The organism is Desulfofundulus thermocisternus DSM 10259 (genome assembly GCF_000686645.1).
Classification (GTDB): Bacteria; Bacillota; Desulfotomaculia; order Desulfotomaculales; family Desulfovirgulaceae; genus Desulfofundulus; species Desulfofundulus australicus.
Genome location: NZ_JMLG01000002.1, coordinates 115,343 through 230,685 on the forward strand (window position 1 = coordinate 115,343; position 115,343 = coordinate 230,685).

Genomic DNA, 115,343 nt, shown 5'->3' on the forward strand with positions numbered 1-115,343 from the left:
ATTTTTTTCACTATTTGCAGTCTTTCTTCATCGTCAGGAAGCCCCGCCACCAAGGTTTTACCGGATCCCAACCCCTTACAGATCACCGCTATCCCCAAACCTATGGGCCCTGGGCCAAAAATTACGATGTTCTTGTTTTTAACGTCGCCGATCTTGTTTACGGCATGCACACCAACTGCCACCGATTCCAAAATTGCTGCCACCTCATCTGAGATTTTATTACCCAGCGGCAGGGCGTTGTCCCGGGGGACAACCATGTACTCCGCCATACCGCCGTTTCTTCTGAAACCAAACTGCAGAGACAGGGGCGGGGCTGTCAGGGTGCGCGGTCCGGCCTGGCAGATGTTTTCTTCCCCCTTAAGGCAGTTGTCGCAGGCATTGCATGGTATGTAGGGGTTGATAACCACCCTTTTCCCCACTATATCCGGTTCCACACCAGATCCCGCCGCCTCCACCACACCGACAACCTCATGGCCCAGTACCACGGGGTAATTAATCCATCTATATCCCTCATGACCCAGGTACATGTGCAAGTCGCTACCACATATGCTGCTGGCGGTGACTTTGATGAGTACCTCGTCATCCTTCAGAGAAGGAATCTGTAAATCAGTCAGCTCGATATCATACTGCTTCGTTGACTTTTTAACAAGGGCTTTCACTGTCTAGCTCAACCTCACTTAAAATATAGTTGGCCTTATCTCCGGCCTAACTGTAAAATCTCCCTTGCCTCGTCCGGCCGAGCAACTTCTCTGCCCAGCTCTTTTATTATCCTTACCGCCCTTTCAACAAACATCATGTTGGTTCCAAATATTTTGTCCTCGTATGAATAAAACAGATTGTCTTCCAGCCCTACCCTGATGTTACCCCCAAGAATTACCGCCATGGTTATCAGGTCGGTCTGCACCCTGCCAATGGCCGTCACTGAAAAAGTACTCTTCTCAGGTAAAATCTCCACCATGTGAAGCAGGTTTTTGGGAGTCCCGGACATGGAACCGGGAACGTTAAAAACGAGGTTAAAATTTAAGGGAGGTCTTAAAACCCCCTTTTTCAGCAAAAACCTGGCATTATCCACCATGGAAATGTCAAAAACCTCAATTTCAGGTACCACACCATTTTCGTACATCTTCTGGGCCAGGTATTCGATCAGGTCGGGAGGGTTGAGGTTGACGCCGTTGGAAAAGTTGGACGACCCGGTGGTAAGGCTGGCCATTTCCGGCCTCAGATCGATGCATGCGCCCCGCTCAAAATGGTTTCCCGTCCTGGCTCCCGTGGATAGCTGGATGATAATGTCGCATTCCTTTTCAATCAGCTCTTTAATTTCCCTGTAACGGTTAACGTCCGCAGTGGGCTTTCCGCTGTCGTCCCGGGCGTGTATGTGAGCCACCGAAGCTCCCAGGTGATAACACGCCACAACATCCCTCGCAATTTCCGAAGGCGTGATGGGAGTGTGGGGATTATCCTTCTTAGTGGGAACGCTGCCCACCGGTGCAACCGTAATAATTACCTTTCGCTTCATACTACCCTACCCCCTCAACTATTTGGTTTATCACGTTGTTACTGAGTTCGCTTAAAAAAAAGCCAGGAGTACAAAATGAAAATATACCAGGGCGACCAGGAACAGCAAAAGGGTAAACCTTAACTGCCACCTGACGCCTACAGTAAATGGGTCGTTGCCCGTCATGTTGGAAAGGCTCAAGCTGCATGCGGAAAAGGGCGAACAGGTTACAGCCAGCCCCCAGCCTGTAACCACCACCACCGATAAAAGGGCGGCGGGCAGCCCCAGTGACTGGGGAGTAAAAGACGCGACAATGCTGGTGGTAGTCAGTACGGGGTGAAACCCCACCAGAGAAAGTCCCACCACTATGAGGATTATTACGGCGGTTAAAAGAACGGGGCTGTCTGAGACACCGGAAAAAACCCGGGTCAGGTATTGAACTGCGCCGGATTTGCCCGCGGCAACCGCAAAAAAGCCTGCACCCAGAAAGATTACCACTTCGTTGGACATCCTGGGCAAGCCGCCGCTGAGAAAATTTTTGAAGTGAATCCACTGGGTCCTGGTTTCCCCGGCTAACACCGCCCAGATAAAGGGATAGATCAGTGACATCAGGGGAACTATGGTAAGGATGCCCAGAGGTGTAGCCCAGTCCAAAAAAACTACAAGGCATAGGAGCAGGATCACCGCAATAACAAGCCAGCAAAAATCCCTGTATACCTCGGGGCTCCCGGCATGCTTTGCTGCGCCGGAATTGCCCGGAGAAACAGCCTTACCATGCTCCTCCTCCCTCATACCCCACAACCTGTTTTCAACCCAGCCCAGCGCCAGGGCCACAGCTGCCAGCGGCAGCCCCACAGGGATAACGTCCACCAGGTTTCCGCCCCAATAACCCAGAACCAGACCCAGCGCCCCCGAATTGGGTGACCAGAAGCAGGTAGTGGTATATCCACGGGCCGTTGCTCTGGCCAGCATATCAAGATTTCTGCCGGCAATGCCCGTTTTCAATATGTAATAAGTTATAGAAACACAGGCAATATTGACAATCACACCGATGAGGTGAGACGTGAGGTGGGTTAGCAAATACAGTCCTCCGTCGCTCCGCACCACCCCTTGCAGCACATGTTCCAGGGACCGCCGGTAGCGCGGAAAAGTGAATGGAATGCTAAGCATAGGCACAAACATCATGAGAGTCAGTATTTTACCGTTTTGCGTGACGGCGCTGCACCAGGTAGCGACATCGGCGCCGCTTGCGAACAATAATATCGACCCAAGCCCGAACAAGCCGGCGCAGGCAAAACGAGTAATGCCACTTATGGCGGGCAGGCACTGAAGCAAGGTAAGAACAGTGATAACCGTGACCAGCCCTTCTAATCGGACTGGTCCCTTGAAGGCCATAGCCAAATAGGAGAGGCCGCATAAAAAAACTGAGTAACCCCGAAGGCCATCCGCCATTCTGCCTATGGGCAGACCGGAAAAGATAAACCGGGACTTTTCCTGCCTATTTGTTTCCATTACTTGCCTGCAGGGGCCTCACCTTATAAGTGGCAGTACCAATAGCCACCAGTTGACCCTGGTTGTCAAACACTTCAGCGGTGCCAACCATTAAATTTCCTTCTTTAACTAATCTGGCAAATGCAAATATATCGGAATCAACAACAGGGTACAAAAAATTTACCTTTAATTCCACCGTTGCCGCCCCGTAGTCTTTACCAATGGCGCTGTTGACAGCCACTGCTACCGCCGCATCAACCGCCGTGGCAATGATCCCGCCGTGAACACTGCCATAAATCTGCTTGAGACTTTCCGAATTCCTGACGTGAACTCCGGGTTGCCCCTCCGCATTCCTAATAATTTCCATACCTATATATTTCCAAACGTTGCCCGCCTGGAGCAAATCCAAGTCTACCATTTATTTGTTACCCCTCCCCGCTGCTTGCTTTTAAATAGTAACTTGATTGGTTTTCATAACCCTTTCAAACAAATCCCTCAAACCAAATTTGTCCGCCAGTAACGACAGCTCACCTATGAATACCCGGGGCAGGGTCAAACCCTCCAGCAAGTTTCTCTGCCTTTTCTTCTCTTCAATTTCGCCGGGAAGAAAAATCTCTTTCACCTCCGGAGCCCGGGGAGAGTTCTTGACCGATTCAATGAGCCGGCCTAAACGACTGTAAAACAGATCCTTATTTATAAAATGACCGATGTTAATAGCCATCAGGAAATGACCCGTCCTCTGCTTGTTGACAAAGTCAAAGTACAGCGGGGTGACCTCTTCCCCAAACCCGGACCCGGTTAATACCCCGGCCAGAATGTCAATCACCAGGGCCAGCCCGTAGCCCTTGTATCCCGCCATGGGTTCTAAAAGCCCACCGTCCAACACCGCCTTCGGGTCGGTGGTGGGCACTCCCTCCCTGTCCAACCCCCACCCAAGGGGTATCTGCCTACCTTCCTTTGCGGCTAGTTGTATCCTGCCTATGGCAACATTGCTACAAGCCATGTCCAGTACTATAGGCACATGGTTCCACGCCGGCACGGCGATGCACAGGGGGTTGTTGCCCACCAGGCGCCTGGACCCTCCGGTGGGGGCCATCAGGGGGGTGGTATTGGAAAGAACGATGCCTATCTGTTCTTTTTTTACGGCTAGAAGGGCGTAATAAGCAGCCACCCCAAAATGAGTACTGTTCCGCACCCCCACGACCCCTATCCCCGTATGTGCGGCTTTGGCAATAGCCATCTCCATGGCCCTGGTGGCAACATACTGTCCCATACCGTGGTCCCCGTCAATAACGGCCGTAGCTACTGTTTCCTTGACCACAGAGGGTTCTGCCCGGTTATTTATCAGCCCGAGTTCCATTCTTTTCACGTAAATCGGCAGACGTAACAGCCCGTGGCTGGATACCCCCCTCAAATCAGCTTCCAAAATAACATCAACAATGATATTGGCCGCCTCTTCTGCAACTCCCAATTTTAAAAAGAGGGCAAGGCAAAATTCTCTAAGTCTTTCGACGTTTACTTTTACCTTCATAATTTAGAAGACACCACCAGGTAAATTTGATTTAACCTCATTTTTGACCTCACTTTTGCGGAATTTTTGCAGGATAAATGCCAGCACGATTAATGCAATGCCAGCCGTATCCGTAGATATACCGGGCTTAATTAAACAAAGGGCAGCAGCAAAGAGTAAAATCCTTTCCAGTAGATTGGCCCTCTTAACCAGCCAGCCCTCAATGGACGCAGCCAGGGCAAAAATGCCCACAAAGGCAGTGCAGGCGGCAATGACTATCTCAATTGGTTCGCCGATCAGTATCAGGGCAGGCCCGTAAGCAAACATAAAAGGTACTATGAAGGCAGCCAGGGCTAGCTTAAAGGCCGTTAACGCGGTCTTGTTTACATCGGCCCCGGCAACGCCGGCGCCAGCATAAGCTGCCAGGGCCACCGGCGGAGTAACCGCTGAAATAATTGCATAATAAAAGGCAAACAGGTGGGCCGCCAGAAGGGGAATGCCAAGCTGGACTAGGGCCGGAACCAACAGGGCGGCCTGGATAATGTAGGCAGCCACAGTGGGAAGACCCATCCCCAAAATCAGGGCGGTTACCATTGTAAACAGAAGTGCCAGGAATGAATTGCCGCCAGCCAGGGACATGATCAGGGTGCTCAAACGCAGGCCCAGTCCGGTTAACGAAATTATGCCAATGATCACACCGGCAGCGGCGCAGGCAATGGCCACTTCCAGGATGGTGCGGGCGCTAGCTTCGAATATATTTAAAAAGTCCACCGGTTTAATGAACCTGGGGTTGCGTGCAAAAGTTACAATTATCAGCGTGACAGTGGCGTACAGGCCGGCCTTAAGAGGGGTGTAACCCGCGATTAAAAAATAAACTAAAGCCACTAAAGGCAATACGTAGTGGAAACCTTTGGCAAATTCCTTGGTAAAGCTGGGCAACTGGTCCCTAGGTAGCCCCTCGATTCCTTCTTTTATTGCCCTAAAGTGAACCTGAAGACCAATGCTGAAAAAATACATCAGGGCAGGAATGGCGGCGGCGGCGGCAACCTTTATGTAAGGTATGCCGGTAAATTCAGCTATGATGAAGGCGGCTGCGCCCATGACGGGAGGGGTAAACTGCCCTCCGGACGACGCGCAGGCTTCCACCGCTCCCGCAAAATGAGGCTTGTAACCTAGTTTTTTCATCAGGGGAATAGTAAAGGCCCCGGTGGTAACCACATTGGCCACGGCACTGCCGGACAGCATGCCCATGAAACCACTGGCCACTACGGCGGTTTTTGCCGGGCCGCCCCTGAACCTCCCCATGAGGGCTAGGGAAACCTGGTTGAAGAAATCACCCGCACCGGTTTTCTCAAGGAAGGTTCCGAAAAGGATAAAGATAAAAATGTAGGTAGCGGACACGCCCAGGGGAATGCCCAGGATCCCTTCCGTAGTATAAAATACGTGGTCAATAACCCAGCCCAGGTCGTATCCCCGGTGCCGCAACATGCCCGGCAGGTGCTGCCCGAACAGGGCATAAAGAAGAAACGCGGCCATTATAATGGCGAAGGCCCGCCCTAGCATTCTTCTAGACGCTTCCCACAAAACCAGAATGCCCACAACTCCCACAACCATCTCCACACCTGTCAGGGGTGTCACATAGGCCAACCGGCTGGCGATATCTCCCGAATTGACCACCACGTACCCGAAGCTGGCCAGGGCCAAGATTATAAAAATCAGATCGTACCATGGAACCCTCGGGTCTTTGGCTTTTGAAACCCTGCAAATCATAAAGGAAAGGACAATAGCAAAAAGCAGGTGCAAAGAGCGCTGGAGAGTAGACTCGAAAATTCCGAAAATTGTTGTATATATCTGGAAAAGTGTCATTATAACGGCAACAGCAGTGATTATCCTTTCCCAGGGAAACTGCCGTTTTTTTTCAGTCCTGTCATTCAAGATCGAGGGCAAAACAAATACCTCCTTACGATTATTCTCAGGAAAGTTGGCCCCAGCAACTAATCGCGTAGCACCGGGACCAACTCACAAAAAGTTACTTGATTATACCTACTTCCCTATAGTACTTTTCCACACCCGGGTGTAGCGGAACGCCGAGGTCCTTGGCTATGGTGTCCTTGGTCATGTATTCCAGGCTCTTGTGAACGCTTTTCAACTCGTCAAGGTTTTCATAAAGTGCTTTAGCTATCTTGTAGGCCAGATCCTCGGGCATGTCTTTCCTGATAATCAGTATGGCGTTGCTGCCCAGGCAGGGCGTATCCTCTTCCATACCTTTATAGGTACCGGCTTTTATGGTGATATAAGTGTAGCCCGGGTTGAGCTTCTTTAACTCCTCAAACTTTTCCGGCCTCAGGGGTAAAAGCCTGACTCCGTCCGCCTGGGCGACCTCCTGAATAGAGGGGGCCGGCCAGGTTGTGATCGGGGAATACATATCAATCTGCCTGTCCCGCATCAGGCTGGCCGAGTCGCTGTAGGAAACCCGCTCCACCTTGGCCATATCCTCGAACTTCAGCCCGTGAACCTGCAGCACCAACCTAGTCATTGTTTCACCTGATAGCCCTTTGGGACCAGGCGAAATACGCTTGCCCTTTAAATCTTCAATTTGTTTGATATCGGAATCGGCCCGCACCACCATCTGCAGTGCCGAGGGGTAAAGCCCCGCCAGCCCGGCTATGTTTTTGAGCGGTTCCTTAAAATTCTCCTTGCCGGCAAGGGCCTCTGCCGCCGTGTGCGAATAAGTAATCCCTATATCATACATGCCTTTGTCCACGCCCAGGGCGTTTGCTTCACCACCGCCCTGCTGCACCGATACAACCGCCCCGGGAATATTGTTTTGAATTATCTTAGCTACGGCCCCGCCTAGCGGGTACCAGGTCCCTCCCGCCGGCCCGCTGGCAATGGTCAGGTTAATAGTTTCTGCCGCACCCCCACTTTTCTTGTCTTTGTTCTCAGCAGGTTTTTCTTTCTGACCCCCGCAGCCAGCAGCTGTCAGTATGAGGCTTAAAACCAGTAAAACACTTAAGAGCCTGCAAATCCTTTTCATTTTCTTACCTCCTCCAAAAATTTAAATGTATAAATCCACTTTAAGCTCGGTAGTTACCCACCTCCTTTTCCATAATTTTTTACTTTAAAAATTTTTGGTAAATTGTTGGTGCAAAAAATTATTTAAGGACAGACATTTCCCGAACAGTTATGGCAAAGTCCGGGCAGACCGTGAGGCATCTCAGGCAGCCCATGCATTTTTCGGTGTGAGCCGCCACCATGGGCTTGTAACCGGAGGAATTGAAAAAACCTGATATAGTGAAGACGCCCAGGGTGCAAACTTCCTTGCAGTAACCGCACCCCTTGCAGATGTTGACATTTACTTCCACATTAAAGTGGCGCAAGTCGCACGACAGGCAGCGTTGCGCTTCCCGGACGGCGGTGAGGTCGTCGTAACCCTGTTCCACCAGCTTGAAGCCGCCCTTGCGTTCTTCGGCGGTTATTGCAGGAGCAATGTGGCGGGCGGTTCCTCTGGGGGCATCTCCCCGCAGGCTGACTTTGGTATCTTCGGCTAGTTTTTCGTCTATTACGCCGTTACCGCCTAGGTATTTGTCAATGGAGGAAGCCGCACGACGGCCCTGAGCAATGGCCTGGATGATGGAGGACGGTCCGGTAACCGCGTCACCGGCGGCAAATACGCCTTTAAGGGAGGTAGCCAGAGTGTCCGGGTCCACCTTAATGGTGCCGTCGGCATTGCCCTCCAGGCCCAGAGAAAATGCGTCGGCGGACTGCCCCACGGCGGCGATCATGGTGTTGCAGCTGATGGTGAACTCGCTTCCCTCCACCGGAACCGGGCGGGGCCTGCCGCTTTCATCCGGCTCCCCCAGGGCCATTCTAACGCAAATAACATTGTTCTTCTCTATCGCTTTAGGAGTTGCCAGAAATTCAAACTTGATCCCTTCTTCGACAGCTTCCGCCACCTCTTCCGGGCTGGCCGGCATTTCAGCCCTGGTGCGCCGGTACAGCACCACCACTTCCCTAGCGCCCAGGCGTACCGAGGACCTAGCGGCATCTATGGCGGTATTGCCGCCTCCCACCACCAGCACTTTTTCGCCCACCGCCGGAGGATTTCCGGTGTTAACGGCCCGCAGGAAGGATATGCCGTCCATCACCCCTACCGACCCGCCCTCAAGTTCGATTCCCAATCCCAGCCAGGACCCAGCGGCCACAAGGACGGCGTCGTATCCTTCATGCAATAGTTTTTCGGCCGATTCCACTCTGGCACCGGTTTTAATTTCCACGCCGCGATCCTTTATAACATTGATTTCCCTGTCCACCACCTCCTTGGGCAAGCGGTATTCGGGAATTCCGTAGCGCAGCATGCCGCCAGAGGAAGGCATGGCTTCGAAAACGGTGACCCGGTGTCCCTTTCCAGCCAAGTAGTAGGCCGCCGTCAATCCGCAGGGGCCGGCTCCCACCACGGCCACCTTTTTGCCAGTGGGCGGGATCGGGCCTAATTTACCCTTCCATGCTTCCCCGCCCTTTTCTACCGCCGCCCGCTTCAACATGCGAATGGCTACGGGCTCGTCGTACTGCTGGCGGGCGCATTTTGATTCGCAGGGATGGACGCAGGCGTACGCGCACACTGCGGGAAAGGGTATTCTTTCGCGGATTACGGACAATGCCTGGTCGAATTTACCCTCCTTGATGCACCTGACATAACGCGGTACGTCAACTCCCGCCGGGCAGGCCTCCCTGCAGGGGGCTTTTGTTTTCACTTCCAGTTCTCCCATGGTTTTACGGGGTCAACTCCTTCCCGCATTGATAGCGCTTCGAAAAAACATTGGACACTTCAAGCTCGGGGTCCAGTTTTCAGTGGAAACCCTATTTTCTGAACAAACCCGCACCAGTGTACAGGGCCTTCACGTTCATCTCGGCGGTTTTCCCTGAAAATCTTCTGTTTACCACTTTAACCAAGCTCTCCAGGTCAACTAGGCGGGTAACAGCGCTCATAACGCCCAGGGCAATCATGTTGGCCGTACCCATATACCCCAGTTCTTCAGCTATTTCAGTAAAGGGGTAGCCGTAAAAGTTATCCCCGTTGCGCTCCTTCAGCATCGTGGTATCGTAAAAAATTAGCACCCCGGACCGGGCCAGGTTTTCATACTTTTCCATGGCCCCTTCGGTGAGGACAAGGACCACATCGGGATTTTGCACCTGCTGGAAAATGATTTCGTCCTTGTCGATGATCACCTCCGAAGCAGAGAAGCCGCCCCGGCTGGCTATGCCGTAAGACTGAGTCTGAACCACGTTTCTGCCTTCCAGTATGGCAGCTTCCGCCAGCATAATGCCGGCAACGATCAGCCCCTGGCCGCCTGACCCAGCCAAGATCACTTCATACCTGTCTTTTTTGTCCATCATCTCCCTTGCCGCCTCCCTAAGACCGCATGGCCCTGGCCCGGATTTCTTCGTACCTGCTGTTGAAGTCTGGGGCGTCCCGGTCCACCAGCCTGCCGATGGGGAAATAGCCTTCCTCTCTGGGGTAGGTAACCGGGTTGTACTTTTCCACAGGAATGGCCTTTTCTTTAAGCCACCTGAACATGGCCAGGGCCGGCTTTAGCTTGTTGTTGCGGCCAAAGTGGGTGGGGCAGGGGCTGATTACTTCCACGACGGAGAAGCCCTTTTTGGTCAGTGCTTCCGTGATCACTTTCTGTAGCTCCCACCCGTGGTAGGGGGTTCCCCTGGCCACGTAATTGGCGCCAGCCACCTCGGCCAGGGTACAAATGTCGATTTCCCTTTCAGGGTTCCCGTAAACGGTGGTACTGGTAAGCTTGTCGGAAGGGGTAGTACCGGAAACCTGCCCGCCCGTCATGCCGTAGTTCATATTGTTCACCACTATGGCGGTAAGGTCTATATTCCGCCTGGCGGCGTGGATAAAGTGATTGCCGCCGATGGTTACGCTGTCCCCATCACCCATCAGGACCACCACATTAAGCTTGGAGTTGAAAGCCTTGATGCCCGTGGCAAAGGCCAGGGCCCGACCGTGAGTGGTGTGCAGGGCGTTGGTGACCACGTAGTCGTCGGCCTTTCCCCAGCAGCCTATGCCGGTTACTACCACTGTCTCCTCTTTTTTAAACTTCAGCTCCTCAAAGGCCCGCAGCAAGGCCCCCAGAACCGTGCCGTTGCCGCAGCCGGGACACCACATGTGCGGCAGCACACCATCCTTTAAATACTTCAAGCCTGTCGCGTAAGACACTGTAACACCTCTCTTCTTGCAGTTGTAAGGGCTTACGGGGCCTTATTTCATTACTTTCAGAATATCATGGGGAGTGATGATCTGCCCGTTGTACTTGTTAACCCTTCTTATGTCCTTATTGGAGCCTAGAGCTTTCTGCACCTCGCCGGCCACCTGCCCGGCGTAGTTCATTTCGGGCACTATAATCATTTTGGAGTTTTGTCCAAGGGCGGCCACTTCCTTATCCGGAAAAGGCCAAAGTGTGATCAGTTGCAGCACCCCCGCCTTGATGCCGTTTTTCCTAGCTTCCAGGGCCGCCGCCCGGGCCGCCCTGGTGGTAGCACCGAAAGCTACCAGCAACACCTCAATATCGTCGTCGGTGTAAAAGCTCCTGGTCAACACAATTTCATCCCGGTGAAGTTCCAGCTTCCGGTGCAGTTGGGTGACCCGCCACGTGGCGTTGGCCGGGCTGTTGTTGCTGTAACCGTCCGGCCCGTGCATTGAGCTGGACACGTGGAAGACGTATTTATCTCCGTAGGCAGCCAGGGGGGCTACCCCGTCTTCATCGGCTACAAAGGGCTTGTACTGATCCGGTGGGCCGGTGGGCCTTTTCCTGTCTATCACTTCCAATTCGCCCGGGGCCGGAGCTATAAAGTTCTCCCGCATGTGGCCCACTATCTCGTCGGCGGCCAGGATCACCGGAACACGGAACTTTTCGGCAAAGTTAAAGGCCTGAACCGTCAGGGTGAAGCATTCTTTCACCGATGAGGGCGAAAGAGAAATGATCGCCTGATCCCCGTGCCGACCCCACCGGATCTGCATTACGTCCGACTGGGCGGGCCTGGTGGCAAGGCCGGTGCTGGGGCCGGCCCGCTGTACGTTTATAATCACGCAGGGCACTTCACCCATTACTGCCAGGCCCAGGTTTTCCTGCATCAGCGAAAATCCCGGTCCGCTGGTGGCCGTGAAGGCTTTGGCGCCTGCCAGAGAAGCCCCCACCACGGCGGCTATGCTGGCGATTTCATCTTCCATCTGAATGTACACGCCACCGACCTTGGGCATGACCCGTGAGCATTCCTCGGCAATCTCCGAAGAAGGGGTAATCGGGTAACCGGCATAAAACCTGGCCCCGGCGTAGATAGCCCCCTCGACGATGGCCTGGTTACCCTGAATTAGTCTTGCTTCCTGCTGCAAATTGGCCCACCATCCTTTTAACTAATTGATAAATTACAAGAGGTGACTTTCCCATACTTCCGGGTTAGCCAGGTACTGCGGCCGGCGGCCCTCCAGAACGTCCAAAATGCCCTGTGACACATCAGTAGCCATGTTGATCAGTGCCAGGTCGGACATGGCGGCCATGTGTGGCGTTAACAGGACGTTATCCAGTTCGAACAGGGGCATGTCCTTTCCAGGGGGCTCTCTTTCAAAAACATCTAGTGCCGCTCCAGCCAGCCTGCCTTCCTTTAAAGCCCTGTAAAGCGCTTCCTCGTCTACAATACCGCCCCTAGAGGTGTTGATTAAATATGCCGTGGGCTTTACCAGGAATAACTCCCTTTCCCCGACCAGGTGATGGGTATCCTTTGTATAGGGCACGTGAAGGGATATAAAATCGGAATCGCGCAAAACATCGTCCAAGCTCTGGCAGCGCTCGACCCCGGCGGATTTAAAGACCGATTCAGAAACCAGAGGATCATAGGCTTTGACCCTCATATAAAGACATTTTCCGGCAATCTCGGCCACCCGGCAGGCTATCCTGCCCAGGCCCACCAGACCCAGCACCTTACCCTTCAATTCCAGGGTTGTGTAGCCCAGTTTCTGAACTAGGCCGGGCAGCGACCCGGCGGCACAAAATTCACCCTGCCTGAAGGCTTTTTCTGCCTTGTTAAAATTACGGGCGCAGTGCAGCATGGCCCAGAGGGTATGTTCCGCCACGGCGTTGGTGTTAGCCCCGGGGGTGTGCACCACCGCTATGCCCAGGCGCGTGGCCGACTGTAGATCGATATTGTCCAGACCGATGCCGTGGCGGCCAATAACCTTGAGCCTTTTGCCGGCCTCCATCAAACGGGCCGTAATTCTGGAACTCCTGATCAGCAGGGCATCGGCGTCCCCGATAAGCGGCAACAAGTCGTCTTCCGACGGGCTTGGAGCTATGACGACCCGAGCCTTTTTTTGCAGCAGATCAATCCCTACCGGAGATATGGATTCTGTAAGTAAAACCTTAAAATTCAAATATTTCACCCTCTCAGGTTCCAAACAAATATTAGACTAAGCAAATTCAACTAGATTCTAATAATGGAAAAACTTCAAAAAGAATAATGAAAAGGACTTGCTGCAGGAATTAATAGAGAGATTACTGAAGAAGGTGCAAAATGTTGGGCGTGGAATTGAAAAAGTAACTGAGGAAACCATAAAGAATATGCAAAAAGAAATGGAGGATATTAATTTGATATGGAAACCTGTAAAAGAACTGATAAGGAAACCATTTGTGTAAATATATTCCTGCTATCTGGCTATCCAATAAAGGCTCTTACCTGCCAGGAGTATAGGGCACTGCTGGAAGGCAACCCGAGCGCCTAGTGGGATTCTGCCGGGGATAGACCCCTTGGTTCCAGATACGGAACTTGGTTCCGTGCCTAAGATAAGTTTACCAGCCCATTAAGGTGAATGTCAATAGTTTCTTTGTAATCTTTTTGCACTTTTGTCCATTCACAAAGTTATGCAAATAATATATTTCCAGAATATACTGAAAAATTGGTGGCTTATATTTTACTACCTTGGGGTGCACCATAACGCTGCAAGAGAGGACTCTCGAGTGAGAACCCGCCGTTAAACGCCAGTGCTGTTCAGAAATTGTTGCCCTCGAGCATTCAGGCGGCCACCCCGGGGAAATGAACTATTTTTCTCAAAAGGGTCGTTAGACCCCATCATTACCTGGCTTATAGCCCCTGCCGGGGGCGCGAATTCGTATCTGGGAACTCCGGGCTTTTCTACCGGCACCTGGAACATGAACTCAAGATAAGGCTTCCCTAATCAGGGCATCCTGGCCTGCCGGTGCATATGGTTCTTTTCCGCTAAAGGCGTCAGTTATTCTCCTGGCGGCCTCTTTTACTTTTTCCGCATAAAAAGGCATTACTTCCGGGTTCATCTGCGCAGCCAGTCCGATACATGCAATGACCATACTAACATTGCCATACAGGTCGAAGATCGGGGCACTTACACCGCAAATCCCCGGTGTATGCTCCTCATAACTCTCGGCATAACCCTTAACGCGGATTTGCTTTAAGTGTTCCATGAATTGATCTATATTTGTTATGGTCTTGTTTGTAAACTGCTTGATCCCCACTTTTCTAATAATTTCCTCTGCCTCTTTTTCATCTAAAAAAGCTAAAAAGCACTTGCCAAAGGAAGCGCTGGTAATGGGGAAATACTGCCCAATACTCACTGTAACGCGAACCGGCCGGTTGGGTTCTTCCTTAGCCACGTACATTAACCGGTTGCCCGATATAGGTTCGACAAGAACGCTCGTTTGCCCGGTTTGTTCGGCCAACCATTTCAGATGTGGCCTGGCCGTTTTAAGGTAGTCAATAAATTCCGCCGCCCTGGCTCCCAGGACAATCAGATACGAACCAAGGCTATAATGTTTGGAATCTTCATCATAGGAAACAAAACGGTACTCATTGAGCACTTTTAAAATGCGGTAGCAGGTGCTCTTGTTAATTGATAGATCCCTTGAAATTTCGGATAATGTACTTAAACGGTGTTTGTAACGGCTCAGGTATTCCAGGATTTTAATGGCCGTTTCTACGGCCGGAACCTCTGACCTGTTCTTTTTACTTTCGTTTAGCATTTCCAAACCCCTTGTCTTTTTTAATTTAATTTTCCCAAAGTTTCATACCTGGAACCACATTTCCCTAAAATTATACGGTTTTTGGTTCCATCCTGTCAACAGTATCCGGGCAAAGAAACGAAACTCAACAACCTTTCAACTATACTTATGAAAAGACTTATGAAAAGCCCGGCCGGGCCGGAATCATGGCTTCGAGCGGCAAAACGTACTGTCCCATCTCTTCTCATCTACTCCCTGGTTTCAGCAGCCCACGGGAAGCGCCGGATGAGGAACAAAGCCAGCAGGAGTCCTGCTACCGCCAGGAGGTTGAGAGCCTGAAATACCGCCGGTACGCCCAGGTGGTCGGCCAGTACCCCCAGCAGGGTTACTCCCACGCCGCCCATACCCACACCAAAGCCAATGGTAAAGCCGCTGGCCAGACCTTTACGGTCGGGCATGAGCTGCTGGCCCAGGACGATGGTGGTGGAAAAGGTACTGATCAGCGCCGCCCCAATCAGGGCCAGCAGCACCAGGGCAGCCAAACCGCCGCCGGCATGGAGGAACAAATAGATCAAGGGGATGAGCAGCGCCATGGAACCGGCCATCACCCGGGGGGCTCCCAGGACGTCGGTTAAAGGACCGCCCAACAGGGTACCGAAAGCCCCGGCCAGCAGGAAGACGGAAACAAAGTACCCGGCCAGGTGGGCATCGCCGTGCAAATAGTCGGTGTAATAAAGGGGCACGTAGGTAGAAAGCCCCGCGTGCAGCCAGGAACGGAAAATGATATAAACGAGGAGCATGGTAAAGGCAACCAGGGTTCCCTTTTTCCATTCCACACCGGCAGTTTGCGTGGAAGCCCGGTTTTCCCTTGAAAGGGCCGTCCCGCTTCTTTCTTTTCCATCTGCAGGGCCTCTTAAAGCCTGCCTTACCCCTTCTTCCTGCAGGGAATTAAGGCGCGGCCAGCAAAACACCAGCAGGCCGGCGGTAACCAGGCCAGGCAAAACGAAATAAACCGTGGCCTCCGGTCCACCCAGGGTCAAGAGCCAGGCCATAAACAGGGAGCCCAGGCCAAAACCCAGGTTTCCGCCCACGGAAAATACGGCCATGCCGCTTCCCTTGCGCACACCGCTGGCCAGGTTGGCCGCGCGGGAACCTTCCGGGTGGTAGGCCGCCACGCCCAGGCTGGAGACGGCCACCGCCAGCAGGAGAAGGGAAAACCAGGGTAAACGGCCGGTAGCGGCCAGGCCCACGCCGGCCACCAGGCAACCCAGCGGCAAAAGCCAGCGGGCCGGACGCCGGTCGGCAAAATAACCGAAAACAGGCTGGATAACCGATGAAGCCACGTTGGACACAAGCACTAAAAGACTGGTCTGGGCATAGGACAGGGCAAAAGCCTGTTTTAATACCGGCAGCAAAGCGGGTAAGGCACCCTGGGCCATGTCGGTGACCAGGTGGCCCCAGGATAAGAGCAAGAGCACACCCGCAATCGGTCTTTTCTGTTTTGCCGCCTTTCCCGCCGGCATTGCGCTACTTGTTGCTTCCATTTTTGATACGGTCAAATTTTCCACCCCCATTTAGCACAACCGCCCTTCGCAGGGCTTTAATCTGACGGCAACATCATTAAATTTAATCTTACTCCTCCCCCTCCTGTTGTGGCAATGTCAAAAAGGCAGCAAATACAAAGTTAACATGTTAATCATCAATTCTTTTTACTGTTTTTCGAGAGCTTTTTGGAGCACAAAAAAACTGCCGTCCTTAAAAAGACGGGCAGCGACCATGCCAGGAAAGAAACCAAATTATGTATATTTCAACAGATAAATCCTCTCAAGAACGAGTATGCTGCCTGCAAGCATGACCAGGGGAACATCCCTAACTTTTTCCCGCCAGGGAGTCCAGTACCTGCAGGGCTTCCGTGGCGTAGGCAGCCGCCGGTCCGCCGCCCATCAATACGGCCACGCCAACGGCTTCCATAATTTCTTCCCGGGCGGCGCCCAGCTCCAGGGCCTTTGCCACATGGACGGCTATGCAGTAGTGGCACCTTATGGCCACAGCAATGCCTATAGCAATTAACTCCTTTTGTTTGGCGCTGAGGGCTCCGTCGCTGATGACGGCTTCGTGCAAATCCCGGAATCCCTTCATAACCCTGGGCAGCTCTTTGGCCAGCTTGCCCACACCCTGGTTAAAGTTCTCCAGTGTTTTTTGTACGTCCATAATTTTCACCTCTTTATAATTTATACCTTAACTTTTTAACCTATTCGATTCCTTAGCTAAAGTTTCCTTCCAACCGGGCAATTTTACACCTTTCGCTCCCCCGGTTCATAAAGGGACGGCAACGGCTCCACACACTCCTGTTCCAGGCGCAGGCCCTCCTGGAGCATTTTTTGAATCACGGGGTGGAAGAGGCGGTAATCCGGATCTTCCAGCAGAGAACGGAGGCGCCGGCCGTATGCCGGGGTAAAGGGCGAAGCAAACCGGCGGTATTGTTCCAGGGTGGGCACATCCATGTAAAGGGGCTTCAGCCCGGGCAGGCAGCGCTTCTGCAGGTGGACAAAGATGGAAAAACCCCCGTAGTCAATGTCGCCCCAGTGGTAAAACGGCACCGCCCGGCCGGTACCGGCCAGATATTCCCGCAGTTTACTTAGAAACCGCCGGCGAACCGCGTTATGATAACCCCCCAGGTATATGGCCAGAAATTGGTCGCGACAGGTCTTCACAAACCGGTAGAAGGGGGTCAGGTTTTCAATGGTGATAATATAATCGGCGGCAACATTTTTGACCGTCAACCGGTCCACCATCTCCGCCGGCAACCCCAGGTCCGGGGAAAAATCTCCCACCCGCAGGGTACGGCCTTCAACTGCAAATTCCAGGCCGCCGCTGATGAAAATGTGCTGGGGGTTGTCCACAACCCCCACTTCGGCCAGAACCTGATTGACCTCTGCGGCAGTAAGGGTGGTCTCTTTTCCCCCGCCGTCTTTCCCCCAGTCCGGGTGGAAATCCCGGACAATTCGGGCCACAGCTGGGGCGAGATTGTTAAAAGCCTTGCTGTGGCCCAGCACCCGCAGGCTGAAAACCCGCCGGGGTATCTCTTCCTGCAGAAGGCTGATCTCACGAATGACCATGAAAAGCTGCTCCGCATGCTCCCGGTCCGCGGGATTCAGGTAGGGCAGGCTTTCCCCTTCTTCCAGCCGCCGGGCAACAGTATGGAAGAATTCCTGCGCCCAGGGGGCCGCCTCCCGGGCATAGTGCCTGGCCAGGCGGGCCAGTTCCTGGAATTGCTCCGCCCTGGGACGCCGCTTCAGCCGGGCGTAGGCCTCGTCCAGGCGATCAGTATTTAAGGCCACTTTCTCGATGAGATTGTTTTCCTCAAACTTGACCCAGCGAATCTCAATTAACCCCCGGCGCTCTAAAGCCAGGGCGGCCCCATTGATCTCTTCCTTATACCGGGCGGTGGTATCGTCAAAATAGCGGGGCATGGTACGCTGGTTGAAATGAAGCCAGATGCGGCGGTTGCCTCCTTTGCCCCTGGCCAGGGCGCTGCGTTCATACTTGTCCAGCAGAGTCTCCAGAATATAGCGTTCGTAGTCCATGGCCATCAACCCGCCGCCCTTTCCGCCGCCTCAATCCGGCTTTCGCCAACCGCTTCCTTAAACTGCTTGTAATCTTCTATCCAGCTGTTTTTCCCGTCGCGCATCACCAGGAGGGTGGTGGACACGTGGGGGCTGATAAACTCGCACTTGTCGGTAGGGGCGGCGATGATGGCCTGCATGCCCATCTCATTGATAAAGCGCAGGGAATTTTCCATGCGGTCGATATCCATCCGGTTGAAGGCCTCGTCAAAGAGCATCAACCGGATGCTGTCCCGGTTGGTCTTGGCGCGGTAGAGCTGGGCAAAGGAAGCCACAATGGCCACGTAATAGGGGGTCTGGGTCTCGCCCCCCGACTTTTCCCGGCAGACCCTGCTGAAGGTAGAGGTTTCACCGCTGGCATGGGTAATTTTGATATCATAATCCAGAAAACTGCGGTAATCGGTGTATTCCGCAATGCTTTCGGGCAGGTACCTGGGCGGCAGGTTGATGATTTTATCAAACAGCTCGTCCAGGGCCTCCCGGTGCCGCTGCTGAAAAACACTGTCAAAAAGGGAGACGCCTCCCTCCACCATTTCCGTATCTTCCAGCATCTGGTAGAACTTGCGGTGCCTTTCGGAAGGGTATACCAGAAAACGGTATTTATCCCCGCCAAAGGAAATATCCTTTAAAGCTTCGTTCAAGAAGTCAAATTCATTGCGGGCATTTTGAATGTTCTCCCGCAGCTTGTAGATGAAGTGCTCCTTGAACTCCTCCTCGGCTTCCTTTTTGGCCTGGTTGATTTTTTCCTCATATGCGGGCAGCTCGCTTTCCACCAGTTTTTTATACTCCTGTACCCACTCGTCATTCTCATCCGCTTCTATGCGCCCGCCGAACTGGTACTTATTGTTATATTCGGCCTTGAGGAGTTCCAGGGCCTTTTCCTTGTTAAGAATAAGCGTTTCCACGCTCTTGCGGTTGTGGGCGAAGTTGGCCGCCACCTCCCGGGGCGAATGGCGCCGGATCTCCCGGGCGTAACGCCTTTCCCCCTCGGGCACAACACGGGGGTTCAAGGAGCAAAACTGCCGGAACTCCTCTTCCAGCCGGGCATGCTCGGTTTCCAGGGTCACCCGTTCCGTTCTCTTCTGTTCCAGGGTGGTCAGTAATTCTCCCTGCCGCCGGTTATATTTCTCCATCCGGCCGTTCAGGGCGTCCATTTCCAGTTCCAGTTGATCCAGCTTTTGTTGCAGGGCATCAATGCCTGAAGTATCCACACCGGCCAGTTCCCGTTCCCTGGCGGACAGATCCTGCCGTAACGCGGCCAGCTCCAGCCACGTTCCCCGGCGCTCTTTCAGGAAGATGTAGTGCTCGTCCCGGCCGCTTGTCGCCTGGCTCAGCCTTTCCAGCCTCTCCAGCCGGGGGAGCAATTCCTTCCGCGCCGCGGCAATCTCCTGCAGGCGGGCTTCTTTGCGGGCAATCTGGCGGGCATAGGCCCGTTCACCGATAAAGGGAGTTTCGTAAACTTCAAATTTAATCTGCCGGGCGGTATGATTGCTGTAGGTCATGCAGGTCGGGGTAATGGCCCGGCGGTAATTTTTCAGTTCCTGTTCATTTTCACACTTGATCAGGTCGCCCATCAGCTGGTGGACGTAGGCCAGGGCGTAGCGGTTCCGGGAGCGAACCTCGCAGGCCAGGGAGTTGGGTTCAATGCGGTTCAAGTACTTCAACACCCGGCCGGTATTGACCAGGCCCACCCCTGAGATACGCCGTTCCTTTTTGTGTTTCTCATACACGGAAAGGGCATAATCAAAATGTTCCGGCTCCACAATCAGGTCGAAGCGCCGGGTGTTGAGCCAGCCTTCCACCGCGTCCTGCCACTTCTCGTCGGGGACTTCCAGAAGCTCGCAGAGCACCCTGGGCTCCACGTCAATGCCTTTCACGGCGCGGAATTTCTCCCGGATCAGATCCCGCAGTTCGGTCACCTTGCGGTCGTAAATATGCTTCTTGTTGCGCAGGCTGGCCAGCTCCTGCTGCAGGGTCTGCTCCTCCTGTTCCAGTTCTTTCAGCTTGCGCCGGATTTCCCAGGCCTGTTCCTGCACCCTTTCCCGCACCCTCCCCAGGGTTTCCCGACCCCGGTCAATTAACCGGCCCAGGGCATCGAGGGCTTCCCCGTCACCGGGCGGCAGGGGTTGCCCCTCCCCAACCTGCTGCCCGTCACCGCCCGTGGCCAGCCCCTGGAGCCCGTCCACCAGCTCCGTGAGCATACTGCGCTCAGCCGGTAAAAGCAAATCTTCCCCCGCCTCGTCCAGGAGTTGCGCCAGCACCCGGCATTCTTCCCGGGCGGTTTTAGCTACCTGGCTGCAAGCGCGGGACAGTTCCTTCACCCGTTCCTTGAGGGCGCGGATCTCACCTTTCAAACGCTCCACCAGCTGCCAGGTGGTATTGGCCGCCAGGGCGTCCCGGTAGGACCGCTCCTCCTCCCGACAGCGTTTCAACCGTTCCCTGGCCCCGTCCAGAGCCTGGCTCAACCGGGCCAGCTCCTCTTCCAGAGCCCGGGTCTGTTCCAGATTGGCCTGCAAACTGGCCGCCACCCCGTCCCGGTTGGCCCGCAGGATAATGTAATCCTGGATCAGGGCCCTTTCCCGGTCCCGCTGGATCTCCCGGTATTTTTCCTGGATATTTTCCAGAGCGGCTATTTTCTCCCTGGTCTGGGCCGCCAGGTCGCTGTACTCCTTGTAACGCTGGAGATTCTCCCGCATGATGTCGATATTTATTTGCTTCTCTTCCAGCACGTAGGAGTAAACAAACTGGCGGATGTCCGTTATCGGCTTGAAGGAGATGGCCTTTACGAAAAGGGTAAAGAACCGGTCCCCCAGGGAACCCAGCTTGTGGAGCAAATCGGCCTGGTATTTTTCCACTGTGGGATAAATGGTGGCCCTGCGGTCCCTCACCGCGGCCCGGAACTCCCGGATATTGCGGGGGTGTTTGCCCGCTAAAAAAAGGCTGTCATCCAGGCGGCAGTCCTCAATTTTGAAAAAACGGCTTTCATAGGTCACGTCATCGGCGTAGGAATCAATGACCGCCCCCAAAAGGAAGTAGTTTTTCCTGGAGGTATCGTAGAATTCCAGAACCACATAGGAAGTAATGTCGCCCTGGCGCTCGTACTTGCGGCCGCTCTCGCTGTCCCGCCCGGTCTTGCAGCGCACGTAACCCAGCAGATCCCGCCTGGTCTCGTCAAAGGCGGAAATGTTAAATTTAACCCGCCGCAGGTCGGCCACCAGCACATACTGGATGGCGTCCAGAATGGTGGATTTGCCGCTGCCGTTGTCCCCGGTGATCAGGGTGCTGCCCCGGATGCGTATGGTTTCGTTGGTAAAATAGTGCCAGTTGATCAACCTGATGCCGGTCAATTCTTTCAATTACACCAGCTCCTCAGCACTCAGTGAACCTGGCTGGATGCGGCGCTGTCCCCGCTCACTCCAGTGCTTCGCGCCGACAGCGCCGCATCCTTCCTGCAACGGTTCTACTGCATATTTCCGTTTTCCTCTTCCCGCCCTTCTTCCGCCCCGGCCCGGCGGTAGGTATCCAGCTTTTCGTACACCTGCCGGATGTCCTCCACCCGCAGGGCGAAGAGAATGGTGGGAAACACCTCCAGGCGGCAGTCGGGATCGGTAACCTCCCCATCCAGCACCCGCAGGATGTTGAAACGCTTGAGCAGGCCCATGGTTTCCCGCAGGGTCTTTTTGTCAATGGGCCGGTTGCGTATTTTCAGGGCCGCGTACTTGTCCTGGATCTCCCGCACGGTAATCATTATGTTCTCCGTCACGTTGATTTGACGGCGTTTTTCTTCGTAGCAGAGGCGCAGGATGAGGATGATTATGCTTTCTTCCAGTTTCAGGCGCAGCCGGTTATAGGCGAAATCGCTGAAAACACGGTAGACCCCATAGGCCCGGTCCCCTTCCAGGCTCCAGCCTCCCAGCTTCAAATAGGCCCGCAGGAGGTCTTCGTGCCGTTCAATAAAGTAGTAGTCCCGGCGGTTTTCTTCGTTCTTGCGGGTGATGAAGGTGCAGGAGAGAAGCCTGTTCACCACCCGGGTAAACTCCTCCCGCTCCGCCGGAAGCAGGCGGTTCCACTGTTCCAGCAGTTCCATCCGGCTCGCCCTTCCTTATTTTCTTTCAAAACGCAAATCTCTAAATTCAAAGCGGCCGCCGGCCGCAGATACCCGGGGCCTCCCATCCCGGTGCACCCGGTAACCTACCTGGCGCGAACGCCCGTAAGCCGTAGCATAGATCAGTTTGATAAATTCCTCCACATCCTCGATGCCCAGCTCCCGGGCGCAAATCTCCTTCCGCCCGGCCAGTTTTTCCATCACCCAGGCGTTGATCTTCTCCCGGGTCATGCGCCTTTCCAGCTGCTGCCGGAAGGAGCGCAGCCGCTCCCTGCGGCGTTCCGGGTCAATTTCCTCCAGCTCCTGCACTTCCCGGGGCTGGTGCTGCCTGGCCGCCTCCCTACCGGTATAAAGGGATTCCCGGTCCAGAAATCCCTGGGTGAAGAGGCTGAACAGGTGACCCAGCTCTTCCGGAAGGAGGTCGTCCTGGCGCATGCCCTCCTGCGCGCGCAGCCCGGCCAGGAACTTTAAAATTTCCATCAGCTGGCCTTCCACGTCCTTACTGCTGTTGAGGATGTACTTCAACTGCTGGAAGGAAGCGTTGGCATAGCGGGCATTGCGCCGGTCGATTTCATCCAGCAGGTCGTCCAGGCCGATGTAGGCCTGGCGGATGTAGTCAATACGTCGGTAAATCTCCTGCCGCGCCGTGGGCAGATCCGGAAAACGTTCCCGCTGCACTTCCAGACCGGCCGTCCGGTCCACCCAGGCCGCATCGTTGTACCACTGGTTCAAACGGGCAATAATCTTCGGACGGTAACGGGAAACGTTGTCCGAAGTTTTCAGGCGGTGGTAGCTGCGGTCGATAATTTCCTCCATGTAGTCTTGAAAATGAATCTTTAAAATCTCCCGGGGCTCCTTTTCCGCCAGGACCCGCTCAATGTAACGCTTAATGTTGTGATTTAGGGACTTCAAACCGTTGATCAGCTGCTCGGTCTGCTCATAGGCCTTTTCCAGGGCCAGGTTGCCCTGGCGGTCGGCCTCCTCGGAATGGAGCAAGGTGTAGGTGGCATAAACATATCCCTGGTATTCCACCTGCCGGTGGCGGCGGATCTTGTCCAGTACATCCAGAATTTTTATGGCATAATCGGGCAGGCTGATGTACTGCACGTAATTGCTGTACACCTCGCTGACCACCCAGCCTGTGGCCTCCAGCTTGCGCAGGATAAAGGCGGCCCTTTCCCGGGGCCCGGCCGGCGTATCCAGGGATTCCTCCCAGATTTCATCGGCCAGGGCCTGTTCAAAAAAGCCGTCCTTTTGCTCTATATAGTCAACAATCAGGTCGATGACCACATCCCGTTCCATCCCGAAGGTGGTCAGCTGGTACTGGTCGTAAATGCGGAACAGGATGGCCGCGTAGTCCTGCTTCAAGGGGCTGGCCAGGACCGAAAAAAACCGCTCCGGGATGACGGCAAAAAGGTTCACTTTCTACACCCCTCCCGGGGAAATTTTTTAACTGGATGTGGTTCGGCATCGCCAGCAGATTTCCTCTTAATTGTACTAATTTTTCAGGGGGAAATACAACCATATCCATCAATTTTCACCATGAACCGTTGCGGCCCTCAGCGGTGGACAACCTTTCCGGACATTAGCAGAAAGGAAACTAGAGTCTATCCGCAGAAACAAAATAATGTTTACAAGAAATCGGGGAACATGGTTTCAATGCTTTGCAGCCTGCATTTACCTCCACAACTGGAAGAAGCTTTTTTCATCCGCCGCTTGAACCGCTTTATAGCCGAGGTGCTGGTGAGGGGAAACCGGGAACTGGCCCATGTGCCCAGTTCCGGGCGCATGGCGGAACTGCTGGTGGCCGGGCGCAGGGTTTGGGTTAAGCGCCATGCCAGAGCCGGCCATAAAACCACCTGCCGCCTGCTGCTGGTGGAGTACGAGGGCATACTGGTATCGGTGGACGCCACCCTGCCCAACCGGCTGGTGGGCCGGGCACTGCAGGCGGGGGCACTGAAAGAATTTATGGCCTACGACACCATCCGGGCAGAGTACACCCGCAGCCAGAGCCGTTTCGATTTTTATCTGAGCGGCCCGCCGGGCAGGTGCCTGCTGGAAGTAAAATCCGTCACCCTGGTGGAAAAGGGAGTGGCCCTTTTTCCTGACGCCCCCTCGGTACGGGGCACAAAGCACCTGGAGGAGCTGGTAGCGGCCCGCAGGGAGGGACTGCAGGGGGCGGTTCTCTTTGTGGCCCAGCGGGAAGACGCCCGCTGCTTTTCCCCCCACCACCGGCAGGACCCGGCTTTTGCCGGGGCACTGCAGCGGGCCGCGGCCAGCGGGGTACGGGTGCTGGCCTGCCGCTGCCGGGTGACCCGGGAAGCAGTTACCCTGGAAAAGGAGATTCCCGTTTTGTTGTAAACGGAAAGGGATCTTGTCATGCTATGATATAATGGTGAGCCGGAAGGTTATTTTTAACCGGGCGGCCACCGGACCGATTAGCGGTTTCTTCACGGTAGAGTAGAATAGTGGCCATGGAGGATAAAACAAAAAATGCATAAGCAGAAACAAACGCCCGGGCGGCAGGGCCTGGGCGTGGCACTGGTTCTATTTTCCACCATTTGCCTGAGCATTGAGCCCGTAGCAGCCAAAATCGCCTACCGGGGCGGCGCCACCGTAATGACCACCCTCACCCTGCGTTACATTCTGGCCGCCGCAATCTTCTGGCTGCTCATCCTGGCGGGAGGTTATGCTTTCAGGCTTACTCTCCGGCAGTTGCTGGCAATAACGGCTTTATCTGCGGGAACCCAGGCGCTCGCCGTAATGGCCCTTTTTGAAGCTTTCCGCTACATACCGGCCGGAATGGCCATCCTGTTTCTCTACTTTTACCCCACGGTGGTCACCATCCTGGCCTTTTTCTTTTTAAAAGAACCTTTTACCCGGCAGAAAGTGCTGGCCCTTTTTTTAACCCTGGGAGGCTGTGCGGTGATCCTGGGGCAACCGGTAAATACACTGGACCCAAGGGGGGTGGTCCTGTCCCTGACCGCCGCCTTCACCTATGCCATATTCCTGGTGGGTTCCACCCGCCTGCTGGCCAGCATCCAGACACTGGTGTACAACACCTGGGTTACCACCCTTCTGGCCGTGACCCTGGGCGGGCTTGCCCTCCTGCGGGGGCAGCTGGACCTGTCCTTCAATACGGAAGCCATGATGGCCATCGGGGTGCTGGGTTTCGTTTCCACCGTCCTGGCCATGGCCGCCCTGATGCGGGGGGTAAAGGAAATCGGCGCCTCCCGGGCAGCCATCATCAGTACCTTTGAACCGGTGGCTACAGCCGTGCTGGGTTTTCTGGTGCTGGGCGAAAGCCTGACTTCCTGGCAGGTAATCGGGGGAGCAGCTGTTCTGGCGGGCGTTTTCCTGCAAAAGAGGGCATGAGCCGGAGACATCACCATCGTTAGAGGTCCGGATGGGTAGATCCGGGAAAAGTTATAATACAAAACATCTTGCTTAAAAAGGGAGGAATAAATTTTGTCCGGAAAGAAAAAAGTGCTCTTCCTCTGTACCGGCAACTCCTGCCGCAGCCAGATGGCCGAAGGGTTTGCCCGGGCCATGGCTCAGGACAAATGGGATGTTTACAGCGCCGGAACGGCTCCTGCCGGGGTTAACCCCCGGGCCGTTCAGGTAATGGCTGAAGCAGGCATCGACATTTCCGGCCAGAAATCCAAAGCCATCGACCCGGAAATACTTAATTCCGCCGATGTTGTGGTTACCCTGTGCGGCGACGCCTATGAAAGCTGCCCCCTCACCCCGCCCACGGTCAAGCGCATCCACTGGCCCCTGGAGGACCCGGCCCGGGCCGCCGGCACGGAAGAGGAAATCATGGCCAGATTCCGGGCCGTCCGGGATGAAATAAAAAAACGGGTGGCCGAACTGCTCGCCACCGCAGAGGACTAATCGTGCCATCCATCAGACGCTGCTGGACAAAAACTACTCTGGAGGGGAGAGGTCGGAATCGAACCGGACTCCCACCTGGATCGCAGGCAGGCCAGCGGGTTTGCAGCCCGCGGGGGGCACCAGCCCCGCTCTCCCCGCTTTTTTATTTTTCTCCACAGGCCCATAAAGTCCTTGTATGTTGGTTATTTAATTATTCTATAACCCGGCAGGTTTTGATAAAAATGAAAAATAACGAAAAAGCCTGCCGTCCACCGGCAGGCTATTCCGCCAGACCCGTCAGGCACCGTAATATTCAGGGAAAAACCTATGCCTTAAAGCTTTTTTGTTGAACTTGCCGACACTGGTTTTAGGTATTTCATCGATAAACTCAACCCGGTCCGGCAGCCACCATTTGGCCACCCGCCCCCGTAAAAATTCCAGAATATCTTCCGCTGTAACCTTCCCCCGGAATTCCTCCTTGAGCACCACACAGGCCAGGGGTCTTTCCTGCCATTTTTCATGGGGCATGGCAATGACCACTGCCTCCGCCACAGCCGGATGAGCCATGATGGTGTTCTCCAGATCCACGGAAGAAATCCATTCGCCTCCGCTCTTAATCAAATCCTTGGACCGGTCACAGATATACACGTAACCTTCCTCATCAACAGTAACAATGTCCTGGGTTCTGAACCACCCATCCCGCAGGGCATCCCTGGTGCGCTCCGGGTCCCTGTAATATTCCCCGGTTATCCAGGGCCCCCTGAATTGCAGCTCTCCCATAGTACGACCATCCCTGGGCACGCTGTTGCCGTTTTCGTCGACCACCCTCATTTCTATCCCCGGCACAAAAAGGCCCTGTTTCGCCCTTACCTGGTAAAGTTGTTCTTCGGGCCAGTCAAGCATATAGCTCTTGGGGCGGGACACAAGGGTAATGGGGGTGGTTTCCGTCATGCCGTAAACGTTAATTATGGGTACTCCCAGCTTCTTTTCATACGCTTCAATAAACACCCGCGGTATGGCCGAACCGCCAGCCAGAATCCGGTTCAGGCTGCTTACATCGTAGGAACCGTCCTCCAGCAGCTTGAAACATTCCATCCAGATGGTGGGTACACCTGCAGTAACGGTCACGCGTTCCGACTCGATAAGGCTGCACAGCGTCCGGGGATCGGGACGCACCCCGGGCAATACCTGCTTGGCCCCCACCAGTGTGGCCGTAAAGGGCAATCCCCAGGCATTGACGTGAAACATAGGTACAACCGGCATAACCACATCTTTTTCAGATATCGCAAAAGTATCCACCATACCTGACATCAAGCTGTGCAGGTACAGAGCCCGGTGGGAGTACATAACCCCTTTCGGATCACCGGTGGTAGCAGTGGTGTAGCACATGGCCGCCGGGGACCAATCATCGAGATCGGTGGGGAAATCATAAACGGGGGGAGCTTCCCGTAACAGGTCCTCATAAGAGTACACCGGACCCAAGGAAGTACCGGGAATACTTTCCTTATCGGTCATGATTACAAAAAGCTTTATGGTTTTAATTTGCTCTTTGATCCCCTCGATAATCGGCACCAGGTCTTCGTCAATAAAGATCAATTTATCCCCGGCATGGTTTAAAATATAGACTATTTGCTCAGAAAACAAGCGTAAATTGACCGTGTGCAAAACCGCACCGGTACAGGGTACGGCAAAGTACAATTCCAGGTGGCGGTGGTTGTTCCAGGCCAGAGTGGCCACCCGGTCCCCCCGCTTTACTCCCAGTTTTTCCAGTACATTGGCCAGGCGGCACACGCGCTCGTAAAATTCGCCGTAGGTGTAGCGGAAAATACCGGAAAAGTCCCGGGACACTATTTCTTTTTTCGGGAATAACTGGCGGGAGCGCTCTAAAATGGTGCGAACCAGAAGCGGATATTTCATCATAAGCCATCACCTCACTGATATTGATAGAAACCTCTGCCGGTTTTTCGCCCCAGATGTCCCGCCCGCACCAGCTTTCTCAGCAGGGGCGCCGGGCGGTATTTGGAGTCGCAGGTTTCCTGGTAGAGGGTGTCCATAACCATCAGCAGCACGTCAAGGCCGATCAGGTCCGCCAGGGCCAGCGGGCCGATGGGGTGGTTGGCGCCCAGCTTCATCCCCCTGTCGATGTCCTCCGCCGTGGCGATGCCTTCCTGCAGCACAAAGATGGCCTCGTTGATCATGGGAACCAGTATGCGGTTGACCACAAACAGGGGGGCTTCTTTAACCGTGATCACGGTTTTACCCATGTGCTCGCATACTTCCCGGGCACGAATGTAGGTCTCCTCGCTGGTCTCTTCCCCGCGGATGATTTCCACCAGCTTCATTACCGGCACGGGGTTGAAGAAATGGGTTCCAATAAATTTATCCGCCCGGCGGGTAACGGATGCCATTTCCGTTATGGAAAGGCCTGAAGTATTGGAGCAGAAGATGGTTTCCGGCCGGCAGATGCCGTCCAGCTCCCGGTAGAGGGTCTTTTTCTGCTCCATGTTTTCGATAATGGCCTCGAAAACCAGGTCCGCTTTCTCCACCCCGGCCAGTCCAGTGGTAGGGGTAATCCTCTCCATAATCGCTGCTGTCTCCTCACCCAGCTTTCCCGCGGCCGCCAGGCGTTCCAGGCTGGAGCGGATACGGGCCAGCCCGCCCTGGACAAATTCTTCTTTAATATCGGACAGGACAACCCGGTAGCCGGCCATGGCAGCCACCTGGGTGATACCGGCGCCCATGGTACCGGCCCCAATAACGGCAATATTTTCAATTTTCATATTGACCACTCCTTTCCGATTTTTCTGTCACTACATTGCAAAATTACTTTTGAAAGTAATCACGATATATTAAACGCAGATCCCGCTTTAGAATTTTGCCACTGGGAGTTTTGGGCAACTGGTCGATAAAGAGTACTCCCTTGGGGACTTTAAATGGAGCCAGATGTTCCCGGCAAAGGGCAATGATTTCTTCCTCCGTAGCGGTGCAGCCCGCTTTCAACACTACCACGGCCGTAACGGCTTCCACCCATTTTTCGTGGGGAAGGCCGATAACAGCCACTTCCGAAACTGCCGGATGCCTGTAAATAACCTCCTCTACCTCCCGGCTGGAAACATTTTCTCCTCCGGTTTTAACCATATCCTTCTTGCGATCTACCACAGTGATAAAGTTATCCTCATCCAGCACTCCGATGTCGCCACTGTGGAACCATCCGTGAGCCAGGGCTTCTTCCGTTTTGTCCGGCTCCTTGAAATACATCAGCATCACATGGGGACCCCGGCCGCAAATTTCCCCCGGCACCCCGGGAGCAGTTATGGGAGTATGGTTTTCATCCTCAATACGGGTTTCCATATTTAGCCCGCCGCAACCCGCAGAACCGGGTTTGCTGAGCTGGAAGGCCGGTTTCAAGATGGTATGATACGGGCTGAGTTCGGTCTGACCATAGTAATTATAAAAACGGCGGCAATTGGGAAAACGCTGCTGCAGTTCTTTGAGCACCTCCACCGGCATAATGGAAGCTCCATAGTAGCCTTTGGCCAGGGAACTCAGGTCATATCGCTCCAGGTCCGGGTGCCGTAACAGGGCAATCCAGACCGTTGGTGCCGCAAAAAACATGGTGGCCCGGTATTTTTCAATGGCAGCCAAAATTTCTGCCGGGTTGGGCTGCGGGAGTAGAATGTTGGTACCTCCAATCATGAATATGGGATTTAGAAAAACATCCCTCTGGGCGCAGTGGAAGATGGGCATGGCATTGACGTTTATATCATCGGATGTATATTCACCATCAACGATGGTGCCAACATACTGGGATAGAAGTGACTGGTTGGTTAAAATTACTCCCTTGGGCAGCGTTTCCGTCCCGCTGGTGTAGGTCATCTGCACCGGATCTTCAATGCGCAGCAGTGTATCAGGTTCCTCAGCGGGGTAACGGCTGTACCACTCCTCAAAATCCAGAAAATTCTCAGGAGCATTCTTTCCCTGCCCCTGGCCCGACCAGATCAATACCCTTACACCCGACATATCGCTTAAAACATCCCTTACAAGATCATAAAGGGTATCTTCAACGATAAAAACCTTACTCTCCGAGTGGTTAATGCAGAAGCTGATTTCTTTACCTCTCAGCAGGTAATTTACAGCCAGGTAGATACCGCCTGCTTTGGCAGTACCCAGCCAGGTCAGTACATGGTGAATGGTATTGCGGGCCAGAATGGCCACCCGGTCGTACTTTTTAATCCCCAGGTCGAGCAGAGCATTGGCCACCCGGTTGGTATCTGCTTCCAGCCGGGAGTAAGTCAGTACCCTATCCCCTGAAATAAGGGCGGGCTTATCCGGATAGCGGTAAGCGCTGCGCCGCACCATGTCGGCAATGACCCAGCGGTTCACCTTGTTGTAACGTCTCCAGAGAAACTCCAGGTTTTCCTCGGTAATGGCCATGTATTTTTGCCTTTCGGCCTCGGTCAGGGGAGCCAGAGCGGACATGAAAACCCCTCCTATTTTTCTTTTTCCAGCAGGGTCCGGGCGATAACCAGCCGCTGAATCTGGTTGGTCCCTTCATAAATCTGGGTGATCTTGGCATCGCGCATCATGCGCTCCAGGGGGTACTCCCGCATGTAGCCATAACCCCCGAGCAACTGCACTGCATCCACAGTTACCTGCATGGCCACATCAGAGGCGAAAAGCTTGCTCATGGACGACAGCCGGCTGATTTCACCGGTGGAAGCTCCCCGGGTGGCAGCATCTTCAATGAAAAAGGCTGCCCTGTAAACCAGCTGGCGGGCTGCTTCCACCCTGGTGGCCATATCGGCCATCATGAACTGCAGGCCCTGAAAAGAGGCAATTGGCCTGCCGAACTGCACCCGCTCCCGGGTGTAATTGACGGCGTAATCCAGGGCTCCCTGGGCAATGCCCACCGCCTGGGCGCCGATTACCGGGCGGGTGCGGTCCAGGGTCATCATGGCAATTTTGAAGCCATCCCCCTCCTTTCCCAGTAGATTTGCTGCCGGAACCGGACAGTCTTCAAAGATGAGCTCCGCGGTGGGGGAACCACGCACCCCCATTTTCCTTTCTTTTTTACCAACTGTAAAACCGGGGTAATCCTTCTCCACAATGAAAGCCGAAAGGCCCTTCAATCCCCGGCCGGGATCCGTACTGGCAAAGACAGTGTAAACATCGGCTATTCCGCCGTTGGTGATGAAGCACTTCTGGCCGGAAAGCAGATACACATCCCCTTCACGGCGGGCCCTGGTTCTGATGGAGCCGGCGTCGGAACCGGCATTGGGCTCGGTAAGGGCAAAGGCACAGATGCGCTCGCCCGAAGCCAGGCCGGGAAGGTATTTTTTCTTCTGCTCCTCAGTCCCGGCCAGCAAAATGGGCATCAACCCCAGTTCCTGGGCCGCCACAATTAAGGAAGCGGAGGCTGAAACCCGGGCAATCTCCTCCACAATCAGGCACACCGCCGGCAGGCCCTGCCCGGTGCCGCCGTATTCATCCGGCACCCCGGCCCCCAAAAGCCCCTGCGCGGCAAATAGCTCCTTCAAATCCCAGGGGTAAGCATCTTCCTCGTCAATGGCAGCGGCCCGGGGAGCCACTTTTTCCTCGGCCATCCGCCGCACCACCTGGCGGAGCATTTCCAGCTCTTCAGTTAACTGGTAGACCATGGTTTAAGCCTCCTTACCGTCTTTAATTGTTTTCCCTTTCCAGGATCATGGCCATCCCCATACCGCCGCCGACACACAGGGAAGCCAGGCCCAGGCGGAGATTGCGGCGGGCCATTTCGTACAGGAGAGTGACCACTATCCGCGCCCCGGTACATCCCACAGGGTGACCCAGGGCGATGCCGCTGCCGTTAACATTGGTGATCTCCCGGTTTAATTCCAGCAGCTTTTCGCAGGCCAGGTACTGGGCGGCAAAGGCTTCATTTAGCTCAATGAGCTGGATATCTCCCAGGGTAAGGCCGGCCCTTTGAAGCGCCCTGCGGATGGCCGGCACCGGCCCGTAACCCATCAGGTCCGGCTCCACCCCGGCCCGGGCGAAACTGACAATGCGGGCCATGGGCTTTAAACCCAGCTCCCCGGCTTTAGACGCGGACATGAGCAACACCGCCGCTGCGCCGTCGTTGAGCCCCGAGGCGTTGCCGGCCGTAACCGTACCGTTCTTGCGGAAAACCGGAGGAAGCTGGGCCAGTTTTTCCATGCTTACGTCGGGGCGGGGATGCTCGTCCCTGTCCACCACCTTCGGGGGTCCCTTGCGCTGCGGTACGGCCACCGGCACTATTTCCTCCTTAAAACGCCCCTCTTCAATTGCCCGGCAGGCATTCCGGTGGCTGCGCAGGGCAATCTCATCCTGCTCTTCCCGGGTGATCCCGTACTTATCCGCCAGCCTTTCGGCCGTTTCACCCATAAGAATGCGGTGGATGGGGTCAGTCAAAGTCTCCCAGAGAGCATCGGTCATTTCACCATGCTGCAGGCGCTGACCCCAGCGGGCGCCCTTCAGCACATAGGGGGCGGAACTCATGGACTCGGTACCCCCGGCCACCACAATTTCCGAATCACCGGTGGCGATTTGCTGGTAGCCGGAAACAATGGCCTGCATCGCAGAGGAACACTGGCGCTGGATGGTCATACCCGTGACCTGCACCGGCAAACCGGCCACCAGGGCCGCCGTCCTGGCCACGTTGGGTTCGTCGGAACGCTGGACGCAATTCCCCAGGATCACTTCATCTACCATATCCCCTGCTATGCCCGCCCGCCTTAACACTTCTTGAATTACCGGAACGGCCAGTTGGTGGGAAAGCATGTTCCTGAAGGCACCGCCAAAGTCACCAATGGCCGTTCGCGCGGCCGCAACTATTACCACGTCCTGCAATTTCCTCAACTCCCTGTCCAAATATTTCAAAAATAAAGCTCCCGGACTGTCCCTTTAAAAACCGGCTTGTGCTCTCATGTGTAACGCAATATTAATGCCAGGTAGAAAGGGGCAGGCAAATTGCCTTTCCGTCCCGGTTCTTAAATTTTTCCGGCCATCCCTACCCGGAAATCCGTTGCCACATCGAGCCGGCCCGATGCCTCCGGCAGTTCGCATCACCTGTGCATCAAAAAAAGCCACCCCCGACCTTTGCGGGGGTGACCGTTTACAGGAAGCCGGCAATTACCCGGGCTCAAGAACGGGAAGCGGAAAGGTTGTACCCGTGCTTCTTCAACCACCTCACCACCGTGGACTGATTGACACCCAGAGCCGCCGCCACCTTCCTGGTACTCCCCAGCTGACGGTACAGGTTTATCAGCAGCGCCGGCTCCGGGCACCCCTTCTTCACCAGCACCGACAGGGCCGTTCTCCTGATCTGCTCCGGCAGGGAATCCGGCCCGATGACCTCGTCCACGGATATAACAACCAGCCTCTCCATCACATTCTCCAGCTCCCGGACATTGCCGGGCCAGGAATAATGCTGCAGCAACTCCAGGGTTTCGGGTGCCAGCCTCCGGAAAACATTGAACTTCTTATTGAAGCGATGCAAAAAGTGATGCACCAGCGGAATGATATCCTCGCTCCGTTCGCGCAGGGGAGGAATGCGGATGGGGATGACGTTTATCCGGTAAAAAAGATCCCGGCGAAAAGTTCCCCTGGCCACCATTTGCTCCAGATCCCTGTTGGTGGCCGCAATCAGGCGGAAGTTCACCGGGCACGATTTCACACCCCCCAGCCGGCGCACCTGTTTATCCTGAATAACCGTTAAAAGTTTTGCCTGCAGGCCGGGAGAAAGCTCTCCAATTTCATTTAAAAACAGCGTGCCCCCGTCCGCCATTTCAATCAGCCCCGGCTTCCCCTGGCGGCCGGCACCGGTGAAGGCGCCCGCCGTATAACCAAACAATTCCGATTCCAGCAGATTTTCCGGTATGGCCGCGCAGTCAACGGCAATAAACGGCCCCGCCGCCCTTGTAGACCGGTGGTGGATGAAGCGGGCCAGGAGATCTTTACCGGTTCCCGACTCACCGAGAATGAGCACGTTGCTGTCAAAGGGCGCCACCCTTTCGGCCACGGCCAGCACGTCCCTCATGGACGAACTTTCGGCCACCAGCCTTTCCGCTCCCCGGGCTTCCCAGCGCAGGCTTTCCAGTTCGGCATGGTAGCGCGCCCGCTCTTCTTCCAGCCGGCGGCGTAATTCGGCCAACTCGGTCAGATCGCGGCAGTTGACCACAATCCGGCGGATATTCCCGCTCTGTTCATCCACGATGGGAGTGGCCGTGGTCAGCACCTCCCGCCCCGTCCGCAGGTGCTCGATGACACTGGCGGCTCCTTTCTTTTCCAGGGCGGCCAGCACGGCCAGGAAGGAAAGGTAGCCTTTCTGGACCAGCTCCTTTGCCCCCAGCCCCTGAATCTCTTCCCCATTAACTCCCTCCACCTGTTCGTAAGTGCGGTTGAGCTTGAGCACCCTTCCCGCCTGGTCGAACAGGGCAATTCCTTCACTGGAAGCATTGATGATGGTATCCAGTTCCTGGGCCATCCTCTTGACCGTTTCCAGCTGCTGGGATAGCGCTTCCACCTCGGAAACATCGTGGAAAAGACTCACCGCGCCAATGATCCTGTCTTCATAAATTACGGGTGCCTGGTTGGCAATGACGGTAGCCCCGTGCAGGACAATTTTCTGGCCGTAACTGGCCCTGCCCGTCTGCAGCACCTTCAGCAAACCCGATTGCGGAATGACCTCTTCCACATGGCGGCCCACCACCTGTTCAACGGACAGCCCGGTAATCCGGGCGGCGGACCGGTTGAAGATAACCACCATCCCCTTGCCGTCAACGGCGCAGATGCCGCTCAGGGCACAGTTCAGAACTGCATTCAAAAAACTGATAATATTTTTATATTTTTGCTCAAAAGCCTGCACCAAACGGGTCCGGGTCATCATGCCGACCAGCCGGTTCTGCCGGTCCACTACCGGCACACGCCCAATTCCGTATTTCAGGGCCATCTCCCATGCACTCTCAGGTACGTCATCTTCAAATATGGTGTACACCTGACGACGCATCAGGTGCCGTACAGGAGTGTCCACGGGCATGCCTCCGGCAATGGCCCGCATGACATGAGTTTTGGTAAAAATCCCGGCCAGCTTCCCGGTTTCGTCAACCACCGGTGCCCCGTCAATTTCATATTTACTAAAAATCTTTGCCGCGTGTTGAACGTTATCATCAGGTCGCAGACATATGGGCTCCCTGGCCATGAAGTCCCGGATTAACATGGTCGCACGCCCACCTCCAGAGATCTGTTGCCAAATCCTGCCGCACCTTTTCGCAGCGCTCTTCTCTCGTCGCAAACGAACCATCGCCCACGTCACGGCACCCCCAGGGCGCAGGGACCGGTGGCGCATTTGCCGCAAACGTCGCAGAGTCCGAGGTCGGCATAATATGCGTCCACCTCCAGCAGGCGCCGGTAGCATTTTTCCTTATCCAGCCCCTCCACACCCAGCGCCCCGGTGGGGCAGAGCTTTACGCAGGCTTTGCAGGTTCCCTTGCGCCGGTACAGGCAGTTCTCCCCGGCCGCCGGCGGGCTCGGGGAAAGGTCCGCATCCACCACCAGGCTCCCCAGGCGGCCGGCACACCCGGACGGGGTGATGAGCATGTGGTGCAGCCCGAAGGTGCCCAGGCCGCAGAGGTAAGCCACATGCTTGTGGGACCAGAAAGAAACCAGCGCAACCGGATCGAAATTATGGGTGGGCTCGCACCAGGCAGCCTTCACCCCGCGGTCTTCCAGTTCCCGTGCCAGCACTCCGCATATTTCGCCAATCAGCCGGTTGGTTTCAATATAGGCCTCCGCCCACCGGCGGCTGACATAGGGGTCCCGGCGGTGGATTTCCACCAGCTCCGGAGTAAAGGGCAGGAAAAAGGCCACCACGGAGCGGGCACCCGGCAGCAGATCCCGGGGCAGCAGGTGACCGGGACCAACCGCTTCTTTTAACCTGGCAAAACCGGGAGCATCGGCCCGGGCAAACCCCACCAGGGGAGTGCGGTAGCCGGTGCTGCCCCGGTGGTTATTTACCACCCGGGCAATAATTTCTTCGATCAGCTTTTCCATACTTATCCTCCCCAGCATTATTACTAGCTCTTTTTAACTCTTTGCCACCGGCTTCCTTCTGGAATCAAGAGCAGATTTTCCCGCCGGAGGGGATCAACCAGCACCCCGGTCACTATCGCCGGGCCATTCTTCCTGCGCCCGGCGGCTTATGAGCCGGTAGATGCCGGCCAGGACCACCTCCGGCGGCTCCTTACCCTTCCAGAAGGGAGGCGGTCCAAGGGTTTTCAACAGCCCGGCCTCCACTTCCGGCGGCACCGGCAAAAAGCGCAGGCCAGCCAGCTCTTCACCCTCATCCCAGAAGCGGTCCAGTTGCCCTTCCAGGGACGGGCCGGCTGGTTCCGGGGAAGCCGGGGCAATCTCTTCCCCCTGCTCCTGTTCTACCCGGGCCGCCCTTTTTTCCCTCAGGGCGGAAATCAACTGCTCCCGGGTGCGCCCCCGGAGCAGGAAGAGGAAAAAGGGGTCTTCATCAAATTTCTCCCCCAGCAGGTAATAGACGGCGGCAATATGCTTGCAGGGATTGGCCCAGTCGGGACACGAGCAGTCGGTCCTGATATCCCCTGCCGAGCGGGGGAACAGGGACAGGCCCGCCTGGCGGAAGGCCTCTTCAATGTCCCGGGGCATTTCCCCCGCCAGCAGCAGGGCGGCAAAAACGGCCCGGCCGGCCATTATACCTGTTACCCTTTCCCATTCCCGGTCCGAAAGGGTCTTAACCTCTATGCTTACCCGGTAGGGACGCGGGCGGCTGCCCTGCACCCGGGCCGAAACCACCCCGGGTTTTATATCGATTTCCAGAACATTGCCTGCCCGGGCGTAAGCCCGTCCCCGCCGCAGTCGCGTATCCCAGCCGAAGGATTCCAGTACCTCGAGCCAGCGCCTGCCCCACCAGGTGGCACCAAAACCTCTTTTGGGAGCCAAAAGCCTTCACCATCCCCCTTGCTATTCTTCACCCAGGGCCTGGGCGCGCAGGGTCAACAACTCCCGCAATTCTGCAGTGGTCATTTCCGTCAGCCACTCCTCGGCGCCGCTTACAATACTGGCGGCCAGGGTCTTTTTTTCCTCAATCAGCTGGTCTATGCGCTCTTCCAGGGTGCCACTGGTGACAAACTTGTAAACGAAAACATTGAGCTTCTGTCCTATGCGGAAGGCCCGGTCAGTGGCCTGGTCTTCCACTGCCGGGTTCCACCAGCGGTCGAAGTGGAAAACGTGGTTGGCCCGCGTCAGGTTCAGGCCCACCCCGCCGGCCTTCAGGGAAATCACGAAAAACGGCGGCCCGGACTGCTGCTGGAAGCGCTCCACCATGCGGTCCCGCTGGCGCTGGCCCACACCACCGTGCAGGAAAAGTACCTCCCGGCCAAAATGGGCCTGCAGGTGGTTCTTCAATATTTCCCCCATGCGGGCAAACTGGGTAAAGATCAACGCCTTCTCGCCGCCGGCCAGCACTTCTTCCAGCATTTCCAGAAGACGCTTCATTTTACCGGACCGCCGGGCCGCCAGTATGCCGTCGCCAAGAAACTGCGCCGGGTGGTTGCAGATCTGCTTCAACCTGGTGAGAGCGGACAGAATCAGGCCCCGGCGCTCCATGCCTTCCGCCTCTTCTATGCGTTCCATCATCTCCTGGACCACCGCTTCATACAGGGTGGCCTGCTCCCTGGTGAGGTTACAGTAGACCCGGCTTTCCTGTTTTTCCGGCAGGTCCTGGATAATGCGGGGGTCGGTTTTCACCCGGCGCAGGATGAATGGCTTCACCAGCTGCTGCAGCCGCCGGGTCTTTTCCTGGTTCCCGTACCGCTCTATGGGCAGGGCAAAACGGCGGTTGAAATCGGCCGCCGGGCCTAAAAAACCGGGGTTTAAAAAGTCCATGATGGACCATAATTCCGAAAGGCGGTTTTCCACCGGTGTGCCGGTAAGGGCAAAACGGTAGCCGGCCTTCAATTTCTTCACGCTGCGGGTCTGCTTGGCAGCCGGGTTTTTGATGTTCTGGGCCTCGTCCAGCACCACCCCGTCCCATTCCACTTCCGCCAGCAGGCGTTCATCCCGCTGGGCCAGGGAATAGGTAGTCAGGACCAGGTGGCAGGCCCCGGCCTCCCGGACAAACTTCTTTCCCCGCAACCGCTGCGGCCCGTGATGAACCAGAACCTTCAAGCCCGGGGCGAAACGGGCCACTTCCCGCTGCCAGTTGCCCACCACTGAAGTGGGGCAGACCAGCAGCGCCGGCCCCCGGGGTTGCCCCTCTTCCAGGCGGTGGAGCAAAAAAGCAATAAACTGCACGGTCTTGCCCAGTCCCATATCGTCGGCCAGGCAGCCGCCCATACCCATGCGGGCTAAAAAGGCCAGCCAGGAAAAACCCCTTTCCTGGTACGGGCGCAGTTGCCCCCGGAATCCCGCCGGCACCGGCTGCGGGTCCAGTTTATCCTCATTCTTCAATTTCTCCAGCAGCGGGGAAAGTTCTCCCTCTCCCGTCACGTCCAGCACCGGCAGGTCATCCAGCTCCAGGCCGGCCCGGGCCGGCATCCCCGCCGCCAGGCGCATGGCTTCTCCCAGGGTTATGACGTTATTTTTCCTGTTGCCGGCCAGCAATTCCAGAATCTTCTCCACCTGCCGGGGCTCCAGTTCCACCCATTGCCCCCTCACCTTCACCAGGGGAAGCTTCATGGCCACCAGCTTTTCAAATTCTTCCCTGCTGATGGTTTCCCCGCCCAAGGCCAGCTCCCAGTGGAACTCCACCAGGGTATCCAGTCCGAGGAGTCCCCGGCCCACCCCTTCGCTCTGCCCCTCCCTGTACCTTCTCAACCTCAAACGCATACCCGGGACGGGGCCGGCAGCTCCCTCACCCCACCAGGAAGGTACCAGCACGCCCAAACCCCTTTCCTGAAACAACGGCACGGCCTGCTTCAGGAAAGTATACGCCTCGGCGGTGCTGAGTTCACAACGGGTGGGGCAGGGGTCCTGCAGGGACCTTTCCAGCGGCGGAAACAGCCGGCAGGCCTGCCCCAGGTCGGCCAGGAGGCGCTCCTGGGGGTTTTCAAAGCGCCGGTGCAGGAAGGTCAGGGCGGCGCCGCTTTCCTTCCACACCATTTCCACCGGCACCAGCAGGCTGGGATCATCCACGGCCTGTAAAAAGAAACTTAAAGTCCAGGTTTTTTCGCCATCGGGCGGCGGTTCCAGGCGGAAACAGGTGCGAAAAGGCACCTGCCGGCGCCGGGACAAGGGCAAGCGCCAGGCTATTAATTGCCCGGTCATTTCCTTGAGCATGTCCTCCGGCAGTTCCACCGGCCCTCCCCCACGGCCCAGCGCCTGCACCCAGCGAGCAGCCGGATCGTTTTGACGGTCTTTGATACATGCTCCGGGCGATGGGGCCAGCCATCCGGATATTTTTTCCTGCACCACCCGGCGGACAAAATCCATCACCAGAACATCGGGTGCCGGCAGGATGGTTGCAGTCCCTTCCGGCGGGCCGGGGCCATTTTTCAAAGCGGCCACGGCACGGCATACGGGGGGCATGGACCGGGCCAGCAACTCCAGCCGGGAGAGGTCTTCCCGGGCGTTGAACACGGGTCTCCAGACAGCCTGATAGCTTTTTTCATCCAGCAGGGGGATAAACCGCTGCCTGACCATCAGCTCCATGGCCCAGAGCGTTATCCGGCGCCAGTAGTGCCAGCCGGCAGACGGCATGACCACCCCCTGGGAAAAGCGGCCCCTTAAAAGCATCTCTGCGGCCTGCCCGGCAGGAAACAAAAACCCCTCCACCAGCCAGGGCCTTAAGACGACCTCTTCATCCGGAAAAAAAACAGGTTCATCGGCAGCACCGGCCACCGGTAAAAGGGGTGAAGGCAGCGGCCGCCCCCCGGAGGAGGGCAGCAGGACCCAGAGCTCTACGGTATCCGGCACCCGCTTTAAATCCATCCCCTGGTATAAATCGGCCACTTCAGCCTGTCCGGGGTGCCATCCCCGGGGCCGGCGTCCCCGCCGGCGGGGCAGCACCTTATCACCGAACTCTGTCCCGGGAGCCAGTTCTCCCCACACAAAAAAATAGCCGCTGCCCTTACCCACCACACCGGCGGGAAGCCAGGTTCCGTGCAAAACCAGCATCAACATTCACCTTGAGTAATGTTTCGACATTTTTAAGCCGTTCCCTGCCCGGGTATGAAACAGGCAGCCGCTCAATGAAAGGCCGGATCATCAACGGACCGGTGAGGATTGCTAAAAGCACATCTTTTCTGTGAGCCAAATCACTGCCCCGTTTCCTTGCCAGGCCTATAATGTAAGCAAATGGTTAAACAAAAAGTAAATGTTCAGCAAAACCGCTACCACCGGCAGGTGCCGCGTTGTCCAAAGCGAGCGACTTGCGGAGCGCTGGTAACAGCACCCGGCGAAGCGAGGGTAACCGGACTGCGGCGCGAAACCAGCGGCACCGAAATGTAGCGTTAGAAAAGGTAACTTGCTAAAACGGTAAAAAGATGATAGTAAGGTAACAACTGTCATGCCGCATTTGCAGCGCCGCTAGTCCGGTCCGAAGCGAGTATGGCAGCGGCATCGATTTATTTCAGTTAGTGCAGACTTTTTCTGATGCCGCTGCGGCGAGAATTTTTAGCTTTTGCGGAAAAACTATTTTGTCAGCGCGGAGCACCGGAGTGAGCGTGGACAACGCGGCACCGTAGCGGGATCACTGAACATTTACAGCAAAAAAATTCTCAAGGAGGGTGAAAAGTACATGTTTTGTTACCAGTGTGAACAGACGGCCAACGGCACCGGTTGCACCAAAGTGGGCGTGTGCGGCAAAAACGAGGACATCGCCAGTTTGCAGGATACTATAATCATCGCTTTGAAAGGGATTGCCGCTTACGCTTACCACGCCCGGGAACTGGGTGCCAGGGATGAACAGGTGGACGCCTTCATGCACGAAGCGCTGTTCACCACCCTGACCAACGTGGACTTTGACCTGAACCGGCACATTGAAATGGCCCTCAAGTGCGGCGAAATGAACCTGCGGGTTATGGAACTCCTGGATAAGGCCCATGTGGAGCGGTTCGGCTCCCCCGAACCCACCAGGGTTTCCACGGGCACCAAGGCCGGCCCGGCCATCCTGATCACCGGCCACGATCTTTTAGACCTGTACGAACTGCTGAAGCAAACGGAAGGCACGGGTATCAACGTTTACACCCACGGGGAAATGCTCCCGGCCCACGCTTACCCGGAGCTGAAAAAATTCCCCCACCTGGCCGGCCACTATGGCAGCGCCTGGCAGAACCAGAAAACCGAATTTGAACAATTCCCCGGCGCCATTCTGGGCACCACCAACTGCGTGCTCATTCCCAAAGAATCCTACAAAGACCGCATGTTTACCTGCGGCATCGCCGGGTTGCCGGATGTAACCCACATTAAAAACCGGGACTTCACGCCGGTAATTGAAAAAGCAAAGGCACTGCCGCCGCTGCCGGAAAAAGAGGGCGGTGTTCTGGTAACCGGCTTCCACCATAACGCCGTATTGGCCCTGGCCGATAAAATCATCGACGCCGTCAAGGCCGGCAAGATCCGCCACTTCTTCCTGGTGGGCGGCTGCGACGGAGTGAAGAAGGCCCGGAGCTACTACACCGAGTTTGTCCAGAAAGTGCCCCGGGACTGCGTGGTGCTAACCCTGGGCTGCGGCAAGTTCAAGTTCAACTACCTGGACCTGGGCGAAATCGAAGGTATTCCGCGGCTGATCGACATGGGCCAGTGCAACAACGCCTACTCGGCCATCCAGGTGGCTGCAGCTCTGGCCAAAGCCTTTAACTGCGGTGTAAACGACCTGCCCCTGAGCCTGGTCCTGTCCTGGTTTGAGCAAAAAGCCGTAGCCATCCTGCTCACCCTGTTCCACCTGGGCATCAAGAACATCCGCATCGGCCCGTCTGCACCAGCGTTCATTTCACCGAACGTGCTCAAGGTGCTGCAGGACAACTACAACCTGAAGCTGATCACCACTCCCGATCAGGACCTGAAGGAAATCCTGGGTTAATAATCGCATCCGGCTCGTTAAAACGACTTGCTGCTGCAGTAATAAGGCCATGGATAAAGGTCCCGCCGGTTTATGGACACCGGCTGGGGCCTTTATGTTACCAGGACGATCCCGGGACCCATCCTTCACCTGAAGAACCGCATCCCGGCTGCGAACGTGTCATCTTTGCACAGTAATTATTCAGTGAACCCGGTTGGATGCGGTGCTGTCCTCGCTCACTCCAGTGCTCCGCGCCGACAGCACCGCGGCTCGCTTCGGGCCGGCTCTGGCTCTCTGCGGATTGCCCGTGACTAATTGCGCTTCGTTGTAAAGTTCTTAAACTAATGTGTTTCCAACTTTTCTTTCGATTAGTTGTTCTTGCGTCCTCGAGAGCCGAGCCGGCGGCCTCGCTTCACCGGGTGCTGTTACCGGCGCTTCGCAAGTCGTTCGCTCCGGACAGCGCCGCATCCTTGTCACAACGGCTTACTGAATATTTAATATTTACTTTGCGCAAACTCCTCCCGGTACCTGGCCAGAAAATATTCCAGCCGCCTTTTGTTGTGTGTTATTACTTCCGCCCAGGCATGGAGCAATTCCTCCCCTTCCGGAGTTAAACGGTACAGGCGCCTGGCCGGACCGCCACCGCTGGTGTCCCACCGGGAAGAAACCAGGCCCTCCTCTTCCAGGCGGCGCAGGTTCCGGTACACCGTACCCGGGTCGGCCTCGCTGTCCTGGAAGCCAAACTCCCTCAAATTTTGCATCAGCTCGTAACCGTGAGCCGAACGGCGGTGAAGTAAAAGTAAAAGGCACGGTTGCATAAACCGCTCCATAGGAGCCCCGGCACACCGGCAGTCGCCGTGCCGGTAGCCGGGACCGTGATTTCTGCACATCAGGCATCCCTCACTTACCAGACGAAACCTATGTAAGACAACCCCCGCCCCGGGTCTGGGTTGTCCCTACCTTCCAGCTACCCAGTTCTGGTTCTCGCTTGCTCCGGTGACCCAGCACTCACCCAGCACTCACCGGAACCAGGTACCTGCGCAGGGACTAAAGCCGCATATGGTTAGCAGTATTACTACCAGAGAACCTGGTTACGGTGAGTGCTGGGCAAACATCTTATTAATAGTTTTTTTCGCTGACACCTTGCGCAAACCTTCCCGTTTCCCCGACCTTTAAAATCATCTCCATGAGATACCCCGTAGCAATTATGGCCGGCAGGGTTAACGCCAGGCGCAAAAGGGCAAAGGGCAGCCTAACAAACTTGACTTCCATCATCAACATGGGAATTTTAATGGTCGCCCAGGTGCCCAGGAAAATTACCGCATTGGCCAGACGACAGCCCTTTCTGAGCAGCGCGTCGGCCACCGGAAAACCGGCATAAAGGGGACCGGCCGCCGCAGTGGCCACCAGAATGGAGATAACCACACCGCGCACACCGGAGTCCGGTCCTACGTTCTTCTCCACAATCTGACGGGGAACCCATACATCCAGCAGGCCTACCAGGACGAAAATCGGCGGCATGAACAATAGCATTTCCACCAGATAATCCAGGGCACTTTTCACAGCTTCACTACCCCTGGCTGGATATTGCCAGGAAAGAAACAGGTCGGCAACCACCACTAAAGCAAACAGGGCATATCTCCTGAGCTGGGATTTCACTGCAGAACCACTCCCATCACGCCTCCAATCACCAGGGCCAGGACAAACCCGATGGCATTGCGCCAGAAGGTAAATTTCTTACCAAAAAAGTTAACTTCCATGGGGGCCGTGATAATCCCCACCATTAACAGGGTCGTAATAAAACAGGCCACCGCCATCACGCTGGCCCCGGATTGCAAAAGGGAAGCCGCCAGGGGAAAAGCGATAAAGGCGGGCATCAGGGTAACGGCGCCGGCCAGGGAAATGAGGAGAATGCCCGCAGGACTGTTATTTCCAAAGAGCCCCGCAATAACCTCCCGGGGCACCAGCGCCAGCATAAGGCCAATCAGCCCGATGATCCCCAGCATGGTGGGGATCAGGTTGCGAAAGGAGTTCCAGGCTATGGCCAGGGCCTTTTTTGTCTTCTGCCGGTCCCGCTGGAAAGATATGTATAATGCCACTGCCGCCAGTATATACAGAACAATATTAAATAACATTACCCCACCCCTGCACTGTATTTATTTTTTCCCCCGGACTGTTGAAATAGCGGCCAGAAGGGAAATAATTTCCTTCTGGCCGGGTCTTCCAACCGGTTAACCTTTTAATTCTTTAATTTTCTCCTCCACCGCCCTGACTTCGGCCTGCAATTCTTTCAGGTAGTTTTCCAGGCGGGCCAGCCGTTCTTCCCGGCTGTAAAAATGCCGGTGAAAATGCTCGCCGTGACAGCAACAGTCACGGTGTCTGGAAACATACCTGTGGGCAAAAGCGTGACAGCAATGTCCCTTCTCCGGCGTGTGGAACATATAAACTTACCCCCTTTATATGAATTATGCCTATATAGTTTTATAAATAATATACCATCATCCTTCTTCTTTGTAAACATCCTTTCAAAAAAATTTCTATGCCAGCAAGAGGCAATATAACCGCCAGGAAGCAGCGCAATTCAGCCAGCATAAAAAAACCCGGGAATGTCTCCCGGGGTCGTCTTTATTTACCGAATCATTTTTTCGTTAAGACCAGCAAAAAATCCTCACCCTGTTCCCGCACCTCAACCTGCCAGCCCCTGCTCTCGGCCAGCCGGGAAACATTTTCCCTGGCCGCGGCGTTGCTGACCAGCACTTTAACGGTTCCCGCTCCAAGGGCATCCAGGGCCTGTTTGGTCAACAGAACCGGTTCGGGACAAAGCAAACCCCTGGCGTCAACTTCCCTTTCCAATGCTCACACCTCGCTTTACTGCCGCCGGGCGGTTGGCGCAGGCTATAATAAACACCACGATCAGCCCCAGAATGACGGCTATCTGACCGCCTGCCGGTACCCCGGTGGGGCTGCCGGCCAGGCCGAAGTTATGCGAAACTGCAGCTCCAAATATAATACCCATTACAGTCAAAGCACTGTCGGTATTTCCTTCGGCGGCGGCAACCAGCTGGCGCAGCGGGCACCCGCCCAGAAGCACCGCCGCCCATCCGGCCAGCGCCATCCCCAGAAAGTTCCAGAGCCCGTCGGTATGAGCCACCGGCTGTCCCGCAAACCCAATCTTGAAGGCCCCCACCGCCAGGTTTCCCACCAGGGCGACCACAAAGATGGCCACAAAACCATACAGGAGATGGGCATCCCGGAACATAATGAAGTCCCTGATCCCGCCGACCATGCACAGACGGGAACGCTGGGCCAGCACGCCAATCACCAGGCCCGCCCCCAGGGCCGCCCACACGGGAGCATGCATGGAACCGGGACCGCTTGCGCTGAAAAATATAAAGGAAGGGCGTACAAGCAATAAAAGGAGAAGCACCACCATGAGTCCCGTAAAAATATAACCGTTGCCCTTTTGCTGGGGAACGGCCCGCCCCAGGCTGAAGCCGGATTTGAGAAACTGGACCCCCACGGCCACCCCGGCGACCAGACCCAGCAGCCCCACCCCGGCGTTGAGGTCACCGCCGGCCAGCCGCAGGACGGCACGCACGGGACAGCCCAGGAAAACCAGCATGCCAATCATGGCCAGAAAACCCAGCACGAAGCGGGTAAAGGAAGAGGAGCCGCCGATCGCACGAAATTCCCTCGTCGCCTGAGCAGAAATGAAGGCCCCCAGCACCAGGCCGATAATTTCAGGCCTTATGTACTGTACCGGGGCAGCCCGGTGCAAGCCCAGGCCACCGGTGATATCGCGCAGGAAACAGGCCACACAGTAGCCCATGTTGGCCGGGTTACCCATAGCCACCAGCACCACCGCCAGTAAACCCAGGGTACCCCCGGCGGCAACAACCAGCATCTTTTTGCCGTTCAAACATTACCACCTCCCGCAGTTAATACCATATTTTTATTTTCGATTATCTCAAAAAATCCTTTTATCGCTGCCATTTAATTTTTAAATACATCATTCCTGTGCCAAAAATATTTTTTATACTTTGTTCAGCATACACCACTGCTATTTTCACCCGTACCCGGGGGAGAGGCGCAGAACAAAATCGCCCGGCCAGTATCTGACCGGGCGCCAGGCGGTAGGAACCCCATGATTAACACTTTGCAAGTTTTATCTCAGGGGCAGGCCACTATTTGCCTGGACCACAGGTATTCGGCACAGGACGGGCTGTTGCCCAATATCATAAGCAATATGCTACAGGAAACGCTACGGTTAGACCGTGAAGCAGGGAGAAACCCGGGCTCTGCATGCACAGAAAGGGCCCGGGTATCCGTTTCCGGTGCGTCGCTCCGGACAGCGCAGCACCCGGTACAACAGCCCCTATCCCCAGATGGCCCCGTAAATCATCCCCGCAATGGTGGACATAATCACCACCAGGGAAATATAGACGGCGGCCTTTTTGGTGCCCATGATCTGCCTGATCACAATCATGTTCGGCAGACTCAAGGCCGGCCCGGCCAGAAGCAGCGCCAGGGCCGGGCCCTTACCCATCCCGCTGCCGATGAGGCCCTGCAGGATGGGAACTTCCGTCAGGGTGGCAAAGTACATCAGGGCCCCGACTATGGAAGCAAGGAAGTTGGCACCGAGGGAGTTCCCCCCCACCAGAGCCGAAATATATTTGGCCGGGATGATCCCCGTATCGGCCCCGGGCCGGCCCATGAGAAAGCCGGCCACCAGCACCCCGCCCAGCAGAAGCGGGAAGATCTGCTTGGCAAAGCCCCAGGTAGATTCCACCCAGCCGACCAGCTCGTCTTTAGTAAACCAGAGCTTCAATATTACCGCCAGCACGATCAGGAAGAAAACGGTGAGGTACCAGTGCACCCGGTAGACGGCGCTGAAAAAACCCACCGGCTGGGCCGGCTTGCCCCAGGCGGCAAAGATCAGGATCAGGACCATGGTCAGGAAGTAAACTCCGTACTGCCACAGAGACCTCCTGTCTTCCGGGGGGGGCGGTAAAGTAAGGGCGGCCTCTTCCCTGGCCTTTTCCTCCTTGATAAAGATCAGGTGCATGAGCAGGCCGATGATAATGGAAAAGACAACCGCACCCACCGCCCGGGCCACTCCCAGATCGAAGCCCAGCACCCGGGCAGTGAGAATAATGGCCAGAACATTGATGGCCGGGCCGGAATAAAGAAATGCCGTGGCCGGGCCGATGCCGGCACCGCGGGTGTAGATCCCCGCAAAAAGCGGCAATACTGTGCAGGAACACACCGCCAGTACGGTACCCGACACCGAAGCGACGGCGTAGGATAAGACTTTATTTGCCCCCGCTCCGAAATATTTCAAAACCGAAGCCTGGGAAACAAACACCGCAATAGCCCCGGCGATGAAAAAAGCCGGCACCAGGCAGGTCAAAACGTGCTTCTGGGCGTAATCCTGGAGCATGAAAAATGCCTCCAGGATGGCCGACTGCACCCGCGGGTTGTGCAGCGGAATGTAAAAAGCCGCCAGGAAAATAGCAACCATTAAAAGGAATTTGTCGCGTTCTTTCATTGCCGGCGCTCCTTTCCCCCAAATATAGATATTTTTTTATGATCAATTGAAACCCAACCACCTCCCCGGGAGAATCCTTAATAAGGAGTATATTAGATTATTATAATATTGTCAACTACTTTATAAGATAATTGTTAAAGATTAAGGAAAATCAAATAACTAATCCGGCAGAAAAAAAGCGGGGAGTGACTCTCCCGCTAGTTATTATTTCTCTTCCTCGATGTAACGCTTAATGTCTTCCTTTCCGGGAACCTTACCAAATACCTTGAGTTTGCCGTTGACCATCAGGCCCGGAGTGAGCATGACCCCGGCCTGCATGATTTCATCCAGCTTTTCCACCTTTTTAATGTCAGCGTTCAACCCCATCTCGTTGACCACCTCGGTCACCGCCTTATGCAGCGCCTTGCATTTGGGGCAGCCGGGCCCGAAAATCTTGATCTCCATAACAACTCGCACCTCCATGATTTAATGATTTTATAGGCATGATTATGCCAGATTTTCCCCGCAGGGCGAGACAAAACTCCCGCCAGGCAGGTATTTGTAACAACGGAAGTTACCTAAAGCTCAGCGCAATTCATGGGCGAAATACCTGCGCTTGAAGGCCAGGGCCACGTTAACCAGGCTGATCAGCACGGGTACTTCCACCAGGGGACCGATGACGGTGGCAAAGGCCTGGCCGGAGTTGATGCCGAAGACCGCCACGGCCACGGCGATGGCCAGTTCGAAATCGTTGCTGGCGGCAGTAAAGGAAAGGGTGGTGGTGGTCGCATAATCCGCCCCGATCATTCTTCCCAGGTAGAAGGTGACCAGCCACATAAAAACAAAATATATGGTCAGGGGGATGACTACCCGGATCACATCCACAGGCAGGGTTACTATCACTTCACCCTTCAGGGAAAACATCACCAGGATGGTAAACAACAGGGCAATCGGGGTAATCATCCTGATCCGGGGAATAAAGTTCTGCTCGTACCAGTCCCGCCCCCTTGCGCGGACCATTGTGGTACGGGTGATGATGGCCGCAAGGAAAGGAATGCCCAGGTAAATAAAAACGCTCCTGGCAATTTCAGCCATGGAAACATCCACCGCTATGCTGGAAAGGCCCAGCCAGGCAGGAATTACCGTCAGGAATATATAGGCGTAAATAGAATAGGTCAGTACCTGGAAGATGGCGTTAAAGGCCACCAGCCCCGCGGCGTATTCGGGACTGCCTTCGGCCAGGTCGTTCCAGACCAGAACCATGGCTATGCAGCGGGCCAGCCCCACCAGGATAACCCCGGCCATCAGATCCGGTTTATCGCGCAACAGCAGGACGGCCAGGGAGAACATAACCACCGGACCGACAATCCAGTTCATGATCAGGGACAGGGATAATACCTTTTTATTGCTGAAGACTGCGGGCAGTTCTTCGTAACGGACTTTCGCCAGGGGCGGGTACATCATCAGGATGAGTCCGATGGCAATGGGTATGCTGGTCGTGCCGACCTGAAACCTGCCCCAGAAACTGGCAATTTGCGGGTATATGTAGCCCGCCAGCACACCTACGGCCATGGCCAGGAAAATCCAGAGGGTCAGGTAACGGTCAAAGAAGGAAAGCCTGCGCGTCACGGATTGAGCCATATTTGCTACCTCCTGTTATCTCTTTCTTCAGGATTACCCTGCCTTAATTTGCCCACTGAACAGCAAAACACCCGCTGGGTGCTAACCCATGGGCAATTTTCATTTTTGGGCATCCAGTTCGGCCTGCTTGATCAGGTAAAGCTGCTCGGCCGTAAGTACGTTCCCGTCCTCCACAACCGGCTCCATGTAATAAAGGCACTGCCACCGGTGCAGCTTGATCAGCAGGCGGGATCAACCTTCCGCTTGCATAACAGCGGATTTGTTGCGGCTCCGCAGCATCGGACACCGCCAGGCCGCACTTACGGCAATCCTGCAACAGTGCAAACACCTCCCCTTTGAGTAATTGCATCCCACTACAAAATCATCATTATTATACTATATGCTATTAATCTAATACAATAGGCATAATTTCCACTGTTCTTCCAGCATCAAAAGGCCTGACAACCACCACAAAAAAAGAGCGGCTTTGATACCACTCTTATCTCACGAAACAACAATTATTCAGGTAGCTACCTGTTAAAGCCGGGGAAACCAGTGTCTCCCCGGCTTATGTCAATCAAATTTGATTAATTTTGGGGCAAGGTAAAACGCCCTTCCACTTCCGAATTCGGCAGGCCCCATAACCCGCTCACCCGGCATACGTTTTTTAACCGTTGAAAAACCGCTTAACCGCATATCCGGCTTCCATGACCGCATTAATCAGCTCATCCTGGGAGGTATGGTCGGGATCAAATATGACCACGGCCGTGCCGGCCGTTGCGTCCACGCAGGCCCAGCTGACCCCCTCTATACCTTCCAGAATCCTTTTCACTTCCAGCCGGTCATCCTCGGAGCGGATACCCTCGATGCGCAGGACCAGGTTTTCACTGCCCACCGCCACTGCTCCCTTCAGGGGTTAAAAACCAGTGTCTGTTTTAATCAGCAGGTTAATTAAACCTGAGCCCATGTTAGCATAATGTCTTTTTCTTTTCAATGAATAATACACGACAATTTTTACATAAAAAACTGCATTATATAACTTACTGCCAGAAAGGTGACCAGGGAGCCCAGGATCCCCCGGATCAGCCGGTCGGGCAAATACTTTTGGAGATAGGCTCCAAAATAGGTGCCCAGCAGACCACCCACGCCAAAAAGCGCTCCAAGCAGCCAGTCGGGAGAGACGCTGGCCTGGGCCCCTGCTGCAGTAAGGGACAGGAGGTGGTAGACGATAACCCCGGCAATGGAGGTGAGAAAAGTGCCGGCCAGTGCGGCCCCTGCAACGGTATATACGGGCAGACCCAGAACAGAGACCACAAAGGGGGCAATGATGGCTCCCCCGCCGATGCCGTAAATACCGCCGATCAAACCAACCACCAGGGCCAGGGTAAAAACTACCATGGTGCTGAAGGAAAAGGTTTCCCCCCAGAAATCATATTCGATTTTGCGCAGGGATACCGAGCGGGTTTTGACCACCGCCTCCGGGGGCAGGCCCGCAGCAATGCGGCCTGCCGATTCGCTTTTGATCTGCTGCACCCGCTCGCGGAACTTCTTTTCCAGGTTTTTGGTCTGCTCTTTGCTCTTCAGGTAACGCCCGGTGGTTTCATACAACAACCGGACACCCAGGTAGAGCAGAACCAGGCCCACAAAAAACTTAAAGGCTTTCGGGTCGGGCAGGTACCGGATGCGGATCCAGGCACCCAGTAAAACGCCCGGCAAGGTGGCAATTACCACCACCCAGGTGAGGGGCCAGGCCATGCGCCCCTCCCTTATGTAACGGGCCAGCCCCCCGGGGATGGCCACAATATTGTAGATCAGGTTGGTGGGACTGACGGCAGGAGTGGTAAACCCGAGGACGCTGACCATAAAAGGCAGGAGCAGAAAGGCTCCGGACACCCCGGCCGAGGCCGTAACTGAAGAAACCAGGAAAGCTACCAGGGGGGGTATAAGGGGGAAAACATCAACTCCGGACACAGGGAAATGCATAAGAAGACCTCCTTTACAAACAGGTTTGTCGGCCAGGCAGGGCTTTACTATTTGGAAGAACGGCAGTTAACTAATTCCGGTTACAGCCCATACCTGCTGATGGGGGATCGGCCCCGCTCTGACCCGGGGGGTAGCCGGTTGAGCTGAGATAGAGCCCAACCCAGGCTAACAGGGAATAAGCCCGCAGCCCTCCAGGATCTGCTGGCCCTCCACCCCGGTAATGAACTCTACAAACCATTGAGCCTCCACGGGATAGCGGGCATTGCGGGGCACTGCCACGGCAAACTCGATGGGCGCACCGGTAAGCAGAACCTTTTCCCCCGGCATCCTGCCTTCCAGAGTGACGCTGGCCGCGGCATAGTAATCGGCCAGGGCGGGGTTGGAAAGATTGATCCGGGAGGGCAGGTTGACCTGGCACAAGCCCAGCTGGCGGACTACCGAGGAGTACAAAAATGCGTAGTCCACCCTTCCTTCCACCAGCGCCCCGGCCAAATCGATGGATTTGGGATATACCCGGGAACAACCGTCCTGCAGGGCTTCGTAAAGCCCCGGCCGGCCGTAAAACTTTTCCGCCAGCTGCCAGACCATCAGCGTCCGGTAGCCGCAGGGATCCAGGTTATGGTTCGAACGGCCGTAGATCACCCCCGGAGAAAGGAGCACATCTATCCAGTTGTCCCGGGTGATTTCCTCACTGCCCCGGGAAAAGCGATCAAAGGCCACCACAATCTGGTCGGTGGCAAAGACAAAATAGCAGTCCACATAATCGGGTGCCAGCCAGCGGGCAAATACAGCCGTATCGGCCAGGGCCACCACATCATATATGCCGCCGTCGCAAATGCGAGCGGCACATTCCCGGGATCCCGCCGACTCCAGCTCCACGGGAAGATCCGGGTAGCGCTCTTTAAAAACCCGGCTGCATTCCCCCATGGGCCTGCGCAGGGCCCCGGCATGGAGAATACGAAAGGAGATTCGTGACATTATTCACACACACCTCCACCATAAAACTCCGGCCAGAATTACAGCCAGAGCTATCCCTGCGGCAAACAGCTCTCACCCCCCTGAAGATCCGGCCTGCATTCATTTTCATAAAGCCGGATGAACTTTTCCAGTTTTTCCTTCTGCCTGCGTACGGCCAGCATACACTCATCCAGCAGTTCCTCCCCCCTGGAAGTGAGTGTATACTTGCGGCGGGCAGGCCCCGTCCCCGTTGCCTCCCAGCTGGAGACCACCAGTGCTTCCTGTTCCATGCGGCGCAAATTGCGGTACACCGTAGCCGGGTCCACTTCCCCTTCCAGCAAATCCAGCTGCGCCAGCTTTTGAATAAGCTCATAGCCATGGGCAGGTTTCAACCGCAAAAGAAACAGCAGTACCGGCAGCAGCAACCGGTCTGCTGTAAAATTCCAGGAACAACTGCATTTGCACATAATAATACACCTCATCTATTTGCAATAAGCACTTATGGTTAAAAATATAATAACATAACCGGCTCACAACGGCAAGGAGCAGTTATGCTTCATTAAAACTGTTTTTTCACCGAACCTGCTGCTCCGGGAACTTCCCGGGCTGCCGGTACGGCCACCAGCAGGCCGGCCACCCCCAGCCCGGCTGCGAAAAGCATCACTCCATGGTACCCCCAAATCTCGGCGATCAACCCGCCCAGGAAGGGGCCCACGGCACCACAGAGGTTTAAGGTGGACTGGAAGATACCGCTGGCGGTACCCCTTTCTTCCCCGCTCCGCAGGACAATAATCAGGGCGCCTACATAAAGACAGGACCACGCTACCCCCAGGAGGGCCTGCACCGCAAACAGGGCCGGCCGTGCGGTGATAAAGGCATAGGCGGTAAATACCCCGATGGAGAGCAGTTGACCAAAGGCAAAGACTTTATTTTCGTCAAACCTTTCCAAAAAGCGCATAACCACAAACTGCACGGCAAAATTAGTTCCCCAGAGCAAACCAATCCAGAACCGGTCTATGCCCAGCAACGAAAAGTACAGGGGCAGGATAATCCAGACGGCCGTGGCCCCCAGGTGGCGCAGGAATACGGCCAGGTAGAGCCGGAAATTGCGCCTGACCACCAGTCTTATCTTCGGGTTAATTTTGCTTTTTTTAACGGCACTTTCCTTGAAAGCCAGGGAAAGGACCAGGGCCACCAGGCAGCAGATGGAGCTGGTGATAAAGAGCAGGTGGAATTCCTTCAACAGCGCCGCCCCCAGAGCGCCGAAGATCCAGCCCAGGGAGCCGTAAGAGCTATATTTGCCCATATCGGCGCCGGACTCAAAGGCGTAAGCAATCAAGGCCGCGGTGGCAATTCCCAGGGACAGGCCCACGGCCGAACGCACCACGATCAAAACGAAAAGATTTTGAACCAACAACTGGGCGGCAAAGGTCACACCGCTGGCGGCCAGCCCCAGGCGCACAAACAAAAGCCTTCCCAGCGAGTCGGATTTCCAGCCGCAAAACAGGGAAGAAAATAAAAAAGCCGTCCCGTAAGCCGCCCCCACCAGGCCGATCTGCCAGTCCCTGGCCCCCAGCTGGGCCCCCAGCAGGGGGATGAAGATAAGGGAACCCTGCACGGCAAAATTGAGCAGGAAATTGACCAGGCTGATGAACATCAGATGGGATCTTCCTTGTTCAGTGGCACTTGCTACAGGTTCCAAAAAACACGCCTTCTTTCTGCCGTCAAGCCTTACGTAACGCTTTTATTTTACAGTTACATAAAACAATTTTACTCCCTGCCGGCAAATAGTTCATGGGAAATACAGGCCCCGCTGCCGCTGCCACCGGCTGTAACCGAAAAAAAAGCCGCCTTCAGGCAGCTTTGCTAAGAGTTTCTCACGATCTCCTCTATTTCCGCGTTTCCCGCTGCCACAAAGAAGGTCATTCCCCCTGAAAGCAGCGCCCGGGAGCTTTTCTACCCCTTAACAGGCCGCTGCCTGCAGTCAGCGGGTGGTAAGTCACATCCTCAAAACCGGCGTCCTCCAGCCAGCTGCCCATTTCCTGCACGCTGTACACCCGGCCGGTAAGGGTGCCCACCAGCATGTTCAGGTCAAAGAGGGCGGCCTCCAGGGCAGGATCTTCCGCCAGTACATAATCGTGAATCACCACCTGCCCGCCCGGGCGCAGGGCCCGGAAGACCCGTTCCATGAGCTGCCGGTTGGTGGCGGCGTCATAAATGTGCACCACATTGGAGGCCAGGACCAGGTCGTAAACCCCTTCGCCCAGCTCGTCCCTGGTGAAATCCCCGGCACATAGCTCCACCCGGTCCAGAACCCCCGCCGCTTCCATCAATTCCCGGGTGATCTCCAGGGTGGGAGCCAGGTCCAGGATGGTGGCCCGGGCCCCGGGCTCTTTCTTCAACAGGGCAACGGTATACACCCCGGGCCCGCCTCCCAAATCCAGTAAGCGTTCGCATCCGCTTAAATCCAGCACGGCGGCCATCTGCTCCGCTTTGAGCCGGGCCCGGTCCCCCATGGCCAGGATGTAGTCCCGCAGGCGCTCTTCATAGTTCGCCCGTTCCACGGCCTCGAAACCCACCGGGCGGCCGGTGCGCACGGCCTCGCCCAGCCGGGACCAACCCTCGGCCAGGTTGGCAAAGTGGTGCACCGCATGGCCCAGGTAGGCATCCCTTCCCCGCACCAGATGGCGGCTGGCCAGTGGGGCGTTGCGGTAAAACTCGCCCTCCCTTTCCACCAGCCCCAGGCCCTCCAGGGCAACCAGCAGGCGGGCGGTGGCTTCCGGGTGGGTGCCCAGGGCCGCGGCTACCCGGGCGGGAGTTTGGGCGCCCCGGGCCAGGACGTCGAAAAGGCCCAGGTCCACGGCCGTAAAAAGCACCTGAGCCGCCCAGTGGCCGCGGCAAATATGCAGTATATACCAGCCGCCGGAAGAAGAACGCGCTTCATCGCTACACATTTACACGTCACCTCGAAAATGCCGTGTTCTAACACTGAACCTGCCATCCCCCGCAGCCCGGGCGGAGGATGCTTTCCGGATACCCTGCCCGGCCAGTGTTCAACTGCCGGATTTTTTCACGGCCGGAAATATTCCCTGACCAGTCGCAGGGCGCATTCATCCCCGCAGGCGCTGCAAGGTTCCCCTTTTTCCTTCTCAAGGTAACAGCGCACCAGGGCCGGGTCGATGGCCAGGCCGGCCACGGCCTCCCGGTCCAGGGAAGCCCGGGCCCGGGCCATTTTCAGGTCCCACTCCCAGGCCCCCCTGACGCCTTTGGCAATGTCGGCAGCGTGGGCGGCAATGCGGGCAGCCATCACCCCCACGCGCACGTCCTCTTCCGTGGGCAGGCCCAGGTGCTCCGCCGGCGTGACGTAGCAGATGAAGTCCGCCCCGGAAGCCCCGGCCAGGGCGCCGCCGATGGCCGCGGTGATATGATCGTACCCCGGGGCCACATCAATGGCCAGGGTGCCCAGGACAAAATACGGGGCCTGGTGGCAGAGCTGCTTCTGCAGGAGCATGGTGGTCTCCACATGGTGGATGGGCACATGCCCCGGCCCCTCCACCATCACCTGCACCCCTTTCTCCCTGGCGCGGGCCACCAGTTCCCCGGCCACCAGCAGGCCCTGGATCTGGGCGCCGTCCAGGGAATCGGCAATGCACCCGGGGCGGATGGCATCGCCCAGGCTCAAGGTTACGTCGTACTCCCGCAGGATGTCCAGCACCCGGTCGAACTCCTCATAAAGGGGATTTTCTTTCCGGTTGTGCAGCATCCAGCCGGTGAGGAAGGCGCCGCCCCGGCTCACGATGTCCGTCACCCGGCCGGTTTTCTGCAGGCGCTCCACCACCTCAAAATTGAGGGCGCAGTGAATGGCCATGAAATCAATGCCCGCAGCCGCCTGCTTTTCTATGGCTTCAAACATGTCCTCCGGGGTCATGGCCACAATGCCGCCCCTCTTCTCGATGGCCTCAATGCCCGCCTGGTAGATGGGCACGCTTCCCACGGGAACCGTGGCCCTTTCCAGGCTAACGCGGCGCATGCCGTCGATGTCCCCCCCGGTGGAGAGGTCCATAATGGCATCGGCCCCGGCGGAAATGGCCACCTCGATCTTGCGGGCCTCCATTTCCGGGTCGTCCCGGTCGCTGGAGGTGCCAATGAGGGCATTCACCTTGGTCCGCAGGCCCCGCCCGATGGCGCAGGTCCGGATCCCTTTCCGCAACCTGTTTTTCGGGATGACGATGGTACCGGCGGCCACCCCGGCCCGGATGAATTCCGGGTCCACTCCCTCCTGCCGGGCCGCCTCCTCCATTTCCGGCGTAATAAAGCCCTTCCTGGCTGCCAGTAACCGGGTCATAACCTAACACACCCCCTGCTCTTTGCCCAGATATTCCCCGACCACCTGCATGGCGCAGTACCTGCCGCACATGGCGCAGGCCCGGTGGGAACCATGGCTGCGTTCCCGGCGCAGGGCATCGGCCCGGAGGGGATCAATGGCCAGCTCGATCTGCCTGTCCCAATCCAGGGCCTTGCGGGCCCGGGACATTTCCAGGTCCCACTGCGCCGCCCGGGGCTCCCTGGCCACGTCGGCCGCATGGGCGGCTATGCGGGCGGCGACCACCCCTTCCCGCACCTGCTCCACACCGGGCAGTCCCAGGTGCTCCGCGGCGGTGACGTAACAGAGAAATTCCGCTCCGGCCCAGGCCGCCAGGGCCCCGCCGATGGCTGCAGTAACATGGTCGTACCCCGGGGCGATGTCCGTAACCACCGGGCCGAAGACAAAATAGGGTGCCCCGTGGCAGAGCTGCTTTTCCAGCTGTACGGTGGCCTTCAGGTGCCCCAGGGGGACGTGCCCCGGTCCTTTGACCATCACCTGCACCTGCTGCTGCCGGGCCCGGGCCACCAGTTCCCCCAGCACCACCAGCTCCTGCACCTGGGCCGCGTCCAGGGAATCGGCCAGGCAGCCCGGACGCCAGCCGTCGGCCAGGCTCAAGGTAACATCATAGCGGCGGCAGATCTCCAGCAGCCGGTCGAAATGCTCGTAAAGGGGATTTTCCTTCTGGTTGTAAATCATCCAGCCCATTAAGTGGCTGCCCCCGTGACTGACCAGGTAATCGACGCGGCGGTGTTTCTTTGCCGCCCGCAGGGTCTGCCACGTGGTGGCACAGTGCAGGGCCAGAAAATCCACCCCGTCGGCCGCCTGCCGCTCGATGACCTCGAACATCTCGTCCACCTTCATTTTGACCGCCGCCCCGTACTTCTCCCGGGCTTCCGCCAGGGCCTGGTACACGGGCAGGGTACCCACGGGCGTGGTGGTTGCGGCCAGCACAGCCCGCCGGGCACCGTCTATATCCCCATATACGCTCAGGTCCATGACGGCGTCCGTCCCGGCTTCCACGGCGGCGCGCACCTTGGCCACCTCACCTTCAATGGTATCACCGGGCCCCGCCAGGCCCACGCTGGCGCTTACCTTCACCCGAAGTCCTGTTCCGATGCCCACGGGATTGATGTTCTTTCTCCTGCGGTTGCGGGGAATGACAATGGTGCCTTCCGCCACCCCCCGGCGGATAAATTCCGGGTCCACCCCTTCCCGGCCGGCCACCCTTTTCATTTCCGGGGTAATTTCCCCGGCCAGGGCCCTGGCCATTTGCGTCGGCATTTATAACCACCTCCAGGCAGGTAAAATAAAAAGTCCCCAGCCAAAAACTTTCTGGCTGAGGACTTTACCATCATCCTCCGCGCACGGCTGCCCTTTCGCGCGAGGGCGACCACACTTCAAACAGGCAGGTCTCCTGGCTAACGGATCATTGCCCTTCCCCCCGGCCTTCCCGGCCGGCGTTCAACCGCGCTGCTTTTCTTACCTGCAGCTGTACACGGTGAATGCCTGCGACCAGTGACCGGGACAAGCTCCCCGACTACAGTGGCGGGACCGCGCCGTTTCCGGGTGGTATGCCACCCGTCCGGACTTCCCTATTCTCCCCTTCATGGGGCACCTGTTTGACTATTCAATTATCCAGGGTCTATTTTAACACAGCCGGCCCGGGGCGGGCAAGAAAAATTTTCCGTGAGATTCAAAATCAACCCCTCCGGCGGGCCGGGAAACCGGTTATGATTTACCAACCGCGGCTCTGGAAATGAACACATAAAAATGATATTATTTAAAAAAGATTAACAAATTAATTATTTTAAAGAAAGGTAGGGAGAGGCTATGGCCAACCAGTTTGCCGGGCTTTCCAGGGAAGAACTGCTGGCCGTGCTGAGCGATTTTGCCAAGCGCTGGCTGGCCCACGACGGGCTGTGGTTCCAGGCCGTGGAGCGGGAGCATGGTATGGAGGCAGCCATCAGGGCCGATGCGGCCGCCTGGGAACAATTCACGGTCAATGAAGCCAGGCGGATCATGAAGCTGCACGGCATCCCGGAAAACGGGGGCATCCCGGCATTAAAAAAGGCGCTGGGATACCGCCTGTACGCCCTGCTCAACCGCCAGGAAATTGTCGATGTGGACGAGAACCGGATTATTTTCCGCATGAACGACTGCCGGGTGCAGTCGGCCCGCAAAAGGAAAAACCTGCCCGACTTCCCCTGCAAAACCGTGGGGCTGGTGGAATATACGGAGTTTGCCCGGGCCATCGACCCGCGCATTAAAACCCGCTGCGTCTGCTGCCCGCCCGACGAGCACCCGGAAGAATACTACTGCGCCTGGGAATTCTGGATCGACTGAACGGCTTTCACCCGTGCCGGGCGCCGGCGGTCAGCTAGGCGCCCGACACGATCACATTGGCCAGCCGGCCGATGCCGGATATAACCACCTCCACCTGATCGCCCGGCTGTACCGGCCCCACCCCGGCGGGAGTACCCGTAAGGATGACATCCCCGGGCAAAAGGGTCATAATATGGGAAATAAAACTGACCAGCCGGTATACGGGAAAAATAAGCTGTGAGGTGGAGGAGTGCTGCTTTCTCTCCCCGTTGAGGTAAAGTGAAACTTCCCTGTCCCCCGGATCCAGGCCGGTGACGATATAGGGCCCCAGGGGCAGGAAGGTGTCGAAGGATTTGGCCCGGGTCCACTGCCCGTCCTTTTTCTGGAGGTCCCGGGCAGTAATATCATTGGCGCAGGTATACCCCAGAATGTATTCCGCGGCCTCTTCCTCCTGCACCTGCCAGGCCTTTTTCCCCATCACCACCGCCAGCTCGGCTTCGTAGTCCACCTGCCGGCTCATGGCAGGATAAACAACAGGTTTTCCCGGGCCGGTTACAGCTGTGGGCGGTTTGAGAAACAGCACCGGTTCCTCCGGCAGGGAAAGGCCCAGCTCCAGGGCGTGATCCCGGTAATTAAGCCCCACACATACCGCCTTTGTGGGCAGGCAGGGGGCCAGCAGTTCCACTTCCGCCAGGGCAAACCGCCGTCCCGGAACCGGTTCCAGAGATTGAAAGGGGTCGGCCACAGGCAGAACCGTGTCACCATCAACTATGCCGAAAAAAGTCTGTCCCTCATAATGAAAGCGGCCAATACGCACAAAAAAACACCCCTGTTTACAGCGTTGATTTTCCAGTGTTATTTTACCACAGTCCTGACACTCTTTCACCCGGAGCTCTCACCTTCCGGCAAGGACGAAGGCGGGCCCGGGACCCTGGATAGCCGGGGCCGGCGCCTGAAGAGCGGAGAGCATTATGTAGAGGTAAAGGTTATAAATCCTTTTGCACCGGATGCCCGGCCATAATTCTCCGCCGGTGGCCAGCAACAAAGGGCCGGGTCCCCCGCCACAGCGGAAACCCGGCCCCTCCTGACCGGCCACTACCTAGTTCCCGGAAAGGATATTATCCTGCCCGGGCGCCGGTAATTCTCTGGCTTCTTTTGCTTCAGCCGGCAGTTCAATCTTTACTTCGCCGTAGTCGCACCTGTTCACCTGCACCCGCATTTCCACCAGTTCCACCGGTATGCTTTCCTCGCCCAATTTGTTGTTCAGAGCAACCACGACAAAAGCCTCCCCGCCCCGGGTCAGATAGTCATCGGTGCCGATATAATCCTTGCCCCAGAGGGAAATGGAGCGGACCATCCGGGCAACTGCATCCAGCGCCTTCTCAAATTCCGGCCCGGAAAGCTGTGAACGCATGGATGCAGGCAGGTAGAGCTGGAAGAAAGCGGCCAGATCGTCAATCCGCCCGTAGTAGCCAAGCTCGTACACCGTTTCCCCATTTTTCTGGGTGGTACCCAGGACATGATAATGGAACGCGGATAACAGATCCTCCGGTATCCCCCCGGCACCCATTTGCATTTGTTCCCGCATCATGCCCTCCAGTTCGGGCATGCTCATTTTCACCCATTCGGCCTTCCCCGTTGCCGGGTCGGTTACCTTCATGTATAACTGGCCGTCCACATAATACTGCTCCATTTCCATCGCGGGCAGCTCTCCCCCGGCGTTGCCGGAATTCACAGGCTCAAAGCGGAGCCGGCCGTTCATATACCAGGTGCCGGGGAGAATCATTTTCATTTCCATCTGCCCCGACATCTTCAAAGCCGGTACCTGAGCGGCCATATCCGCCCGCGGCTTTACAGCCAGATCAATGGTGGCTTCCATAGCCATGGTGCGGGCCCCTGTTGCTGCCTGCTGGCTCTTTTTCACCACTTCCATGGCCCGGGGATCGCTGCCGAAGACCCGGGCCAGCAAATCGGCAGCTTCACCCACCGTAACCTGCTCCGCCGGATCCAGTTCTCCGGTAAGCAGACCCTGATCGATCAACCAGTTATAAGGAATAGCCCCCCAATGCGCGGGCTGCAACGGGCTTTTGACTTCAGGCCTGTACAGCGTCCCGGTCAGGCCCAGGGTGCGGGCCACCATCACGGCTGCTTCCACCCGGGTAACAGGCTGTGCGGGCCGCAAAGTCCCGTCGGCATAACCCGTCACAATCCCTTGCTGCTTCAGGGTGGATAGAGCGGGTAAATACCAGCTCCCCGGTTCAACATCCCCCGCGGGCAGGGCGGAATCCACAGCCAGAGGTAAGCCAGCCGCCTCGACCAGCATGGCGGCAAAAGCACCGCGGCTGACGGGACCCTGGGGAACGGGTGTTTCCGGGAAAATTTCCAGCAGGCTTTCCCGGTCCAGCGACTGGGCAAAGACCAGCGAAGCGGGCACCAGGATCAGGAGCAGCAGGGTCAAAATTATTAAAGGTAACCTGGGCATTCTTTCACCTCCAGTTTTTCTATACAGGCTCTTACCTTTTTAGCCGAGCGCCTTTCCCCACCCCTCCTTTACCGTTTTTGCACCGGCCAGCCCCATTGTGATTCCAGCAGTAAGAAGTAAAAAAACCGGTTTAAACCTACCTTTCTCTGTTTAAACCGGAATTCCTGCAAAAAGGAAAAAAATAATACCGGCGGAAAATAACACCGTAAATCCCCGTTAAATGCGCAAAACCTTTTCCACCTTGTCCAGGTGCTCGAACATGGCCCGGCGGGCATCCTGATCCCGGCCCTCTTTTATAGCCTGGAAAATAGCTTTATGCTCGTTCAGCAGGCGCTGGGGGGTGCCGGGCGTCATGTAGAGCTGCATGCGCGCCGCGCGCAGCACTCTCTGCATGGTACCGGCAATGGTGTTCATCAGCTCCACCAGCAGGGAATTGTGGGTAGCCTCCGCTATGGCATAGTGAAATTTCCAGTCAGCCTTCTCCCCCAGTTCCCCCGCTTTTATATCGGCCTCCATCTGGGCCAGGGCCTCCTCCATCTGGGCCAGTTCCTCCGGGGTATGCCTCAAGGCAGCCAGGCCGGCCGACTCCACCTCCAGGATTTTACGCAGCTCCATCAGCTCTTCCGTGGTATCCCGGTTCATGATCAGGACCAGCGAGAGAACGTTGATTAACTCCTGGGGTTCCACCCGCCGCACAAAGGTACCCTCACCGGGCCTTATCTCCAGGATCCCCATGGCTTCCAGGGCGCGGAAGGCCTCCCTTACCGCCGAACGGCCCACCTGAAGCTTTTCCGCCAGCTCTTTTTCCGAAATCAGCTTGTCCCCGGGATTCAGCACACCCTCGGCAATGAGCTGCTTCACCTGATCAATGATTTCCTCATATATTTTCCTGGGCTTGATGGGTTTTAATGATTCGTAAATGGCCTCCCACCCTCCTGTTTCCAGTTTTCCAGCAGCCTCCCTATCACCGGCCGCCCGCGGGATACGCTTTTCTTTATTAAATAATTCTACAGGGGCTTCATTTCTCCTACATCCAGGCTGATGTCCAGGAAGCGGGCGGAATGGGTGAGGGCACCTACGGAGATGAAGTCCACTCCCGTACGGGCTACCTCCACAATATTCTGCTCGTTGATTTTCCCCGAAGCCTCCAGACAGGCGCGGCCGGCCACGAGCTCCACCGCCCGGGCCATGGTGGGAATGTCCATGTTATCCAGCATGATGATGTCAGCCCCGGCGGCAAGAGCCTCCTCCACTCCGGCCAGGTCCTCAACTTCCACTTCCACCTTCATGGTGTGGGGTATGCCGGCCCTGGCCAGCTCCACCGCCCGGGTAATGCCCCCGGCCACCTTGATGTGGTTGTCCTTGATCAGGACGGCATCGTACAGGCCGAAGCGGTGGTTGAGGGCCCCTCCCACCCGCACGGCGTACTTTTCCAGGACGCGCAGGCCGGGGGTGGTCTTGCGGGTGTCCACTATCCTGGCCTTGAAGTTCCGGATGAGATCTACCAGCCTGGCGGTATAAGTGGCAATGCCCGACATGCGCTGCAGGAGGTTTAAGGCTACCCGCTCACCGCTCAAAATAGCCCGGGCCTCCCCTTCCACCCGGGCCAGGAGCTGCCCGGCCTGAACCCTTTCCCCCTCCCGCACCCGGATCTGGAAGGAGATATGCGGGGAAAGCCGGCGGAAAACGGCTCCCGCCACCGGCAGGCCGGCCACCACCCCCGCCTCCTTGGCATGGATGAACCCGATGGTGGTGTAACCCGGCGGTACGATGCTGTTGGTAGTTACATCTCCTGTGCCTATGTCCTCCCTGAGCACCCGGTCGATAAGTTCCTCCAAAACAATGTCCTGCACGCTTCCCCCCCCTTATAAGGCTCCCGGAATGCGCCCGTCCGGACCGGACCCTCTAGCGGCGCAGGATGATATGTTTTAACCAGAGGTTTCGGGACTGGGGATAATCAAGGCGATAATGCCCGCCCCGGCTCTCCGTACGGATCAGCGCCGCCTGGGCAATCAGCTGCCCGGCCAGGAGCATGTTCCGGACTTCCATCTCCTCCACGTTCCGGGCCCGGTATTCGGCCAGGTGGGCCCACTCTTCAAAAAACGCCAGGGCTTTCTCCAGCCCCTGGGCCGTACGAACCGGCCCCACATATTTCCCCATCACACTCTGTATTTCCCGGCGCAGGTGGGCCACGTCCATTTCAGGGGCGTCGCCCAGTTCCCGGCAGGAAAATTCCGGGTGACCGGAACGCCGCGGTGGAAGGCTGTTCACCCGCTCCACAATACGGCCGCCGAAAACCAGGCCGTCCAGCAGGGAATTGCTGGCCAGGCGGTTGGCCCCGTGCACCCCCTGGCAGGCTACCTCGCCGCAGGCATAAAGCCCCTCGATACTGGTTTCTCCATAAAGGTTGGTTTTTACTCCTCCCATCATATAATGGGCTGCCGGAGCCACGGGAATGAGGTCTCTGGTGATGTCCAGCCCGTAAGAAGCGCAGGTGCGGCTGATGGTGGGAAAGCGCTGCTGGACCTTTTCCGGATCCAGGTGGGAGAGATCGAGGAAAACCCTGTCCGAAGCGGTGCTGCCCATCTCTTTCAGGATGGCCCTTACCACCACATCCCGGGGAGCCAGCTCCGCCAGATCGTGGTAACGGGGCATAAACCGCTCCCCATAGCGGTTCCGCAGGTACGCACCTTCACCCCGCACGGCTTCGGAAATGAGAAAAGGCGGCGCCCCCGGCAGGCTCAGGACAGTGGGGTGGAACTGGATGAACTCCATGTCCATCACTTCCGCACCGGCCCGCCAGGCCATGGCAATGCCGTCCCCGGTGGCCACCGCGGGGTTGGTATTGTGCTCGAAAAGCTGGCCCAGGCCGCCGGTGGCCAGGACCACCGCCCGCCCCCAGAAGACCCTGAGTTCCCCCGAGGAGCCGTCCAGGGCCAGCACGCCGTAACAGGTGTTGTCCTGCACCAGGAGGTCCACCGCGAAATGGTTTTCCCGCACTTCAATGTTGGGCGACAGGCGTGCCTGCCCGGAAAGGACCCGCTGGATCTCCGCCCCCGTGGCATCCCCGGCGGCATGGAGAATGCGCCGCCGGCTGTGGGCCCCTTCCCGGGTCAGGGCCAGCTGCCCGTTTTCCCGGTCGAACCGTGCCCCCATAGCGATTAATTCCCGCACCCTGCCCGGCCCCTCGTTGACCAGCACATTCACCGCTTCAGGATCGCAGAGGCCCGCCCCGGCGGCCAGGGTATCCTTCAGGTGCAGGGCGGGAGAATCGGAATGACCCAGGGCGGCGGCAATACCTCCCTGGGCCTTATCGGTGTTGCTATCTTCCATGGTGTACTTGGTCAGCACCACTACCTGCCGGTCGAAACGGCTGGCCGCGTACGCAGTATACAACCCGGCTATGCCACTGCCCAGGATTACATAGTCCCAGTTTTCCTGGGGCAGCTGCCGGGTATCGAAGTTAACCAGGTATCTTCCTATCAATCCTCAATCCCTCCTCTGGAATCAGGTCACCGCCAGCATCCTCTCCAGGGAGCGCAGGGCCTTTTCCCGGATCTCCGGCGGCACCGTCACCCGCGGTTCCAGGGTAACCAGTGCCCGGTGCACCTTTTCCAGGGTGGTGGCTTTCATGTTCGGACAGATTAACTTATCGGAAGCCAGGTAAAACTCCTTGTCCGGGCATTGTTTGCGGAACTGGTGCAGGATACCCGTTTCCGTGCCGATGATGAACTCCCTGGCACTGCTCTCCCGGGCAAAGCGGATCATCCCCGTGGTGCTGGCCACGGCATCGGCCAGGTCAATTACTTCCGGGTGACATTCCGGGTGCACCAGCACCAGGGCTTCGGGATGGGCTTCCCTGGCAACCAGCACATCTTCCGCAAACAACCTGTCGTGGGTGCTGCAGTAACCTTCCCAGAGGTGGATTTTCCTTCCCGTCTGCCTGGCCACGTATTGCCCCAGGTTCTTATCGGGGATGAACAGTACGGGCCGGTCTTCAGGCAGGGAGGAAACGACCTTCACCGCGTTGGCACTGGTGCAGCAGACATCACTTTCGGCCTTGACGGCGGCCGAAGTATTCACGTAGCAGACCACGATTACCCCCGGGATTTCTTTTTTTCTCTCCCGCAGGGCTTCCACGGTGACCATGTCGGCCATGGGGCAGCCCGCTTTGATTTCGGGCAGGAGCACAATTTTATCGGGAGACAAAATGGCCGCGCTCTCGGCCATAAAGTGGACACCGCAGAAAACAATGACTTCCGCGTCGGTTTTGGCGGCCTGCTGGGCCAGCCCCAGAGAATCTCCCACAAAATCGGCAATCTCCTGGACCTCCGGGCGCTGATAGACGTGGCTTAAAATTACCGCCCGCCGCTCCTTTTTTAACCGTTCAATTTCTTCAGATAAATAACGAACCTTTTCCTCATTACCGGACATGCATGTTTCACTCCTTACACCATAGAACCAGCAGAAAAGAAAAAACCACCTTCTACCCCAGCGCCCGCGGGAAAAAACCGCAAAAAGCCACCAAAAATGTCAACAATCATGAGATAATTCTAACCACAGGGGCAGAAGATTGTCAAGATCCAGGTTACAGCAGGGGATCCGGCCCCAAACCGCATCCCGGGGCATTGCAGGCCGGGTTTTACCGGCGCCGGGAGCACAGCTTTTAGCCCTCTTCCCCCGGCGCTTCCTCCCGCCGGACCTCCACCACCCGGTTCTGCCCGTCCACCATGACCACCGTGGGCGAGAAACCGGCCGCTTCCTCCGGGGTCATCAGGGCATAGGCTATGATGATAACCGTATCTCCGGGCTGCACCAGCCGGGCGGCGGCACCGTTGAGGCAGATGACGCCGGAATGCGGGGGACCGGCGATCACGTAGGTTTCAAACCGGGCCCCGTTGTTGTTGTTTACCACCTGCACCTTTTCATGGGGTAAAATGCCTGCCGCATCCAGCAGAGCCCGGTCAATGGTGATGCTGCCCATGTAGTTCAGGTTGGCCCCGGTTACCGTGGCCCGGTGAATTTTGGATTTAAAAAGCGTAATGAACATGCCCGCATAACCCCCTTTCCCTTGAGGTGTTTGTCCTCCGACCCGGCCCCTGCCCGGGGTGCCGGGCCGGATGATAACACCGGCCTACAGCACCCCGTCCGGGCTGCCGAGCACGACGTTATCAATTAAACGGGTAGAACCGAAACGCACGGCCAGGGCCAGGAGGGCCGGCCCTTCCAGGCGGGATACCGGCTGCAGATCGGGAACCGACCGGAGTTCCACGTAATCGATTTCCGCCCGGGGTTCGGCAGCAATCATGCTGCGCACCAGCTCCACCAGCCGGTCCGCATCCCGTTCCCCCGCTTCGTAGGCCCGGCGGGCGGCCTCCAGGCTCCGGGGAAGCACGGCAGCGGCCCGCCTTTCTTCCGGGCTCAGGTAAACGTTGCGGGAACTCATGGCCAGGCCGTCATCCTCCCGCACCGTGGGTACCGTCACAATTTCCAGATCCATGTTCAGGTCCTCAACCATGCGCCGGATTACCAGGGCCTGCTGGGCATCCTTCTGGCCGAAAAAGGCCCTGTCGGGGCGCACGATGTTGAAGAGCTTGGTCACCACCGTGGCCACCCCCCGGAAATGGCCGGGCCGGGAAAGGCCGCAGAGGCACTCGGTGAGGCCCTCCACATCGACATAGGTGGCAAAGCCGGGCGGGTACATCTCTTCCACGGAGGGATGAAAGATGGCATCCACGCCCACTTCCCGCGCCAGGGAAACATCCCGGTCCAGATCCCGGGGATAGCGGTCGTAATCCTCCCGCGGGCCGAATTGCAACGGGTTGACAAAAATGCTGACCACCACCACATCACAGGCCTCCTTTGCCCGGCGCATGAGGGTGAGGTGACCCTCGTGGAAATAGCCCATGGTGGGAACAAAGCCCACGCTCAAGCCCCGGGAACGGGCCTGGTGCACAAAATCCCGGATTTCTTTTATCGTGTGGCAGACGAGCAAGATACTCCCCCTCCGGCTCAATACAATTTGCTCAGCACTTCCCCGGGCATATCAAAGCCGTGCTCCGGGCCGGGGAAAGCGCCGCTCTGCACTTCCTCCCGGTAGGCCTGCAGGGCCCGGGCAATCTCCTCGTGGAGGTTGGCATAGCGCTTGGCAAACCTGGGCGATTTCCCCATAAACATCCCCAGCAGGTCGTGGGTGACCAGAACCTGCCCGTTGCAGTATGGCCCCGCGCCTATGCCGATGGTGCACACCTCCAGGGTTTCGGTAAGCAGCCTGGCCAGGGGCACGGGTACACACTCCAGGACGATGGCGAAAACCCCCGCCTCCTGGATGGCCCGGGCGTCTTCAAGCAGCTTTTTCGCCTGGGCCTCGTCCTTGCCCTGGACCCTGTAACCGCCCATCTGGTGGATGGACTGGGGTGTCAGCCCCAGGTGGCCCATTACCGGAATGCCGCAGGACACCATGGCCCGGATGGTTTCGGCCACCTCCTGGCCGCCCTCCAGTTTGACCGCCTGGGCACCGCCTTCCTGCAGGATGCGGCCGGCATTGCGCAGGGCCTCCTCCCGGGAAATATGGTAGGACAGGAAGGGCAGGTCGCCCACGACCATGGCCCGCTTGACCCCGCGGGTGACGGCCTTGATGTGGTGAACCATGTCGTCCATGGTTACGGGAATGGTGGAATCATAGCCCAGGACGGCATTGCCCAGGGAATCTCCCACTAAAATGGCGTCAATTCCCGCCTCGTCCACCATCCTGGCCATGGGGTAATCGTAGGCCGTAAGCATGGTTATTTTCCGGCCGGTTTTTTTAGCCTCCCGGAAATAGGCGGTGGTAACTCGTTGATTGCTCATAAGGATACCTCCCGGTTATGGTTATTCTTTATTGCCGGCGGAATTGAAAACTTCTTCCAGTTGCCGGGCCTGCCCTCCGTCAATGGAGCCCTTTTCCCGGGCCACCCGGACAGTATACAGCCCCAGCAGGTGGTAAAGGTGAGACTCCAGGCTTCCCACCCGCTCCAGGGCCGGCAGGTGCCCGCTGACGGTGGGCACATCGCCCCGGGATACGGGGCCCGTGAGGGCGTTCACCGGTCCCACCCGCCGGATATTGTTTATTGTACCCCGCACCAGGGGATACAACGCCTCAAAGGCCTCCTCCCGGGAGAGGCCAAAACGCCCGTAAAGGCTGGTTGCCAGGTGCATTAAAGACACCAGGTAGTTGGAAGCAATGCAGGCCGCCGCGTGGTAAAGGGGCTTATCTTCGGCCCTGATGATAAAGGCATGTCCCTTCAGGTCATCAACCACCTGCCGGGCCAGGGGAATGGCCGCTTCGTCCCCCTCCAGGGCGAAGTAAGATCCGGGGAGGTTTTCCATGGCCCCCGCCACATCGGCAAAGGATTGCAGCGGGTGAATGGACACGGCCAGGGCTCCCGCTTCCCGGACACCCCGCAGTTCGCTGGAGGCGTGAGCGCCGCTGGTGTGGGCCACCACCTGGCCGGGGCGGAAACCTCCCTCCCGGGCAATAAGCTCCGCTACCGGGGCAATCTCCCGGTCGGGCGTGGTGATAAAAACCAGATCGGCTTTTAAAGTTGCCTCCCAGGGCCGGTCATAAGCACTGCAGCCCAGGGAACGGGCCAGTTTCCGGGACGATTCCGGGCTCCTGCTGGCCACGGCCACCACGGGGTAACCCCGCTCCTTCAATAGCAGGGCCAGGGCGCTGCCCACTTTACCGCAGCCCACCACGGCCACCGAAGGTTTGTTCATCAAACTCGCCTCCCGTTACCTGAAATTCCCGGCCCACGCCAATCAGCATAGAACTCGCCTGAAACAACAAAAATGCCTTCCGGGTTCCCCGAAAGGCAGCAATCTTCTTCTCCCACCCCCGTCTCGGTCCTTCCCGGCTCCAAGCGGTAAAAGCTTATCCGGTTTTAAGGTTCTAATAAGTATGGTTGGGTATGGCTCCCGCGGGGATACCATCCTCGGGTAAATTTTATCATACCCTCCGGTAATGCACAACAGTTTTTTGAAAATTGTCATACTATTGACAGGAAAAAGGTGTTCCCGGAGTGAAAAAGAATTAATGACTCAGCAGTATCGAACCAGGTGGCAGCGGACAAAATGGACAACCGCAAAGAGCAAACATATATCCCTATAGGGCTGCTGGCTTTAATTCAATTGCTGGTGCTGGTGCCGTCCTACTGCCTGCCGGCCGTCCTCCCCCTGGTGGAAAGGCAGTGGGGGATCAGCCATGCCGAGTCCGGGGTGATGGTAGCAGCCTTTCAGGCCGGGTACGTGGCGGCCGCCCTGGTGGCCCTGCCCCTGACGGACCGCATCGACGCCCGCCATGTCTTTGTCGGGGGAGCAGTTTTATCAGCCGTCACCCATTTCCTCTTTCCCCTGCTGGCCCGGGATGCCCTGTCGGGAACCCTGCTGCGGGCCCTGACCGGAGCCGGCCTGGGCGGTATCTATATGCCCGGGGTTAAAATCATTTCCCAGGCTCCCGCCTCCCGCGGCCGGGCGGTGGGCTTTTACGTTTCCTCCTACCTGGCGGGCACTTCCCTTTCCTTTGCCCTCACCGGCGCTTTCACCGCTTTTCTGCCCTGGCAGGAGGCCTACCTGGTCCTGGCCGGGATCAGTTTCGCAGCCGTTTTCCTTTCCCTGTGGCTGTGGCGCCAGCCGGCAGGTGCCTTTTTACCCTGCAGAAGGCAGAATAAAACCCCGGAACCCGGAAAAGCCGGCCCGGCACGGGAGGTACCACAGGCCGGAAAAACGCAGCGCAACCTGGCCCTGGCCCTGGTCATCCTGGGCTATACCGGACACATGTGGGAGATGTACGGCCTGCGCTCCTGGCTGGCCCACTTTCTGACCGCTGTATTCCAGGAACACTACGCCCGGGCCACCTCGCTGGCGGCCACCCTCACCGCCTTTTCGGTAATGCTGGGGGCACCCTCCACCCTGCTGGCGGGGTGGCTGTCGGACCGCCTGGGGCGTACCCGCACCGCCCTGGCCATCATGCTCACCAGTGCCGCCTGCTCCCTCACCTTCGGCTGGCTGCTGGCGGCACCATTATGGCTCCTGCTGCTGGTGGGCCTGGTCTACAGCCTGACCGTTACCGCCGACTCACCCATATTTTCCGCCGGGCTGGCGGAAATCGCCCCCCGGGAAAAGCTGGGGAGCATCATGGCCTGGCAGACCCTGGTGGGCTACCTTTTTGCCACCGTATCACCCGCTGTTTTCGGGCTGCTCCTCGACCTCTACCCGGGCCCAGCAGGCTGGGTCCTGGCCTTTTCCAGCCTGGGAGCCGGGGTACTGGTGGGAGCGGCGCTGATGTTCTATCTCTCCTTCCTGCCGGCAAGCCGGGCCATGGGGGAACGGCCGCCGTCGCAGCGGGTCTCCCGCTGACGCCGCCGGTACCCGCATGCAACATCCATCCACAATAAGAGAATTGAAAAACGGGAGGCCCCCATGTCCGTAATCGATCTGAAAACTGGCGAAAACCTGGTCCTCAAAGCTCTGGTCTGGCGCGGGACGCCGGAACCGCCCCGGGAAGGGCTTGTTTTTTTGCGGGAAGGCAGGGTAGCGGCCGTGGCCGAAGGGGACAACGGCTGCCGGGATAAAGTCCCCGCACCCGGTTCACCGGACCTCCTGGAGCTGCCCGGCTGCACGGTTATCCCCGGTTTAATCGACTGCCACGTTCACCTGGCCCTGGACGGCAGGGATTTTTCGCGGGCGCGGCAGCAATGGAACAACCGGCCGGAATGGCAGGAGCGGGTTAAAGCGGACCTGCAGGAGACCCTGGAACGGGGCATTGTCGCCGTGCGAGACGGGGGGGACCGGGCGGGTATCGGACTGGAGGCGAAACAACTGGTTATGAGTGGCAGGCTGGACGGGCCCCTGGTGCTGGCCTGCGGGCAGGCCCTGCACCGGCAGGGGAAATACGGCTCCTTCCTGGGGCCGGGTTTAACCCCGGCAGAACTGGAAACGGCGGTGGATTCCCTGGCCCGGCAGGGAGTGGATCACCTCAAGGTGCTGGTATCGGGGATAGTAAGCTTTTCCGAATACGGGCGGGTGGGCGGCCCCCAGTTCACCCGGGAGGAACTGCAGCGGATAGTCCACCGTGCCCGCGGGCGGGGGCTGAGGGTTATGGCCCACGCCAGCGGGGAGGAAGCCGTCCGCCTGGCCATAGAAGCCGGGGTGGATTCCATAGAGCACGGCTATTTCCTCAGCGAAGAATCCCTCCACCGCATGGCCGCCCGGGGCATTGCCTGGGTGCCTACGGTCATCCCGGTGGCCGGGCAGGTGAGGGGACAATGGCGGGCACAATATACGGCCCGGGAAGCGGAGATCATCAACCGTACCTGGCGCCGCCACCTGAAAATGGTCAGAAAAGCCCTGGAAATGGGAGTTACCCTGGGGGTGGGCACCGATGCCGGGGCCACCGGCGTATGCCACGGACGGGGCTTCCTGGAGGAACTGCTGCTCTACCGGGAGGCCGGCCTTTCCCCGGCGGACATCCTCCTGGCCGCCACCCGCAACGGTGCGGCCATCCTGGGCCTGGAACACCTGCTGGGCTGCATTGAACCAGGGCGCCCTGCCTTCCTGGTGGCCGTGGAAGGCAACCCCTGGAAGGACATCGGCGCCCTGGCCAGGGTAAAATATGTCTTCCGGCCCGCACAGTGAAAATTTAGTTCATCACATTGGGCCCCCTGGCCACCAGTTCTCCCACCTCGCCCGCAGGCAGCTCCCGGTCATTTTCGTCCACCACCCTGACCTCGACGCCGGGCCCAGCACCTGCAGGATTTCCCTGGGCCTGAAATTAGCCAGAATGGTAATGGTACAGCCCGGGTACAGCAGCAGCAGCACACATACCGTCTTACCCGCCGGTACCGCTGTACGCAGGCGCCCAGGGTTTCTGGAACACCATTTTATTGTAGGCATACTGGGCGGCCAGATCCGTTAGCGCGTAATTTGCGCTGGCCAGGCTTACTTCCGCCGCCAGTACGTCCACCCTGGTCGCCATACCCAGCCGGAACATGACCTGTTTTTCTTTCAGCTCCTCTTGTGCCGTAGCTGCCGCCTGTTCCGCGGATTTGTACGATTCCTCCAGGCTTTTCAAGGTGTGGTACAGTTCGCGCACCTGCATTTCCAGGGCATCCCTGGCGTTCCGGGCATCCAGTTCGGCCTGCGCCAGTTCCGCCTGCCGTACGTCATAGGGAGTGTACTGCCCGCTGGCAAACATCAGGTCGGTGGCATATTTCTTCTGGGTGACTTTCTGTTCGGCAAGCCACACGGACGGGCTATTTTCCAGCACCCGGCTCACCTCGGTGTCCAGGTCTGCCACCTGCAGCGGGGAAAACTCCAGTTTATCGACCAGGACCGGCCGGTCGCCGGGATGCAGTCCCACCAGCTGGTTCAGCTTTAAATAGGCCTTATCCAGCTCATTTTGCGCCGCCGCCAGTGCGCTTTCCGCTTCCGCCACATCTGCAACGGCCTGTTCCAGCCCTTTTACAGAGGCTGCCGAACCGCTGCTCTGCAGCCTGCCGGTTAAACCCAGGCGGTACGCCGATTGGGACTTCTGCAGCTCCAGGCGGGCCAGTTCCAGGGCCAGTTCCTTTACCTTTACATTTTCCTGAGCCTTCAATACATTCCAGTACAGCTGGCATACAGCCAGGGTGATGCCATCGAGCCGGGCGTCATAGCTTTTCTTGGACATGCGCCAGGTCAGATCCGCCTGTAACAAAGAATACCAGGCCGCTTCCACCTCCGGGTCATAACCGCTGTCCCCGGTGGGGGTGAAGCTTAGCCGGTCCGCCGCTTCCTCACGCAGCGCCTCCGTACGTTCAATTTCCAGTTCATCTATTTTCAGGGCCTTATTTTGCTTTACAGCCATCTCTATGGCCTTGCTCAACGAAAGCTCGGGCCGGGCTGGTTCCCCGGCCATGGCAGGCTGCAGCACGTTGAAAAAGGCCAGGGCTGCCATCAAAATTGACAAAATCCATTTTTTCATAACCTTAACCTCCCATCGCCGTTAGAAACCATGACGCATTCAGTGCCGCCAGCAGAGGACGAAAGTGGCCGCCGTTTTGCACGAAGCGCCCGGCACTCACTGGAATCGGAGCTCTGTTGGATGAATGATTACCAGCTATGGGCTTGTCCCAAAGGAGGTTCACTTTCAGCCCGCTTCCTACCTCTCGAAGCGGAGCGCTTCAATGGGGTCCAGGCCTGCCGCCTTCCTGGCGGGGTAATACCCGAAGAATACGCCCACCGCCGCCGAGAAACCCGCGGATAATAATATGGAAGACAGCGTGACATATGCCGGCCACCCGAAAGCTTTGGAGATTACCCTGGAGCCAACGATTCCCACGAGAATTCCCGCAACCCCGCCAATCAGGCAGAGAACCAGGGCTTCCACCAGGAACTGGTTGCGGATATTGCTTTCGGTTGCTCCCACGGCCATACGCAGGCCGATTTCCCTTGTCCTCTCCGTAACGGAGACCAGCATGATATTCATGGTTCCTATACCTCCCACCAGAAGGGATACCGCCGCCACACTGGCCAGGAGCAGGGTCATGATGGCCGTGGTGTTCTCCGCTGCTTCCAGAACGGAAGTCAGGTTGCGCACGCTAAAATCATCGGAGCTGGAACCGGTCAGGCGGTGTCTCTCCCGCAGCAGGCTTTCGATGCTGCTCTGGACGAAGGCCATGCTTTCCGGCGTTTCGGCCTGCACATTGATCAGGCCGACATGATTGACCCCCAGCAACCTTTTCTGCGCCGCACTCACCGGTATATACACCACATCGTCCTGATCCTGCCCCCCCATGGAAGCCCCCTTGGCGGAAAGGACCCCCACCACTGTAAAGGGCAATTTATTGATCCTGATTGTCGAACCCACCGGATTGGTACCCGGCAGGAAAAGGTTGTCCACCACCGTTTTACCCAGGACCGCCACCATGGCGGCACTTCTCACGTCGTCCCCGGTGAAAAACGACCCCGCGCTCACAGGCCAGTCCTTGATCAACTGCATTTCCGGCGTGGTGCCGACAACCCGGGCGGTCCAGGTCTGGCTGCCATAGCTCAGGGTACCGCTGGTGGAAAGCTCCGGCGCCACATGAGCCACCATGCTGAGCCCGGCTATGGCCTCCGCATCCTCCAGGGTGAGGGTGTTGACGCTTCCCGAAGCACCGCGCACGGGACCCTGCCCGGCCCCGGGGAAAACCATGAGCAAATTCGAGCCCATGCTGGCAATCTGGCTGGTAATTCTCTTGCTGGCACCCTGCCCCAGGGAGATCATGACGATGACCGCGGCGACACCAATGATGATGCCGAGCATGGTCAGGAAAGATCTCATTTTATTGGCCCGCAAGCCGTTTAAGGCCACTTCCAGGTTGTGCAGGAAGTTCAAGCCGGCACCCCCCTCTCTTCAGGAATGGCCGCCAGATCCTCGGCGGCATTCCCCGGATTCTCCACCGGAGCATCGCTCAGGATACGGCCGTCCCTCATGTGGACCAGGCGGCGGCAGTACAGGGCGATGTCCTTTTCATGGGTGACCATCACCACAGTGATGCCTTTTTCCATATTCAACCTCTGGATTACCGAAATAATCTCTATGCTTGTCCTTGAATCCAGGGCACCCGTGGGTTCGTCGGCCAGGATGATGGACGGTTCGTTTACCAGGGCCCGGGCGATGGCCACCCTCTGCTGCTGCCCCCCCGACAGCTGGCCGGGATAGTGGTACGCATACCGGGACATCCCGACCCAGTCCAGGGCCTCCTTCGCCCTTTCCACCATCTCCTTCTTTCCCACCCCGGCATAGACCAGTGGTAGCTGGACATTGGCCAGCACCGGGAACCTTCCCAGCAGGTTGAAGCTCTGGAAGACAAAGCCTATTCTTTTGTTGCGGATAAGGGCCAGCTGGTTTTTATTCAGCCGGGAAACATCCTCGCCGCCCAGGTAATAGGTTCCCCCGGTAGGCCTGTCCAGGCAGCCCAGAATGTTGAGGAGGGTGCTCTTGCCCGAACCGGAAGGACCCATAACGGCAACCATTTCACCTTCCTGAACGGTCAAGTTTATTCCCTTCAAGGCGATAACCCGGGTTTCCCCCATGTGGTATATTTTTGTGATGTTCTCCAGCACGATTGCCGGCTTCCCGGCCACACCGCATCACCATCCGAAACTGCTTTTTTGTAACATTTCGTGGAATTTACCTGCTGTGTCGCGTCGCGGAACTTTTCGCCAGCCCACGGTACCGGTTAATTACGCTACCCGTTTGCTGCGGACCGTCCTTCCCGGTCAGCGCCTTCCGCCACCACCCCCGCCGGGAGGCATACCGCCGGGCATAAACGGCATGCTGCCGCCCCGGCTGCTCGTACTTCCGGTTTCCTGATCCAGGGAACCTATCACCACCAAATCCCCTTCCTCAAGACCCTCCAGTACTTCATAGCTTGTGAGATCCGCCAGCCCCAAAACCACCCGCCGGGGCGAAGGTTTCCCCGAATTGTCCAGGACGAGGACGAGGGCCTGCTGTCCCTGCTCATTCGCCCTTGCCGCCCCGGAAGTCCCGGTTTCATTGCCCCCGCCGCGGGCGGAACCGGCTCCACCGGCCCCTGCGCCACCCGTGTGTCCGCCACCGGAGTCGCTCCCGGACGGCCGCTGCCCCGGGGCACCGCCCTGTCTCATTTTATTCAGGTAACTGACGGCGTAAGTAACGGCGCTTTTGGGCACGGTGAGGACGTTTTCATGCCTGTCGACGATTATATTCACGTTGGCGGGCATTCCGGCCATCAGCCCATCCTGGTTTTTATCCAGCTGGATGACCGCATCGTAAAGCTGCACGTTGGACTCCGTGTACGCCTGGGGGGAGATGCTGCTCACCCTGCCGGTGAAGGTTTTATTGGGGAAGGAGTTGACCGTGAACTCCGCCTTCTGGCCGACCTTCAACCTGCCGATGTCGGCCTCGTTTACCTGGGCCCTGACCTGCAGGGCTTCCGAAATAATGGTAATGAACCCGCCTCCACTGGTGTTGTTGTTGTTGGCCGCAGCCCGCTGGCCCTCGGAACCGTTGACTTCACTTACAATTCCGTCTATGGGGCTGAACAATTTGGCTTCCGCCAGGTCTTTCCTGGCCATCTGGAGCTGCGCCCTGCAGCTTTCCACCCGGGCGGCGGCTGCTGCGATGTCTTCCGGGCGGTTGCCCGCCTGGAGCAGCTTTAGTGATTCCTCGGCCTGCTTCAATTTGGCCTCCGCGGTGGTAAAATCGGAAATTATCTGGTCCAGGTCGGCCTGTGAAATGTACCCCTCATTGAAAAATTGCTTATAACGCTCAAGCTTGGATTTCGCCAGGTCGTAGCTTGCCCGGGCCATTTTGACGTCCGCCTCGGCCCTGGCTACTTCTTCCGGCCTCGAACCTTTTTTGAGCAACTCCAGATTGGCCGTGGCCTCCTTCAAATTCGCCGAGGCCTGGATTACCTGCGCTTCCAGGCTGGCGGTGTCCTGTTCCGCCAGCAGCTGGCCGGCGGTAACCCGGTCACCCACCTTTACGTATATTTTCTTGATTACTTCGGCGTTTTCAAAACCCAGGGAAACTGTTTTCACCGGCTCGACCACACCGCTGGCCGGGATACTGCTGGTGATGGTGCTCTTCTTGACGGTACTGGTGAGGTAATTTCCGCTTGCCTTTCTTGTTCCAGCCAGAAAATAAAAGCCCGCCACGACCAAAACGAAAATTGCCGCCATACCGATGATTATTTTTTTTCTCCCGAAGACACCGGAAACAATTTTAAGGTGCCTGGAAAAGAAACTCGGCTCGCTTTGCATCCGCTTCCCCCCGTATTTCAGTTTGGTAACCGGTTTCAATTAATGTTCCCCAGTGGAATGATAACCGTCGAAGAGACACCGCCCCTCTCATTTTTCAGGTTGATCTCTCCCCGGTACATTTTTACGATCCGCTGGACTATGGTCAACCCCAGCCCGAATTTGCCCTCCCGCCCTTTATGGAAGGGCTGGAACAGCTGGTCAAGGATGTGGGGCTCAATCCTGGAACCGTCGTTCCAGAAACGGAGGATTACACCTTTTTTTTCATTGTCCAACCCGAGGTCGATCTCAAGGCGTGAAGACGCATAACGCAGGTGGTTTTCCAGCAGGTTTTCAACCATAACCCGCAGAACTTCTTCATCTCCACAAATACTTACCGGCTGCAAATCCAGCTGACATGATATTTCCGGCCGCTGCGGGCATAGACGCTGGACTATATTTTCAACCAGCGTGTTCAATTTCACCTCTTTTTGAACCCTTTCCCGCGTGGCCAGGTAATCAAGCCGTGTCAGGTACAGCAACTGCTTGACCAGCTTTTCCAGGCGCGCACCCTCCTCGTCGATCACCCGGATGCTGCCGGCCAGATCGCCCCTGGGGTAAACCCCGTCCTGGATGGCCTGGGCATAGCTGCGGATCACCATGACCGGTGTTTTCAACTCGTGGGAGATATTCTGCAGCATGGACTGCTGCATTTCGTCCTGGCGAACAAGCTGCCGGCGCATAACCTCGATGGAGCGGGCCAGCCGGCCTATTTCATCACCCCGCTTTACATCCAGGGGTTCGTGCCAGTTGCGGTTTGCAATACGCTTTACATGCCGTTCCATTTGGATCAGGGGCCGGGTTAAGTAGCGGGCAATAAAAAGAGAAGCAAACCAGCTGATTATCAGGGCAATGCCGGTGAACACCAGAAAGTTCAGCAGCAGGGATTTTATAAACCTGTCTTCTTCGGATTTCCTGATGAGCGCCACCCGGTAGAGGGGGCGCCCGTAAGCTTGCTCCTTTCTTATGACGTAGCGGATATTTTCCTGGCCGCGGTTATATTCATACAGACGGGCGGATGCTTTCTGGGCCACGGCGTTCTGCAGGATTTCCCGGATAAACGAAGATGAAAACATTTGCCCGGCCTCTGCGGGAATGGTAGTCCCGTCCTCCAGGACGATAAAATCACGGATGCGGAATTCCGGCCTGCCCAGGACAGGGGGACCGGGAGGTGAAGCGGGGGGTGGTGTTTCCCGCCGGGCGTTTTTTTCAGGCGGTTTCTCCGGCGGCGCCTGAAGCCCCATCATGTTGATCGTGAAAAAGTTGCGCACCAGAAAGGGCATGATCAGGATGACAATCACATACACCAGCAGGCTGACCAGCGAAAGGGCCAGCCACATTTTTACCGTCAGCGAAATTCTTTTCATTTGGCCGTCATCCTGTATCCAAAGCCATAAATGGTTTCAATGCGGAGGTCAGGCATTTTTTTCCGCAACTTTAACCCGTATCATGCAAGTTATTTTATCTTTCTGTAAATATTTAGCAATTATGTGGCGCCACACTTAAATTTATATATACAGGTGGAATACGGAAAAATTATCAAGAAATTATGGGAAATTGTGAAAACGATAACCACCAGCTGATTATCAGAGCAATACCGGTTAAGTTGCAGATTAACAAGGCATGATGAGCATGACAATCACATACACCTGCAGCCTGACCGGCAAAGGGCTGGCCGGTTTTTTACTTCAGAAAGGCACGGCGTTGTCCCGCCAACTACCCTGGGCTTCCGCATGGGACAACGCCGTGCCTTTGTAGTTAACACACAGTGGGTCTACCGGACATTTACCAGTCTATTGATTTGTTTTTAACATCACCTCATGCAACTCCCTGTTTCTTTCCTGCAGTCGTTTCAAAAGCTGCGGCAGCAGCTCTTTAATCCGGGCTTCATCACCGGCTTCCACCGCTTTTCTAAACTCACCCATCAACTGCTTTTCTTTGTCAGCGCTGGGTAAACAGGATTCCCGACGCGGGCCTTCCTTACCGAGCCCCAGCTTTTTGAATTCTTCCCTTGCCTGTTCCGGTGTCAGCTTGCCGTTCTCGACATCTTTACGAATGGCTTCGACTTTTTCCTTCACCTCAGCGGGCAGTTGGGGCGGTTCCCCTCTGCCAAGCCCCAGTTTTCTGAACTCTTCCCTTGCCTGTTCCGGCGTCAGCTTGCCGTTCTCGACATCTTTACGGATGGCCTCGACTTTTTCTTTCACCTCACCGGATATTTGAGGTCTTTGCCTTTGCACCGGTGCCTTTTCCTTCAACTCACCCCTTAATTGCTCCCGCTCAGCAAGGGCATTTTTCCACTCTTCCAGAATTTCCGGAGTATACTTGCTAACCATTTCCAGCAGCTTTTCCTCATTTTGCTGGCGCTGCTCACTGTTAAGGCGTTGATGGTAGGCCAATCCTTTTTTAACAGGTATATCCTTTTCAGCCGTGCCGGCATCAGCTGCAAAAGCGGCAACCGGGACCAGCAGCGACAATGCCAGGGCAGTTGATATAATTCTCGTCTTCCATTTGTTCATTACTCATTCCTCCCTGTAAATATTTAGTATTTATGTGGCGCCACACTTAAAATATACAGGTGGAATGCGGAAATATTATCAAGGAATTGTGGGAAATTGCAAAAAACCAGTGCTCTTTGCACTGGTTTAACCCCTTGCCTTCTGCCGCAGGTAGGCGGAAATGAACTCGTCTATTTCCCCGTCCATGACCGCCTGGACGTTGCCCACCTCCACCCCGGTGCGGTGGTCCTTGACCAGGCTGTAAGGGTGAAAAACGTAGGAACGGATCTGGTTGCCCCAGGCAATCTCCGTCTGTTCACCCCGGAGGGCGGCCAGTTCGGCTTCCTTCTTTTTCATCTCCAGGTCCAGGAGTTTGGCCCGCAACAGCTTCATGGCCGCATTGCGGTTGGCAATCTGGGAGCGCTCGCTCTGGCACTGAACCACAATGCCCGTGGGCAGGTGGGTGATGCGCACCGCCGACTCGGTTTTATTCACGTGCTGCCCGCCGGCCCCGCTGGAACGGAAAGTATCTATTTTCAGATCCTCGGGTTTGATTTCCAAATTCACATCTTCCTCCACCTCGGGCAGCACATCCACCGAAGCAAAGGAGGTATGCCGCCGCCCGGCGGCGTCAAAGGGGGAAATGCGCACCAGCCGGTGGACGCCCTTTTCCGCCCGCAGGTAGCCGTAGGCGTTGGGTCCGGCCACGGAAAAGGTGACGCTTTTTATGCCCGCCTCGTCCCCGGGCAGCATATCCATGATGGTCACCCGGTAGCCCTTTTCCTCCGCCCAGCGGGTGTACATGCGCAGGAGCATCTCCACCCAGTCCTGGGCCTCGGTACCGCCGGCCCCAGCGTGGAGGGAAACAATGGCGTTTCCCCGGTCATAGGGGCCGTTCAGCAGCACCTCCAGCTCCATTTTCTCCACCTGCCGGGCCAGCTTCTTCAGCTCCCCCGCCGCTTCCCTGGCCACCTGCTCGTCTTCTTCCTCTTCTCCCAGGGCCAGGAGGACGACCAGGTCTTCATGGGCCCGGGCCAGTTCCTGAAAACGGGTGACCCGGTCCTTTAAGGCGGCCAGTTTCTGCGTCACCTGCTGGGCTTTTTCCGGATCATTCCAGAAACCCGGGTCCATCATGGTTTCTTCCAGGCGCTTTATTTCCTCTTCCTTCCTGGCGATGTCAAAGAGAAACCCTCAATTCTTCGATGCGTTTACCCAGGTTTTCCAGTTCCCGGGACAGTTCGGCGTACATATACTGTTCACCTCTTGTTCTTTGATGACTTGTAAACATTCGGTAAACCCGGTTGGGTGCGGCGCTGTCACGCGCCGTCAGCACCCCCTGGCGGCTTCAGCCCGTCGCCGCCCGGCCGCAGCACTTCTTGTACTTTTTGCCGCTGCCGCAGGGGCAGGGATCGTTGCGGCCCACCTTCTGCTCCCGCCGCACCGGCTGCCGGGGGCCTTCCTCCTGGTAGCGGTTTTCCACCAGCTGCCGCTGCTGCGGCTGGGGGGCCTGCACCACGTTAACCCGGTAAATGTAGCGGACCAGGTCCTCCTGGATGCTGGCAATCATATTCTGGAACATTTCGTAGGCTTCAAATTTATACTCCACCAGGGGGTCCTTCTGCCCGTAGGCCCGGAGGCCTATGCCCTCCCGCAGCTGGTCCATGGCGTCCAGGTGGTCCATCCACTTTTCATCCACTATGCGGAGCAAGAGAACCCGTTCCAGTTCCCGCAGCACATCGGCACCCAGTTCGGCTTCCCGGGCCTCGTAGGCGGCGAGAGCTTTTTCTTTTAGCTCTTCCACGATCTGCCGCCGCCCCATATCGGTGAAATCCTCTGGAGTCAGCCTGTGGTCGGGAAGGAAGTGCTGGGCGGCATAATGCAAAAGCCCCGCCAGGTCCCATTCCTCCTCGTGCACTCCCTCGGGGCAGTAGGTGTCCACCGCCCGCTCAACGGTTTGGGCGATGGTCTGCAGGACGACTTCCTTGAGGTTTTCCCCCATGAGCACCTGCCGCCGCTGGCGGTAGATCACTTCCCGCTGCTGGTTCATCACGTCGTCGTACTGCAGGACGTGCTTGCGGATGTCAAAGTTGCGGTTTTCCACCCGCTTCTGGGCCGTCTCGATGGATTTGGTCACCAGGCCGTGCTCGATGGGCATGTCTTCCTCAATGCCCAGCCGGTCCATAATGCCGGCAATATTCTCCGAACCGAACAGGCGCATCAGGTCGTCTTCCAGGGAGATAAAGAACTGGCTCGAACCGGGGTCCCCCTGGCGGCCCGCCCGGCCCCGCAGCTGGTTATCAATGCGCCGGCTCTCATGGCGCTCGGTACCGATGATGTGCAGGCCGCCCAGGGCCACCACCTTTTTGTGCTCTTCATCGGTAATCTTCTTATATTTCTCCAGGGTGGCCCGGTAAAGCTCCTGCACCCGGGGATCCTCATCGGCCGGGTCGTACCCCTGCTGGCGCAGCTCGGCCTGGGCCAGAAATTCCGGGTTGCCACCCAGAAGGATGTCCGTACCCCGGCCGGCCATGTTGGTGGCAATGGTCACCGCTCCCAGCCGCCCGGCCTGGGCCACGATTTCCGCTTCCTTCTCGTGGTACTTGGCATTCAGCACCTGATGGGGAATGCCCCGCTTTTTGAGCATCCGGCTTAAAAGCTCCGATTTTTCGATGGAGATGGTGCCCACCAGCACAGGCTGGCCGGTGGCGTGGCGGCGGGCGATTTCCTCCACCACTGCCCGGAACTTGGCCTGCTCGGTCTTGTAGACTACATCGGGGAGGTCCCTGCGGATCATGGGCTTGTGGGTGGGGATGACCACCACGTCCAGCCCGTAGATTTTGCGGAACTCTTCCTGCTCCGTGGCCGCGGTACCCGTCATCCCGGCCAGCTTTTCATACATGCGGAAGTAGTTCTGGAAGGTGATGGTGGCCAGGGTCTGGGACTCCCGCTCCACCCGCACCCCTTCCTTGGCCTCTATGGCCTGGTGCAGGCCGTCGCTGTAACGGCGCCCGAACATCAGCCGGCCGGTGAATTCGTCCACAATGATCACCTGGCCGTCCTTGACCACGTAGTCCCGGTCCCGCTTCATCAGGGCATGGGCCTTCAGGGCCTGGTTCAGGTGGTGGGTCAGCTGCATGTGCTGGTCGTCGTAAAGGTTTTCCACCCCGAGCATTTTTTCCACTTTGGCCACACCCTCTTCAGTGAGGGTGACCGAATGGGCCTTTTCGTCCACCGTATAGTCGACATCCTTCTGCAGCCTGGGTACCAGGCGGGCAAAGGTGTAGTACAGATCGGTGGCCCTGTCGGCCTGGCCGGAAATGATCAGGGGGGTGCGGGCCTCATCGATGAGAATGCTGTCCACCTCGTCCACGATGGCGTAATGGAGTTCCCGCTGCACCAGCTGGTCCGGGTGGATGGCCATATTGTCCCGCAGGTAGTCAAAGCCGAATTCGTTGTTGGTGCCGTAAGTTACGTCGGCAGCGTAGGCCTTACGCCGCCCGGCCGTGTCCAGCCCGTGTACGATGAGCCCCACGGAAAGGCCCAGAAACTTATAAATCCGGCCCATCCACTCGCTGTCCCGGCGGGCCAGGTAATCGTTCACCGTGACCACGTGAACCCCCCGGCCGGTCAGGGCATTGAGATAGACCGGCAGGGTGGCCACCAGGGTTTTACCTTCACCGGTTTTCATTTCGGCAATTTTCCCCTGGTGCAGGACAATGCCCCCCATAAGCTGCACGTCAAAATGGCGCATGTCCAGGACCCGCCGGCTGACCTCCCGTACCACGGCAAAGGCTTCGGGCAGGAGGTCGTCCAGGGTGGCGCCCCTGGCCAGGCGCTCCTTGAACTCACCGGTTTTGGCGCGCAGGTCATCGTCGGAAAGGGCGGAAATCTCCCCTTCCAGGGCATTTATCTGATCCACCGTCCGCTGCAGGCGTTTGATTTCCCGCGCGTTGTCATCCAGCCAGTTACGCAGCAATTTGAGCATAAAAATCACCTTCGTAAAGAAGAGGAACCATCAAGGTTCCTCTTCCTAAAATAATTCCCGTATTATTGTAGCACCCGCCGGGAACGGTTTCAAGTGCGGGCCGGAGCCGGCGGAACCACCGGCAGGCCTGCTTTTTAAAATTCCGGTTCAATCAGGCCGTACCTGCCGTCCTTGCGGCGGTAGACCACGTTGACCTTTTCCGTGTCCGCGTTGGTAAAGACAAAGAAGCTGTGCCCCAGCAGGTTCATCTGCATTACCGCTTCGTCAACCGACATGGGCTTCACGGCAAACTTCTTGGTACGTACAATCGGCGGGCCGTTTTCTTCCCTGGCTTCTTCCTCCCCGGCCTTCACCTCCATGTTCTGGCGGCCCAGGCGGCGGTACAGCTTGCCCTTGTAGCGATCGATTTGTTTTTCCAGCTTTTCCACCACCAGATCGATGGAGGCATACATGTCGCCGGTGGTTTCTTCACCCCGCAGAATAATGCCGTTAATGGGAATGGTCACTTCCACCCGGTGGGAATCCTTTTCCACGGTGAGGGTTACCTGCGCCTCTTCAATTAAATCGAGGTATCTTTCCAGCTTACCAAGGCGCTTCTCCACATACTCCTTCAGGGCGTTGGTTACTTCCACGTTTCTTCCCCGTACCTGTACTTTCATCCTGGCACCCTCTCCTTTCTGGTCCCTGGTATTAATATTATTCCCGAAAATGGCCGGAATTCCTGCCTGCAGCCTGCCAAAAATACCAAAAACCCCGGCACCGGGCCGGGGTTTTGCTTCCTGAACCTACAACTTCACCACATTGGCGGCCTGAGGCCCACGGGCACCCTCGACGATGTCAAACTCCACAAGCTGCCCCTCGTTGAGGGTTTTGAACCCTTCTTCCTGGATGGCCGAGAAGTGGACAAATACGTCCTTTCCGTCCTCCCCCTCGATGAAGCCGTAACCCTTCTCGGCACTGAACCATTTGACTTTGCCTTGCATGAACATTCCTCCCAGCATAAAATCCCGTGGGTGCTTGCACACACACGTAGGTGAATACTAACATATTCAGCTCCCATTGTCAAGGGTTGCCAATCCAGCCGTTGCAGGAAAGACCTCCAGCGGCATTGCAATGTTGAAAGATAAAAGCCTGTGGATAACCTGCCCTGTGGATGAAAATCCTGTGGATAATGTGGATAAACCTGTTAATAACCCGCCGGACAACTTCTGCGGGTTCTGGATAAGTTGTTGGTAAGCTTTCTATCTCCCGGCCGGCGGCCCGGCAGGGGTAGTGGCCGGGCAGTAAGGTGCGGCCACGGTAAGGACGTATACCGCTGCCGCACCTGCGGCCAGGAGAACAGAGGTACATTCCCGGGCCGTGGAGCCGGTGGTGATTACATCATCCACCAAAACCACCACGCGCCCCGGCGGCAGGGCACCGGGAACGACAGCAAAGGAACCGGATAAATTGCTCAAACGTTCTGCGCGGGACAGGCCGGTCTGGGGCAGGGTTTCCCGCACCTTGCGCAGCACCGGCACCAGGGGCCAGCCCAGTGCCGTGCACAGTTCCCCGGCCAGCAATTCGGCCTGGTTAAACCCCCTTAACGCCAGGCGCCTGCTGGAAATGGGCACCGGGACCACCAGGGGAACTGCCCCGGGCGGGACCATCTCCCGGGCCACCGCGGCCAGCAGATGTCCCAGGGGGCGTGCCAGTCCCCGCTCCCGGCGAAACTTCAGGCGCAGGACAGCTTCCTTCAACACGCCTTCGTAGGGACCGACGGCCCGGGCCGCTTTGAAAGGCGGGCGATCGCTTCTGCAGTGGGGGCAGAGGGTGCGGGGGGAAGGCCTGCTGCCGGAGCCGCCGCAGGCGCCGCCCGTTCCGTTCCGCACCGGAAAGCAGCCGCAAACCGTGCAACCCACCGGCGCCCTGTGGTCCAGGAACATCTCCCGGCACCGGGGGCAGAACCCTTCCCCTTCCGCCCCGGCACCACAGAGGGGGCACCCCCGGGGCGGGGGAAATAACAGGTCCAGAAAATCGCTCCACAACTCCCGCAGGGGAATTAGCAGACGAAACACCCCGCTCAGCTCCCTGATCTTACCCGTACCGGACACTGCTGCCCGACACGGGGGATGCATCCCGCCGGCCGGTTTTCACCATTCCTGCCGCGGCAGGTCGGCCAGCTGCCCGTATAATACCACGCGATCCTTGCCCGTCCTCTTGGCACCATAGAGGGCCCGGTCGGCCATTTTTACCAGCATATCCGCATCCCGTGCATCCCGGGGGTAGCCCGCCACACCCAGGCTTATCCGCACCTGCCGGGGCATGTCCTTTACCGCAAAATGATGTTCCCGCACCAGCCGCCTTAAATCCCCGGCCAGTTCGCCGGCCCGGGCGGAATCAAACCCGGGCAGGAGGATGGCAAATTCCTCCCCGCCATAACGGCAGACCACTCCCCTCTCGCCCACGGCATCCCGCAGGAGCCGGGCCAGTTCCACCAGCACCGCGTCCCCGGCAACGTGGCCGAAACGGTCGTTGATTAATTTAAAATTATCCACATCCAGCATGATCAGCGCCAGGGGCAGGCCGGCATCCCGGGCGCGCTGAAACTCAACTCCGAGCCGGTACGTGAAATAGCGGTGGTTGTAAATGCCCGTCAGGCCATCGGTGTTGGCACTATCTTCCAGCTGCTTCATCAGCAGCGTGCTGGCAATGGCCACCGCCGCCTGGCCGCAAATTACGGATATGGTATGCAGGTGGTTTTCATTGAAGGCAAACGGGCGCTTATCACCGATAACCAGAACCCCCACCTTCCGGTTGTCAGCCAGGAGGGGGATGACCATAAAGGAGCGCAGCACCTGGAACAACCCCGGCTCGTGGCGGACCCGGGGGTCCTCCCGCGCGTTATAAATAATTTCCGGCTCACCTTTTTCCGCCACCCAGCCGGTGAAACCTTCTCCCTTAAAGATCATGCTCCCGGCTAATTTATCCCTGAACGGGCCGGCAGCGGCCCGGGCTTCATAGCAGCACTTCTCCCCCGACCACAGGTAAACCACCCCGCTGTGGTAGGATACCACCCGCCTGGTCTCCTTCAGCACCAGGTCCAGGATTTCCTGCACATCCAGCTTCTGATTGAGCGCCCGGGCCACGTGGTAAAGGGCCAGCAACTCCCTGTTGGCCAGCTCCGTATGCACGTACAGGCGCAGGACGAACTGGATGACCAGCAGGAGGAGGGAAAGCAGCACCACACCGGACAGGCCCGTTTCGCGGTATAAATAACTCATGAGCAGGCCGACCGGTATGCAGGACAGGCAGGTCAGCCCGTCCCAGCGCAGGGCATCCCCCCGGGAGAGCAGGGGGTGGCGGTACTTCCCGGAAGTGGTAATGTACAGGGAGACCAGCAGGTGATTTACCAGAAAATACACTCCCGAGAAGGCCAGGAGGCCGGCCACCTGGCCCGTTGAGATCTGATCGCCAGCCGGGCCGGCCAGCCGGTGGCAGGCATAATTGCCCGCCATTACTGCCAGCACATGCTGGGCGGCATTGAACAAAACGGTCCTCAGGGAGTTGCCCCGGGGCCAGAATCCCTGGCTGATCAGGGTGGCCAGGGCTCCCGTCCAGGCGGCTGCCGGTGCGCCAAAAAGGATGAAGGTGGCCAGGACCAGGGCGAACCCCCCCGACAGCTGGCCGTGGGGAAAATTCACCGCCAGCCATTCCGCGGCCACCCCCAGGCCGGCAAAAACAAGAAAATGCCCGCCGTAATCCAGATCCAGAGAAGAAAAAAGGCGTGCCAGTACCCACGCACCCGGGCCAACAACCAGCCAGGTGCAGGCAACGTGGGTAAGGCGACGCATTCCCTTCAAAACTCCTCACCTCAGGGAGTTATTTCGACAGGAAAAGGCCATTCACCTCCCGGCATCCTCAGGCTGCCCGGCTCATCTGCCGCAATACGGATGTGCGCAAAAGGTGCTTGCCCTGCAACCCCCGGGCATCGTAATACCAGGTGGGAGGGTCCCCGCCGGCCAGGCCGTTCCGGGGTTCCCCCGGCAGGCGGGCCAGCATGGCCGAAAGGGCAGCTTTTTCCGCCCCGGCCGCTCCTTGAGCCGGTATGACGGTGAAACCCAGCTGACGGCCCAGGATGCGGGCAATGCCGGAAGTATCGTCGCTGCTGTCTTCACCCACCACCACGGCCAGCTCCATCCGGGGCAGCAAAAGCTCACACCCGGAGGCCAGCCGGCGTAAAAATCCCTCGCAGGCCTGTTCCTGGTTGGAAAGGAGCAGCACCAGTTTTCCCCGGCTTTGCCCGGCATAACGGCGGTAAACCAGGACCAGGCGGCATACCTTCACCACAACCGCCACCAGCCACGCCAGCCAGAGCGCCAGGAGAAACTGCACCAGCAAGACAATCACCCCCGTTTTCGCTCCTGCTCCACCATATGCAGGACCGCCGGCGGGGGTGAAAGGATTACCCGGCGTTTTAAATGTCAATATTCCGTGAACCCGGTTGGATGCGGCGCTGTCCCCGCTCACTCCAGTGCTCCGCGTAAGATGCGCACCGCATCCTCTTCATAACGGTTTTACAGAATACTTTTAAATTGCTTAACTCAATGTTTATGTGCCTGGTCTCCTACGCTCCCGCTTCTTTGCGCAGGATTTCCGCCTTGTCGGTACGCTCCCAGGGAAGGTCGATATCGGTGCGGCCGAAGTGGCCGTAGGCGGCGGTGCGGCGGTAAATGGGCCGGCGCAAATCGAGGGCCTTAATGATTCCGGCCGGCCGCAGGTCAAAATGCTCCCGGATCAGCCTGACCAGCAGTTCATCACTGACCCTGCCGGTACCGAAGGTATCCACCATGATGGATACCGGGCGGGCCACGCCGATGGCATAGGCCAGCTGCACCTCGCACTTATCGGCCAGCCCGGCGGCCACAATATTCTTGGCCACATAGCGCGCGGCATAGCTGGCGGAACGGTCCACCTTGGTGGGATCCTTGCCGGAAAAGCAGCCGCCGCCGTGGCGGGCCATACCACCGTAGGTATCCACGATAATCTTGCGCCCGGTGAGGCCCGTATCGCCCTGCGGGCCGCCGATGACAAAACGGCCGGTGGGGTTGATGAAGTAGCGGGTGGTGGAGTTGAGCAGTTCCGGCGGTATGATCGGCCTGATAACCTTTTCAATCAGGTCCTCCCGGATCTGGTCCAGGGGTACCCGCGGGTGATGCTGGGCCGAAATGACCACTGTGTCCAGGCGCACCGGCCGGTCGTCCTCATATTCCACCGTCACCTGAACCTTGCCGTCGGGACGCAGATAGGGCAGTTCCCGGGTCTTCCTCACCGTGGCCAGCCGGCGGGCCAGCCGGTGGGCCAGGGCAATGGGCAGGGGCATGAACTCCTTCGTTTCATTGGTGGCAAAACCAAACATCATGCCCTGGTCCCCGGCGCCAATGGCCTCGATCTCCGAGTCGGTCATCTCCCCCGAGCGGGCCTCCAGAGCCCTGTTTACTCCCATGGCAATGTCCGGCGACTGTTCGTCAATGGAGGTAATCACCGCACAGGTATCGCAGTCAAAACCGTACTTGGCCCGGGTATAGCCTATCTCCCGCACCGTTTCCCGGGCAATCCGGGGAATATCCACATAACATCTGGTGGTAATCTCACCGGCCACCAGAATCAGGCCGGTGGTGACCAGTGTTTCGCAGGCCACCCGGGCATCCGGGTCCTGAGCAATAATCTCATCCAGGATGGCGTCAGAAATTTGATCGGCCACCTTGTCCGGGTGACCTTCGGTTACCGATTCCGAAGTAAAAAGTCTCCTGGCCAATCCAAACACCTCCATAACTGCGGGCAAAAACTGCCACGACTATTCTAGCAGAAAGCCCGGAGCAGTGTCAAATTAATTCCAGAACCGGGCTAAAAAGAGCTAATTCACCCGGCCCTTATACCCAGAATATGACATATATTTACATATTCTGGACTTGACGGCACCTCCTGACCCGGGTATAATAAGGTTACTCGAACACGTGTTCGATAGATAGTTCTATTAGGAGGTGTTCCTTTATGGCTGTAAACAGAGTTCCCGGTACCACTGTCCTGCGGCTGGTCCTGCAGACCGGAATGGATGATGAGGGTAACCCGGTTTACCGCAACAAGAACCTGAACAACATTCGTCCCGACGCCGCCGACCAGGATCTTTTCGATGTGGCCCAGGCGCTGGCCGGACTCCAGGAATACCCCCTGGCGGGAGTAAACCGGATCGATAACGTCCGCCTGCTCCAGGCCTAACGGCCGGTGTTTGAAGCGGGACCCGTGTTAAACAGGTCCCGCTTATGACCCAAATCCGTGTAACAGAACGGCTGTTATCATTTAAAACCACAAGGAGGTGCTTTTAAGTGGCCATCACCACCACCCAGACCCTGCGCATGGTTTTTAAGAATGAAAGCGGCTCCAACTTTACCATCAGCCTGGACAACCCCCGGGACAATATTACCGCCGCCGAAATTGAAGCCGTCATGGACCTGATCATCAGCAAAAACGTCTTCCAAACCGGCGGCGGCGCCCTGGTCTCCAAGCAGGATGTACAGATCGTCGACCGCACCACCAACGACCTCTACGATCCGGCCTGAACCATCTCCAGAATCCCGGCCCCCGGCAGCGCTGCCGGGGGCCGTCTTCCCGGACCATAATCCCTGGAAAACGTAAGAAGGTACCCGGCTTTAGCGGATACCTTTCCAAATCCCACTTCTCACCTCTCACTTCTCACTTCTCATATCCGGAGGTGTTGCCCTGTGGAAACCATTTTGCAGGCCGTCGGCAACCTTGGCTTTCCCATAGTGGTCACCGCCTACCTGCTGGTGCGCATCGAGACAAAGCTGGAAAACCTGGCCTCCAGCATCGCCGGGCTTGCCCAGGCGGTAAACGCCCTGCGGAAGTAGAAGGCCCGGCGTAAACGCTGAACGGCTCGCTTATATCAGCAGCCCTCCTGCAGCCCCAGCATGGCCCGGACCTCCTGCTGGAGCCGGCGCAGCTCGTCCTCCGTACCGGCCTCCACGTAGACACGGAAAAGGGGTTCGGTGCCCGAAGCCCTTACCAGCACCCAGGAACCGTTCTCCAGCACCAGCTTGGTCCCATCCACGGCAATGCGCCGCTCCACCTTCAGGCCGCCAATTTCCCGGGGGTGAAAATCTTCAAGCAGCCCCAGGATCCTCTTTTTATTTTCCGCCGAGGTATGTACATCCAGCCGCTCGCTAAACAACCGGCCGTAAGTAGACCAGACTTCAGCAGCCAGGTCGCCCAGGCTCTTGCCGTGGGCGGCCACCATTTCCGCAGCCAGAAGCCCGGCCAGGATGCCATCCTTTTCGGGGATATGCCCGCGGATGGACAATCCCCCGCTTTCCTCCCCTCCCAGAAGACAATTTTCTTCCCGCAGGTACTGGCCAATATACTTGAAGCCCACAGGTGTTTCATAGGCCTCCTGCTCATGGGCCCGGGCCAGGCGGTCCAGCAGGTGGGTGGTGGCCACCGTGCGCACCACCGGCCCCCGTTCACCACGGGTCTTGAGCAGGTGATAATACAGCAGGGGCAGGAAGAGGTTGGGCGCTATATAGGTGCCGTCCCGGTCAATGATGCCGAAGCGATCGGCATCCCCGTCCAGGGCCAGGCCCAGGTGGGCCCCGCGTTCCAGAACCAGGGAGCGCAGCTCGCCCAGGGATTTACCGGTGGGCTCGGGGAGGCTGCCGCCAAAAAGCGGATCCCGCCGGTTGTGAATGGTTTCCACCTCCACCCCCTCACCGGCCAGGATATCCTCCAGGTAACCGATACCCGCCCCGTACATGGGGTCCACGATAACCTTCAACCGGGCCTTTCTGATGGCCTCGAAGTCAACCAGCCCTTTTATATGCTGGATGTAGGCAGCCCGGGGGTCAATCCGGCGAACGGAACCAGCGGGGAGCCCACCCGGCTCGCCCCGTTCCCCCGCCTCCTGCAGGCGGTGAATTTTTTCCTCAATTTCCCGGGTGATGTGGGGCAGGGCGGGCCCGGCATATTCGGGGATAAACTTGAACCCGTTGTACTCCGGCGGGTTGTGGCTGGCCGTCAGCATAACGGCCCCCCCGGCCCGGTGCTCTTTAATGGCAAAGGCGGTAACCGGAGTGGGGGTGGCCCCTGCGGTAAGGTAGACGGGAATGCCCCGCCGGGCAAAAACGCCGGCCACGGTGTCGGCCAGGTGTTCCGACAGGAAACGGTTATCGTAGCCCACCACCACCCCCCGCCCGGCCAGCCGGTGGTCCTCCAGGTAGCCGGCCACCGCCCGGGCCACCAGGGCCACGTTATCAAAGGTGAAATCCCGGGCCAGCACCCCCCGCCAGCCGTCAGTGCCAAAGGAAATTCTGGTAGCCAGAATAATCCCCCCTTCTTGATACTTGGCAGCATTAATTTGCCCGGCCAGCCTACTGGGGCATTTTGCCGGGAAGCTTATCGGTAATGTCGGTTACGTTCTGCATGGTGTCCTCTTTTTTATCCACATACAGGTTGCCTTCTGAATCCAGGCTGGCATATACCACATCCTTGACCGACTTGACGCCCTGCTTTTCCAGCTCCCGGTAGAGCCAGTCCTCGGTCAGGTTGTTCTGCTTCAGGTTCTGCTGGATAACCACACCGTCCACAATTAATTCCGAGGGAATGCCCTGATACCTGGTGGGAATCTGCATATGCTCCGGGGTAAGGGGCTGCTTATGGCTCTTCAACAGCACGCTCAGCTTCCCGTTGGGTTCGGCCACGGCAAACTCCACATCGGCAATGTTAAACACATTTTTTTCCCGCAGCTGCATCATCAGGTTATCCAGGTTGTAGGTCAATTTCTTCATGTTGTGTTCCAGGATCTTGCCATTGTGGATGATTACCGTGGGTTCACCTTCCAGCAGTTTACGCAGGGGACGGGATTTTAACGAACCATATTCGCAAATAAGTGTTAAAAGGCCGAACAGGACGAGCCCAAAGGCATAGTACCAGCCGTTTTCTTTCAGATCCGTAACCAGGGAGGCGGCAATGGAGCCAAGGACAATGGCGTTGACAAAATCCGCCACCGTAAGCTGTCCCACCTGGCTCTTACCCACCACCCGGGTAATTACCAGGACCGCCACAAAAGCACCCACCGCCCGGATAAGAATTTCCAGATAAGGATTCATTTTCCCTTCCCTCCATCAGTATTAATTTACAAGCCTTAGTTTACCGGGGGACAGGGAAATTATACCGTGTTCCGGGCAGGGGGTTTACTTATTCCATTTACTGGCAATACTGGTACCGGGAGGGGTAAATTATGAACAGTAAAAAGCTGCTCACCAGGCTGGAGAAAAGGCAAAAGATGTTTGAAGAATACCTGCGCCGGATCCGGCAGGGCCGTAAAAATAAGGTTCCGGCAGGCTGCAGGATCGGCTGCAGGGGCGCGGGCAAGAATTGAACCGGGGAGCGGTTTCAACCGCTCCGGTCCGGGCTCAGGCTATGCCTGTACCATTCCACGGTCAGCTTTAAACCGGTAGCGAGGTCCGTACGGGCCCGCCAGCCCAGGATTTTTTGCGCCAGGTCACAGGCAAGATAGCTGTGACGGATATCACCCGGGCGGGGCGGGCAGTAGCGGGCCTTTATTTTTGCCCCGGTGATGCCCTGCAGCAGGCGGAGCAATTCATTGACCGTCGTGGCCCGGCCGGTGCTTACGTTCAGCACCTGGCCGCCTCCCTTTCTGAGGGCAGCCAGGTTGGCCGCGGCCACATCCCCCACGTAAACAAAGTCCCGGGTCTGCTCGCCGTCCCCATAAACGCAGGGGTCCTCACCCCGCAGCAGGCGGCGGGTAAAAACGGCCACCACCCCCCCTTCCCCCGTGGCATCCTGCCGGGGGCCGTACACGTTCGCATAACGCAGCACAGTGTAATCCAGCCCGTAAAGGGCGCGGTATACCTGCAGGTAATGCTCCACCGTATGCTTGGATATGCCGTACCCCGCCAGGGGGCGAACGGGATGCCCTTCATCCACGGGCAGGTAGAGGGGATCCCCGTAAACGGCTGCCGAAGAGGCGTAAACCACCTTTTCCACCCCGGCCTGCCGGCAGGCTTCCAGCAGGTGAATGGTGCCTTCAATGTTTACCGCGGCATCCCGGGCGGGATCGTCCAGGGAAGTCCGGACATCCACCTGGGCCGCCTGGTGCACGACCACCCGGGGCCGGAAATGCTCCAGGGTTTCCCGTACAAACACCTTATCCCGGATGTCCCCATGGTAAAGGCTGACCCCGGGGGGCAGGTTGGCCAGGCTGCCCCGGGAGAGGTCGTCCAGGACCGCCACCGTCGCCCCGCCCGCCGCCAGCTGCTCCACCACGTGGGAACCAATAAAACCGGCACCGCCGGTAACCAGAACCCGCATGCTTAACCCCTTTCGTCATCCTGCAGAATTTATCGCCCGGCCAACCGGGCAGCGCTGTACATAAGCGGGAGCCGGTCTTAAAACCGGCTCCCACCATGCCGGGCTTCTAGAGGTTCCGTACAACTTCCTTGAGGTAAGAAGCAAATTCTTCGCCCAGGTCCGGCCGGTCCAGGGCAAATTCCACCATGGCCTTCAGGTATCCCAGCTTATCGCCCACATCGTAGCGGCGCCCTTTAAAGGCAAGGCCGTAGACCGGCTGCTCCTGACAGAGCACCTTCAACGCGTCGGTAAGCTGGATCTCCCCGCCCGCCCCGGGCGGCGTCTCGGCCAGAATATCAAAAATGCGCGGGTCAATTATGTAACGGCCCATAATGGCCAGGCAGGAAGGTGCCTCCTCGGGTGATGGTTTTTCCACCAGGTCCCGCACCCGGTAGACGCCATCCCTGATGGGCTCGGCATCCAGGATTCCGTACTTGCTGACGTCCTCACGGGGTACCTCCTGCACTGCCAGGATGGTACCCGGCATCTCTTCGTAAAGGTTCAACAGCTGCTTTAGACACGGTGTCCTGCTGCGCACAATGTCATCGCCCAGCAGCACGGCAAAGGGCTCATTGCCGATGAATTTCCGGGCGCAGTAAACCGCATGCCCCAGCCCCCGGGGTTCTTTCTGCCGCACATAATATATGTCGACCATCTCGCTGATATCCTGTACCAGCTCCAGCAGCCCCAGCTTATCCCTGGCCCTGAGCTGTTCCTCCAGGTCCGGGGATTTGTCAAAGTGGTCCTCTATGGCCCGCTTGTGACGGCCGGTAATGATCAGGATGTCCTCGATACCCGAATGTACCGCCTCTTCGATGATGTACTGGATGGTGGGCTTGTCGACTATGGGCAGCATTTCCTTGGGCTGGGCCTTGGTAGCCGGCAGGAAGCGTACGCCCAGGCCGGCTGCCGGAATGATTGCCTTGGATATGCGCATGCAAGCAACACCCCCATTGAAAAATAAAGTGTAAAAAAGCGGTCCTCCCACCCGGCAGGACCGCTGGTGCTGCTTAATTCTAGAACCTGCTCGATGCCTGTCGATCCCGATCAGGAATTCTGCCAGTTACACCCACCTTGTTTGCCCCGGCGATGATTACAATGGCCATAACAACCAGCAGGGCCAGCGCCTGGTCGGTGGCCACCAGGTTCAATATTACCGCGCTGGCGCCCAGCAGGGCGCTGACGCCGTAAATTACCAGAACGGCCTGCCTGTGGGAAAGCCCCATGGCCAGCAGCTGGTGATGCAGGTGCTCCTTATCCGGCTGGAAAATGGGCCGGTGCCTGTGGCAGCGGCGCAGGATGGCAAAGAAGGTATCCAGCAGGGGGATACCCAGTATAACCAGGGGTACCAGCACCGAAACCGCGGTGACGCTCTTGGTCAGGCCCATAATGGCCATTACGGCCAGGGTGTAACCCAGCAGCATGGACCCGCAATCGCCAAGGAAAATCCTGGCCGGGTGGAAATTATAGCGCAGGAACCCCAGCAGGGCTGCCGCCAGCATCAGGGCCAGCATGATTATTTCCCGCTGCCCGGCGGCACCAAAAACCTGCCACTGCGTCCAGCCCACCACCGCCATGGTAACGGCGGCAATGCAGGACACACCGCCGGCCAGGCCATCCAGCCCGTCAATCAGGTTCACAGCATTGGTAACGGCCACCACCCAGAAAATGGTGACGGGAATGCTCAGCCATCCCAGGTCGACAATATGACCGTTAAAGGGGTTGGTAATAAAATGCACCTGCACTCCCAGGGGCAGCAGGACCAGCGCTGCAACCACCTGCCCGGCCAGCTTCACCCGGGGGGAAAGACCCCGGGTATCGTCCCATATGCCCAGAAGCAGGATCAGCGTCATCCCCAGCAGCAGCCCCCGCAGGGCGGGTGTGAGAGGCATGGTAACCAGGACGGCTGTCACAAACCCGGCGTATACCGCCAGGCCGCCCAGCCGCGGCATGACCTTCCTGTGCACCTTGCGGGCCTCCGGCCGATCCAGCGCACCCCAGCGAAACGCCTGCTGCCGCACCCACGGCGTGACCGCCAGGGTGATCCCGCCGGCCAGCAGCAGGCCCACCCATAATTTCAGCAAGCTCAATCCCTCCGCAAGCGGCATTATCCCATTTTACCAGTAGTATTGTACCATTATGAACTAATCAACTACAAACCGTGGTTTAATGCGCTGGAGGGCGAAATATGGTGAACAGTGGAATCCGGACAAGCCTATTCAGCATTTTGCCCGCTGAGGAAGAATTTGATTATTTCCCCTGTTCCACGGCGAAAACCAGCTCTGCCTCCGCCGCCAGCTGATCCCCCACCATGGCCCGGCCCGCCGCTTTGCCGATGTTCCCCCGCATTTTAAGTATCTGCACTTCGATGAGCAGCTGATCGCCGGGTACCACCTGACGGCGGAAGCGGGCTTTGTCGATGCCGGCAAATAAGGCCAGCTTTCCTGCAAATTCCGGCACCTGCAGCAGGGCCACCGCCCCCACCTGGGCCATAGCCTCGATTACCAGCACCCCGGGCATCACCGGGTGGCCGGGAAAATGCCCGGCAAAAAAGGGCTCGTTGATGGTTACATTTTTAATGCCCACGGCCCGTTTTCCCGCCTCAACCTCCAGAACCCTGTCCACCAGCAAAAAGGGGTAACGGTGGGGCAAAATTTCTGCAATCGATTTAATGTCCAGCATGAATTTTCCGGCCCCAGCCGGAACAACACTCCTTTCGCAGAATTTAAGCACGCGCCTGCGGACAGGAATATTATACCACAAAAAGCTTCCCGCCCGGCCCTTCGCGCCCAAAATTTTTTCAGCCGGGGCCGGCGCGGGTTCCGGGCCGGCCCCGGTGCACACGATAAATCTGTATGCGCCGCCACCACCGGATATTAGTGGTAGATTGTGCCAGGTTACAGCCGGCGCCCCCGGCGGGCCGGAACTATTGCGCAGCGTCATCCGGTGAGGCAATCACCAGGACACGGGACCGGGAGCTGGTCAGGGTCAGGGGAACAACCACCCTGAACGGGTCCACGGGAGCAGCCAGCCACTGGTTCATCACGGGAAGACCGGCCAGGGCACCCTTCCAGGACCAGGAATTGACAACCCGGCGGTCCGGAGCCACTTCCAGCAGGGTGGAAGTGCCGGCATCGGCAATCAGCGTGTTCCCGTTGGGAAGACGCAGGACACCCGTGGGCCGCTTGAGCCGGACCGGCCGGGGGGCGGCATCAGCGGCCGGGGCGGTACCCGCCGGGCCGGGAAGTACCTGCCGGTCGCCCTGTCCTTCCCCGCTCCCCGCCGCTTCCCCCGGCACCCCCTGTGAAACGGGCGGCGGGTTATATGTACCGTCCCCCACCTGCCATACCACCTGCTTATGAGCGTCTAACTCCAGCACCCGACCCCCGGTAAATCCCTGGTCCACGATCAGGGTGTGGCCGTTGGGCAGCCGCACGGCCTGCACCGGGTTGGCCAGGTGGCCCGGCGTGCCGGGCGGCACAGGCCTGCCCCAGCCGTAGGACCAGACCACCCTCTTATCCGGGGTTACTTCGATAATCTTGTAGGGCAGGGTGATCAGGGTATTGCCGCTGGAAAGCCGCTGGGCGTAGCGGGGCGCCTGGGCCAGGGAAGGCAGGCGGTACTCCCAGGCCACATTGCCAGCAGGGGTTACCTCCACCACGCGGGGCGCAAAAGGCCTCCCCGGCGCACCGGAATCGGCAATCAGGGTATTACCGCTGGCCAGGCGGGTGGCCGCAGCAGCCTGGACGCCCCGGTAAGACCAGACTTCCTGGCCGGCAGGGGTGATTTCCACCACAGCCGGTGACTGGTGGCCTACCCGGGTCAGGAGCAGGTTGCCCCCGGGCAACCGGGTCACATAGTAAGGATGGTTGTAGGTAATGTCATCCCGGTAATCCACCTCCACCACCGCGTCCCCGGCCAGGGCGGGCAGGGGCAGAAGGGTGCTGGCCGCAACCAGGGCGGCAATAAAAGGCGCCAGGAGCCTGTATATTCTTGCCATCACGGTTATCCCTCACCTTTCACGCCGGGCCATTATCCCCGCGGGAGCCCGGCCGGGTTTTTCACTGCTCGATTATTACTGCCAGCGGGTTATCCTGCCAGGTTACCGCCGCCCCCAGGGCCTCGCCCACAAAACGCAGGGGGACCATGGTACGCCCTTCCACCGCCCGGGCGGGAGCGTCCAGGGGCAGGGTTTTACCGTTGACAACGGCCTCCTTCTGCCCCAGGGCCAGGCTGACCGTGCGCTCCCCGCGGGTCGCCGTCACGGTCCTGGTTTCTTCATTCCAGGACACTTCCGCCCCCAGGACTTCGAAAATCCTCCGCATGGGTACCAGGGTGCGGCCATTGTCCATCAGGGGCGGAACGTCAAAAAACAGCCGCTCGCCGTTCAGATAAACCGGCACCTGATGGAGCACCAGAATGGCATTGGCCAGCTCCCGCTCCCGTCCCCCCGATGGACGGCTGACCAGCCTGCCCTTCACCCACATGGCGCTGGAACCTCCCCCGTCCAGGGCGGCAGCGCGCACCGCTCCCAGGTCGGCCATCAGGTAGGCCAGTTCCTCCAGGGTAACGCCGGCGCTCCACTCCTTCAGCCGGCCGTCCACTTCCACCAGCAGGAGCCTGCCCTGGCCGTCCACCCCTATGGCCGTGCGGGGGGCCGGCTCCAGCACGCTGCCCCGGAACCCTTCCATAATGGCCTGGAGCAGGGGCTGCCCCTCATCCACCAGCAGGGGCCCGGCCGTAACCAGGTGCTTTAACCCTTCCCAGCCGGCACCCCAGTCGAACTGCACGTCCACCGGTGTGCCCACCGCCAGCACGGCGGCCTGTGCGGCCGCCTCACCCCGGAAGGTGAGCACGTAACCGTCCCGGGGAATCGGGCTGCCCCCGTAACCAATTTCCGAAACTATGTACCGGCTGCTTTTTTCCGTCTCCGGACGTACCACCACATCAATACCGTCACCGGCGGAACCGGCGCGCTCACCCCAGGCCGGGGTATACAGGGTAATCCCCCCGGCCACGGGGGAAGTGTTGACCCCGGCCGCCACCAGGGGTTCCCCATCTCCGGGACGCACCGTCACCCGGGGCGCGAAGTAACCGAACCGGACCCGGTTATCTCCGGTGATCCCGACGGAGGTCCGCAGGATCCCGGAGGTGGCCAGCAGCCGGCCGTCCTGGACCAGGCTGCCGATGGGGTGTCCGGAGGAGGGGTCGAAGTACCCCCCGTTCACGGCGGCCACGGCCCCGTGGCGGGCGGCCAGCCGGCTCAGCGTTTCCTTCCGGCCAAGGGCGTCGCCGCCCACCGCCACCCGCACTTCCAGCAGGGCCTGCCCGGGGTCCACTTCCAGCACATGCCCCTTTAAGGGTTCATCCTGCCAGGTGCGCCCGGAAATGGGATAATAGCAGACACCCGGGGCCAGGGTCTGGATCTGATCGGCCGGCGGCCGGGAAACCAGGGGTTGCGGCGCCGGCCTGCCAACTACCGTGGCCTGTACGGCCTGGGAACCGGCGGCGGCACTATCCGCCCCGGCCGGTAGAACGGCAAAGGCGGCCGTGCAGCCCCATAGAAAGGTCCCCCCCAGCAGAAGGGCGACTAATTTTTTCACACTACGCAACGCGAAATTACCTCCCCAGATAAACAATACCTCGTTTTCGCAATTTTTCCAGTGCAAAAGGTCAAAAAAATTTTTCACCCGGGGCAAGTTTAACTAATCGAATTTTCCGACCTCCGACTTCCAACCTCCAACTTCCATTAATGCACCGGCCAGCCGGGCGGTGGCCCGGGCGCGCTCCCTCAACGGCTCTACGGCCCGGGAAAGCCGGGCCCTGAACCCGGCCGGGTCGGCCAGGATTTCATCCACCGCTTTGCTCAATGCACTGTAGTCCAGATCGGCGGCCCGCCCCCCCGGCTGCAGCCCCAGCTGTTCCAGAAAGCGGTCGATTTTCGGATCGTAGCTTATACCCAGGGGCGGCACGCCCATCACCGCGGCCAGGATCAGGGCATGCAGCCGCATGCCGATGAGCAGGTCCAGGCAGCCAAACAGGGACACGGCCTCACCAACGGTAAGCCCCCGCTCCAGGACGATAGCCCCCTCCTGCATCATGGCTGCCACCTGGCGGCTCACGGCCAGGTCTTCCGGATAGTGCAGGGGAATGAAAAGCACCCGGTATCCCCGGCGGCAAAGGTCGTCACCCACCCGGGCCAGGGCCCGCTGCTGTTCCGCCCCGAAGCCGGGCCATTCCCGCACCGATACCCCCACCACGGGCACGGCCGTCCCCGACCCGCCATCTTCACCGGGGCGGCTATTATTCCCCCCGCCTGTGGCCGGCGGTTCGAGAATGCCCGCCCTTTCCAGGATCTCCATACCCTTTTCCCTGCCCGTCCGGGCCGGGTCCAGGCCCAGCACCGGGTCGGCGGTAACCTCCACCGGAGGCCGGGTGACCCCCATCTCCGCCAGGTCCCGGGCGGAAGCCGCGTCCCGTACGGTGATCAGTTGAACGTCGCTGGCCACCAGGCGCACCAGCAGCCGGCCCGTCCTGCTCCGCACGGGGCCGATGCCCTGGGCGTAGAAAACCACCGGCTTGCCCAGGCGACGGGCCAGCCAGACCACGCCCAGGTAGTAGACCAGGCTCTTGAGGCCGGTGACGTCCTGCAGCAGGCTGCCCCCGCCGCTGATCACCAGGTCGGCACCGGCGAGGGCACGGTAAACTTCCGTCACCCGCCAGCGGTTCACGGCCTCCACGCCGTAAAGGGCGCGGGTCCTCTCCGGGGCGTGGGAAAGAACCACCGGCCGGACGGCGGGGCAGACCTCCCGCAGGGCCTCCAGCAGACTGTAGAGGACCGCCTCGTCCCCCAGGTTGTCGAAACCGTAATAGCCGGAGATGGCCACCACCGGCCCCCCACCAGCCGCCATAACTGCACCCCCGTTTTCACCCGATTCACTTTCCAACTTAAGGCACGGTGTTGTCCCGCTCACTCATGTGCTCCGCGTAAGATACGCACCTCGGTTCGCTTCGGGCCGGCTCTGGCTCTCTGCGGATTGCCATCGATATTGTTTTTATGCTCTCCACTTTATCTACCCGATGTGGTTCTTCTACATTAATCTCGCTTGGTTTCGTTGGCGTCCTCGAGAGCCGAGCGGGCAACCTCGCTTCACCGGCTGCTGTTACCGGCGCTCCGCAAAATCGTTCGCTCTGGACAACACCGTGCCTTTGCAGTTAACAACACAGTTTTATAGATATACTCTAATTATCCTCCGGGGAGAACCTGCGCCACCATTTCCCGACCAGATTCACCACCAGGATAACCGCCAGGCCCACCAGCATCCCCAGCACCAGGCCGTTGACCAGCCGCACCAGGGATACCAGCAGCGGCGTGTGGATGTGGGCAAAGGTGTTCACCAGGGAGACCTGTCCGATGGCTCCCAGCAGCAGAAGGGGCAGGAAGCGGTTATCCCGGTAGCCGGTATAGAAAAGCAGCATCAAAGCGGGGTGGCCGAGCAAAAATTCCTTCGTTCGCGGGCGCACCCCCAGAAGGGCATCCAGCAATCCCCGGAATTTCAGCTCCAGGGCGGTGGTAACCGCTTCCCCTTCGTTGCCCGTGCGCACCAGATAAACGGCCAGCACCACCAGGAGCAGGGCGGTGAGAACGGCCCATTTGACCAGCACCGGCTGGTCCAGCGTCCTGTGGAGGCGCTTTGCCGCAGGTTCAGCCGGGCCGGAAAGGAAGAAAAACACCCCCGCCACCAGGAGTAACGGCGCCAGGTGGGCCACCTTGACCCCGCTGAACTGGTCCAGCTTGAGCATGAACCCGGCATCCGCCAGCAGGCCCACCATGAACAGCGCGCCCAGCAGGGATACCAGGGTGGTGCTCAAAAGGAGGCCCGCGCTTTCCAGGATGGATGCACCCCGGGCGCGCACACCGGTAATCAGGGCCAGGCCGGGGAAGATGATTACCGCCGCCAGGGCCATCAGCTTGCGTGCCGGAACCGGGGCTGCCGCCAGCAGCCCGGCCCAGGCCGCCGCCAGGAGCAGCAGCCAGATCTCACCCCGGCGCAGGCCCAGGCGCCCGGCGAGGAACAGACAGCCGGCGATGACTCCCAGCCCTATCACGAAGAAACCGGCCCGGGAAGTGGGTATGGCCGGCAGGGTAGACGCCCGCCCCACCACCAGGCCCTCCTGCTGCAGGCCTGCTTTCAGCCTGCCAACAAAATCCAGGTTTTCCTGGAGCAGATCCTGCCCCCCCGGCGCTGTAAAGGGCCGCACCAGCAACAGCCTCATGTTGCGCTCGGCCGCAGCCAGCCGGTATCTTTCCAGGGCCCCGGTGGGAGTATACCGGCCCAGCTCACCGGGAGAAATGCTGTGCAGGCGGACCACCTGCTTGTCCAGGAGAATTCCCAGTGTATTCAGGCCTTTCTGGGGGAAGAACTCGATCTGAGCCACCGGCACACCCAGCTGCCCGACCACCCGGGCCAGTGCCCGCAGCTTTTGCGGGTAGCCGGGCAGGGTATCGTCGTTAAACGCCAGAACCGAAAGGTTGGGAATATCCTTCAGAGGTGCCAGGGCCTGCTCAATCCCCCGGGCAGTGGCTCCCGGCCAGTTGCGCACCTGCACCGCCACCAGCAGCCCGGCCCGGGCGCTTTCCTCCAGGGGCTCTTCCGGGAACCCCAGGCCCAGCAGGGCAAGCAGCCCGGGATCGGCGGGAGTGCGCACCACGTAAACTCCCGGCGCCGGCCGGTATCCCTCCGCCCCGGAAGTTTTGGCCCGGAGCTGGACCAGCAGGCGCTGGAAAGTTTTTTCCCGCGTGGTCAGCAGGTAAGTGTCGGAGGGCGCCAAACCGCCGTCAGCCTGCAGCTGCCCCAGCCAGGGGGGTGACATCAGCAGCAACTCCTGGCCGGTCATTATTGCGATTTCTCCCGCCCGGCGCAGGGCGTCCGCCGTGGGTTCTTTAACCAGCACGGTGGTCAGCCCCCGCTCCCGGAAAAGGCGCATTACCTCCACGGTATCCCGTCCCGATAGCCTGGCCAGCCTGCTCAGCTCATCATAGGGCATGGCCACTTCCACCTGGCGGAAAGCCGCCTCCACCCGGTAACGCTGCCAGCCCGCCGCCCCCGCCGCGATTATGCCCGCGAGCAGCAAAACCACCAGCAGCAGTGGATACCAGCGTTGCTTCATATAATAATGACCTCCAGCATAATAAAAATGTTCCCACCAAAGTCCCCTGAAATTAATAAACCTCCTGCAGGCACGGCAGGCGTTCTGCAGGAGGCCCTACAAACCCTCCGGGTAATTCATCCTGTGGTCTGGCCTGGACGCGGCGCCATCCGCCGCCCGTTTTATTTCCGGCCCGGATAACCCCGGCCGGCACGTATGGCTAGCTGGCACCTCTACCGGGCAGGGGGATGATTTCTATGGTTGTACCGCCATCCTCACCATACCCCCCACCGTGGGCAGGCGGGGCAGGGCCACCCTGCACCCCGTCATCACCCGTGTGGCTGCCGGGTAGAGGTGAGTTGCTTTCCTCCGGCGTACCTTCCCCGGTCAACCCGCCGCCGGAATCCTCACCGGTCCCCGCATCAAGACCCGGTTCGACCGCCTCCGGGGCGGGAAGAACCGGCGGCACCGCCGGTGGGGGTGGCTGAGACGGTGTTACCACCGGCTCACCAGCTGCCAGCTGGCCCGTCCCCGTCCTGCGCGCGGGCGGGCCGGAAGAAGACTTGCCCTCGCTGACCGTGGGGCCCTGAACCACTTCCGTCACCCGCCCCTCTTCAAAAAGGGCCAGGGCCACTTCATGGGCCTGTGCAGGCTCCACATACCAGTAGCTGATGCCGTTCAGGTTCAAAAAACGCCCCGGCAGGGTCTGGGTGACTATTTCGGCCTGCTCGAAGTCCCGGGCCGCCCGGGCCAGGGCCAGCATCTGCCGGGCACCCAGGTTGGTTTCTATGCTTTTGTTGATCTCCGGCACCAGGCGGGGCAGTTTCAACAGGGTGGACGGCTGCATCACTTCCCCGGCCAGGGCCTTCAAAAACTTCAGCTGCCTTTCCGTGCGGCCGATATCCCCCAGGGGGTCCCCCCGGAAGCGAACGTACTGCAGGGCCTTGCTGCCGTCCAGGCGCTGCACTCCCTTCCTGAGGTTTATGGCATATTCACGGCCGTCATTGCTGTCATAATGATACATATCCTTTTCCACTTCAATGGTTACCCCGCCCAGAACATCCACAATGTTTTTAAACCCCTCCCAGCGGGCCAGGGCATAATACTGGACGGGCATACCGATGAGGTTGGAAACGGTCTCGCAGGTCAGCGCCGGGCCGCCGTAAACAGCGGCAGCATTGATCTTATCCGTGCCGTGTCCGGGAATATCCACCCTGGTATCCCGCGGTATGGACAGCAGGGCAATGCGCTTTTTCTCGCTGTCCACATTGGCCACAATAATGGTATCGGTGCGGCCGACCTTCTCCCCGGCCCGGGCATCGGTACCCAGAAGCAGTACGGTAAAGGAACCCAGGGGCTCGCTGGCCATGGCCTCGTTGTCCCCCGGTGCGGCAGGTAAAGGCGGCCAGTTCAGGCCCGGGTGCCCCGCCAGCAGGTAGCCCCCTCCCGCCAGAAGCAGCACCATTAAAAGCAGAAACAGGGGCCTGGGCCTCCACCTCCGCCTGCGTTTAGCAACCATACCAACACCCCGCTTTTACAGGACAGGCGGCAAAATGCCCGCCTTATTTGCCGGTGGCACCCCGGTACATGACGATTACATCGGTCTGGGCGCGCAGCCCCCGGCCGTCACTTCTCGGTATGATGTACAGGTGGTTGGGGGCCACTTCCCTGCCGGCAGAAAGATTGGTGCCGGCGGTAACGTCAGGTATACCGCTGCCCGTGGGGTCCACGGCCACGGCCCTGCCGGTGCGCAGGATAAACTCCATCCCCGCACCGCCAGTAAATTCCTGCCCGGCGGGTACACTGGCTACCCGCCACTGGAAATCGCCGCTGCCCCGTCCTTCTCCCAGCGCCTCGCTGACATACCTGGCCACGTATTCTTCGACAAAGCTTTTGCTCACCAGGGGATCGGTTTCACTGCCCGGCTCCCCGCCGGCAGCCCCGGCCAGGTGAGCATAACCACCCAGTGCCAGCATCCCGCAGACCAGCAGGACCGCCAGCACAGGCCATTTTTTCCTCATTTTTTCTATCCCTCCACCGGACGTAATAGGTTAAATCTTCGACAAAAGCGCTCTCTTTCCTCCCGCCAGCTACCATTTTATTCACCTTCCGGCCGGTCGCGCCCTGCGCCAGACGAGCCAGGCAAAGCGGGGAAGGACCAGCATCCGCCGCCAGCGGCGCGGTTCCCGGATCAGGCGGCCCAGCCACTCCAGGTGCAGGCGGCGCATCCATTCCGGGGCCCTGGCCACCCGGCCGGCGATCACGTCAAAGCTCCCCCCGACCCCCATGGCCACGGGTACGCCCAGCACCTCTTTATACCGGTCGATAAATTGCTCCTGCTTCGGGGCCCCCAGGGCGACAAAAAGCAGGTCCGGCCTGGCCCGCCGGATTTGCTCCACCACCTCTTCCTCGGTGGGAACCCGGGGCTCACCCGGCCGGCCGCCGTACCCGGAAGATGCAACCGGGGCGCGGCCGGGCGATATAAATACCGCCTCCCCTCCTGCCTCCCCGGCACCTGGCCGGAAGTAACCGTGCTGCGTGCCGGCCACCACCAGCCCGGGGTGCTTCTCCCGCAGGCGCCGGGCAGCTTCTTCCGCCACCCCCGGCGCCGCCCCCAGCAGGAAGATGCGCCAGCCCTCCCGGGCCGCCCTTTCCACCAGCGCCAGCATAAGATCGATCCCCGTCACCCGCTCGGGAACGGGGGTGCCGGCCACCTTTGCCGCCCAGACAATACCAATGCCGTCGGCGGTAACCAGGTCGGCCCGGTTGATCAGGTCCAGGAGCTCCGGCTCCTTCTGGGCGCGGTACAGAATTTCCGGGTTTAAGGTAATTACCTGGTGGGGGTGCCCGGCGGCCACAAATGCGGCCACTTTCTCCACCGCCCCGGCCAGATCCACGGCATCCACCCGGGCACCCAGGAGGTTAATATGCATGGACGGCAACTCTCCTTTTGAGTAGACGTTTTACGACAGCCCGGCAGTGACTTAATTTCCAGCACTTCGAGGCCGTCTATTCTATCAGGTAACCCTATCCACCCCTGGCAACCTTCCCCTTCTTCCCCAGGAACAGTGATAGCGGGATGGCCAGGGCCACCATAACGGCACTGACAACGAAGGTATCGGCAATGGCGCTGGCCATGGCCTGCCGCTGGGCGGCCAGGCTGAAGACAGCCAGGGCGCTGTCCCCGGGGAGGCCCAGGGCCTGCTTGACCTGCTGGAGGGCTCCATAAGCCACCGGGGAAGACCAGGAAAAACCGTCGGCCAGCCAGCTGAAGTGGTAGGCCTGGCGCTTTGTCATAACGTAAGTGAGAAAGGCGATGCCCAGGGAAGCCGAAACCTGGCGCACCAGGTTGTTAAAAGCCGACGCCCGCCCGGAAAGCCTGGCCTCAACGGCCTCCATACCCGCCGTGCCGATGGGCATCATGGCCAGCCCCATACCGAGAGACCTGTACACCATCATCATCTGCAGCCAGTGTGTGGAAATGTCCAGATTTATTTTATGAAGTTCCCACGTGGTATAGGCAACCACCGACAGCCCCACCAGGGCCAGCGGCTTTGCCCCAATTTTATCGTACAACCGGCCGCTGATGGGCATCATCAGGCCGCTGGCCAGTGCGGCAGGCATCAGGAGTAAACCCGTCTGCGTCGGTGTTAACCCGAGCAGGTTCTGGGTAAAAATGGGAACCAGGAAAAGCCCGCCGAAAAGGCCGATGGTCACCACGGCCGTGGTTAAAAGGCTGGCTGCAAACACGGGGTTCGCCAGCAGGCGGACGTCCAGCATGGGTTGATCTTCCTGCAGTTCCCAGAGCACAAACAGGAGCAGGAAAAAGAAGGCCGACACCAGGAGGGTGACGATATACTGGGAAGTCCACCCCCTGTCCTGCCCTTCGCTTAAAGCCAACAGGACGGCAAAGCAGCCGGCACTGCAGAGCAGGCAGCCCACCGGGTCGAACCGGGCCTTTAAAAGCGGGGTTTCCCGCAGGAATATGGCGGCAAGGAACATGCCCAGCAAACCAACCGGCAGGTTGATTAAAAAGATCATGTGCCAGGAAAGTTCATCCACCAGGTAGCCGCCCAGGGTGGGGCCGATGGTGGGGGCCATCATGGCCGATATCCCCCAGACACCCATGGCCATACCCATCTTTCCGCGGGGAACGACTTTAAAAAGCATGCCCATGCTGATGGGGACGAGCATCCCGCCTCCCACGGCCTGGAACACCCGGGCCACCACCAGGGAAGTGTTGCTCCACGACAGGCCGCAGAAAAGGGAACCAAGGGTGAAAGCCGCCAGGGACAGGATGTACATGCGCCTGTACCCCAGGACGTCCCCCAAATACCCGCTGACCGGAATGACAACCCCGGAGGTGAGCAGGTAGGCGGTTAAAACCCACTGCACTTGATCGGTGCCCACGCCAAAAACGGCCATCAGCTTGGGTACGGCCACGTTGACGATGCTGCCGTCCAGTATGGCCATAAAGGGGCCGATGACCAGGATGAACAGTTCCCGCCAGGGAAAACCGTTTCCCTCAGAAACGGCCGGTTTAGCCTTGGACATGATCATACACCCTCCCGCCCGGTCACCGGATATGAATCTTCACCCGGGCATTGGTGCCTACTTCCACATAATTGTCGGGATACTCATCGAACACGATCTTCACGGGCACCCGCTGCACCACCTTGGTAAAGCTACCCCCGGTGTTTGCGGGCAGCAGGGAGAAGGTGGAAAGGGAGGCCCGCCCTATGCGGGCCACGTGACCCGTAAACTTCTGCCCCGGCAGGACATCCAGGGTGATGTCCACCTTTTGACCCGGATGCACCTTCTTCAAGTCGGTCTCCTCGATATTGGCGGTGATATAGAGGGCTGACGGATCCACAACCATGATAACGGGCTGTCCCGGGGCGGCAATCTCACCCACGTGGGCCACTTTTTTAACCACCACACCGTTTACAGGCGAGCGCACCACGGCCAGGTCAATGCTGGCCGCCGGGGAGAGGGTGGTGTCGTCCAGGCGGGCCACAATATCCCCGGCCCTGACTGCCTGCCCCTCTTCCACATTGATCTCCAGCAGTTTACCGGACACCTGGGGACTCACCCGGTAAATATCCCCGTCGATACGGGCATCTTCGGTGGTGACGTAGTAGCGGTTCATATGCCAGTAGTAAAAGGATATGGCGGCAAGGACGGCCACCATCACCGCGGCCACGGCCAGCATAGCCTTTTTGTTTTTCATCCCGCACTCTCCCTTCTCTCTCTCTCTGGCTTCCGGCCTCCAACCTTATTTCCCACTTCCGGCCTCCAACCTTATTTCCCACTTCCGGCCTCCAACCTCTAACCTCTATTCCCGGCCTCCAGGCGGGCGGTCCGTCTCCCGGCCCACCGGGCCTGCCAGCGCTCCTTCCAGTCATCCAGGATGGTGTAAATGACGGGTACCAGCACCAGGGTGATGAGGGTGGAGAAGGCCAGTCCCCCGGCCACCACCGTGGCCATGGGCGCCTGCCCCTCGGAGCCCTCGCCGATGCCCAGGGCCATGGGCAGCATGGCCAGGATGGCCGTGAGCGCCGTCATCAGGATGGGGCGCAGCCGGACGGGGCCGGCCTGCAGGATGGCCTCCCGCCTTTCCAGGCCCCGGCGGCGCAGGGTATTGACGTAGTCCACGAAAACGATGGCGTTCTTCACCACAATACCCACCAGCATGATCACGCCGATGAAGGCAGGTACGGAAAAGGCCCGCCCCGTTACCAGCAGGCTGAAGGTTACCCCCACTATGGTCACGGGCACGGAAAACATGATGATGAAGGGGTAGAGCAGGGACTCGAACTGGGCCACCATCACCAGGTAGACCAGGACCACCGCCAGTATCAGGGCCAGGCTCAGGTCGCCAAAGGTCTCGGCCATCTGCTCCTGCTCACCGCTGAATTCCACGGTGTATCCCGGAGGCAGGGAGAGGCCTTTCAACCCGGCCTGGATATCCTTGATCACACTGCCCAGGTCCCGCCCCGCCAGCTGGGCGGTAACGGTTACCAGCCGGGTCTGGTCCTGCCGGTCAATGGCGTGGGGCCCCCGGGTTTCCACTATTTCCGCCACCTGGCTTAAAGGTACGGACGCACCGGTGGGGGATAAAATGGTCAGGGTTGATAAATCGGGCAGGCGGGTGACCGCACCATCGCGAAGCTGCACCCGGATGTCCACCTCTTCCCCGCCGGTGCGGTAGCGGGTGGCCACAGTGCCTTCAACGGCCGTGCGCACGGTGGAGGCCACCTCGGCCGGGGAAAGCCCGCAGGCTGCCGCCCGGTCCCGGTGAACCAGCACCTGCACCTCGGGGCGGCCCTCCTGGAGGCTGCTGGTCACCTCCCGGGTGCCGGGGACGCGGCGCACCACCTCCGCCACCCGGTCGCCCAGCCGGGTGAGGGTGCCCATATCATCGCCCCGCACCTGGATCTGCACCGGGGCGGTGCCGCCCATCATCCCGCTCTGATCTTCCATGGCGCTCACCTTGATTTTGGCGCCGGGAATATCTTTAAACCTCTGGCGCAGTATTTCCGCCACCTCATCGGCGGTAACGCTGCGCCGGGACTTATCCACCAACTGCAGGGTGATCTGGGCAACGTCGGTGGAGCTTTCCCCCCACATGCCCTGGGTGCCGGTAAAGCCCACACCGGTAAACACGCTCTCCACCCAGGGGTCCTGCACCATTTTCTCTATGCGCGTGGCCACCCGGTTGGTCTCCTCCAGGGAGGTTCCCCGGGGCATTTCCACGGTAATGTTTACCTGCCCCTGGTCCATGGAGGGCATGAACTCAAAGCCCACCAGGGGGAAAGCCGCCACGCTCAGGACAACAAGCACCGTCACGGTGGCGATCACCCGCCGCCGGTGGTTCAGGGCCCATTCCAGGAGCCGGCGGTAAGCGCTGTTCAAGTTGTTGAACCAGCGCTCGGAAAGCCTGTACAGCCTGTGCCAGCTCCTCTCCCCGGCTGCATCTCCCGCCGGCGCCTCTTCCAGGTGCAGCCAGCGGCTGGACATCAATGGCACCAGGGTCAGGGCCACAATCAGGGAGGTGAAAATGGAGAACGACACCGTCAGGGCCAGGGGGGTGAACACCTGCGCCGCCAGGCCCTGGACGAAAACCACCGGCAGGAACACGGCCATGGTGGTCAGGGTGGAGGCAATTACCGCGCTGCCCACCTCACTGGTGCCCACCAGGGCGGCGTCCACCAGGCTGTAACCCAGCTGGCGGTGGCGGTAAATGTTCTCCAGCACCACAATGGCGTCATCCACAATCAGGCCGACCCCCAGGGCCAGCCCGCCCATGGTGATCAGGTTGAGGGTCATGTCGTTGAAGTAAATGAGCACAAAAGTGCCGATGATGGAAATGGGTATGGACGTGGAAATGATCAGCGTGCTGCGCAGGTTGCGCAGGAATATCCACATCACCAGCATGGCCAGGAAACCGCCCACCATGATTTCCTTGACCACGTGGCTGATGCTCCGCTCCACAAATTCCGACTGGTCCATGACCACATGAAAGTCGACCCCGGGCAGTTCCTTTTTCAGCTCGTCCAGGGCCTCGCGCACCGCCCGGGCCACCTGGACCGTATTGGCGCCGCTCTGCTTCTGGATGTAGACCGTCAGGCCGGGCTTGCCGTCCACCCGGCTGTACTGGGTGACCTCTTTAAACCCGTCTTCGACCCGGGCCACATCCTCCAGGTGTACCGGCTGGCCTCCCGGGGCGCCCACCACCACCCGGCGCACCTCATCCAGATCCCGGAATTCGCCGGTTACCCGCACCAGCAGGTCTTTCGTTCCTTCCTGCACCGTGCCCCCGGATATATTCAGGTTCTCCGCGGCCAGTGCCTGGGTCAGGCTGTTCAGGGTCAGGCCATAACCGGCCAGGCGCTCCGGGTCCACCAGCACCCGGATCTCCCGCTCCATACCGCCGGCAGACCAGACGCTGGCCACCCCGCCGACGCGCTCCAGCCGGGGCTGGATAATATCATCGGTAATCTGCTTCAATTCCCGGGCATCCGCGGCGGACAGGGCCAGCTGCATGATGGGCATCATGTTGGGGTCCATTTTGACGGTCATGGGTGCTTTGGCCCCCGAGGGCAGGTACTGCCGGATCAGATCAACTTTTTCCCGGATCTGCAGGGCAGCGTAGTTCATATCCGTGCCCCAGTCAAACATGAGGACAATGGTGGAAACACCCATGCTGCTGGTGGACCGGATGGTATCCAGGTTGCTCACCGTAGCCAGGATGGACTCCAGGGGCCGGGTGACCTGCTGCTCCACTTCCTCCGGCCCCGCCCCGGGATATTCGGTGACCACCGCGGCCACGGGCAGGTTCATTTCGGGCCACAGGTCGATGGCCAGGCGGCTTAAAGAAACGCCGCCCAGGATCAGCAGTACGGTTACCAGCACGGCCACCAGCATGGGGCGCTGGATGGATACATCGGTAATTTTCATTCAATGAACCTCCTGCGAAAGCACGGCGAGAATTAAAAAATTCGCCTTTAGCACGGGGATGACCGGCGCCTTTGGAACCGTATATTTCCGGTTGGCCCCGTTTGTTTCGCCGGGGCACGGGCGTCGCCGGTGACGGGGGCCGCGCCCGTGACGGCGGGGCCGGCCCCAGTCAGTTCCTGACCGTCACCCTGGCTCCATCCTGCAGGCTCTCCTGGCCGGCGGTAACCACCTCTTCCCCCGCCTTCAGGCCGGAAATAACGGCAATGTACCTGCCGTCCGATTCTCCCGCCTTTATCTCGCAGCGCTGGACTTTGCCCTGTTTGACCACCCACACGTAATCCCGCTCCCCGTCTTTTACCACCGCTTCCCGGGGGACCAGGAGCTGTTTTTGTTCCCCATTGGGCAGCTGAACCTCGGCAAACATACCCGGTTTCAGGACGTGTTTGGGGTTGTCAATTTCCACCTTGATGGGAAACGATTTGGTGGCCGGATCGGCAGCGGGTGCAATACTGGTGATCACACCGGTAAAGGGCCGGTCCGAAACGGCACTGATTCTGACCTGCACTTTATCCCCTTTATTCAACTGATTGATATATGTTTCACCCACCACAGCCCTGACCAGCACCCGGTCTATATTGGCCAGGGTAAGCAGGGGCTGAGTGGCAGCCATTTCTCCCGGATTGATGTTCCGGGCGGTAACCACCCCGCTGAAGGGTGCTTTGATAAAACTGTCTTCATAGCTGGATTGGGCCAGGGCCAGCTGCGCCCGGGCACTGGACACAGCTGCCTGCTGCACTTTAACCACGGCCCGGGCCTGTTCCACCTGCGCGGGAGCAGTGCCCTCCAGCGCCTGCTTTGCCTGCTTGTAGGGAAGTTCATACTGGCCCTCAAAAACAGCCGGTGGAATGGCACCGGCAGCCAGGAGCTCTTTGCCCCGTTTATAGTTGGCCTCCGCATTGGTAAAATTGATCCGGGCGTTCTCCAGGGCCGCCTGCGCCGCCTTCAGCCCCGCCTGCGCCTGGGACAGGGCTGCTTCGGCCTGGGCTAAGGCAGCTTTTGCCTGGGCCACCCGGTCGGCCAGGTCTTTATTCTCCAGGGTGACCAGCACCTGCCCGGCGCTGACCCTGTCCCCCACATCCACATGTACCCTGGCCACCTTACCGGGGACTTTGGTTACAATGCTGGCGGTCTGCACGGCCTCCAGCTTGCCGCTCACCACCACCCGGTTATCCAGCTGCCCCACGGCCGCCTTTGCCGTGCTGACCGTTACGGGGCCCGCGTTGGCCTGACCTCCCTCCTGCTCTTTCCCGCACCCGACCGCCAGCAACAGGAAAATCAGAAAAACAGCCAGGGATATTTTTACACTGCGCATTTTCCCCATCACTCTCCCCAGTCCAAAAATCAAAGCTCAGACAATCCCTGCTTCACAGAATAAATGGAATTATGAGTCCGACTGACGTTTTCCCAGCGCGCAGCCGTCGCCCCCGGAAGCGCCGGCCCCGGCGGGGCCCTGTTGCTCGACAGACCCGGGCTGGCCGCGCCTTTCCCCGGCTGCTCCCGGTTCGTCCCGCTCTAATATGGACAGCAGCTTTTCGTAGATGCGCAGTAACTGCTCCAGATCCTCTTCCGGCAGCTGGCCCAGGTATTTTTCCATCACCCGCCTCCTGGTATTCAGGCAGGAGTGGACGACCTCCCTCCCCCTGGGGGTGAGCTCCAGCCAGACCACGCGGCGGTCGTTCTCATCCCGGCGCCGCTGGACGTAGCCGGCCCGGCACAGCCTGTCCACCAGGGCGGTGATGGCGCTCAAGGACACACCCAGGTTGCCTGCCACTTCGGACACGCTCACGCGCTCACGGCGCAGTATGCACATGAGCACCCCGAACTGGCTGGCGGTCAGCCCCTCCACCAGCTGCTGGTCCATCTTGCTGTGCAGCCGCCTGGACACATGATTTACCACCTGCTCCAGCCTGTCCAGGCAGGCGGATAATTTAGGGTTACTCACCTCCGTCACCCTTCCCACCGAAAAATTTAAAGTCGCAAATTGTTCGTCAAGTTAAGTATATGTATACAAGGAAGACCCTGTCAACAAAAAATGATGCAGTTAATAGCTTCCAAATACTATGGAGCCCGCCAGTTTGTCATCAACACCCCGGGGAAAAATTATGTGAAATTGTACAGGGAAGCAGACCTTATTGACGAAAGCGAGCTATAACATTATAATGTTGGCAGAGGTGATGTTTGATGCACCGCACCCAAATTTACCTCCGCCCCGAACAGCACAGGGCACTGCTGGATGAAGCGGCAAAAAAGGGCATCTCGCTCGCCGAGCTGATACGGCAAATCGTTTCTGAACATCTGGAAAGGCAGGAAAGGAAGGCTCCGAAAGAGGCATTCCTGCGGATTATAGGCATGGGGGCAAGCGGCAGAAAAGACGTTTCCGAGCTGCACGACTACTATCTGGCGGAGGTACTGGACCGTGGCCATAATGGTTGATACAGGCGCCTGGTACGCGGTTTGCGACATCTCGGATCGAAACCATGAGCGGGCGAGGAACTTTTATGAAAAGGTAGCCGGCGAAGTCCCGCTTCTAACGACCGTTGCCATCCTGGTAGAAACATGGGCTTTACTGGCCGCCTGCCTGGGCCGTCATGCCGCCCAGGCCTTCTGGCAAATGCTGCGCGAAACCGGCACTCCCGTAGTCGCCCTGGAACAGCCGGACCTGGAGGCAGCCTGGCAGATAATGCATGCCTTCCCCGACCAGGATTTCAGTTTTACAGATTGCACCACTTTCGCTGTTATGGAGAGGCTGCGCATTGACCGGGTCTTTACTTTCGACCGTCACTTCCTGGTCTACCGCTACGGTCCCGGCAGGAGGAAAGCTTTCATTTGCGAGCCGTGACCCCTGCATTTAAATAACCATCATCACCACGCGAGGCCTGTTAAGGTTCCAGTCTACCATACGGGTCAGGCTGGAAGGAAGCCCTTAACTGGTGAAACAATAGCCCCCTGCCCGTATGGGAAAGGGGGCTTTTAACCGCCAGCTACCGGCCCTGGGTGCTCCCCGAAGCCCCGCCGCCCGTGCCGCTGCCACCGGCAACAGCCAGGCTGATGTAAGCCCAGGGCTTTTCAAAGGCCAGCTTGAGGTAGGCGTGCTGGCAGGCCGCCTCCAGCGCCTTCTGCCGGGCCTGAGCCAGGGCCGCCTCGGCAGCCGCCACCTCGGCCCGGGTGGCCATACCCACGTCGTATTTAACCTTCGTCACCCGCAGGTTTTCTTCGGCGGTTTTAACCCCTTCCTGCAGGGACCGGTAGGACTCTTCCAGGCTTTTGGCATTGTAGTAGAGGGACCGGGTGACCTCTTCCAGCATCTTTTTAGCACTGGCGGCGTCCAGCTCGGCCTGCTCCACTTCAATTTTTCTTGCTTCGTAGGGCCGGTACTCGCCGGTATAGAACATCATGTCCTCAAGGTATTTCTGCAGGGTCACTTTTTCATTGGCCAGCCAGACGGTGGGGCTCTCGGAAACTATCCGGCCCACCTCCACGTTTACATCGGGAACC

101 protein-coding genes, 1 tRNA gene, 1 pseudogene and 1 riboswitch (2 of these 104 running past the window's edge) are annotated in these 115,343 nt (G+C 58.2%); of the genes and pseudogenes, 13 read left to right on the top strand and 90 right to left on the bottom strand.

The features are described 5' to 3' along the window. From BR83_RS0102620 to BR83_RS0102715, 19 genes are all read right to left on the bottom strand, one after another. Window positions 1–659 carry the 5' portion of a zinc-dependent alcohol dehydrogenase gene (locus BR83_RS0102620; RefSeq protein WP_027355771.1) on the bottom strand. Its footprint begins 397 nt before the window's first position, so only the first 659 of its 1,056 coding nucleotides appear in the window; the start codon lies at window positions 657–659; its stop codon lies beyond the left edge, outside the window. A gap of 35 nt (window positions 660–694) precedes the next feature. Beyond that, window positions 695–1,516: a beta-keto acid cleavage family enzyme gene (locus tag BR83_RS0102625; protein ID WP_027355772.1), complete on the bottom strand. Its 822-nt coding sequence runs from the start codon at window positions 1,514–1,516 to the stop codon at window positions 695–697. 51 nt (window positions 1,517–1,567) lie between these two features. Continuing rightward, a complete protein-coding gene (locus BR83_RS0102630; protein ID WP_157832951.1) occupies window positions 1,568–2,575 on the bottom strand; it encodes a hypothetical protein in 1,008 nt (335 codons plus the stop codon). A 418-nt stretch (window positions 2,576–2,993) separates the two neighbouring features. Next, window positions 2,994–3,404: a PaaI family thioesterase gene (locus BR83_RS0102635; RefSeq protein WP_027355774.1), complete on the bottom strand. Its 411-nt coding sequence runs from the start codon at window positions 3,402–3,404 to the stop codon at window positions 2,994–2,996. A gap of 30 nt (window positions 3,405–3,434) precedes the next feature. Continuing rightward, the gene (locus BR83_RS14865) at window positions 3,435–4,517 is read right to left on the bottom strand and encodes an Ldh family oxidoreductase (RefSeq protein ID WP_034634336.1); all 1,083 of its coding nucleotides are present in this window, start codon (window positions 4,515–4,517) and stop codon (window positions 3,435–3,437) included. 3 nt (window positions 4,518–4,520) lie between these two features. Beyond that, window positions 4,521–6,443: a TRAP transporter permease gene (locus BR83_RS0102645; RefSeq protein ID WP_027355775.1), complete on the bottom strand. Its 1,923-nt coding sequence runs from the start codon at window positions 6,441–6,443 to the stop codon at window positions 4,521–4,523. Between the two features lie 82 nt (window positions 6,444–6,525). Beyond that, the gene (locus BR83_RS14870) at window positions 6,526–7,533 is read right to left on the bottom strand and encodes a TAXI family TRAP transporter solute-binding subunit (RefSeq protein ID WP_051617768.1); all 1,008 of its coding nucleotides are present in this window, start codon (window positions 7,531–7,533) and stop codon (window positions 6,526–6,528) included. A 118-nt stretch (window positions 7,534–7,651) separates the two neighbouring features. Then, complete coding sequence (locus BR83_RS14875) at window positions 7,652–9,250, bottom strand: FAD-dependent oxidoreductase (protein WP_162164748.1); 1,599 nt, start codon at window positions 9,248–9,250, stop codon at window positions 7,652–7,654. A 106-nt stretch (window positions 9,251–9,356) separates the two neighbouring features. Continuing rightward, a complete protein-coding gene (locus tag BR83_RS0102660; RefSeq protein WP_027355776.1) occupies window positions 9,357–9,893 on the bottom strand; it encodes a 2-oxoacid:acceptor oxidoreductase family protein in 537 nt (178 codons plus the stop codon). Window positions 9,894–9,909: 16 nt separating this feature from the next. Further along, complete coding sequence (locus BR83_RS0102665; protein ID WP_027355777.1) at window positions 9,910–10,728, bottom strand: thiamine pyrophosphate-dependent enzyme; 819 nt, start codon at window positions 10,726–10,728, stop codon at window positions 9,910–9,912. A 42-nt stretch (window positions 10,729–10,770) separates the two neighbouring features. Continuing rightward, complete coding sequence (locus BR83_RS0102670; RefSeq protein WP_027355778.1) at window positions 10,771–11,901, bottom strand: 2-oxoacid:acceptor oxidoreductase subunit alpha; 1,131 nt, start codon at window positions 11,899–11,901, stop codon at window positions 10,771–10,773. A gap of 33 nt (window positions 11,902–11,934) precedes the next feature. Next, window positions 11,935–12,936 carry a hydroxyacid dehydrogenase gene (locus BR83_RS0102675; RefSeq protein ID WP_027355779.1) on the bottom strand — a complete coding sequence of 334 codons (1,002 nt, stop codon included), beginning with the start codon at window positions 12,934–12,936 and terminating at the stop codon, window positions 11,935–11,937. Window positions 12,937–13,717: 781 nt separating this feature from the next. Further along, a complete protein-coding gene (locus tag BR83_RS14880; protein ID WP_051617773.1) occupies window positions 13,718–14,554 on the bottom strand; it encodes an IclR family transcriptional regulator in 837 nt (278 codons plus the stop codon). A gap of 227 nt (window positions 14,555–14,781) precedes the next feature. Continuing rightward, on the bottom strand, window positions 14,782–16,092 hold the full coding sequence (locus tag BR83_RS0102690) for an MFS transporter (protein ID WP_051617865.1): 1,311 nt from the start codon (window positions 16,090–16,092) through the stop codon (window positions 14,782–14,784). A 310-nt stretch (window positions 16,093–16,402) separates the two neighbouring features. Further along, a complete protein-coding gene (locus BR83_RS0102695; protein WP_027355781.1) occupies window positions 16,403–16,744 on the bottom strand; it encodes a carboxymuconolactone decarboxylase family protein in 342 nt (113 codons plus the stop codon). 83 nt (window positions 16,745–16,827) lie between these two features. Next, complete coding sequence (locus BR83_RS0102700) at window positions 16,828–18,126, bottom strand: Wadjet anti-phage system protein JetD domain-containing protein (protein WP_027355782.1); 1,299 nt, start codon at window positions 18,124–18,126, stop codon at window positions 16,828–16,830. After that, window positions 18,126–21,515, bottom strand: a complete 3,390-nt coding sequence (locus tag BR83_RS0102705) for an ATP-binding protein (RefSeq protein ID WP_027355783.1) — start codon at window positions 21,513–21,515, stop codon at window positions 18,126–18,128. The genes BR83_RS0102700 and BR83_RS0102705 overlap by 1 nt, the downstream gene beginning before the upstream one ends. Window positions 21,516–21,619: 104 nt before the next feature. Further along, window positions 21,620–22,246, bottom strand: a complete 627-nt coding sequence (locus BR83_RS0102710) for a DUF4194 domain-containing protein (protein ID WP_027355784.1) — start codon at window positions 22,244–22,246, stop codon at window positions 21,620–21,622. A gap of 15 nt (window positions 22,247–22,261) precedes the next feature. Then, a complete protein-coding gene (locus tag BR83_RS0102715) occupies window positions 22,262–23,686 on the bottom strand; it encodes a Wadjet anti-phage system protein JetA family protein (RefSeq protein ID WP_027355785.1) in 1,425 nt (474 codons plus the stop codon). Between the two features lie 228 nt (window positions 23,687–23,914). Between BR83_RS0102715 and sfsA the strand changes: the two genes are divergently transcribed. The 3 genes from sfsA to arsC all read left to right on the top strand — a co-directional run bounded on the left by sfsA (window position 23,915) and on the right by arsC (window position 26,158). Next, a complete protein-coding gene (gene sfsA, locus BR83_RS0102720) occupies window positions 23,915–24,625 on the top strand; it encodes a DNA/RNA nuclease SfsA (protein ID WP_322786301.1) in 711 nt (236 codons plus the stop codon). Window positions 24,626–24,757: 132 nt separating this feature from the next. After that, entirely contained in the window at window positions 24,758–25,639 is an 882-nt protein-coding gene (locus BR83_RS0102725; protein ID WP_027355787.1) for a DMT family transporter, read from the top strand. A gap of 93 nt (window positions 25,640–25,732) precedes the next feature. After that, window positions 25,733–26,158 (top strand): arsenate reductase (thioredoxin), encoded by a 426-nt coding sequence (gene arsC / locus BR83_RS0102730; RefSeq protein ID WP_027355788.1) that lies wholly within the window; start codon window positions 25,733–25,735, stop codon window positions 26,156–26,158. A gap of 39 nt (window positions 26,159–26,197) precedes the next feature. Here the strand turns inward: arsC and BR83_RS17090 are convergent. From BR83_RS17090 to BR83_RS0102775, 10 genes are all read right to left on the bottom strand, one after another. Beyond that, a tRNA-OTHER gene (locus BR83_RS17090) sits at window positions 26,198–26,294 on the bottom strand. 140 nt (window positions 26,295–26,434) lie between these two features. Next, the gene (locus BR83_RS0102735) at window positions 26,435–28,057 is read right to left on the bottom strand and encodes a long-chain fatty acid--CoA ligase (RefSeq protein WP_027355789.1); all 1,623 of its coding nucleotides are present in this window, start codon (window positions 28,055–28,057) and stop codon (window positions 26,435–26,437) included. A gap of 11 nt (window positions 28,058–28,068) precedes the next feature. Next, the gene (locus BR83_RS0102740) at window positions 28,069–28,917 is read right to left on the bottom strand and encodes a 3-hydroxybutyryl-CoA dehydrogenase (protein WP_322786302.1); all 849 of its coding nucleotides are present in this window, start codon (window positions 28,915–28,917) and stop codon (window positions 28,069–28,071) included. Window positions 28,918–28,960: 43 nt separating this feature from the next. Beyond that, complete coding sequence (locus tag BR83_RS0102745) at window positions 28,961–30,616, bottom strand: acyl-CoA synthetase (protein WP_034634339.1); 1,656 nt, start codon at window positions 30,614–30,616, stop codon at window positions 28,961–28,963. Window positions 30,617–30,627: 11 nt separating this feature from the next. Further along, a complete protein-coding gene (locus BR83_RS0102750; protein WP_027355792.1) occupies window positions 30,628–31,794 on the bottom strand; it encodes an acyl-CoA dehydrogenase in 1,167 nt (388 codons plus the stop codon). Window positions 31,795–31,816: 22 nt separating this feature from the next. Beyond that, window positions 31,817–33,001: an acetyl-CoA C-acetyltransferase gene (locus BR83_RS0102755; protein ID WP_027355793.1), complete on the bottom strand. Its 1,185-nt coding sequence runs from the start codon at window positions 32,999–33,001 to the stop codon at window positions 31,817–31,819. 292 nt (window positions 33,002–33,293) lie between these two features. Further along, window positions 33,294–35,369 carry a sigma-54-dependent Fis family transcriptional regulator gene (locus BR83_RS0102760; RefSeq protein ID WP_027355794.1) on the bottom strand — a complete coding sequence of 692 codons (2,076 nt, stop codon included), beginning with the start codon at window positions 35,367–35,369 and terminating at the stop codon, window positions 33,294–33,296. A gap of 92 nt (window positions 35,370–35,461) precedes the next feature. Next, complete coding sequence (locus BR83_RS0102765) at window positions 35,462–36,202, bottom strand: epoxyqueuosine reductase (RefSeq protein WP_034634340.1); 741 nt, start codon at window positions 36,200–36,202, stop codon at window positions 35,462–35,464. 93 nt (window positions 36,203–36,295) lie between these two features. Then, window positions 36,296–37,117 (bottom strand): SWIM zinc finger family protein, encoded by an 822-nt coding sequence (locus BR83_RS14885; RefSeq protein WP_051617775.1) that lies wholly within the window; start codon window positions 37,115–37,117, stop codon window positions 36,296–36,298. A 21-nt stretch (window positions 37,118–37,138) separates the two neighbouring features. Beyond that, complete coding sequence (locus tag BR83_RS0102775; RefSeq protein WP_027355796.1) at window positions 37,139–40,291, bottom strand: DEAD/DEAH box helicase; 3,153 nt, start codon at window positions 40,289–40,291, stop codon at window positions 37,139–37,141. Window positions 40,292–40,913: 622 nt separating this feature from the next. Between BR83_RS0102775 and hcp the strand changes: the two genes are divergently transcribed. Next, the gene (gene hcp / locus BR83_RS0102780; protein WP_027355797.1) at window positions 40,914–42,197 is read left to right on the top strand and encodes a hydroxylamine reductase; all 1,284 of its coding nucleotides are present in this window, start codon (window positions 40,914–40,916) and stop codon (window positions 42,195–42,197) included. Window positions 42,198–42,670: 473 nt separating this feature from the next. On the opposite strand, the gene BR83_RS0102785 is transcribed toward hcp, so the two are convergent. The 17 genes from BR83_RS0102785 to thiC all read right to left on the bottom strand — a co-directional run bounded on the left by BR83_RS0102785 (window position 42,671) and on the right by thiC (window position 57,910). Next, window positions 42,671–43,066: a helix-turn-helix transcriptional regulator gene (locus BR83_RS0102785; RefSeq protein WP_027355798.1), complete on the bottom strand. Its 396-nt coding sequence runs from the start codon at window positions 43,064–43,066 to the stop codon at window positions 42,671–42,673. A gap of 229 nt (window positions 43,067–43,295) precedes the next feature. After that, window positions 43,296–43,835, bottom strand: coding sequence for a permease (locus tag BR83_RS0102790; RefSeq protein WP_027355799.1), 540 nt, complete (start codon window positions 43,833–43,835; stop codon window positions 43,296–43,298). Further along, entirely contained in the window at window positions 43,832–44,311 is a 480-nt protein-coding gene (locus BR83_RS0102795; protein ID WP_027355800.1) for a permease, read from the bottom strand. Before BR83_RS0102795 ends, BR83_RS0102790 begins: the two co-directional genes overlap by 4 nt. Window positions 44,312–44,407: 96 nt before the next feature. After that, a complete protein-coding gene (locus BR83_RS0102800; protein WP_027355801.1) occupies window positions 44,408–44,617 on the bottom strand; it encodes a DUF5320 domain-containing protein in 210 nt (69 codons plus the stop codon). A gap of 196 nt (window positions 44,618–44,813) precedes the next feature. Continuing rightward, complete coding sequence (locus tag BR83_RS0102805; protein WP_027355802.1) at window positions 44,814–45,029, bottom strand: sulfurtransferase TusA family protein; 216 nt, start codon at window positions 45,027–45,029, stop codon at window positions 44,814–44,816. Continuing rightward, window positions 45,013–46,095 (bottom strand): YedE family putative selenium transporter, encoded by a 1,083-nt coding sequence (gene yedE, locus BR83_RS0102810; protein WP_027355803.1) that lies wholly within the window; start codon window positions 46,093–46,095, stop codon window positions 45,013–45,015. Before yedE ends, BR83_RS0102805 begins: the two co-directional genes overlap by 17 nt. A 456-nt stretch (window positions 46,096–46,551) precedes the next feature. Beyond that, a complete protein-coding gene (locus BR83_RS0102815) occupies window positions 46,552–47,724 on the bottom strand; it encodes a permease (protein ID WP_027355804.1) in 1,173 nt (390 codons plus the stop codon). Between the two features lie 204 nt (window positions 47,725–47,928). Further along, on the bottom strand, window positions 47,929–48,168 hold the full coding sequence (locus tag BR83_RS0102820) for a thioredoxin family protein (protein ID WP_027355805.1): 240 nt from the start codon (window positions 48,166–48,168) through the stop codon (window positions 47,929–47,931). A 120-nt stretch (window positions 48,169–48,288) separates the two neighbouring features. Further along, a complete protein-coding gene (gene arsB / locus BR83_RS0102825) occupies window positions 48,289–49,344 on the bottom strand; it encodes an ACR3 family arsenite efflux transporter (protein ID WP_027355806.1) in 1,056 nt (351 codons plus the stop codon). A gap of 646 nt (window positions 49,345–49,990) precedes the next feature. Beyond that, on the bottom strand, window positions 49,991–50,218 hold the full coding sequence (locus tag BR83_RS0102835) for a heavy-metal-associated domain-containing protein (protein WP_034634341.1): 228 nt from the start codon (window positions 50,216–50,218) through the stop codon (window positions 49,991–49,993). A 119-nt stretch (window positions 50,219–50,337) separates the two neighbouring features. Continuing rightward, window positions 50,338–51,306, bottom strand: coding sequence for a sulfite exporter TauE/SafE family protein (locus BR83_RS0102840; protein ID WP_027355808.1), 969 nt, complete (start codon window positions 51,304–51,306; stop codon window positions 50,338–50,340). A gap of 165 nt (window positions 51,307–51,471) precedes the next feature. After that, on the bottom strand, window positions 51,472–52,284 hold the full coding sequence (locus BR83_RS0102850) for an extracellular solute-binding protein (RefSeq protein WP_027355809.1): 813 nt from the start codon (window positions 52,282–52,284) through the stop codon (window positions 51,472–51,474). A gap of 50 nt (window positions 52,285–52,334) precedes the next feature. Further along, window positions 52,335–52,730 carry a helix-turn-helix transcriptional regulator gene (locus tag BR83_RS0102855; RefSeq protein WP_027355810.1) on the bottom strand — a complete coding sequence of 132 codons (396 nt, stop codon included), beginning with the start codon at window positions 52,728–52,730 and terminating at the stop codon, window positions 52,335–52,337. Window positions 52,731–52,822: 92 nt separating this feature from the next. Further along, window positions 52,823–53,920 carry an MFS transporter gene (locus BR83_RS14890; RefSeq protein ID WP_051617777.1) on the bottom strand — a complete coding sequence of 366 codons (1,098 nt, stop codon included), beginning with the start codon at window positions 53,918–53,920 and terminating at the stop codon, window positions 52,823–52,825. Window positions 53,921–54,185: 265 nt separating this feature from the next. Next, window positions 54,186–55,217 (bottom strand): methyltransferase, encoded by a 1,032-nt coding sequence (locus BR83_RS0102865; RefSeq protein ID WP_027355811.1) that lies wholly within the window; start codon window positions 55,215–55,217, stop codon window positions 54,186–54,188. A gap of 116 nt (window positions 55,218–55,333) precedes the next feature. Continuing rightward, window positions 55,334–56,608 (bottom strand): B12 lower ligand biosynthesis ThiC-like protein BzaB, encoded by a 1,275-nt coding sequence (bzaB, locus tag BR83_RS0102870; RefSeq protein WP_027355812.1) that lies wholly within the window; start codon window positions 56,606–56,608, stop codon window positions 55,334–55,336. A 3-nt stretch (window positions 56,609–56,611) separates the two neighbouring features. Next, window positions 56,612–57,910 carry a phosphomethylpyrimidine synthase ThiC gene (gene thiC / locus BR83_RS0102875; RefSeq protein WP_027355813.1) on the bottom strand — a complete coding sequence of 433 codons (1,299 nt, stop codon included), beginning with the start codon at window positions 57,908–57,910 and terminating at the stop codon, window positions 56,612–56,614. A gap of 106 nt (window positions 57,911–58,016) precedes the next feature. Further along, a riboswitch (cobalamin riboswitch) is annotated at window positions 58,017–58,263 on the bottom strand. A gap of 196 nt (window positions 58,264–58,459) precedes the next feature. Between thiC and BR83_RS0102885 the strand changes: the two genes are divergently transcribed. After that, complete coding sequence (locus BR83_RS0102885) at window positions 58,460–58,972, top strand: DUF6125 family protein (RefSeq protein ID WP_027355814.1); 513 nt, start codon at window positions 58,460–58,462, stop codon at window positions 58,970–58,972. 34 nt (window positions 58,973–59,006) lie between these two features. Here the strand turns inward: BR83_RS0102885 and BR83_RS0102890 are convergent, their stop codons facing one another. From BR83_RS0102890 to BR83_RS0102950, 10 genes are all read right to left on the bottom strand, one after another. Next, window positions 59,007–59,768 (bottom strand): fumarylacetoacetate hydrolase family protein, encoded by a 762-nt coding sequence (locus tag BR83_RS0102890; RefSeq protein ID WP_051617869.1) that lies wholly within the window; start codon window positions 59,766–59,768, stop codon window positions 59,007–59,009. 282 nt (window positions 59,769–60,050) lie between these two features. Then, a complete protein-coding gene (locus tag BR83_RS0102900) occupies window positions 60,051–61,433 on the bottom strand; it encodes an S-layer homology domain-containing protein (protein WP_027355816.1) in 1,383 nt (460 codons plus the stop codon). A 216-nt stretch (window positions 61,434–61,649) separates the two neighbouring features. Continuing rightward, window positions 61,650–62,294, bottom strand: a complete 645-nt coding sequence (locus tag BR83_RS0102910; protein WP_242655837.1) for a FadR/GntR family transcriptional regulator — start codon at window positions 62,292–62,294, stop codon at window positions 61,650–61,652. Window positions 62,295–62,440: 146 nt separating this feature from the next. Beyond that, entirely contained in the window at window positions 62,441–63,286 is an 846-nt protein-coding gene (nadC, locus tag BR83_RS0102915; protein ID WP_027355818.1) for a carboxylating nicotinate-nucleotide diphosphorylase, read from the bottom strand. Window positions 63,287–63,338: 52 nt separating this feature from the next. Next, on the bottom strand, window positions 63,339–64,919 hold the full coding sequence (gene nadB / locus BR83_RS0102920; RefSeq protein WP_027355819.1) for an L-aspartate oxidase: 1,581 nt from the start codon (window positions 64,917–64,919) through the stop codon (window positions 63,339–63,341). Between the two features lie 21 nt (window positions 64,920–64,940). Continuing rightward, the gene (gene nadA / locus BR83_RS0102925; protein WP_027355820.1) at window positions 64,941–65,867 is read right to left on the bottom strand and encodes a quinolinate synthase NadA; all 927 of its coding nucleotides are present in this window, start codon (window positions 65,865–65,867) and stop codon (window positions 64,941–64,943) included. 232 nt (window positions 65,868–66,099) lie between these two features. After that, on the bottom strand, window positions 66,100–66,483 hold the full coding sequence (gene panD / locus BR83_RS0102935) for an aspartate 1-decarboxylase (RefSeq protein ID WP_027355822.1): 384 nt from the start codon (window positions 66,481–66,483) through the stop codon (window positions 66,100–66,102). An 84-nt stretch (window positions 66,484–66,567) separates the two neighbouring features. Then, window positions 66,568–67,428 (bottom strand): pantoate--beta-alanine ligase, encoded by an 861-nt coding sequence (panC, locus tag BR83_RS0102940; RefSeq protein ID WP_027355823.1) that lies wholly within the window; start codon window positions 67,426–67,428, stop codon window positions 66,568–66,570. A 17-nt stretch (window positions 67,429–67,445) separates the two neighbouring features. Beyond that, window positions 67,446–68,282, bottom strand: coding sequence for a 3-methyl-2-oxobutanoate hydroxymethyltransferase (gene panB, locus BR83_RS0102945; protein WP_027355824.1), 837 nt, complete (start codon window positions 68,280–68,282; stop codon window positions 67,446–67,448). Between the two features lie 21 nt (window positions 68,283–68,303). Next, entirely contained in the window at window positions 68,304–69,191 is an 888-nt protein-coding gene (locus BR83_RS0102950; RefSeq protein WP_027355825.1) for a Rossmann-like and DUF2520 domain-containing protein, read from the bottom strand. A 354-nt stretch (window positions 69,192–69,545) separates the two neighbouring features. Between BR83_RS0102950 and BR83_RS0102955 the strand changes: the two genes are divergently transcribed. Both BR83_RS0102955 and BR83_RS14895 read left to right on the top strand, forming a co-directional pair. Then, the gene (locus BR83_RS0102955; RefSeq protein ID WP_027355826.1) at window positions 69,546–70,829 is read left to right on the top strand and encodes an MFS transporter; all 1,284 of its coding nucleotides are present in this window, start codon (window positions 69,546–69,548) and stop codon (window positions 70,827–70,829) included. Between the two features lie 63 nt (window positions 70,830–70,892). Beyond that, window positions 70,893–72,107, top strand: coding sequence for an amidohydrolase family protein (locus BR83_RS14895; RefSeq protein WP_051617781.1), 1,215 nt, complete (start codon window positions 70,893–70,895; stop codon window positions 72,105–72,107). Between the two features lie 4 nt (window positions 72,108–72,111). On the opposite strand, the pseudogene BR83_RS17840 reads toward BR83_RS14895, so the two are convergent. The 15 genes and pseudogenes from BR83_RS17840 to metK form a co-directional block, all read right to left on the bottom strand. Beyond that, window positions 72,112–72,198, bottom strand: a pseudogene (locus BR83_RS17840) (hypothetical protein); the annotation flags it as partial. A 102-nt stretch (window positions 72,199–72,300) separates the two neighbouring features. Further along, window positions 72,301–73,434, bottom strand: coding sequence for a TolC family protein (locus BR83_RS0102970; protein WP_027355827.1), 1,134 nt, complete (start codon window positions 73,432–73,434; stop codon window positions 72,301–72,303). A 177-nt stretch (window positions 73,435–73,611) separates the two neighbouring features. Then, window positions 73,612–74,829: an ABC transporter permease gene (locus BR83_RS0102975; RefSeq protein WP_027355828.1), complete on the bottom strand. Its 1,218-nt coding sequence runs from the start codon at window positions 74,827–74,829 to the stop codon at window positions 73,612–73,614. Beyond that, window positions 74,826–75,581, bottom strand: a complete 756-nt coding sequence (locus tag BR83_RS0102980; RefSeq protein WP_027355829.1) for an ABC transporter ATP-binding protein — start codon at window positions 75,579–75,581, stop codon at window positions 74,826–74,828. Before BR83_RS0102980 ends, BR83_RS0102975 begins: the two co-directional genes overlap by 4 nt. A 135-nt stretch (window positions 75,582–75,716) precedes the next feature. Beyond that, entirely contained in the window at window positions 75,717–77,240 is a 1,524-nt protein-coding gene (locus tag BR83_RS17720) for an HlyD family secretion protein (protein WP_027355830.1), read from the bottom strand. Between the two features lie 35 nt (window positions 77,241–77,275). Further along, on the bottom strand, window positions 77,276–78,643 hold the full coding sequence (locus BR83_RS0102990) for a sensor histidine kinase (protein WP_027355831.1): 1,368 nt from the start codon (window positions 78,641–78,643) through the stop codon (window positions 77,276–77,278). A 426-nt stretch (window positions 78,644–79,069) separates the two neighbouring features. Continuing rightward, a complete protein-coding gene (locus tag BR83_RS0102995; RefSeq protein WP_027355832.1) occupies window positions 79,070–79,792 on the bottom strand; it encodes a hypothetical protein in 723 nt (240 codons plus the stop codon). A gap of 126 nt (window positions 79,793–79,918) precedes the next feature. After that, window positions 79,919–81,020 (bottom strand): peptide chain release factor 2 gene (gene prfB / locus BR83_RS0103000; protein ID WP_114679190.1). Its coding sequence is split into 2 segments (ribosomal slippage): window positions 79,919–80,950 and window positions 80,952–81,020, totalling 1,101 coding nucleotides; the frame shifts between segments, so codons are not numbered across the junction. Between the two features lie 96 nt (window positions 81,021–81,116). After that, window positions 81,117–83,756, bottom strand: a complete 2,640-nt coding sequence (gene secA / locus BR83_RS0103005) for a preprotein translocase subunit SecA (protein ID WP_027355834.1) — start codon at window positions 83,754–83,756, stop codon at window positions 81,117–81,119. Between the two features lie 134 nt (window positions 83,757–83,890). Next, on the bottom strand, window positions 83,891–84,415 hold the full coding sequence (hpf, locus tag BR83_RS0103015) for a ribosome hibernation-promoting factor, HPF/YfiA family (RefSeq protein WP_027355835.1): 525 nt from the start codon (window positions 84,413–84,415) through the stop codon (window positions 83,891–83,893). Between the two features lie 126 nt (window positions 84,416–84,541). Next, window positions 84,542–84,739 carry a cold shock domain-containing protein gene (locus tag BR83_RS0103020; RefSeq protein ID WP_027355836.1) on the bottom strand — a complete coding sequence of 66 codons (198 nt, stop codon included), beginning with the start codon at window positions 84,737–84,739 and terminating at the stop codon, window positions 84,542–84,544. 258 nt (window positions 84,740–84,997) lie between these two features. Beyond that, window positions 84,998–85,813 (bottom strand): ComF family protein, encoded by an 816-nt coding sequence (locus tag BR83_RS14900; protein WP_157832952.1) that lies wholly within the window; start codon window positions 85,811–85,813, stop codon window positions 84,998–85,000. Between the two features lie 75 nt (window positions 85,814–85,888). Continuing rightward, window positions 85,889–87,589 carry a sensor domain-containing diguanylate cyclase gene (locus BR83_RS0103030; RefSeq protein ID WP_027355837.1) on the bottom strand — a complete coding sequence of 567 codons (1,701 nt, stop codon included), beginning with the start codon at window positions 87,587–87,589 and terminating at the stop codon, window positions 85,889–85,891. Window positions 87,590–87,656: 67 nt separating this feature from the next. Beyond that, window positions 87,657–88,265 carry a hypothetical protein gene (locus BR83_RS0103035; protein ID WP_157832953.1) on the bottom strand — a complete coding sequence of 203 codons (609 nt, stop codon included), beginning with the start codon at window positions 88,263–88,265 and terminating at the stop codon, window positions 87,657–87,659. 97 nt (window positions 88,266–88,362) lie between these two features. Continuing rightward, a complete protein-coding gene (gene metK / locus BR83_RS0103040; RefSeq protein ID WP_027355839.1) occupies window positions 88,363–89,553 on the bottom strand; it encodes a methionine adenosyltransferase in 1,191 nt (396 codons plus the stop codon). A 236-nt stretch (window positions 89,554–89,789) separates the two neighbouring features. Between metK and BR83_RS0103045 the strand changes: the two genes are divergently transcribed. From BR83_RS0103045 to BR83_RS16580, 3 genes are all read left to right on the top strand, one after another. Continuing rightward, complete coding sequence (locus BR83_RS0103045; RefSeq protein ID WP_027355840.1) at window positions 89,790–90,014, top strand: DUF1659 domain-containing protein; 225 nt, start codon at window positions 89,790–89,792, stop codon at window positions 90,012–90,014. Between the two features lie 107 nt (window positions 90,015–90,121). Continuing rightward, a complete protein-coding gene (locus BR83_RS0103050) occupies window positions 90,122–90,355 on the top strand; it encodes a DUF2922 domain-containing protein (protein WP_027355841.1) in 234 nt (77 codons plus the stop codon). A gap of 162 nt (window positions 90,356–90,517) precedes the next feature. After that, window positions 90,518–90,664: a YvrJ family protein gene (locus BR83_RS16580; protein ID WP_084327046.1), complete on the top strand. Its 147-nt coding sequence runs from the start codon at window positions 90,518–90,520 to the stop codon at window positions 90,662–90,664. 35 nt (window positions 90,665–90,699) lie between these two features. Here BR83_RS16580 and BR83_RS0103065 read toward each other — a convergent pair whose 3' ends face one another. After that, the gene (locus tag BR83_RS0103065; RefSeq protein ID WP_027355842.1) at window positions 90,700–92,127 is read right to left on the bottom strand and encodes a phosphoglucomutase/phosphomannomutase family protein; all 1,428 of its coding nucleotides are present in this window, start codon (window positions 92,125–92,127) and stop codon (window positions 90,700–90,702) included. Between the two features lie 49 nt (window positions 92,128–92,176). Further along, window positions 92,177–92,914, bottom strand: a complete 738-nt coding sequence (locus BR83_RS0103070; RefSeq protein ID WP_027355843.1) for a YetF domain-containing protein — start codon at window positions 92,912–92,914, stop codon at window positions 92,177–92,179. Window positions 92,915–93,045: 131 nt separating this feature from the next. On the opposite strand from BR83_RS0103070, the gene BR83_RS17095 reads away from it, so the two are divergent. After that, window positions 93,046–93,186 (top strand): hypothetical protein, encoded by a 141-nt coding sequence (locus BR83_RS17095; protein ID WP_157832954.1) that lies wholly within the window; start codon window positions 93,046–93,048, stop codon window positions 93,184–93,186. A gap of 14 nt (window positions 93,187–93,200) precedes the next feature. Here BR83_RS17095 and BR83_RS0103080 read toward each other — a convergent pair whose 3' ends face one another. The 16 genes from BR83_RS0103080 to BR83_RS14920 all read right to left on the bottom strand — a co-directional run bounded on the left by BR83_RS0103080 (window position 93,201) and on the right by BR83_RS14920 (window position 113,790). Continuing rightward, window positions 93,201–94,139 carry an SDR family oxidoreductase gene (locus BR83_RS0103080; RefSeq protein ID WP_027355844.1) on the bottom strand — a complete coding sequence of 313 codons (939 nt, stop codon included), beginning with the start codon at window positions 94,137–94,139 and terminating at the stop codon, window positions 93,201–93,203. A 106-nt stretch (window positions 94,140–94,245) separates the two neighbouring features. Continuing rightward, window positions 94,246–95,115, bottom strand: coding sequence for a UTP--glucose-1-phosphate uridylyltransferase GalU (gene galU / locus BR83_RS0103085; RefSeq protein WP_027355845.1), 870 nt, complete (start codon window positions 95,113–95,115; stop codon window positions 94,246–94,248). Window positions 95,116–95,194: 79 nt separating this feature from the next. Continuing rightward, a complete protein-coding gene (locus BR83_RS0103090) occupies window positions 95,195–96,262 on the bottom strand; it encodes an MraY family glycosyltransferase (RefSeq protein ID WP_027355846.1) in 1,068 nt (355 codons plus the stop codon). A gap of 166 nt (window positions 96,263–96,428) precedes the next feature. Next, window positions 96,429–96,860 carry a 3-hydroxyacyl-ACP dehydratase FabZ gene (gene fabZ / locus BR83_RS0103095; RefSeq protein WP_027355847.1) on the bottom strand — a complete coding sequence of 144 codons (432 nt, stop codon included), beginning with the start codon at window positions 96,858–96,860 and terminating at the stop codon, window positions 96,429–96,431. Window positions 96,861–97,104: 244 nt separating this feature from the next. Further along, the gene (locus BR83_RS14905) at window positions 97,105–98,178 is read right to left on the bottom strand and encodes a hypothetical protein (RefSeq protein WP_242655845.1); all 1,074 of its coding nucleotides are present in this window, start codon (window positions 98,176–98,178) and stop codon (window positions 97,105–97,107) included. Between the two features lie 61 nt (window positions 98,179–98,239). Beyond that, window positions 98,240–99,781: a phosphodiester glycosidase family protein gene (locus tag BR83_RS17520; RefSeq protein WP_242839614.1), complete on the bottom strand. Its 1,542-nt coding sequence runs from the start codon at window positions 99,779–99,781 to the stop codon at window positions 98,240–98,242. Between the two features lie 102 nt (window positions 99,782–99,883). After that, on the bottom strand, window positions 99,884–101,089 hold the full coding sequence (gene csaB / locus BR83_RS0103110) for a polysaccharide pyruvyl transferase CsaB (RefSeq protein ID WP_027355848.1): 1,206 nt from the start codon (window positions 101,087–101,089) through the stop codon (window positions 99,884–99,886). Between the two features lie 331 nt (window positions 101,090–101,420). Next, window positions 101,421–103,349: a DUF5693 family protein gene (locus tag BR83_RS0103115; RefSeq protein WP_027355849.1), complete on the bottom strand. Its 1,929-nt coding sequence runs from the start codon at window positions 103,347–103,349 to the stop codon at window positions 101,421–101,423. 199 nt (window positions 103,350–103,548) lie between these two features. Then, complete coding sequence (locus BR83_RS14915; RefSeq protein WP_051617792.1) at window positions 103,549–104,847, bottom strand: LCP family protein; 1,299 nt, start codon at window positions 104,845–104,847, stop codon at window positions 103,549–103,551. Between the two features lie 43 nt (window positions 104,848–104,890). Then, on the bottom strand, window positions 104,891–105,349 hold the full coding sequence (locus BR83_RS0103130; protein WP_051617794.1) for a hypothetical protein: 459 nt from the start codon (window positions 105,347–105,349) through the stop codon (window positions 104,891–104,893). Between the two features lie 81 nt (window positions 105,350–105,430). Next, the gene (locus tag BR83_RS0103135; protein WP_027355851.1) at window positions 105,431–106,261 is read right to left on the bottom strand and encodes a WecB/TagA/CpsF family glycosyltransferase; all 831 of its coding nucleotides are present in this window, start codon (window positions 106,259–106,261) and stop codon (window positions 105,431–105,433) included. A 94-nt stretch (window positions 106,262–106,355) separates the two neighbouring features. Next, window positions 106,356–107,882, bottom strand: a complete 1,527-nt coding sequence (locus tag BR83_RS0103140) for a DHA2 family efflux MFS transporter permease subunit (RefSeq protein WP_027355852.1) — start codon at window positions 107,880–107,882, stop codon at window positions 106,356–106,358. Window positions 107,883–107,904: 22 nt separating this feature from the next. Further along, a complete protein-coding gene (locus tag BR83_RS0103145; protein ID WP_027355853.1) occupies window positions 107,905–108,558 on the bottom strand; it encodes an HlyD family secretion protein in 654 nt (217 codons plus the stop codon). Between the two features lie 98 nt (window positions 108,559–108,656). Then, window positions 108,657–111,788, bottom strand: a complete 3,132-nt coding sequence (locus tag BR83_RS0103150; RefSeq protein WP_027355854.1) for an efflux RND transporter permease subunit — start codon at window positions 111,786–111,788, stop codon at window positions 108,657–108,659. A gap of 169 nt (window positions 111,789–111,957) precedes the next feature. Then, window positions 111,958–113,160, bottom strand: a complete 1,203-nt coding sequence (locus BR83_RS0103155) for an efflux RND transporter periplasmic adaptor subunit (protein ID WP_027355855.1) — start codon at window positions 113,158–113,160, stop codon at window positions 111,958–111,960. Between the two features lie 69 nt (window positions 113,161–113,229). Next, window positions 113,230–113,790 (bottom strand): MarR family winged helix-turn-helix transcriptional regulator, encoded by a 561-nt coding sequence (locus BR83_RS14920; RefSeq protein ID WP_083543092.1) that lies wholly within the window; start codon window positions 113,788–113,790, stop codon window positions 113,230–113,232. Window positions 113,791–114,029: 239 nt separating this feature from the next. Here BR83_RS14920 and BR83_RS0103170 point away from each other — a divergent pair, with 239 nt between their 5' ends. Together BR83_RS0103170 and BR83_RS14925 are read left to right on the top strand one after the other, a co-directional pair. Beyond that, the gene (locus tag BR83_RS0103170) at window positions 114,030–114,281 is read left to right on the top strand and encodes a ribbon-helix-helix domain-containing protein (protein WP_027355856.1); all 252 of its coding nucleotides are present in this window, start codon (window positions 114,030–114,032) and stop codon (window positions 114,279–114,281) included. Continuing rightward, window positions 114,274–114,687 (top strand): type II toxin-antitoxin system VapC family toxin, encoded by a 414-nt coding sequence (locus BR83_RS14925; RefSeq protein WP_242839615.1) that lies wholly within the window; start codon window positions 114,274–114,276, stop codon window positions 114,685–114,687. The genes BR83_RS0103170 and BR83_RS14925 overlap by 8 nt, the downstream gene beginning before the upstream one ends. A 142-nt stretch (window positions 114,688–114,829) precedes the next feature. Here BR83_RS14925 and BR83_RS0103180 read toward each other — a convergent pair whose 3' ends face one another. Next, window positions 114,830–115,343: the 3' portion of a TolC family protein gene (locus tag BR83_RS0103180; RefSeq protein ID WP_027355857.1), read on the bottom strand. 626 nt of this gene lie beyond the right edge of the window; 514 of the gene's 1,140 nt are visible here — the last part of the coding sequence; the start codon falls outside the window, past its right edge; its stop codon occupies window positions 114,830–114,832.

Bases quoted from the DNA above. Each gene is read 5' to 3' on its own strand.
- BR83_RS0103115 (WP_027355849.1), bottom strand. From the start codon at position 103,349: ATGAAGCAACGCTGGTATCCACTGCTGCTGGTGGTTTTGCTGCTCGCG.
- BR83_RS0102990 (WP_027355831.1), bottom strand. From the start codon at position 78,643: ATGAAAAGAATTTCGCTGACGGTAAAAATGTGGCTGGCCCTTTCGCTG.
- BR83_RS0102840 (WP_027355808.1), bottom strand. From the start codon at position 51,306: ATGCATTTCCCTGTGTCCGGAGTTGATGTTTTCCCCCTTATACCCCCC.
- BR83_RS0102955 (WP_027355826.1), top strand. From the start codon at position 69,546: ATGGACAACCGCAAAGAGCAAACATATATCCCTATAGGGCTGCTGGCT.
- BR83_RS0103150 (WP_027355854.1), bottom strand. From the start codon at position 111,788: ATGAAAATTACCGATGTATCCATCCAGCGCCCCATGCTGGTGGCCGTG.
- BR83_RS0103070 (WP_027355843.1), bottom strand. From the start codon at position 92,914: ATGAATCCTTATCTGGAAATTCTTATCCGGGCGGTGGGTGCTTTTGTG.
- BR83_RS0102735 (WP_027355789.1), bottom strand. From the start codon at position 28,057: ATGATGAAATATCCGCTTCTGGTTCGCACCATTTTAGAGCGCTCCCGC.
- BR83_RS0102820 (WP_027355805.1), bottom strand. From the start codon at position 48,168: ATGGAGATCAAGATTTTCGGGCCCGGCTGCCCCAAATGCAAGGCGCTG.
- BR83_RS0103130 (WP_051617794.1), bottom strand. From the start codon at position 105,349: ATGAGGAAAAAATGGCCTGTGCTGGCGGTCCTGCTGGTCTGCGGGATG.
- BR83_RS14890 (WP_051617777.1), bottom strand. From the start codon at position 53,920: ATGTTCATCAGCCTGGTCAATTTCCTGCTCAATTTTGCCGTGCAGGGT.
- BR83_RS0102765 (WP_034634340.1), bottom strand. From the start codon at position 36,202: ATGGAAAAGCTGATCGAAGAAATTATTGCCCGGGTGGTAAATAACCAC.
- fabZ (WP_027355847.1), bottom strand. From the start codon at position 96,860: ATGCTGGACATTAAATCGATTGCAGAAATTTTGCCCCACCGTTACCCC.
- sfsA (WP_322786301.1), top strand. From the start codon at position 23,915: ATGGTTTCAATGCTTTGCAGCCTGCATTTACCTCCACAACTGGAAGAA.
- BR83_RS0103140 (WP_027355852.1), bottom strand. From the start codon at position 107,882: ATGTCCAAGGCTAAACCGGCCGTTTCTGAGGGAAACGGTTTTCCCTGG.
- BR83_RS0102865 (WP_027355811.1), bottom strand. From the start codon at position 55,217: ATGTGTAGCGATGAAGCGCGTTCTTCTTCCGGCGGCTGGTATATACTG.
- BR83_RS0102970 (WP_027355827.1), bottom strand. From the start codon at position 73,434: ATGAAAAAATGGATTTTGTCAATTTTGATGGCAGCCCTGGCCTTTTTC.
- BR83_RS0102695 (WP_027355781.1), bottom strand. From the start codon at position 16,744: ATGGACGTACAAAAAACACTGGAGAACTTTAACCAGGGTGTGGGCAAG.
- BR83_RS0103030 (WP_027355837.1), bottom strand. From the start codon at position 87,589: ATGCGTCGCCTTACCCACGTTGCCTGCACCTGGCTGGTTGTTGGCCCG.
- BR83_RS0103080 (WP_027355844.1), bottom strand. From the start codon at position 94,139: ATGCGGGTTCTGGTTACCGGCGGTGCCGGTTTTATTGGTTCCCACGTG.
- BR83_RS0102885 (WP_027355814.1), top strand. From the start codon at position 58,460: ATGGCCAACCAGTTTGCCGGGCTTTCCAGGGAAGAACTGCTGGCCGTG.
- BR83_RS0102625 (WP_027355772.1), bottom strand. From the start codon at position 1,516: ATGAAGCGAAAGGTAATTATTACGGTTGCACCGGTGGGCAGCGTTCCC.
- BR83_RS0102855 (WP_027355810.1), bottom strand. From the start codon at position 52,730: ATGTGCAAATGCAGTTGTTCCTGGAATTTTACAGCAGACCGGTTGCTG.
- BR83_RS0103045 (WP_027355840.1), top strand. From the start codon at position 89,790: ATGGCTGTAAACAGAGTTCCCGGTACCACTGTCCTGCGGCTGGTCCTG.
- BR83_RS0102995 (WP_027355832.1), bottom strand. From the start codon at position 79,792: ATGAACAAATGGAAGACGAGAATTATATCAACTGCCCTGGCATTGTCG.
- BR83_RS0102785 (WP_027355798.1), bottom strand. From the start codon at position 43,066: ATGTGCAGAAATCACGGTCCCGGCTACCGGCACGGCGACTGCCGGTGT.
- panB (WP_027355824.1), bottom strand. From the start codon at position 68,282: ATGAGCAATCAACGAGTTACCACCGCCTATTTCCGGGAGGCTAAAAAA.
- BR83_RS0102745 (WP_034634339.1), bottom strand. From the start codon at position 30,616: ATGTCCGCTCTGGCTCCCCTGACCGAGGCCGAAAGGCAAAAATACATG.
- BR83_RS0103170 (WP_027355856.1), top strand. From the start codon at position 114,030: ATGCACCGCACCCAAATTTACCTCCGCCCCGAACAGCACAGGGCACTG.
- nadA (WP_027355820.1), bottom strand. From the start codon at position 65,867: ATGTCCGGTAATGAGGAAAAGGTTCGTTATTTATCTGAAGAAATTGAA.
- BR83_RS0103135 (WP_027355851.1), bottom strand. From the start codon at position 106,261: ATGCATATTAACCTCCTGGGTGCCCGGGTGGATGCCGTGGATCTGGCC.
- BR83_RS0102750 (WP_027355792.1), bottom strand. From the start codon at position 31,794: ATGGTCTACCAGTTAACTGAAGAGCTGGAAATGCTCCGCCAGGTGGTG.
- BR83_RS0103145 (WP_027355853.1), bottom strand. From the start codon at position 108,558: ATGAAAAACAAAAAGGCTATGCTGGCCGTGGCCGCGGTGATGGTGGCC.
- bzaB (WP_027355812.1), bottom strand. From the start codon at position 56,608: ATGACCCGGTTACTGGCAGCCAGGAAGGGCTTTATTACGCCGGAAATG.
- BR83_RS0102740 (WP_322786302.1), bottom strand. From the start codon at position 28,917: ATGAAAATTGAAAATATTGCCGTTATTGGGGCCGGTACCATGGGCGCC.
- BR83_RS0103020 (WP_027355836.1), bottom strand. From the start codon at position 84,739: ATGCAAGGCAAAGTCAAATGGTTCAGTGCCGAGAAGGGTTACGGCTTC.
- BR83_RS14880 (WP_051617773.1), bottom strand. From the start codon at position 14,554: ATGCTAAACGAAAGTAAAAAGAACAGGTCAGAGGTTCCGGCCGTAGAA.
- hpf (WP_027355835.1), bottom strand. From the start codon at position 84,415: ATGAAAGTACAGGTACGGGGAAGAAACGTGGAAGTAACCAACGCCCTG.
- panD (WP_027355822.1), bottom strand. From the start codon at position 66,483: ATGTTCATTACGCTTTTTAAATCCAAAATTCACCGGGCCACGGTAACC.
- BR83_RS0102660 (WP_027355776.1), bottom strand. From the start codon at position 9,893: ATGATGGACAAAAAAGACAGGTATGAAGTGATCTTGGCTGGGTCAGGC.
- galU (WP_027355845.1), bottom strand. From the start codon at position 95,115: ATGCGCATATCCAAGGCAATCATTCCGGCAGCCGGCCTGGGCGTACGC.
- BR83_RS0102850 (WP_027355809.1), bottom strand. From the start codon at position 52,284: ATGTCACGAATCTCCTTTCGTATTCTCCATGCCGGGGCCCTGCGCAGG.
- BR83_RS0102815 (WP_027355804.1), bottom strand. From the start codon at position 47,724: ATGAAAGAACGCGACAAATTCCTTTTAATGGTTGCTATTTTCCTGGCG.
- BR83_RS0102635 (WP_027355774.1), bottom strand. From the start codon at position 3,404: ATGGTAGACTTGGATTTGCTCCAGGCGGGCAACGTTTGGAAATATATA.
- BR83_RS0102725 (WP_027355787.1), top strand. From the start codon at position 24,758: ATGCATAAGCAGAAACAAACGCCCGGGCGGCAGGGCCTGGGCGTGGCA.
- BR83_RS0102900 (WP_027355816.1), bottom strand. From the start codon at position 61,433: ATGCCCAGGTTACCTTTAATAATTTTGACCCTGCTGCTCCTGATCCTG.
- BR83_RS0102775 (WP_027355796.1), bottom strand. From the start codon at position 40,291: ATGCTGGTTTTGCACGGAACCTGGCTTCCCGCCGGTGTGGTGGGTAAG.
- thiC (WP_027355813.1), bottom strand. From the start codon at position 57,910: ATGCCGACGCAAATGGCCAGGGCCCTGGCCGGGGAAATTACCCCGGAA.
- BR83_RS14905 (WP_242655845.1), bottom strand. From the start codon at position 98,178: ATGGCAAGAATATACAGGCTCCTGGCGCCTTTTATTGCCGCCCTGGTT.
- csaB (WP_027355848.1), bottom strand. From the start codon at position 101,089: ATGGCGGCTGGTGGGGGGCCGGTGGTGGCCATCTCCGGCTATTACGGT.
- BR83_RS0102710 (WP_027355784.1), bottom strand. From the start codon at position 22,246: ATGGAACTGCTGGAACAGTGGAACCGCCTGCTTCCGGCGGAGCGGGAG.
- BR83_RS0103155 (WP_027355855.1), bottom strand. From the start codon at position 113,160: ATGCGCAGTGTAAAAATATCCCTGGCTGTTTTTCTGATTTTCCTGTTG.
- BR83_RS14865 (WP_034634336.1), bottom strand. From the start codon at position 4,517: ATGAAGGTAAAAGTAAACGTCGAAAGACTTAGAGAATTTTGCCTTGCC.
- secA (WP_027355834.1), bottom strand. From the start codon at position 83,756: ATGCTCAAATTGCTGCGTAACTGGCTGGATGACAACGCGCGGGAAATC.
- BR83_RS17095 (WP_157832954.1), top strand. From the start codon at position 93,046: ATGAACAGTAAAAAGCTGCTCACCAGGCTGGAGAAAAGGCAAAAGATG.
- arsB (WP_027355806.1), bottom strand. From the start codon at position 49,344: ATGGCTCAATCCGTGACGCGCAGGCTTTCCTTCTTTGACCGTTACCTG.
- hcp (WP_027355797.1), top strand. From the start codon at position 40,914: ATGTTTTGTTACCAGTGTGAACAGACGGCCAACGGCACCGGTTGCACC.
- BR83_RS14915 (WP_051617792.1), bottom strand. From the start codon at position 104,847: ATGGTTGCTAAACGCAGGCGGAGGTGGAGGCCCAGGCCCCTGTTTCTG.
- BR83_RS17720 (WP_027355830.1), bottom strand. From the start codon at position 77,240: ATGCAAAGCGAGCCGAGTTTCTTTTCCAGGCACCTTAAAATTGTTTCC.
- BR83_RS0102795 (WP_027355800.1), bottom strand. From the start codon at position 44,311: ATGTTATTTAATATTGTTCTGTATATACTGGCGGCAGTGGCATTATAC.
- BR83_RS0102950 (WP_027355825.1), bottom strand. From the start codon at position 69,191: ATGAACAAACCTTCGGTGGCCGTGGTGGGCTGCGGTAAAGTGGGCAGC.
- BR83_RS14925 (WP_242839615.1), top strand. From the start codon at position 114,274: ATGGTTGATACAGGCGCCTGGTACGCGGTTTGCGACATCTCGGATCGA.
- BR83_RS0102760 (WP_027355794.1), bottom strand. From the start codon at position 35,369: ATGTTAATCCGGGACTTCATGGCCAGGGAGCCCATATGTCTGCGACCT.
- BR83_RS0102800 (WP_027355801.1), bottom strand. From the start codon at position 44,617: ATGTTCCACACGCCGGAGAAGGGACATTGCTGTCACGCTTTTGCCCAC.
- BR83_RS0102700 (WP_027355782.1), bottom strand. From the start codon at position 18,126: ATGGCCATGGACTACGAACGCTATATTCTGGAGACTCTGCTGGACAAG.
- BR83_RS14895 (WP_051617781.1), top strand. From the start codon at position 70,893: ATGTCCGTAATCGATCTGAAAACTGGCGAAAACCTGGTCCTCAAAGCT.
- BR83_RS14870 (WP_051617768.1), bottom strand. From the start codon at position 7,533: ATGAAAAGGATTTGCAGGCTCTTAAGTGTTTTACTGGTTTTAAGCCTC.